The organism is Bradyrhizobium sp. 521_C7_N1_3 (genome assembly GCF_052075975.1).
GTDB lineage: Bacteria > Pseudomonadota > Alphaproteobacteria > Rhizobiales > Xanthobacteraceae > Bradyrhizobium > Bradyrhizobium japonicum.
Genome location: NZ_CP197232.1, coordinates 1019841 through 1135183, shown reverse-complemented (window position 1 = coordinate 1135183; position 115343 = coordinate 1019841). Strand labels below are relative to the sequence as shown.

Annotated in this window: 102 protein-coding genes, 1 tRNA gene and 1 pseudogene (2 of these 104 cut by a window edge); 50 read left to right on the top strand and 54 right to left on the bottom strand. The window is 64.2% G+C overall.

Features of this window, described 5'->3' with window-relative positions; translation table 11 throughout:
• From AB7008_RS05250 to AB7008_RS05240, 3 genes are all read right to left on the bottom strand, one after another.
• A protein-coding gene (locus AB7008_RS05250) for a helix-turn-helix transcriptional regulator (RefSeq protein ID WP_441258567.1) crosses the window boundary here: on the bottom strand, positions 1–710 show its 5' portion. 223 nt of this gene lie to the left of the window's left edge; 710 of the gene's 933 nt are visible here — the first part of the coding sequence; the start codon lies at positions 708–710; its stop codon lies off the left edge, out of view.
• 346 nt (positions 711–1056) lie between these two features.
• Complete coding sequence (locus AB7008_RS05245) at positions 1057–1671, bottom strand: response regulator transcription factor (RefSeq protein ID WP_028170342.1); 615 nt, start codon at positions 1669–1671, stop codon at positions 1057–1059.
• Positions 1672–1673: 2 nt separating this feature from the next.
• On the bottom strand, positions 1674–3320 hold the full coding sequence (locus AB7008_RS05240) for an ATP-binding protein (RefSeq protein ID WP_441258566.1): 1647 nt from the start codon (positions 3318–3320) through the stop codon (positions 1674–1676).
• A 170-nt stretch (positions 3321–3490) separates the two neighbouring features.
• Here AB7008_RS05240 and AB7008_RS05235 point away from each other — a divergent pair.
• Positions 3491–3955 (top strand): annotated as a pseudogene (locus tag AB7008_RS05235) (TMEM175 family protein); the annotation flags it as partial.
• Positions 3956–4238: 283 nt separating this feature from the next.
• Here AB7008_RS05235 and AB7008_RS05230 read toward each other — a convergent pair.
• The 6 genes from AB7008_RS05230 to AB7008_RS05205 all read right to left on the bottom strand — a co-directional run bounded on the left by AB7008_RS05230 (position 4239) and on the right by AB7008_RS05205 (position 7938).
• Complete coding sequence (locus tag AB7008_RS05230; RefSeq protein WP_441258565.1) at positions 4239–4751, bottom strand: YkgB family protein; 513 nt, start codon at positions 4749–4751, stop codon at positions 4239–4241.
• 19 nt (positions 4752–4770) lie between these two features.
• Entirely contained in the window at positions 4771–5454 is a 684-nt protein-coding gene (locus AB7008_RS05225; protein ID WP_441258564.1) for an HWE histidine kinase domain-containing protein, read from the bottom strand.
• 37 nt (positions 5455–5491) lie between these two features.
• Entirely contained in the window at positions 5492–5746 is a 255-nt protein-coding gene (locus AB7008_RS05220; RefSeq protein ID WP_441258563.1) for a hypothetical protein, read from the bottom strand.
• A 133-nt stretch (positions 5747–5879) separates the two neighbouring features.
• Positions 5880–6827 (bottom strand): L-histidine N(alpha)-methyltransferase, encoded by a 948-nt coding sequence (egtD, locus tag AB7008_RS05215; RefSeq protein ID WP_441258562.1) that lies wholly within the window; start codon positions 6825–6827, stop codon positions 5880–5882.
• An 89-nt stretch (positions 6828–6916) separates the two neighbouring features.
• Positions 6917–7360: a sigma-70 family RNA polymerase sigma factor gene (locus tag AB7008_RS05210; RefSeq protein ID WP_223153778.1), complete on the bottom strand. Its 444-nt coding sequence runs from the start codon at positions 7358–7360 to the stop codon at positions 6917–6919.
• Positions 7361–7572: 212 nt separating this feature from the next.
• Entirely contained in the window at positions 7573–7938 is a 366-nt protein-coding gene (locus AB7008_RS05205; protein WP_014498366.1) for a response regulator transcription factor, read from the bottom strand.
• Between the two features lie 476 nt (positions 7939–8414).
• On the opposite strand from AB7008_RS05205, the gene AB7008_RS05200 reads away from it, so the two are divergent.
• The 4 genes from AB7008_RS05200 to AB7008_RS05185 all read left to right on the top strand — a co-directional run bounded on the left by AB7008_RS05200 (position 8415) and on the right by AB7008_RS05185 (position 16417).
• Complete coding sequence (locus AB7008_RS05200; protein WP_248881310.1) at positions 8415–8942, top strand: YkgB family protein; 528 nt, start codon at positions 8415–8417, stop codon at positions 8940–8942.
• 444 nt (positions 8943–9386) lie between these two features.
• Positions 9387–14906, top strand: a complete 5520-nt coding sequence (locus tag AB7008_RS05195; RefSeq protein ID WP_441258561.1) for a trifunctional serine/threonine-protein kinase/ATP-binding protein/sensor histidine kinase — start codon at positions 9387–9389, stop codon at positions 14904–14906.
• A gap of 161 nt (positions 14907–15067) precedes the next feature.
• On the top strand, positions 15068–15988 hold the full coding sequence (locus AB7008_RS05190; protein WP_441258560.1) for a DUF427 domain-containing protein: 921 nt from the start codon (positions 15068–15070) through the stop codon (positions 15986–15988).
• A 111-nt stretch (positions 15989–16099) separates the two neighbouring features.
• Positions 16100–16417, top strand: a complete 318-nt coding sequence (locus AB7008_RS05185) for a hypothetical protein (protein ID WP_041956330.1) — start codon at positions 16100–16102, stop codon at positions 16415–16417.
• 130 nt (positions 16418–16547) lie between these two features.
• Here the strand turns inward: AB7008_RS05185 and AB7008_RS05180 are convergent, their stop codons facing one another.
• Positions 16548–17543, bottom strand: a complete 996-nt coding sequence (locus AB7008_RS05180) for an AraC family transcriptional regulator (protein ID WP_441258559.1) — start codon at positions 17541–17543, stop codon at positions 16548–16550.
• A gap of 131 nt (positions 17544–17674) precedes the next feature.
• On the opposite strand from AB7008_RS05180, the gene AB7008_RS05175 reads away from it, so the two are divergent.
• Together AB7008_RS05175 and AB7008_RS05170 are read left to right on the top strand one after the other, a co-directional pair.
• The gene (locus AB7008_RS05175) at positions 17675–18211 is read left to right on the top strand and encodes a carboxymuconolactone decarboxylase family protein (RefSeq protein ID WP_028157280.1); all 537 of its coding nucleotides are present in this window, start codon (positions 17675–17677) and stop codon (positions 18209–18211) included.
• Between the two features lie 45 nt (positions 18212–18256).
• Positions 18257–18766, top strand: a complete 510-nt coding sequence (locus AB7008_RS05170) for a YkgB family protein (RefSeq protein WP_441258558.1) — start codon at positions 18257–18259, stop codon at positions 18764–18766.
• Between the two features lie 74 nt (positions 18767–18840).
• On the opposite strand, the gene AB7008_RS05165 is transcribed toward AB7008_RS05170, so the two are convergent.
• Positions 18841–19821, bottom strand: coding sequence for a LysR family transcriptional regulator (locus AB7008_RS05165; protein WP_441258557.1), 981 nt, complete (start codon positions 19819–19821; stop codon positions 18841–18843).
• Positions 19822–19853: 32 nt separating this feature from the next.
• Between AB7008_RS05165 and AB7008_RS05160 the strand changes: the two genes are divergently transcribed.
• The 6 genes from AB7008_RS05160 (at position 19854) to AB7008_RS05135 (ending at position 24309) form a co-directional block, all read left to right on the top strand.
• Positions 19854–20957 carry an NADH:flavin oxidoreductase gene (locus AB7008_RS05160; RefSeq protein WP_441261187.1) on the top strand — a complete coding sequence of 368 codons (1104 nt, stop codon included), beginning with the start codon at positions 19854–19856 and terminating at the stop codon, positions 20955–20957.
• Between the two features lie 69 nt (positions 20958–21026).
• Positions 21027–21209, top strand: a complete 183-nt coding sequence (locus AB7008_RS05155; protein WP_441258556.1) for a hypothetical protein — start codon at positions 21027–21029, stop codon at positions 21207–21209.
• A gap of 341 nt (positions 21210–21550) precedes the next feature.
• Positions 21551–21847, top strand: coding sequence for a putative quinol monooxygenase (locus AB7008_RS05150; RefSeq protein WP_028157276.1), 297 nt, complete (start codon positions 21551–21553; stop codon positions 21845–21847).
• Positions 21848–21960: 113 nt separating this feature from the next.
• A complete protein-coding gene (locus tag AB7008_RS05145) occupies positions 21961–22686 on the top strand; it encodes an alpha/beta fold hydrolase (RefSeq protein WP_441258555.1) in 726 nt (241 codons plus the stop codon).
• Between the two features lie 55 nt (positions 22687–22741).
• Positions 22742–23668 (top strand): MBL fold metallo-hydrolase, encoded by a 927-nt coding sequence (locus tag AB7008_RS05140; RefSeq protein WP_441258554.1) that lies wholly within the window; start codon positions 22742–22744, stop codon positions 23666–23668.
• 314 nt (positions 23669–23982) lie between these two features.
• A complete protein-coding gene (locus AB7008_RS05135) occupies positions 23983–24309 on the top strand; it encodes a hypothetical protein (RefSeq protein WP_304492674.1) in 327 nt (108 codons plus the stop codon).
• Positions 24310–24511: 202 nt separating this feature from the next.
• Here AB7008_RS05135 and AB7008_RS05130 read toward each other — a convergent pair whose 3' ends face one another.
• The gene (locus AB7008_RS05130; RefSeq protein WP_028157273.1) at positions 24512–25264 is read right to left on the bottom strand and encodes an SDR family NAD(P)-dependent oxidoreductase; all 753 of its coding nucleotides are present in this window, start codon (positions 25262–25264) and stop codon (positions 24512–24514) included.
• A 95-nt stretch (positions 25265–25359) separates the two neighbouring features.
• Between AB7008_RS05130 and AB7008_RS05125 the strand changes: the two genes are divergently transcribed.
• Complete coding sequence (locus tag AB7008_RS05125; protein ID WP_441258553.1) at positions 25360–25671, top strand: ArsR/SmtB family transcription factor; 312 nt, start codon at positions 25360–25362, stop codon at positions 25669–25671.
• Positions 25672–25836: 165 nt separating this feature from the next.
• Here AB7008_RS05125 and AB7008_RS05120 read toward each other — a convergent pair whose 3' ends face one another.
• Together AB7008_RS05120 and AB7008_RS05115 are read right to left on the bottom strand one after the other, a co-directional pair.
• Positions 25837–26745, bottom strand: a complete 909-nt coding sequence (locus tag AB7008_RS05120; RefSeq protein WP_441258552.1) for a PhzF family phenazine biosynthesis protein — start codon at positions 26743–26745, stop codon at positions 25837–25839.
• Between the two features lie 204 nt (positions 26746–26949).
• A tRNA-Met gene (locus tag AB7008_RS05115) sits at positions 26950–27026 on the bottom strand.
• 312 nt (positions 27027–27338) lie between these two features.
• On the opposite strand from AB7008_RS05115, the gene AB7008_RS05110 reads away from it, so the two are divergent.
• The 4 genes from AB7008_RS05110 (at position 27339) to AB7008_RS05095 (ending at position 32734) form a co-directional block, all read left to right on the top strand.
• Entirely contained in the window at positions 27339–28784 is a 1446-nt protein-coding gene (locus AB7008_RS05110; protein WP_441258551.1) for a coniferyl aldehyde dehydrogenase, read from the top strand.
• A 99-nt stretch (positions 28785–28883) separates the two neighbouring features.
• A complete protein-coding gene (locus AB7008_RS05105) occupies positions 28884–30482 on the top strand; it encodes a GMC family oxidoreductase (protein ID WP_441258550.1) in 1599 nt (532 codons plus the stop codon).
• A 195-nt stretch (positions 30483–30677) separates the two neighbouring features.
• On the top strand, positions 30678–31649 hold the full coding sequence (locus AB7008_RS05100) for an HlyD family secretion protein (RefSeq protein ID WP_304492670.1): 972 nt from the start codon (positions 30678–30680) through the stop codon (positions 31647–31649).
• Complete coding sequence (locus AB7008_RS05095) at positions 31646–32734, top strand: FUSC family protein (RefSeq protein ID WP_248881295.1); 1089 nt, start codon at positions 31646–31648, stop codon at positions 32732–32734. Before AB7008_RS05100 ends, AB7008_RS05095 begins: the two co-directional genes overlap by 4 nt.
• Positions 32735–32736: 2 nt before the next feature.
• Here AB7008_RS05095 and AB7008_RS05090 read toward each other — a convergent pair whose 3' ends face one another.
• Positions 32737–33498, bottom strand: a complete 762-nt coding sequence (locus tag AB7008_RS05090) for an SDR family oxidoreductase (RefSeq protein WP_304492668.1) — start codon at positions 33496–33498, stop codon at positions 32737–32739.
• Between the two features lie 150 nt (positions 33499–33648).
• On the opposite strand from AB7008_RS05090, the gene AB7008_RS05085 reads away from it, so the two are divergent.
• The 3 genes from AB7008_RS05085 (at position 33649) to AB7008_RS05075 (ending at position 36281) form a co-directional block, all read left to right on the top strand.
• Complete coding sequence (locus AB7008_RS05085) at positions 33649–34161, top strand: CvpA family protein (protein ID WP_304492667.1); 513 nt, start codon at positions 33649–33651, stop codon at positions 34159–34161.
• A 184-nt stretch (positions 34162–34345) separates the two neighbouring features.
• Positions 34346–35128 carry an SDR family oxidoreductase gene (locus tag AB7008_RS05080; RefSeq protein ID WP_441258549.1) on the top strand — a complete coding sequence of 261 codons (783 nt, stop codon included), beginning with the start codon at positions 34346–34348 and terminating at the stop codon, positions 35126–35128.
• 163 nt (positions 35129–35291) lie between these two features.
• The gene (locus AB7008_RS05075; protein WP_441258548.1) at positions 35292–36281 is read left to right on the top strand and encodes an NADPH:quinone reductase; all 990 of its coding nucleotides are present in this window, start codon (positions 35292–35294) and stop codon (positions 36279–36281) included.
• 4 nt (positions 36282–36285) lie between these two features.
• On the opposite strand, the gene AB7008_RS05070 is transcribed toward AB7008_RS05075, so the two are convergent.
• Entirely contained in the window at positions 36286–36717 is a 432-nt protein-coding gene (locus AB7008_RS05070) for a DUF3775 domain-containing protein (RefSeq protein WP_041956346.1), read from the bottom strand.
• Positions 36718–36838: 121 nt separating this feature from the next.
• Between AB7008_RS05070 and AB7008_RS05065 the strand changes: the two genes are divergently transcribed.
• The 8 genes from AB7008_RS05065 to AB7008_RS05030 all read left to right on the top strand — a co-directional run bounded on the left by AB7008_RS05065 (position 36839) and on the right by AB7008_RS05030 (position 45100).
• Entirely contained in the window at positions 36839–37690 is an 852-nt protein-coding gene (locus tag AB7008_RS05065; protein WP_304492665.1) for an MBL fold metallo-hydrolase, read from the top strand.
• A 224-nt stretch (positions 37691–37914) separates the two neighbouring features.
• Positions 37915–38757, top strand: a complete 843-nt coding sequence (locus AB7008_RS05060; protein ID WP_028157262.1) for a fumarylacetoacetate hydrolase family protein — start codon at positions 37915–37917, stop codon at positions 38755–38757.
• A gap of 169 nt (positions 38758–38926) precedes the next feature.
• Positions 38927–39538, top strand: coding sequence for a glutathione S-transferase family protein (locus tag AB7008_RS05055; RefSeq protein WP_304492664.1), 612 nt, complete (start codon positions 38927–38929; stop codon positions 39536–39538).
• Positions 39539–39641: 103 nt separating this feature from the next.
• Entirely contained in the window at positions 39642–40511 is an 870-nt protein-coding gene (locus AB7008_RS05050; RefSeq protein WP_304492663.1) for an MBL fold metallo-hydrolase, read from the top strand.
• Between the two features lie 130 nt (positions 40512–40641).
• Entirely contained in the window at positions 40642–41784 is a 1143-nt protein-coding gene (locus AB7008_RS05045) for an alpha/beta fold hydrolase (RefSeq protein WP_441258547.1), read from the top strand.
• 64 nt (positions 41785–41848) lie between these two features.
• Positions 41849–42820 carry an iron exporter MbfA gene (mbfA, locus tag AB7008_RS05040; protein ID WP_304492661.1) on the top strand — a complete coding sequence of 324 codons (972 nt, stop codon included), beginning with the start codon at positions 41849–41851 and terminating at the stop codon, positions 42818–42820.
• A gap of 260 nt (positions 42821–43080) precedes the next feature.
• Complete coding sequence (locus AB7008_RS05035; protein ID WP_304492660.1) at positions 43081–44553, top strand: amidase; 1473 nt, start codon at positions 43081–43083, stop codon at positions 44551–44553.
• Positions 44554–44746: 193 nt separating this feature from the next.
• Positions 44747–45100, top strand: a complete 354-nt coding sequence (locus AB7008_RS05030; RefSeq protein ID WP_038933627.1) for a nuclear transport factor 2 family protein — start codon at positions 44747–44749, stop codon at positions 45098–45100.
• A gap of 152 nt (positions 45101–45252) precedes the next feature.
• Here the strand turns inward: AB7008_RS05030 and AB7008_RS05025 are convergent, their stop codons facing one another.
• Together AB7008_RS05025 and AB7008_RS05020 are read right to left on the bottom strand one after the other, a co-directional pair.
• Positions 45253–46341, bottom strand: a complete 1089-nt coding sequence (locus AB7008_RS05025; RefSeq protein ID WP_028157255.1) for a Zn-dependent alcohol dehydrogenase — start codon at positions 46339–46341, stop codon at positions 45253–45255.
• A 45-nt stretch (positions 46342–46386) separates the two neighbouring features.
• Positions 46387–48171: an acyl-CoA dehydrogenase family protein gene (locus AB7008_RS05020; RefSeq protein WP_304492659.1), complete on the bottom strand. Its 1785-nt coding sequence runs from the start codon at positions 48169–48171 to the stop codon at positions 46387–46389.
• Between the two features lie 223 nt (positions 48172–48394).
• Here AB7008_RS05020 and AB7008_RS05015 point away from each other — a divergent pair, with 223 nt between their 5' ends.
• From AB7008_RS05015 to AB7008_RS05005, 3 genes are all read left to right on the top strand, one after another.
• Complete coding sequence (locus tag AB7008_RS05015; protein WP_304492658.1) at positions 48395–49096, top strand: SDR family NAD(P)-dependent oxidoreductase; 702 nt, start codon at positions 48395–48397, stop codon at positions 49094–49096.
• Between the two features lie 123 nt (positions 49097–49219).
• A complete protein-coding gene (locus tag AB7008_RS05010; protein WP_441258546.1) occupies positions 49220–50050 on the top strand; it encodes an enoyl-CoA hydratase in 831 nt (276 codons plus the stop codon).
• Between the two features lie 63 nt (positions 50051–50113).
• Positions 50114–50284, top strand: coding sequence for an RNA polymerase sigma factor region1.1 domain-containing protein (locus tag AB7008_RS05005; protein ID WP_441258545.1), 171 nt, complete (start codon positions 50114–50116; stop codon positions 50282–50284).
• A 10-nt stretch (positions 50285–50294) separates the two neighbouring features.
• Here the strand turns inward: AB7008_RS05005 and AB7008_RS05000 are convergent, their stop codons facing one another.
• Complete coding sequence (locus tag AB7008_RS05000) at positions 50295–51203, bottom strand: LysR family transcriptional regulator (protein WP_441258544.1); 909 nt, start codon at positions 51201–51203, stop codon at positions 50295–50297.
• A gap of 119 nt (positions 51204–51322) precedes the next feature.
• Between AB7008_RS05000 and AB7008_RS04995 the strand changes: the two genes are divergently transcribed.
• Positions 51323–52162 carry an oxidoreductase gene (locus AB7008_RS04995; RefSeq protein ID WP_441258543.1) on the top strand — a complete coding sequence of 280 codons (840 nt, stop codon included), beginning with the start codon at positions 51323–51325 and terminating at the stop codon, positions 52160–52162.
• A gap of 54 nt (positions 52163–52216) precedes the next feature.
• Here AB7008_RS04995 and AB7008_RS04990 read toward each other — a convergent pair whose 3' ends face one another.
• Both AB7008_RS04990 and AB7008_RS04985 read right to left on the bottom strand, forming a co-directional pair.
• Positions 52217–52840: an N-acetyltransferase family protein gene (locus tag AB7008_RS04990; RefSeq protein ID WP_441258542.1), complete on the bottom strand. Its 624-nt coding sequence runs from the start codon at positions 52838–52840 to the stop codon at positions 52217–52219.
• A 68-nt stretch (positions 52841–52908) separates the two neighbouring features.
• Positions 52909–53112, bottom strand: coding sequence for a DUF1127 domain-containing protein (locus tag AB7008_RS04985; protein WP_014498412.1), 204 nt, complete (start codon positions 53110–53112; stop codon positions 52909–52911).
• A gap of 110 nt (positions 53113–53222) precedes the next feature.
• Between AB7008_RS04985 and AB7008_RS04980 the strand changes: the two genes are divergently transcribed.
• Both AB7008_RS04980 and AB7008_RS04975 read left to right on the top strand, forming a co-directional pair.
• Complete coding sequence (locus tag AB7008_RS04980) at positions 53223–54122, top strand: transcriptional regulator GcvA (protein ID WP_212488707.1); 900 nt, start codon at positions 53223–53225, stop codon at positions 54120–54122.
• Positions 54123–54265: 143 nt separating this feature from the next.
• Positions 54266–55591 (top strand): MFS transporter, encoded by a 1326-nt coding sequence (locus tag AB7008_RS04975; protein WP_028157246.1) that lies wholly within the window; start codon positions 54266–54268, stop codon positions 55589–55591.
• 198 nt (positions 55592–55789) lie between these two features.
• Here the strand turns inward: AB7008_RS04975 and AB7008_RS04970 are convergent, their stop codons facing one another.
• The 3 genes from AB7008_RS04970 to AB7008_RS04960 all read right to left on the bottom strand — a co-directional run bounded on the left by AB7008_RS04970 (position 55790) and on the right by AB7008_RS04960 (position 58478).
• Positions 55790–56203, bottom strand: coding sequence for a Rieske (2Fe-2S) protein (locus AB7008_RS04970; RefSeq protein ID WP_441258541.1), 414 nt, complete (start codon positions 56201–56203; stop codon positions 55790–55792).
• Between the two features lie 79 nt (positions 56204–56282).
• On the bottom strand, positions 56283–57395 hold the full coding sequence (locus tag AB7008_RS04965) for an amidohydrolase family protein (protein WP_441258540.1): 1113 nt from the start codon (positions 57393–57395) through the stop codon (positions 56283–56285).
• A gap of 24 nt (positions 57396–57419) precedes the next feature.
• Positions 57420–58478: an amidohydrolase family protein gene (locus AB7008_RS04960; protein ID WP_028157243.1), complete on the bottom strand. Its 1059-nt coding sequence runs from the start codon at positions 58476–58478 to the stop codon at positions 57420–57422.
• Positions 58479–58619: 141 nt separating this feature from the next.
• Here AB7008_RS04960 and AB7008_RS04955 point away from each other — a divergent pair, with 141 nt between their 5' ends.
• Positions 58620–59102 carry a CinA family protein gene (locus AB7008_RS04955; RefSeq protein ID WP_028157242.1) on the top strand — a complete coding sequence of 161 codons (483 nt, stop codon included), beginning with the start codon at positions 58620–58622 and terminating at the stop codon, positions 59100–59102.
• A gap of 168 nt (positions 59103–59270) precedes the next feature.
• Here AB7008_RS04955 and AB7008_RS04950 read toward each other — a convergent pair whose 3' ends face one another.
• From AB7008_RS04950 to AB7008_RS04890, 13 genes are all read right to left on the bottom strand, one after another.
• A complete protein-coding gene (locus tag AB7008_RS04950; protein WP_028157241.1) occupies positions 59271–59546 on the bottom strand; it encodes a DUF1488 family protein in 276 nt (91 codons plus the stop codon).
• Between the two features lie 117 nt (positions 59547–59663).
• Positions 59664–60275 (bottom strand): tetratricopeptide repeat protein, encoded by a 612-nt coding sequence (locus AB7008_RS04945; protein WP_441258539.1) that lies wholly within the window; start codon positions 60273–60275, stop codon positions 59664–59666.
• Positions 60276–60394: 119 nt separating this feature from the next.
• Positions 60395–61864: an AMP nucleosidase gene (locus AB7008_RS04940; protein WP_441258538.1), complete on the bottom strand. Its 1470-nt coding sequence runs from the start codon at positions 61862–61864 to the stop codon at positions 60395–60397.
• 215 nt (positions 61865–62079) lie between these two features.
• A complete protein-coding gene (locus AB7008_RS04935) occupies positions 62080–63414 on the bottom strand; it encodes an HlyD family type I secretion periplasmic adaptor subunit (RefSeq protein ID WP_041956365.1) in 1335 nt (444 codons plus the stop codon).
• Positions 63411–65159, bottom strand: coding sequence for a type I secretion system permease/ATPase (locus tag AB7008_RS04930; RefSeq protein WP_028157237.1), 1749 nt, complete (start codon positions 65157–65159; stop codon positions 63411–63413). The genes AB7008_RS04935 and AB7008_RS04930 overlap by 4 nt, the downstream gene beginning before the upstream one ends.
• Before the next feature lie 253 nt (positions 65160–65412).
• Entirely contained in the window at positions 65413–65682 is a 270-nt protein-coding gene (locus tag AB7008_RS04925) for a GlsB/YeaQ/YmgE family stress response membrane protein (protein ID WP_441258537.1), read from the bottom strand.
• A gap of 344 nt (positions 65683–66026) precedes the next feature.
• Positions 66027–67001, bottom strand: coding sequence for an ABC transporter ATP-binding protein (locus tag AB7008_RS04920; RefSeq protein WP_441258536.1), 975 nt, complete (start codon positions 66999–67001; stop codon positions 66027–66029).
• A complete protein-coding gene (locus AB7008_RS04915; RefSeq protein WP_441258535.1) occupies positions 66998–68413 on the bottom strand; it encodes an amidase in 1416 nt (471 codons plus the stop codon). Before AB7008_RS04915 ends, AB7008_RS04920 begins: the two co-directional genes overlap by 4 nt.
• A complete protein-coding gene (locus AB7008_RS04910) occupies positions 68410–68607 on the bottom strand; it encodes a hypothetical protein (protein WP_038933647.1) in 198 nt (65 codons plus the stop codon). The genes AB7008_RS04915 and AB7008_RS04910 overlap by 4 nt, the downstream gene beginning before the upstream one ends.
• On the bottom strand, positions 68604–69665 hold the full coding sequence (locus tag AB7008_RS04905; RefSeq protein WP_441258534.1) for an ABC transporter ATP-binding protein: 1062 nt from the start codon (positions 69663–69665) through the stop codon (positions 68604–68606). The genes AB7008_RS04910 and AB7008_RS04905 overlap by 4 nt, the downstream gene beginning before the upstream one ends.
• A gap of 3 nt (positions 69666–69668) precedes the next feature.
• Positions 69669–70571, bottom strand: coding sequence for an ABC transporter permease (locus tag AB7008_RS04900; protein WP_014498429.1), 903 nt, complete (start codon positions 70569–70571; stop codon positions 69669–69671).
• A 3-nt stretch (positions 70572–70574) separates the two neighbouring features.
• Positions 70575–71528, bottom strand: coding sequence for an ABC transporter permease (locus AB7008_RS04895; RefSeq protein WP_014498430.1), 954 nt, complete (start codon positions 71526–71528; stop codon positions 70575–70577).
• A gap of 201 nt (positions 71529–71729) precedes the next feature.
• The gene (locus AB7008_RS04890; RefSeq protein ID WP_441258533.1) at positions 71730–73385 is read right to left on the bottom strand and encodes an ABC transporter substrate-binding protein; all 1656 of its coding nucleotides are present in this window, start codon (positions 73383–73385) and stop codon (positions 71730–71732) included.
• A 199-nt stretch (positions 73386–73584) separates the two neighbouring features.
• On the opposite strand from AB7008_RS04890, the gene AB7008_RS04885 reads away from it, so the two are divergent.
• On the top strand, positions 73585–75180 hold the full coding sequence (locus AB7008_RS04885; RefSeq protein ID WP_248881283.1) for an ABC transporter substrate-binding protein: 1596 nt from the start codon (positions 73585–73587) through the stop codon (positions 75178–75180).
• Between the two features lie 329 nt (positions 75181–75509).
• On the opposite strand, the gene AB7008_RS04880 is transcribed toward AB7008_RS04885, so the two are convergent.
• Both AB7008_RS04880 and AB7008_RS04875 read right to left on the bottom strand, forming a co-directional pair.
• On the bottom strand, positions 75510–77741 hold the full coding sequence (locus AB7008_RS04880; RefSeq protein ID WP_304492643.1) for a CHASE2 domain-containing protein: 2232 nt from the start codon (positions 77739–77741) through the stop codon (positions 75510–75512).
• A 147-nt stretch (positions 77742–77888) separates the two neighbouring features.
• Positions 77889–84686: a FecR domain-containing protein gene (locus AB7008_RS04875; protein ID WP_441258532.1), complete on the bottom strand. Its 6798-nt coding sequence runs from the start codon at positions 84684–84686 to the stop codon at positions 77889–77891.
• Between the two features lie 619 nt (positions 84687–85305).
• Here AB7008_RS04875 and AB7008_RS04870 point away from each other — a divergent pair.
• On the top strand, positions 85306–86037 hold the full coding sequence (locus AB7008_RS04870; RefSeq protein WP_248881280.1) for a transglutaminase-like cysteine peptidase: 732 nt from the start codon (positions 85306–85308) through the stop codon (positions 86035–86037).
• Positions 86038–86215: 178 nt separating this feature from the next.
• The gene (locus AB7008_RS04865) at positions 86216–87340 is read left to right on the top strand and encodes a lysozyme inhibitor LprI family protein (RefSeq protein ID WP_441258531.1); all 1125 of its coding nucleotides are present in this window, start codon (positions 86216–86218) and stop codon (positions 87338–87340) included.
• A 198-nt stretch (positions 87341–87538) separates the two neighbouring features.
• Here AB7008_RS04865 and AB7008_RS04860 read toward each other — a convergent pair whose 3' ends face one another.
• The 6 genes from AB7008_RS04860 to AB7008_RS04835 form a co-directional block, all read right to left on the bottom strand.
• Positions 87539–88738, bottom strand: a complete 1200-nt coding sequence (locus AB7008_RS04860; protein WP_441258530.1) for an ABC transporter substrate-binding protein — start codon at positions 88736–88738, stop codon at positions 87539–87541.
• 81 nt (positions 88739–88819) lie between these two features.
• Positions 88820–90658 (bottom strand): AMP-dependent synthetase/ligase, encoded by a 1839-nt coding sequence (locus tag AB7008_RS04855; protein WP_441258529.1) that lies wholly within the window; start codon positions 90656–90658, stop codon positions 88820–88822.
• 120 nt (positions 90659–90778) lie between these two features.
• Complete coding sequence (locus AB7008_RS04850) at positions 90779–91567, bottom strand: ABC transporter ATP-binding protein (RefSeq protein WP_248881276.1); 789 nt, start codon at positions 91565–91567, stop codon at positions 90779–90781.
• Between the two features lie 3 nt (positions 91568–91570).
• On the bottom strand, positions 91571–92329 hold the full coding sequence (locus AB7008_RS04845) for an ABC transporter ATP-binding protein (protein WP_014498440.1): 759 nt from the start codon (positions 92327–92329) through the stop codon (positions 91571–91573).
• On the bottom strand, positions 92326–93477 hold the full coding sequence (locus tag AB7008_RS04840; RefSeq protein ID WP_441258528.1) for a branched-chain amino acid ABC transporter permease: 1152 nt from the start codon (positions 93475–93477) through the stop codon (positions 92326–92328). The genes AB7008_RS04845 and AB7008_RS04840 overlap by 4 nt, the downstream gene beginning before the upstream one ends.
• A 5-nt stretch (positions 93478–93482) precedes the next feature.
• The gene (locus AB7008_RS04835; protein ID WP_014498442.1) at positions 93483–94358 is read right to left on the bottom strand and encodes a branched-chain amino acid ABC transporter permease; all 876 of its coding nucleotides are present in this window, start codon (positions 94356–94358) and stop codon (positions 93483–93485) included.
• 263 nt (positions 94359–94621) lie between these two features.
• Between AB7008_RS04835 and AB7008_RS04830 the strand changes: the two genes are divergently transcribed.
• The 5 genes from AB7008_RS04830 to AB7008_RS04810 all read left to right on the top strand — a co-directional run bounded on the left by AB7008_RS04830 (position 94622) and on the right by AB7008_RS04810 (position 99567).
• Positions 94622–95371, top strand: a complete 750-nt coding sequence (locus AB7008_RS04830; RefSeq protein ID WP_441261186.1) for an ABC transporter ATP-binding protein — start codon at positions 94622–94624, stop codon at positions 95369–95371.
• Positions 95368–96894 carry a permease gene (locus AB7008_RS04825; protein WP_441258527.1) on the top strand — a complete coding sequence of 509 codons (1527 nt, stop codon included), beginning with the start codon at positions 95368–95370 and terminating at the stop codon, positions 96892–96894. Before AB7008_RS04830 ends, AB7008_RS04825 begins: the two co-directional genes overlap by 4 nt.
• 105 nt (positions 96895–96999) lie before the next feature.
• Positions 97000–97815, top strand: a complete 816-nt coding sequence (locus AB7008_RS04820; protein WP_014498445.1) for an MBL fold metallo-hydrolase — start codon at positions 97000–97002, stop codon at positions 97813–97815.
• A 65-nt stretch (positions 97816–97880) separates the two neighbouring features.
• Positions 97881–98402, top strand: coding sequence for a hypothetical protein (locus AB7008_RS04815; protein ID WP_248881274.1), 522 nt, complete (start codon positions 97881–97883; stop codon positions 98400–98402).
• Positions 98403–98514: 112 nt separating this feature from the next.
• Complete coding sequence (locus AB7008_RS04810; protein ID WP_028148670.1) at positions 98515–99567, top strand: amidohydrolase family protein; 1053 nt, start codon at positions 98515–98517, stop codon at positions 99565–99567.
• 80 nt (positions 99568–99647) lie between these two features.
• Here the strand turns inward: AB7008_RS04810 and AB7008_RS04805 are convergent, their stop codons facing one another.
• Positions 99648–100103, bottom strand: a complete 456-nt coding sequence (locus tag AB7008_RS04805; protein ID WP_028157215.1) for a cupin domain-containing protein — start codon at positions 100101–100103, stop codon at positions 99648–99650.
• Positions 100104–100344: 241 nt separating this feature from the next.
• Between AB7008_RS04805 and AB7008_RS04800 the strand changes: the two genes are divergently transcribed.
• The gene (locus AB7008_RS04800) at positions 100345–100899 is read left to right on the top strand and encodes a hypothetical protein (RefSeq protein WP_041956392.1); all 555 of its coding nucleotides are present in this window, start codon (positions 100345–100347) and stop codon (positions 100897–100899) included.
• Between the two features lie 91 nt (positions 100900–100990).
• Here the strand turns inward: AB7008_RS04800 and AB7008_RS04795 are convergent, their stop codons facing one another.
• Positions 100991–102247, bottom strand: a complete 1257-nt coding sequence (locus AB7008_RS04795; RefSeq protein WP_041956394.1) for an aminopeptidase — start codon at positions 102245–102247, stop codon at positions 100991–100993.
• 113 nt (positions 102248–102360) lie between these two features.
• Positions 102361–103722, bottom strand: a complete 1362-nt coding sequence (gene pcaB / locus AB7008_RS04790; protein WP_441258526.1) for a 3-carboxy-cis,cis-muconate cycloisomerase — start codon at positions 103720–103722, stop codon at positions 102361–102363.
• Between the two features lie 489 nt (positions 103723–104211).
• Here pcaB and AB7008_RS04785 point away from each other — a divergent pair, with 489 nt between their 5' ends.
• Entirely contained in the window at positions 104212–105768 is a 1557-nt protein-coding gene (locus tag AB7008_RS04785) for a winged helix-turn-helix domain-containing protein (RefSeq protein ID WP_441258525.1), read from the top strand.
• Between the two features lie 41 nt (positions 105769–105809).
• Here AB7008_RS04785 and AB7008_RS04780 read toward each other — a convergent pair whose 3' ends face one another.
• Together AB7008_RS04780 and mddA are read right to left on the bottom strand one after the other, a co-directional pair.
• Positions 105810–106232, bottom strand: coding sequence for a GFA family protein (locus tag AB7008_RS04780; RefSeq protein ID WP_028160049.1), 423 nt, complete (start codon positions 106230–106232; stop codon positions 105810–105812).
• Positions 106233–106438: 206 nt separating this feature from the next.
• Positions 106439–107227 (bottom strand): methanethiol S-methyltransferase, encoded by a 789-nt coding sequence (gene mddA / locus AB7008_RS04775; RefSeq protein ID WP_028160048.1) that lies wholly within the window; start codon positions 107225–107227, stop codon positions 106439–106441.
• 133 nt (positions 107228–107360) lie between these two features.
• On the opposite strand from mddA, the gene AB7008_RS04770 reads away from it, so the two are divergent.
• The gene (locus AB7008_RS04770) at positions 107361–108911 is read left to right on the top strand and encodes a winged helix-turn-helix domain-containing tetratricopeptide repeat protein (RefSeq protein ID WP_041956401.1); all 1551 of its coding nucleotides are present in this window, start codon (positions 107361–107363) and stop codon (positions 108909–108911) included.
• Positions 108912–108929: 18 nt separating this feature from the next.
• Here AB7008_RS04770 and irr read toward each other — a convergent pair whose 3' ends face one another.
• The 4 genes from irr to AB7008_RS04750 form a co-directional block, all read right to left on the bottom strand.
• Entirely contained in the window at positions 108930–109403 is a 474-nt protein-coding gene (irr, locus tag AB7008_RS04765; RefSeq protein WP_041956404.1) for a Fur family transcriptional regulator Irr, read from the bottom strand.
• A gap of 111 nt (positions 109404–109514) precedes the next feature.
• A complete protein-coding gene (locus tag AB7008_RS04760) occupies positions 109515–110084 on the bottom strand; it encodes a DUF2147 domain-containing protein (RefSeq protein ID WP_028160045.1) in 570 nt (189 codons plus the stop codon).
• Positions 110085–110116: 32 nt separating this feature from the next.
• Complete coding sequence (locus AB7008_RS04755) at positions 110117–110779, bottom strand: DUF3313 domain-containing protein (protein ID WP_028160044.1); 663 nt, start codon at positions 110777–110779, stop codon at positions 110117–110119.
• Between the two features lie 253 nt (positions 110780–111032).
• Positions 111033–111671 (bottom strand): TetR/AcrR family transcriptional regulator, encoded by a 639-nt coding sequence (locus AB7008_RS04750; protein ID WP_028160043.1) that lies wholly within the window; start codon positions 111669–111671, stop codon positions 111033–111035.
• 215 nt (positions 111672–111886) lie between these two features.
• Here AB7008_RS04750 and AB7008_RS04745 point away from each other — a divergent pair, with 215 nt between their 5' ends.
• From AB7008_RS04745 to AB7008_RS04735, 3 genes are all read left to right on the top strand, one after another.
• Positions 111887–113437, top strand: coding sequence for an ABC transporter substrate-binding protein (locus tag AB7008_RS04745; RefSeq protein WP_038942205.1), 1551 nt, complete (start codon positions 111887–111889; stop codon positions 113435–113437).
• Positions 113438–113640: 203 nt separating this feature from the next.
• Complete coding sequence (locus AB7008_RS04740) at positions 113641–114612, top strand: ABC transporter permease (RefSeq protein WP_304494671.1); 972 nt, start codon at positions 113641–113643, stop codon at positions 114610–114612.
• Positions 114609–115343, top strand: the 5' portion of a protein-coding gene (locus AB7008_RS04735; protein WP_028160040.1) for an ABC transporter permease. 105 nt of this gene lie beyond the right edge of the window; only the first 735 of its 840 coding nucleotides appear in the window; it begins with the start codon at positions 114609–114611; its stop codon lies beyond the right edge, outside the window. Before AB7008_RS04740 ends, AB7008_RS04735 begins: the two co-directional genes overlap by 4 nt.

The following is a 115343-nucleotide window of genomic DNA, read 5'->3' as shown; positions in this document are numbered from 1 at the left end:
ACGCTGAGCCTGGCAAGCTCGGCGAGCTTGAGGAGGCAGACCTGTTCTCCCAGATGCCCCTCGACATACTCGACCACGACACGTTTCTGCCAACCTGCGAGACCTCCACGACTGACCGCTGCCGGCTCGCGAACAGGATCGTGATCGGACCTGGAAAGCTCGTGGGCGAGCACGCCGCAGAGCGCTTCGAGGTAAGGCGCGCAATTCGTCTCCGCGCTCTCGATCGCCTTCTTCAATTTGGAGGCGGTCTCCCAGACCAGCGGATCCTCGAAGTATATTCTCGGCGCGAGCCCGGCCGCGCCGTCGTCGGACTTGTGAAGCGCGGCGGGATCGAAATAGAGGAAGGTCACCTGCGCAGACGAGGCAGCCTCATGCCATTCCCGATAGGCGCGTCCCGCCGGGACAAAGGTCAGCCTGTGCTCGGAGCCTCGCAGCTTCGACGAGCAGAGGCCATCGATGGAGGCCTCACCGCTTTTCCGCGACCCCTCGTTGTACAGCGCCAGGAGATGTCTCGATCCTTGAAAGCGAAATTCAATCCTGTTGCCGACCGGGAGGTGAACGCTCTCCGAAAACCACCAGCGCCAGCCGATCCCAAGGCGCTTCACCGGCTCGGAAGGCGTTATGCTGACCGTCGGATGAAGCGCCGCGTCTGACGGCCTGGACGACAGCGTCTCGTCCACCGGCCGGATTGGCGAAGCGGAGACCGCCATCCTTGGCGTGCTCTCACTCGAATTTGATACGTACATCCCCATCGTCGTCGCCCTGTTCTGTGCTCCGGATGGCCGCGTCCAATCGTCAACGAATTTCTGCACGGAGGAGATGCCCTGGTCGCCTGGATACGGGCGTTGAAGCCGCAAGCTGCACGTGGCGTTACCTCTCCGGTCAAGGCGCGCTGCCATCGCCGGCTGGCAGCACCGCACAGGGACAACATGCTTTTCATCGCCGTGCCGAACAATCTCACGCTTGTGCTGTTCCGGCCCATACTTAGGTATGGGTCGCATACAGGGACGGCGCCGAAATGATTCAGCACGAGATGCCAGTCCCGGAGGCGAAGCCTCAGCCCTGGAGTTGGAGCGCCTCTGCCATTCGAACGAGCATTGCCGCGGTCTTTGCCCCGAGCTTCCGCATCACGCTGCCACGATGCATCTTGACTGTCGCTTCGCTGATCGAGAGCTCGCTGGCGACCTGCTTGTTCATCAGACCGGATGCCACCAGCGTCATCACCTGCCGCTCGCGCGTGGTCAGGAGTGCGAACCTCTCCTGCAACTGCGCAAGGTGCGCGTTGTCGTCGCGCCGATCGATGTCCTTTCGGATCGCGGCAGTGATCGCGTCGAGAAGATCCTGATCCCGTATCGGCTTGGTGAGAAAATCGACCGCCCCCAGCTTCATGCCTCTGACCGACATGGGAATGTCGCCAAAGGCGGTCATCAGGATCACCGGGATTCCGACATTGATTTTCGTCAGGTACTCCTGCAGCTCCAGGCCGCTCGTGCCGGGCAATCTGACATCGAGCACCAGACACGCAGGCGCGTCCGACAGTTCAACCTTGAGGAAATCCGAAGCAGATCCGTACAAGGCGACCTTGTAGTGCAGGGACTCGAGCAGGTCGCCAAGCGACTCGCGAACCGCGCGGTCATCGTCGACGATATGAACAACGCCGGAGGGAGGCATGTCTACCGGCTTTCCGACGTCTGAACCGCCTGGCGAAGCGGGAGAGCGAAGGTGAACTTCGCTCCGCACCTCCCGTTTTCTTCCACCCATAGCTGTCCTCCGTGGAGTTTCACTATCTTGCGGCAGATCGACAGTCCCAGACCAAGTCCCGCTCCCTTCGTCGTATAGAGCGTCTCGAAGACCCGCTCTCTATCGGCCGGGCTGATGCCGCCTCCCGTATCCGCGATTGCCACGGAAATCATACCATCGGCGACCCCCGAAGAGAGGGCCAAAATGCGGTTCCCGTCCTCGACCCCGGCCATGGCCTCGATCGCGTTGCGCACGAGATTGAGGGCGACCTGCTGGACCTGGACACGGTCTGCTTCGACACGCGGCGATGATCGATCGAAGTCGGTACGGACGACGACCCCCGCGCGCTCGATTTCCCTTTTCGACAGAAGCAAAACCTCCGCAACCGCATCGTTGATATCGAACTCGGCAAAATGGACCTGCGTGCCCCGCACCAGAGAGCGGACCCCGGTCACAACCTCCGCGGCTCGACGTGCCTGCCTGATGATGCGCGCGACCGATTTCCGGGCCTCCGTGGCTTGAACGGGATCCCGGGCGAGCCACCGGAGGCAAGCTTCCGCGCTCATGATCATCCCCGTCAGCGGCTGATCGATCTCGTGAATGATCGAGCCGGCGAGTTCGCCAAGGGACGTCAGCCCGGTCGCCCGCGCAAGCTCGTTTCGTGCGTCGGCGAGAGCCTGCTCCGCCGCCTTCCGTTGCGAGACGTCCGTAATGATGCCTTCCAGCTCGAGGTCTCCCGTGGGCCCCTCATCGAATTGCCCGACGGCCACGACATGCAACGTCTTGCCGTCCCGGTGGACCACGCGATACTCTTGGGTGAAGGGCGACTTCGTGCTGATCGCCTCGGTGAGGGCCTGCTCCAGCGCGGGATAGTCCTCGGGGTGGACCCGGCTCCTGAACACCTCAAAGGGCACGGGGTTCACGTCCAGGTCGATATCCAGAATGCGGTAACATTCGCGCGATCCGCGCGAGAGCAGCGTGCGCGTGTTCCAGCGATAGCTGCCCATCCCGCCGATCTGCTGACCTCTGACCATCCACATATTGGTCTCGCGCAGCGCCTCAAACAGGCGGACGGATTCGAATGAGACGGCGGCCTGATTGGCCAGCATGGATGTCACCCAGACGCATCGCGGCGTGAAGATCTCCGCATCTCCATCCGCTTCGAGATAGAGAACGCCGATCGCCCAGTGCTGGTGAATCAACGGCAGGCACAGCTGCGCTATCCTTCCAGACGGCGGATTCGCGGGATCGATCAGCGCCGAGCTCTCCGCGCCGGCTTGCCTCACGACCGTTTGCTTTCGATCGAGCACCTGTTCGGCAAGGTCGCTCGGCAAGCGGAATTCGGCGTGCGGCGGGAAGGAGGCAAGGAAGTTCGCCCTCTCGCGCGGGAAGCTCGCATCGGCCTTGGCAAGCAGCTCCCTTTGCCCGCTGAGCAGGATCGCCCCCCGACTGGCCCCGGAGTAGCTCAGCGCCTCCATGAGGAGAGCCTTGGCCAATCCCTGATAACTGATTTCTCGCGAGATAATCTGAAACGCCTTCGCGACCAGATCGAGTTCGTGCGTCTCGTTATCAAGCCTCATACCGAGATGTCTCGTCGTGACAATCATTTTCCAGACGTCTCGACGCATCACCCCGCCGCTTGCGGATCGAGGGGTGGGACGAGAGCGCGTCAGTACGCCGCAACATGTAACGGTACTTGCGAACGTTGCCAAGTTTGGTTGCAGAGAGCCACGGTTCACGAGCCCGCGCCATGCACGTCGTTGCGCATTGCCACGATTTTTTTCGAAGCAGATGTAACCGATGCGACGGTTGCTCCGAATGTCCACGAAAGTGCGGAGCAGCGGTATTGCGCCCCGCTGGTCGCTGGCATGGCTCGCCTGCTGCTCAGGCTCAATCGGGGCGAGACACTGCCGCGCAGGCCTGCATCAGCAAGGAAACAGGAATGATGACCGCGGACTCTCCGAAGACAGAACGCCTGAATGCCCTCTCGGATGCCGTTTTTGCGGTCGTTATTACAATTCTTGCCCTGGACCTGCGCCCGCCGCACGCTCCAAGCCTCGATGCTCTATTCGAGCTCTGGCCGACCGTCATCGGCTACCCAGTCAGCTATCTCTTCATCGCCATCGTCTGGGTGAACCATCACCATCTTCTGCACTATGCAAGCGCGGCGACGCCGCGACTAATCTGGGGAAACTTCGCTCATCTGTTTTCCGTATCGCTGCTGCCGTTCTCGACAGCCTGGATCGCGAGCTCAAGGCTCGCGCCGCTGCCCGTCACCGTCTACGCCGGCGTATTCGCCCTGGTGAACGCGACCTATCTGTTGCTGTGCTGGGAAGCCGTCGACCGGCCGGCGATCGAGGCGATCCCAGGCCAGGCGCGCATGGTGATGCGCATGCGATCCTTGACCACCCTGCTCGGCTTCCTCGCCGCGGCAGCCGTCTCGTTGCACTATCCCATGCTCGCGCTGGCCATGATCTGCATCTGCCTTGCAGTGTATCTCAAGCCTCAAGTCGCAGGACACGCGCCGCGTCCTGCTTCAGAAGATACAACGACACCGCAAGCAGCACGACATCCTTCATCAGGAACGGAACGTTGCCCGTCATCGCCGGAAAGCCACCCGCGGCGGCGTCCCAACCGTCCGGCATGAACGGAATGATCGTGACTGTTGCGATGAAGGTACCGGTCGATCCAAGGGCGCCCAGAATGCCGAGCCGCTTGCTCCAGAAGCCCGCGAATATCAAGGCACCAAAGGTCCATTCGGCGACGCCGAGGAACCAGCTGGCACCTTGATGGCCGAAGGCGGGATAGAGCCACCAGATCAGCGGACCGTTGCTGATGAAGGGGTCCAGGCGATCCGCCTCGTACGCCCACCATTTCTGGTAGCCGAAGAAGAAGAACAGGATCACCATCGAGGCCCGGACGATGTGGTAGTCTAGGTCTCCCGCAAGCAGCCTCGATATCGGCAGCCTGCTTGCGAACGATTTGCCCCGCGCACTCGCCAATGTACTCATGGTGTCGATCCTCCTGATCCTAACTGACAGGCCCTTGTGTGGTCGGCGTCTGACCGAGATCGATCAGAATCCGGCAGACAAGACCGTTGGGCGCGAAGTCGAGATCGACCTGTGCGCCCGGCAGGGCCCTTGCGATCAGTTGCGTGCCAAAGCCTCGCCGTTCGGGCTTGGTCACAATCGGTCCGCCGCGCTCGCGCCACTGGATCGCAAGACCTTGTCCGTCGAGATAGGGCGAGCTCTCCCAGATCACATCGACGGCTCCTGCCGTCGATGTCAGCGCGCCGTACTTGCTCGCGTTGGTCGCCAGTTCGTGAATGATGACGTGCAGCGCCAAGGCGATGTGCGGCTCCAGCGTGAGGTCCGGCCCCGCGAGCAGAATGCGGCCCCTGTGAAACATCGCATGCGGCTTGAGCGTTCGCTCCAGCATCCCCGCGAGAGACACGCGCTGCTCTCCCGCGGATTCGATCATCCTGTAAGCATCGGACAGGGTCGCGATCCGCGCCGAGAGTGCCTCGCGAAAATCGGCGGTCGTCTTCGCATCGGTGTTGTTCACGAAGCAAAGAACGATGCTGAGGATATTGCGCATGCGGTGCTGCAATTCCCTCACGACATTCTCGAGCGCGTCATCCCGGATCGGGGCGATCCGCTCGTAGTGCGCGCATCCGCTTCGGTCGCGAAATGAACCGGTGACAGTGTGCCTCATGTGCGGACCTATCGCTGTTTGCTGAACCGGATTTCGATCAACACCCGCGGCAGATTTTCAGCTTCTTGTCGAGATCCGCGTCCAGACTTTTCAGTTTCCGGTTGAAATCGGTAATGCGCTTCTGCAACGCATCCTCGGCGAGTGAATTCGGCATGAATTCATTGCCACGCGGCTGCACCTGGACGCTCTCGGCCGGGCTTGGCGCTTTCGGCGACGGCGCCGGGAGTGGATCTGCCAGGGCGGTTAGAGGAATGGCGGCGAAGCTCAGGATGAGGGATGAACGGAGTTGCATGGTCGCGCCTCAACGCAGTTGATTGCCGTGATGACGCGCACATTATGCAGCATATGTACGGGCCTCGCTGTTCGTGGATTGCGCCGATTGAGGCGATATTGTTGGAATGATTCCGTCTGCGCCCCGATTCATCCTAGGGTGCCGCCGGCGCGGGCCTTTGCTCCGCGAGAATGACCGAGAAGAGCCCTCGGTCGTCCGTCCAATCGGCGACGGGATTCCACCCGCCGGCCTGCAACAGGACGAAGGCATCCCTCCGCCCGTATTTGAGGCTGTTCTCCGTGTGGATGGTCTCGCCCTTCGACAACGAGAAGACGCGACCGTCGACCTCGAAGCGGACGTCGTGCGTGGCTTCCAGATGCATCTCGATACGCGCCTCCGCATCATTCCAGCGCGCCAAATGGCGAAACGCGCCCAGCGGAATCGAGCCGCCCAGCTCGCGGTTGATCCGATGCAAAAGGTTGAGATTGAATGCGGCCGTCAGCCCTTGCGTGTCGTCATATGCGGGCAGCAGAACATCTCGATCCTTGATACGATCGATGCCGATCAGCAGCATCGACCCGGTACCCAGCGTCGCCGCCATGGCCCGCAACAGGTCGACCGCCGCAGGCACGGTCAGGTTTCCGATCGTCGACCCCGGAAAGAAGCCGAGGCGCGCAGTCGAGGCAATCTCGTCCGGCAGCGCAAAGGGACAGGTGAAATCAGCCTCGGTTGGATAGATCGGCAGCCGCGGGAATGCATGCGACAAGCCTGCCGCAACCTCCCGGAGGAACTCGCCCGAGATGTCGATCGGCACATAGGCGGAAGGCTCCGTCTCCGCCAGCAACAGTCGCGTCTTTGCCGACGAGCCTGAGCCGAATTCTATGACTGCGCGGCCCGGCCCCGCGAGCGCGGCGATGTCCGATACCGCGGACGCGAGGATCGATCGCTCGGTTCGTGTCGGGTAGTATTCGGGCAGCAGCGTGATGGCTTCAAACAGAGCCGATCCGCGGCGGTCATAAAGCCATCTCGCCGGAATTGCCTTTGGCGCGAGGCTCAGCCCTTCCATGATGTCGTAGCGAAACGCCGCCGTCAGGTCGGCCATCGCAGATCGCATTTCGTTCTGGAGTTGAAGCAATTTCGGCTTTCCTTCGCACGAAGTCTCGGTCGGCCCGGCCGACGGCCGCAATGACGTCAGGAGACCAATGTCGACAATTTCTTCAGGCCGCGGTGGATATTGATCTTGACCAGGGCCGCCGACTGTCCGGTCGCGCCGGCCGCCCGCGCGATGCTCAGACCATTGAGCTTCACGAGGCGGATCACGCTCTCCTGCGCAGGCTTCAACCGACCAAGCAGCTGGTCCAGCGCGGCAGCGCTGATCGCGGCACCTTCGTGATCCTCGATTGCGATGTCTTCGTCGAGCGCGAGCGCGCTGTAGCGAGACGCATCGCGCACGCGATCGACCCATTTGTAGCGGGCAATCGCCGTGACCCAGGCGCCGAAGGGCTTCGAGGCCGCAAACGTGTGGCGTTTCGCGTGAATGGCCAGCAGCACCTCCTGCCTCGCATCGTCCGCGGCGGGATAGGGAAGCCGGCGCGCGTAGTAGGCCCGAAGCCACAGATCCAGCTCCCGCAGCAATCGCTCATATGCGCCTTCATCCCCTGCTCGCGCCGCAAGCAAGAGCCGGCCCCATCGCTCCGAACAATCGTTCCATCTCTCCCAACGGGCTGCCTTCCGGCGATCATGTCGCGGCGAAACCGTATTCCCGCGGGGGCGTGCACGCGCGGGCTCGTCGCCGCCAGACGATTGCGTCGCGATAGAGGACGTGATGTCGTCACCCGAGAGCGCTTTCATCTTCGAAGGCTCCTGTCGAGACACTCAAGCAGAGCGCTCGTTTCGAACGGCTTTCTGAGAAGGCAGAATGCGCCGATCGAGGCCGCTTCGGCGTCCAGCTGCCTGTGAGGAAGCGCGGTAATGAGTATCACCGGCGCCCCGACCTTCTGCTGCTGGAGCTCGCGAACGAGGTTCAGCCCGCCCATTCCGGGCATGTGAACGTCGGCAATGATGCAGTCGAAGCTGAACCGGTCGACGTAGCTCAGCAGCGCTTCGGCCCTGTCAAACGGCTCGGAGCGGTAGCCGATCGATCGCATCAGATCCACCAAAGACAGGCACAGGGCCTCGTCGTCATCGACGACTCCTACGAAAGGGACCTTCACCTGACTTACCCTCGCAAGACGCGATCATCATCGAAACGCGATCGCAACAGAGGCGATAGAAGCGCAAGCCGCACCCCAGTTGACCAGGCGGTTGCTGTCGTGACGTTCGATGCTTGTTCGCGAGAGGCACATGTTCGGTCTCCCCAACTGAGGAAAATCCAGTAGCTGCGCCATGATCGGTTGCGCATGTCGGCCTCGAGCATGCGTTCGGCGGGTGCCTCCTACAATCTCGCGATTGTGATGCACAGACCCATACTTTGGTATGGGTTTGCGGCGCCAAGGGAGAGCCACCAAGGGCGGCGCGATGTCAGGCCACGCCGATCCCGGTCGCCTGCAGCCGAACAGCGCAAGTTTGAAAAATGCACGATAATCCGCGCACAGCGCGCCCTTCGAAGCTTGGCTACCGTTCAGATAACGACAGACGTCGACGCCGCCCTTGCCGCCAATCCGCGACCTCGAGGATGAGACGACATCAGATGGACCATCTCATAAAGAAACTGTCCGAGCTCGATCTGGTCAGAGGCGATTTTGACTACCATGCCACGCGTGTGGCGATGATCATCGTCTTCTTCGTATTCAGCTGCCAGAAATGGTTCGACTACGAAGCGCACGCGTTGATCCCGTTCATCAGCAATGGTCCGCTGATCTTCTGGCTGTATCCGGTGTTTGGCGTGCGCGGCGCGGCCTACTTCCTGGGTTCGGCGGAATTGTTGTTTGGATTGCTTCTTCTGCTCGGCTTCTGGAGCAGAAGACTGGCGGTCCTGGGGTCGCTGGGTTCATGCGCGACCTATGTCGCCACGGTGACGATCATTCCGTTCTTCCCCGATGCCTGGGCCGCGCCGGCCGGCGGCTTTCCTGCGGCCACGTTGCCGTTCCTCTTCCTCATGAAGGATGTCGTACTGCTCGCAGCTTCCGTCTATCTGCTCAAGCGGGACCTCCTCCGGGCAGCAGCCGACGCATCACCGGCTCAGAACGGGATTGTTCGACAGGAAGCGATGCAATAGCGCCGGTCGGCACCGGAAGAGCAGGATCAACGTCGCTCCCCCCCCTGTGACGGCGGTGGCTGCTCGCCTACACCGGCGAGGTCGTTGCCGATGATCTGCGTGAGCGCAGGTTTGCAGCGACGGCTTGTAGACCTTGGCGCTGTCCACGCTGAACGACCTCTCGAAGAATCCCGCGATTCCCCCGCGCTCAAGCCAGGGAATCTGCAGGTCACGGGAGAGTTCCCGACACCCCGAGTTCCCGATCAAAATCAAATCTGCCTGTAACCTTTGTGGCAGCATCTTCGAATATTGGAGGCCAGAGGAGCGAGCAGCGTGAAGCCGGCGGGTTCGTTCTGATGAGAGCCGTTGTGGGGGACCTATTCGGGGTTTAGGGTGATGAGGGGGCGATTGGACGGTTGGCGCGCCTTCTCCACGGGGCGGCCGGTCAGTTCCGGAGTCCGGCAGATGAATGTGTCCTCGCCGATCCCCACGCATGGAGATGCCGGTCGCGAGCTCCTGTGGGACGACGGCGAGCGCGTCTATTGCCGCGAGTGGCGCCGGGGCGCCGATGGCGACGTCTACAGTGTCCTGACCGTAAGAGCGGCTACGGAACATCCGCCGGCCGCGTTCCTCGACCGGCTCGCCCATGAATACGCCTTGCGCGACGAACTCGATGGGACCTGGGCCGTACGGCCGCTGGAGCTGATCCGCGATGGTGGTCGAACATTGCTGATATTGGAAGATCCCGGCAGCGAGCCGCTCGAGCAACTGCTCGGCGCGCCGATGAAGCTGACCCGCTTTCTGCGCTTGGCGCTCGGCATCACCACCGCCGTCGATCAGCTGCATCGGCAGGGCCTGGTCCACAAGGATTTGAAGCCGGCCAATCTTCTGGTGACCGGAGCAGACGAGGTCAGGATCACCGGATTTGGCCTCGCCTCTCGCCTGCCGCGCGAGCGACAGCAGCTCGAACCACCTGAGACCATGGCGGGTACGCTGGCCTACATGGCGCCCGAACAGACCGGCCGCATGAACCGGTCCGTGGATTCCCGCAGCGATCTGTACGCACTCGGCGTGACGTTCTACCGGATGCTCACGGGCGCACTGCCGTTCACCGCGTCCAGTCCGATGGAGTGGGTGCACAGCCACATCGCCAGGCGAGCCGTTGCGCCCGCCGAACGAGTCGATGGCGTGCCTTACGCCGTGTCAGCGATCATCATGAAGCTCCTCGCCAAGACAGCCGAGGACCGTTATCAGACCGCAGCGGGCCTCAAGAGCGACCTCGAACGGTCACTCGCCGAATGGGAAGCGCAGGGACGGATCGATGATTTCGTCCCGGCGCAAACCGATATACCGGACCGCCTGCTGATTCCCGAACGGCTCTACGGCAGGGAGCACGAGATCGAGGCCTTGCTCACCTCGTTCGATCGCGTCACCCGGAGCGGCACGCCCGAGTTGATCCTGGTGTCCGGTCCCTCCGGTATCGGCAAGTCCGTTATGGTCGACGAAATGCAGAAGGCCTTGGTCCCGTTGGGAGGGTTCTTCGCTTCCGGCAAGTTTGATCAGCACAAGCGCGATATGCCCTACGCGACGCTCGCGCATGCGCTTCAAGGCCTTATCCGAGGCCTCCTCGCCAAGAGCGATGCCGATCTGGCACCCTGGCGTAGCACACTGCACGACGCGCTCGGCAATCTCGGTCAACTGATGGTGGATCTCGTACCTGAGCTGCGGCTGGTGATCGGGGATCCACCACCTGTCCCGGAGGCCCCCCCGCAAGACGCACAGCGACGCTTCCAACTCGTCGTTCGACGCTTCATTGGCGTCTTCGCCAAGGCGCACCATCCCCTCGTGCTGTTCCTCGACGACCTGCAGTGGCTCGACCTGGCCACATTGGACCTGATCGAGTTTCTTCTGAACAGATCCGATCTGCAAAATCTGCTTCTCATCGTCGCCTATCGCCGCAACGATGCCGGCGTCAAGCATCTGCTGGCCCAGCGGCTCGTCGAAATCCGGGCCTCCCGCAAGCGGGTGCGGGAAATCGACCTGGCCCCCCTCACCCGCGATGCCGTCCTGGAATTCACCGCGGATGCACTTCATTGCGAGCCGGCATACGCCATGCCCATGGCGCAGCTGATATACGAGAAGACGAACGGGAATCCGTTCTTCCTCACGCAGTTTCTGCGGGCGCTGGCCGAAGAAGAACTGCTGACCTTCGATCACGACAAGCGACGGTGGCGCTGGGATCTCGAACGCATCAAGGAAAAAAGCTACGCCGAAAACGTCGCCGATCTCATGGTCGGCAAGCTGAGCGGTTTGCGCGACGAGACACGTCAGGCCCTGCTGGAGCTGGCCTGCCTGGGCAACAGCGCCGAGATCGCGATGCTCTGCCTCGTGCACGGAACATCGGAGCAGACGCTGCACGCGGATCTGCGAGACGCGACGCGTCTCGAACTGGTCCGACGCCTCAAGAGCGCTTACGCGTTCGTCCACGATCGCGTGCAAGAGGCCGCTTATGCGCTTCAACCGGACCAGGACAGGCGAACGGCCCTGCACCTTCGGATCGGTCTGGTCCTGGCAGCGCAGCTGACGCCCGACGAAACCAACGAGCGCGTCTATATCGTTGCCAACCAGCTGAACCGCGGCATCGCCGCTTTGACGAACGGCGCCGAACGCGAACAGGTCATTGCCGTCAATCTCGCCGCGGGCCGGCGCGCGCGAAATGCAACGGCCTACCACGCGGCAGCAACCTACCTTGAAATCGCCCGCGAGCTGCTCGGGGAGGAAGGGCATCCGCGGTGCAGCCGGGACGCCTTCGCGATCGGCCTCCTCCACGCCGAATGCAAATTCTTGCTCGGCGAGCTGAACACGGCGGAAGCGGAATTGACGGTCCTGTCGCAGAGCTGTTCGGACATTCAGGCAAGCGCCGAGGTCGCCAGGCTCCAGGCCCAGCTATACACCACGGCGGGACAGCTCGAGCGGGCGGTCGACGTTTGCCTCGCATTCTTGCGCAGAACCGGGATTGACTGGTCTCCTCATCCCAGCCGCAGCGAGGTGGACGAGGATCGGCGACGCCTGAGGAACTTGACCGAAAAACTGTCCGACGAGCAGCTTCATGCGCTACCGCCGATGACCGATCCGGATCATCGTGCGACCATGGGCGTTTTGGCCGACCTCCTCACACCTGCGTTTCTCACCGATCGCAACCTGTCCGACACCATGCTCATGGAGGCCACTCGACTGACGCTCGAGCACGGGACCAGCTCCGAAGCATGCTACCCGCTGACCGCCATATTCGGCGTGCTCGCGAGCAATTCAACCGATGCCGAACTTGGATTCCGACTATCACAATTTGGCGCAACCCTTGCTGACAGGCAGCCGCAGACAGGGCTGAGCGGTCGGGCGCTTCTGGTATTCGGCCTTCACGTGACCCCATGGATTCTCCCGATCCGATCGGGACGGCCGTTCATTCGGCGTGCTCTTGCGATCTGCTTGACGACTGGAGATCTGGCATTCGCGGCGTATTCGCATCGCGGGCTGATATCGGTGGATCTCTTCTGCGGCGATTCGCTCATCGACGTCTGCTCGAACGCCGAACAGTCCCTGGCATTCGCCGAGGGTCTGGGCGTCCGATTGGCTGCGGTGGGCCTCATCAGGCAACGAGATCTGGCGCTGAGCCTTATGGGGCGCGACGGCCGGAACGACTTCGAGAGCCCCGGGGCGCTTCAGCCCTCGGACGTGAGCGAACCGCTAGGCGTCTTCTTCTACTACGCGACGCGAATTCAGGTCGAAGTCATCGCCGGACGTAACGATGTCGCGATTGCCCTCGCCGCGCGCGCAGAAGCGCTCTCATGGTGCGTCCGGTCTTATTCGGACTTCACCGAATACCGGTTCTACACGGCGCTCGCTCATGCCGGGGCTTATCACGCATCACGACCCGAGGATCGCGAGCGGCGCCTCGGCGACCTCCGCGAACACCACCGCAAGCTGACAGTCTGGTCCAACCGCTGCCCCGCAAATTTCGCCGCCCGGCAGAAGCTCGTCACGGCGGAGCTTGCGCGCATCGAAGGTCGCGAACTCGAGGCGGAGCAGCTGTACGAGGAATCGATCCGATTGGCGCAAGAATCCGGCTTCGCCCAGATCGAAGCGATCGCTGCGGAACGTGCGGCAGGGTTCTACGAGGCTCGCGGCATTCGAACGGTCGTCCTGTCCTACTTGACAAAGGCGCGCGATTGCTACGCGCGCTGGGGCGCCGAGGCGAAGGTGAGCCAGCTCGAGAAACTCCATCCGAACCTGCGGGAGCGAGGATCCGCGCATAGCGCCGCAGGGACGATCGGAGCACCTGTCGAGCAGCTGGACCTTGCGACGGTTCTCAAGGTGTCGGAGGCTGTTTCAGGCGAGATCGTGCTGGAGAAGCTCACGGAGACCCTGCTTCGTTCGGCCATCGAGCACGCGGGTGCGGAACGCGGCGTGCTGATTTTGCCGAGGGGTTCGGAGCTGAGAATTCGGGCGGACGCCGTAACTGGCGGCGGTTCGATCGCTCTCGATCTCGCCGATTCGCCGATCTCCGCCGCTGAAGTCCCGATGTCGATCGTGCTTTACACGGCTCGCACCCATGAAAGCGTCGTGCTCGACGATGCCTCGACGAGCAGCGCGTTCGGCGGCGACGAGTACATCCAGAAGAAGCACGTCCGATCAGCCTTGTGCGTGCCGCTCGTCAAGCAAGGCAGGGCGGTGGCATTTCTGTATCTCGAGAACAATCTCGCCTCGCGCGTCTTCACACCCGCCCGGATCGCGATCCTCAAATTTCTCGCATCGGAGGCCGCGACCTCGCTCGACAATGCCCGCCTGTACCGGGAGCTTCAGGAGCGGGAGTCGCGGATCCGCCGGCTGGTAGATGCCAACATCATCGGGATCTTCATCTTCGATCACACCCCCGACATTCTCGATGCCAATGACGCGTTCCTGAAGACCGTGGGATATGATCGCGAGGATCTCGCCGCAGGCCGGTTGCGCTGGGCAGATCTGACGCCGCCCGAATGGCAGGAGCGCACCGACCGCGCCCGGGCCGAATTGAAGGCGACACGGGTTGTCCACCCGTTCGAAAAGGCGTTCTTCCGCAAGAACGGCAGCCGGGTGCCGGTGCTGACCGGCGGAGCCTTGTTCGACGACGAGCAGGAGCAGGGCGTTGCCTTCGTGCTGGATCTCAGCGAGCGCAAGCGCGCCGAAACCGAGGCACGCGAGAACGAGCAGCGTTACCGCGAGGCTCAGATGGAGTTGGCCCACGCCAACCGCGTGGCGGTGATGGGACAGCTGACGGCGTCGATCGCCCACGAGGTCAATCAGCCGAACACCGCCGTCATCGCCAGCGCGCAAGCGGCCTTGAGCTGGCTCGATCACCAACCGCCGGCACTGGAGCAGACGCGCAGGGCGCTGACACGCGCCATCGAGAACGGCATCCGCTCCAGCGAGGTCATCGAGCGAATCCGGGATCTCGTCAAGAAATCACCGCCCAAACGGGATTCCCTCGCGATCAACAGCGTCATCGGACAAGTCATCGAACTCACGCAAGCCGAAGCGGCGCGGCACGATGTGTCGATCCAGACGATATTCGCCGATCGTCTGCCCAAGGTCATCGGCGATCGCGTCGAGCTGCAGCAGGTCACGCTCAACCTGATCCTGAACGCCATCGAGGCCATGAGCGAAACAACGGAGGGCAAGCGCGAGCTGTTGATCCAGACCGCGAGAGCAGATGCCGAGAGCATACGCATATCGATCACGGATTCGGGACCAGGCTTGTCTGCGGAGGGCCTCGCGCGGCTGTTCGAACCCTTCTACACGACCAAGTCGGGCGGCCTCGGTGTCGGACTGTCGATATGCCGCTCGATCATTGTGGCGCATGGCGGCAGGCTCTGGGCGACTGCAAACGAACCGCGCGGAGCCGTCTTCCAGTTCACTGTTCCGATCGATGACGGCTTTTCGGTTGGCTGAAGCATCTCGGCTGGCGTCATCACACCGCAAAATTGGTGGGATGACCTGTAACCAGGGCCGGGCCGCGGACGAAATATAGCCATCGGATTGCACCGGGGAAACCACGCACGGGCCGGAACAGGTCCGCCATCGACCGACGGTGTGCTGCAGGGAGAGATCAGTTGGGACTGTCCTGGCAACAAGGCCCGCTTTCAACGGGAGCAATCGGCCGCTTTCTCGTCCCTGAGCCGCTGCCCAGGCGACTCCTGTACGTCGAACCGTTACGCCGCCGCCTCCGCGTGCGCTTTGGGGGAAGCTGGATCGCCGACAGCGAACGGGCGCTCCTGCTTTTCGAACCGGGCCGTTATCCCGTGGCCTATTTCCCGGAGGCCGATGTTTCCCCACATGTGCTGGAACCTACCGAGCACATCACGCAACACGCCGATCTTGGGCCGACGTCCTGGTACAGCGTTCGGGTCGACGAGCGACACATCGCAGCGCGAGGAGCATGGCGGCACACCAACCTGCCGGCCCATGCAGGCGATTTGCAGGGTCTGATCGCCTTTGCCTGGCGGGCCATGGATGCCTTCTACGAGGAAGACGAACGCATCGTGGGCCATGCCGCCGATCCCTATCACCGCATCGACATCCGCCAGACCTCTCGTAATCTCGTGGTCAACCACCAGGGCCGGGTCATCGCCGATACAAAGCAGCCGCTGGTCCTTTACGAGTCCGGCTTTGCACCCCGCTGGTACGTTCCACGTGCCGACATCGATGAGTCTGCCCTCACTCCGGTCAAGCTCCAGACCTTCTGCCCGTATAAGGGCCTGTGCAGCTACTACTCCATCGGAGACGCCCGCCAGGCGGCATGGTCGTATCCCGACGCCTATCCCGAAGTCCGCCGCATCTCCAATTTTGTATCGTTCGAGCCGGACATCGTGACGGTCCATCTCGATGGCACGCAGCTGCGTCTCGAACCCGGCCAATTGGTGGTTCCACACGGCCCCGATCGCAATCTTGACATCGCCGAGGTGGTCCCCGAGCCAACGCCTGGTGGCCGGCCCGCTGAAGCTGCAACCAGTCCCCTCCATCGACGCTCGTGAGACGAACGAGCATATCTTCGAGATCGCGCAGCATTCAGCCTTTCGCGTTCACGACTATTGTGGCCTTCAACGGAGCCGCTCATCCCGAGCCTCCACTACGGGAGCGCCACAATGTCCCATCGTTCGAACCAGACACGCTCGATCCGCTCCGCTTTTGCGGGCCTTCTCCTGATCGGCTTGCTGTCGCCCGCACATGCCTCCGGTCGGAACAGCTCTCTCGACGCCCTCCCCGATCTGCCGGCGCGGGCCACCGAGCGTTTCGCCTCGGCCGAGCCGACGTCGCGCCTGCCCTGGCTCGCTCCGGTCGGCCACCGTCAGCCGAGCCGGGCCGATGCGCCTCATTCGGATGCTCTGTCGGCCTGGGAGCGTGAGCAGCAGCAGCGCGATCAGATGCTGGATCGCAAGCTCATCATCTGCCGCGGATGCTGAGCTAGCCCGGCCACCTCACGCGCGCCTGCTAAAAGCGCGATGAGTTTGGGATGAATCATCATCGCGCTTTAGGTTGTTGTCTAAGCATGATCTTTTCGGAAAACCGCTTCGCACTTTTCCGGATCATGCTTTAGGCATTCTCGACACCCGATGCCGCCTCTGCGCTCTTCGCCAGCTCCAGCTCGTCAATCGTCGCAGGCGTCTGCGCAGACTTTCGCCATTGCGCGGGGGTGATGCCCATGTGGCTCTTGAACGCCCGCTGGAACGCCGCTTCGGACAGATATCCGACCGCTTCGGCCACCGCTCCGGTCGAGAGCGAGGATTTTCTTAGTTCGTTCGTTGCCAGCGTCATGCGGATGTCGGTCAGCAGTTCGCTCGGCGAACGTCCGACCTTCTCCTGGAATTGACGGGCGAGCGTCGCACGCGACATGTTGGCGAGCTGCGCGAGTTCGGGCAGCGTCCATGCGCGCGCGGGCGCATTGAACATGGCCGCGACGACCGGCGCGAGGCGTGGGTGACCTGCGAGCGCAAGCAGCCCGCGTGGCGCGTCTCCGGTCTCGCTGGCGAGGCGCAGCACGAGCGCGAACATCGCCGTCGACAGCGCGTTCAGCATCGCGCGGCCACCCAGCTGATCGTCTGCAGTCTCGCCGCGCATCAAGGCAACGAGGCCTGCGAGTTGCCCCGCCGTATCCCGCTCTCCGGCCTGCGCGCCGGCCCTCACGATCAGCACCGGCGGCAGATAGTTGCGCAGCAGCCGGTCGTGCGGCGGGGCGATCGAAAAATGTCCGCACAGCAGATCGAGCCGGGCGTCCGAGCCGGGATTCTCGCTGATCGTGAAGTTGAGTGACGCGCGGTTGCGGGCCTTCAGCGGCACAGCTCCGCTGCCATCGTGCATGACGTGCCGCGGGTTGCGCGGCAGCAGCAGAATGTCGCCGGCCTCCAGTAGCAGCGGCCGACCTCCCGCCGGATCGTCCAGCATCGCCGAGCCAGCGAGCACCGCGTGGTACGGGATTTCGTTGGCCTCGCTAGGCCCCTGCTCGATCCGCCACGGCGCGCCGTAGGAGCAGCGCAGGTCCAGACGGCCGCGCACCGGCATCATCTCGAACAGCCGGCTCAGCCAATCCATCGTATTCCTCTCTCGGTACGTCGATTGAGACGAATGAGCATATATGCAAGCCAATTAAGCATTCAATATCTCATGTCGCGACCCTACTGTCACTCCGCAATCGTTCACCACCCCAACCACGGAGTGCCATCATGTCCCGTCTTTCCGTCCCGAACCTCGAAGCCGACGCCGGCCCCTCCGGCCAGGTCTATGCCCAGATCAAGAAGGCCATAGGCAGCGTGCCGAACACCTTTGCGGCCATCGCCGCCCATGGCCCCGCTGCGCTCAAGGCCGTGCTCGCTGCTGACACTGTGCTCGCCTCCGGCGGACTGACCAAGTCCGACAAGGAGATCATCAAGCTCGTCATCAGCGAAGCCGCCGGCTGTGACTATTGTGTCGCTGCCCACAGCCATCTCGCAAAGCTCGTCGGCCTGGCGCCGGATGTCCTGAAGCAGATCCGCGATGGCCGGCCCACTGGTGATGCCCAGCGCGATGCGCTGGTCGCTTTCGTCGACAAGCTTGCGCGCACCAGCGGCACCATCAGCCAGAAGGATTTCGTCGCGATCAAGGCCGCCGGCTACAGCGACGCGCAGCTCGTCGACATCAGCCTCGCCTTTGCCACCACCGTGTTCACCAACGTCTTCAACCGCATCAACGATACCGAGATCGACTTCCCGGCGGTCGCCTAACGCGACGACCGCCACGTCGCTCATCTCACATCAGGGATCACGACCATGACCATGCTTGCCAACACCCACACTGCCCAAAATCCTCTCGTCCGCGCCCTGCAGGGATCCGGCCTGCTCGCGGAAGATCTCGACAACCATGTCGTCCGCGCCTCGATGGTGATCATGTTCTTCTTCTTCGGTTACCAGAAGTGGTTTCCGTACGAATTCGAACGGCTGGTCCCGTTCATCAGCAACGGCCCGTTGATCTGGTGGCTCTATCCCGTGTTCGGCCATGCCGGCGCCAGCTATTTCCTCGGCGTCTCCGAATGGACCTTCGGCGCGCTGCTGCTCGCGGGCTTCTGGAGCCACCGGCTTGGCGTGCTGGGCGCCCTCGGCTCGACCGGCACCTTCATCGCGACCGTCACCATCATTCCCTTCATGCCGGAGGGTTGGGACCTCGCCGCGGGAGGCTTCCCCGCGATGACGGGCAACGTGCCCTTCCTGATGAAGGACGTCGTGCTGCTCGCAGTCTCCTTCTATCTGCTCAGGCAGGATCTGGTTCGCCTGACGCGGTAGCAGGTTGCATTCTGCCCAAGGCGACGCGTCGCCGGCGAGCTTTCCCGCTCGCCGGCGATTGCACGTCGCGACGATCACGGCAGTGTGCCCGCAAGCAGCCGTTTTCGCAGTACATCAATGAACGCCCTGACCCGGACGGGCATTTGCGCGCGGGTCAGGAAAACCGCCCATATCCCAAGCTCAACCGGCGCGGCATCCGCCAGAACGATGCGCTTCAACTCTCCGCGTTCAATCTGCTCGTACACATCCCAATAGGTCATCATGGCGACCCCCACGCCTGCAAGACAAGCCGCTCGAACAGCATCGACCGTGCTGGCCGACAGCGGGCCGGCGATCCGGACCTGCTCCAATTCGCCTCCACGTACGAACGGCCAGGTCTCCATCGCATGAAGCTTGATGCAGGGGTGGCTCACCAGATCGCCCAGCGTTGCCGGTTCTCCGAACCGAGCGATATAGGCTGGCGATGCGCAGAGGATGTAAGGATTGTCGGCGAGCCTTGTCGCGATCATGTCGGAAGGCTTCATCGGCGCCACGCGGATCGCAACGTCGAGACCCATCGAAGCGATGTCGACGCGATCGTCGCTCAGGACCAGATTGACCCGAAGCGCCGGGTTGTCCGCGATCAGCCCGGCCACGACGGGTACGATGACGGCATGGCCGATGACGTTCGGCGCGGTGATCTTGAGCACACCTGAGAGACCCGAGCCGGCGGACGACACGGACTCGAATGCCGAATCGCGGGCGGCTATTAGGCCGGCGGCGTGAGGCAAAAAGGCTTCGCCCTCAGGGGTGAGCGACAGCGAGCGCGTCGTTCGATGAAACAGACGCGCGCCCAGTTCGGCTTCGAGCGCTGCGAGCCTTCGACTGACCAACATCGGCGTTGTGCCCATCTCTCGCGCCGCGGCGGACAGGCTGCCGGCGGTCACGATGCTGCGAAACAGGGCGACATCCGCGAAATCCATTTTATAACGATAATCGATAAAGTGCTTAGCTTCCAGCCGGACTTCTGTCGGCTCATGGCAAGCTCTAAGTCGATCTCCAGCAAGGGAGGCCACTCCCGAAGATACAGGCCCTGGAGATTCAGATGATGGACAGCGAAGCGAAGGCACTTTTCACGCCAATCGATATAAACGGCCGTACCGCGAAGAACCGTCTTGCTGTTGCGCCAATGACGCGCATCACGGCGACCCAGGATGGCCGGGCCACCGAAACCATGACGCGATACTACGAGCGGTTCGCGCGAGGCGGGTTTGGAACGGTCATCACCGAAGGCATCTACACAGACCAGGCGTTCTCGCAGGGCTATGTCCATCAGCCCGGCATGACCGACGAAGTGCAGGCCAAGGCCTGGAAGCCGGTCGTCAACGGGATCAAGTCGCACGGAGCGGTGGCCATCGCCCAGATGATGCATGCCGGAGCGATCAGTCAGGGCAATCGCTTTCGCGACAGCACGGTGGGGCCGTCCGCCATTCAGCCCAAGGGCGAGCAGATGACATTCTATCACGGAAAGGACCGCTACGTGATGCCGGCGGCCATCACCGAAGAGCAGATCGCCGACGCCATCGCCGGCTTCGCGGGCTCGGCTGCGCGAGCGATCCACGTCGCCGGGTTCGACGCCATCGAGATTCACGGCGCCAACGGCTACTTGCTCGACCAGTTCCTGACTGACTACGCCAACCACAGAACCGATCGCTGGGGCGGCGCCACGGAGAACCGCGTGCGGTTAATCGTGGAAACCTTCAAGGCGGTGCGCGCGAAGGTCGGGAGCGCGGTGCCGGTCGGCGTCCGTATCTCGCAAGGCAAGGTGAACGACTATCATCACAAATGGGCGGGTGCGGAGCGTGACGCCGAAATCATCTTCGGCAGCCTCGGCGATGCCGGCGCCGACTTCGTCCATGTGACCGAGTTCGAGGCGTGGAAGCCCGCTTTCGCCAAAGACGGCCCGTCATTGATGCGCCTCGCCAAGCGCTACGCCCCCCAAGCGGCGATTTTCGCCAATGGCAGCCTGCACAACATCGAGCAGGCGGTGGCAGCGCTCGACGATGGCGCCGATGTCGTCACGATAGGCCGCGGGGCGTTGGCGAACCCCGACCTGCCCAAGCGTCTGCTGGACCGCAGCTCCCTGGATGAATTTGACCCTGCGATCCTCGGGCCGATCGCCGACATCAAGGACACCGAACTGATGATGTGAGCGCGTCCCGCGACGTCGATGCCGAGGGCCGACGCTCTGAAGATAGTGCACGCATCGAAAGGAACGATCATGACGGACGCGATCTCCGATGCCTCGGTGGCGTTGTCGCTCATGCTGGAAGCATTGCGCATGCTCGATGGGCCCGAGCATGCGAAGGCTGCGGCCCACCTTCGAGCGGCCATCGAGGCGCTATCGCCTCACACCGCGCAACAGTTGCTTCCACCTCTCGGTGAGGCTCCGAGCAGGTCCTAAGTCGTAACCGGGCGCGTGACCGCGACGACCTCATTCATCGTTTCGGCACCGCTCATCTCACCGCACGATCCGCGAAGACGATAGGGCCGCGATGATCGAGGCCACCTGCGGCTTCATAAAAAGACATCTGATATGACGCCTATGAATTTTAATATCGATTCTGGATCACAACGCGTAATCGAAGACATGAATCATCATAAGTAACTGAAATAATGAACATATATTATCTGCATCGATCACGAAAAAGCGAACCAATACCACACGTTCTTTGATGCGTTTTTATAAAAACGCATTTTATATAGAGACGCGCAAAAGTCGGATGAAACCGAAAGGATCATGGCATGGCCAAGTTCGCCTTCTTCGTCGAGTTGAAAGCCAATCGGGGCAAGGAAGCGGAAGTCGAAGCTTTCCTCAAGCAGGGCGCCGCGATGGCCAAGGCAGAGGCCGGAATAGTGGCGTGGTACGGGCTCAAGGAAGAGGAGCCGGGACGTTACGGAATCATCGACACGTTCAATGACGAAGTCGGACGAGACGCGCATTTGAACGGTGAACTTGCAAAGGCGCTGTTCGCGAGGGCAGGCGAGCTGTTTTCCGAAGCTCCCAAGGTGCACCGGCTTCACGTCATCGCCCAGAAATAGAGCGTCTTACCGGGGCTCTTCGTTGCAAGGCAGATGATGAGCTTGGGCGGTGCGACTTAACGAGCACTTCAGCGAAGCCACCTCCTCCGCAATTCTCCTGAAAAGGACTCACGATGAACCAGGTATCGCCCAAGCCCACTGTCGTCCTTGTGCACGGGGCCTTCGAAGACGCGTCGATCTGGAATGGAGTGATTGAGAGGCTCCAGCGTGACGGCTACCCGGTCGTCGCCTTCGGCAATCCGCTGCTCGGCCCGGCAATCGACACCGCGTACCTGCGCAGCCTGTTGGACAAGATCCAGGGGCCCGTGATCCTGGCGGCCCACTCCTACGGCGGGGCCGTCATCACGCAGGCCGGGGACGACCCCAAGGTCAAGGGCCTCGTCTACGCGGCCTCCATCATGCCCGCGGTCGGGGAGGCCGCAACCCATTTGCTCGAACGGTACCCCGGCAGCACATTCCCCACGTCCGTCGAGCCGACCACGTACACCCTGCCCGACGGGACCAGCGGCACGTACCTCCTTTACCAGCCCGACAAGTTCCACAGCAACGTTGCCGCCGACGTGCCCGCGAGCGTGGCCGCCCTGATGCTCGCCGGCCAACGCCCCATGAACCTGGCGGCCCTGACCGAACCGCTGACATCCGCGGCATGGACGAGCAAGCCGAGCTGGCAAGTCAGGCCGCTGCAGGATCGTGCCATTCCGGTCGACGAATACAAGTTCGAAGCCGATCGCGCCCATTCCACCGTCATCGAGGTCAACGCTTCGCACGCCGTCCCCGTCTCCAACCCTGACGTCGTGGCCGACGCCATCGAACAAGCCGCCCGCGCCGCAGCAAAGTAACGGCCTCCGCAAAACGCGGTTGTTTGGCATCATTCAAATAGGGAGGACCCATCCGATGACGCAGGACGGTGAGCAAGAAGCAATACCGCCCTGGGATGCGGCTCGGGTGAACCTCACATCGAACGAACTGGCCCCCGGCGTTTTCGCGGTCATGCCTGACGACGTGTTCGAGAAAGACCACGTCGCCACCACGGCCGGTTTCGTGATCGGCGAACGCAGCGTACTCGTCGTCGAGTCAATGCTGAATGGCGATCTGGCCTCGCAGCTTATCGGGCTCGTACGTCAAGTGACGTCGAAGCCGATCCGCTTCCTGGTCAACACCAGCTATCACGGCGACCATGCCTACGGGAATTACCTGTTCCCCGACAGCACTGTCGTCATTCAGCATCCGGCGACCAAGCGCTACATGGAGGAAAGCTTCGAGGACGATCGCCGTTTCATGATCAGCCTCATGGGCAAGGGGAAGGGCATTGAACGCGTGCAGGCACGCGCGGCTGACATCACCGTCCCCGACATGATCAGCGTCGATCTCGGCGGCCGCATCGTCGAGGTCCGTCACTTCGGGTTCGCGCAGACGCCGGGCGATTTGGTCATATGGGCGCCAGACGCGAAGGTGCTTTGGGTCGGCAACATGATCCAAGCACCGTCTCCGGCGCTTCCGTGGCTCCTCGAAGGGCGGCACAAGGAGACGATCACGACCCTTGCCCGCGTACGCGATTTCCTGCCGGAAGACGCGACCATCATTCCCGGCCACGGCCGGCCGATGCGTCCCGCGGACATCGAATTCCCGCTTCGCTATCTTCGCGAGCTCGACAGTGCCATGCGCACGGCGATCGCAGAAGGTCGATCGATCGAGGCCACGCTCGAGGCGGTCGCCATGGCGCATTACGGCGAGTACAGCCTGTTCGATTGGGCGCACAACTCCGTCAACGTGCCCGCCGCCTTCCGCCACCTGCAAGAGCCGGGCGGCGGAGTGGCTTAGGGGAACACGCATCGGATTCGACCGCGCGCCTGGAGCATCTCGTCGCGTTCGCAACCCTACCGATGCAGCTGATACTACATCGATTTTTCCTTTACATCGCCGCTTGCCGTGTGCGTCACCTCATTGTCGGCTCGCAAGGCAACCCCTTTCGCTGATAGACACAGGGTCGGAGGCAGCTTTCGTCATGGAGCAGTTCGACTCGCTCCGAATCTTCCGGACCGCAGGTCGGAAAGCGGCTGCGGATTGGTAAGTGCAAGGAAGTCTGCCCCGTTTGTGGTTTTCGCCCTTGGGCGATCAATTTGCGGGAGCAACCCTTGGCGAAAGGGTTACAGGAAGGGGAAATCAAGCAGGAGCTGCAAAGTGGCGGGCACCTGCGCAATGTCCTCATCATCACCAAGATGATTGAGGGTATGGCCGAGCACCTGGCCTATGTTCGCCCGAGCTGGCGACGCGAATTCCTGCCGCTGCGAACCTGGGGCGACAAGGAAGATCGTACCTACAAGGATCTGGATCGGCTGCTCGTGCTTCTCCGCGACGACTTCGGCTATCGGGGCTTCATTGGGCTCTACATGGATGGTGATCCCGATCTCGTGCGCTATCGGGCGCTTTCGGAAAGCGAAGAGACCGACGACAAGCCGTAAGGCTCGGATCTGACGGCCCCGCTGGCTCACTGCGTGACTCGCGGTGACATCGGGACTCTCACCCGCAGAAAAAATGGCTCGCTTGATGCGAGCCATTCTCTCATCGGGACCGGTCAAGTCCGAACCTGGCTGCGGGATACAGCACCGACAATGCTGGGACGACGTCCCTCAGCGATTCCGGGCCGCCAGGGCGCGTCACACGTCAGCGAAGGCCGCCGGTGACGTGAAGTGTCTCGCCCGTGACGTAGGAGGCATCATCCGAAGCGAAGAAGGCCACCGCGGCAGCGATCTCCTCAACCTTGCCGATGCGGCCAAGCGGGGTGGTGGATTCGATCCAGTTGCGCATGTCACCCTCGTGCAGGCCTGCAGACACGACGCCTTCGGTGGCGATCATGCCCGGATTGACGGCGTTGACGCGGATCTTGCGCGGCGCGAGCTCCTTCGACAGCACGGAGGAGATCGCATCCACCGATGCCTTGGTCGCGGTGTAAACGGCGGTGTTCGCCGGCGCGACGGTCGACACGCCGGAGCTGATGTTGATGATGCTGCCCCCATTGGGATTGAAGTGCTGCACCGCTTCCCCCGAAATCAAGAGAAGCCCGAGCACATTGAGGTCGAAATGCTTGTGGAAATGCTCAGGCGTGATGGCCTCGAGCGCCGCGAACTCGTAAATGCCCGCGTTGTTGACGAGGATGTCGATCGCACCGAACGCCTTGACGGTCTCCGCGACGACGCTTTTCACGTTCTTGGCATCGGCCAGGTTGCCGTGCACGGCGACAGCTTTGCCGCCCTTGGCGATGATGGCGGCGACCACGCGGTCGGCGGCCTCTTTGCTGGCGCTGTAGTTGACGGCAACCGCCGCACCCTCGGCCGCGAGCCGGGCGGAGATTTCGGCACCAATGCCTTTGGATGCGCCGGTCACGAGCGCAACTTTGCCTTCGAGTCTCTTGGTCATCGCATGTCTTCCGTTGTTCGGCGGGATGCCGATATTCAATAGTTCAATACTAGTGAACTATTGAATGAGTTCAAGGGACGTGCTATATTTTAGGCATGGTGCAGTTCGTTCACCCACCGCGGGACGAGATTACACTCGCCGGGGTGCTTGGAGCTCTCGCGGATCCGATGCGGCTGCGCATCGTCAAAAGCCTGGCCGCGCAAAACGATTGCATGTCGTGCACCGAGGCGGCGCCTTGCCCCGAGATGGCGAAGTCGACCCTGTCGAACCATTTTCGGATCCTGCGGGAGGCCGGCCTGATCCGGACGTCAAAGCAAGGCGTCCAGCACCGCAACGTTTTGCGCGAAGAGGACATCAACGCGCGGTTTCCGAAATTGCTGAAAATGATCCTGAGCTATCCGGACTGAGGGCATTCGCGCACGACAGGTTTGTGGAGCGCGCAAGGGATCGGCTGATGTTGCCACCCGGCCTATCCCAGAACAAAAATGGCCCGCGCTTCCGTCCCGACGCCGCGTGCTGCCCGGCGTTCGCGCCATGATCGATTTTCCGGCTACAGCGCTGAAGGCCCGGGTCTAACGCGCCGGCTCTGCGCCGACCTGCCAAGGCTGCAAGACATGTTGCTCCGCGCGCGTGACGGAGCCTCCAAGCAGGCAACCCACAGGCCGGCCGTCGGCGAAGCCGAGCCGCACCCGGATCTCGGACAACGACCCCATCGCCCGGCCCTGCATGATGGTGATCCGCGCGCTGTTGCGCTCGACCAGGCCGTTCCTGAGCAGTCCGAATGCGAGCGCCGCGGCGGCAATGCCGGTGGCAGCATCTTCCGGGTAGCCTGATGACTTCGGAAACTGTCGTGCCTCGAAGCGCCGTTCGCCCTGATGTTCGATGGCGTAGGGGTCAAGTCCGGTGGACCCGATCCTCCCGCAGCACGCCTCGATCTGCGCCGGGTCCGGCACCAGCTCATTGAGCTCGCGGACGCCCTTGATCGGGATGAGCGTCTTCACGCGCGACGTGACGGGGTTCTGCACCGGCATATCAAGCAGATCGCGGCGCGACAGCTTGAGCGTCGACAGAACGTCCTCCTCTTCGGCACGCGAGAGATCAACGACCTTGCCGACAGGCTGGCTGATCTCGACGGACGGTTCGCCCAGGTCCGCACGATCGACATAGCCCGTCACCGACCCGCTGCGTGTCTCGATGCGGACCTGTTCGCCCGGCAGGCGCCCCTTGGTCGCGAGGACCCAGAGCGCGCCGATGGTCGCGTGACCGCACATCTCCATCTCGTGTCGCGGAACCCAGAACCGGAAGACGTAGTCGGAGTCGCCGCTGGGAGCCGGCAGGACGAAGCCCGACTCATGCCCGAAGTGCCGGGCCACCGACTGCATCCCCTCGGCAGTCAGGTTCGATGCATCGATGACAATTGGACATGGGTTGCCGCCGCGCCCCGCGTGGGTGAACACGTTGACAAGCTCGACCTCGGTCATCGGATAGCTCACATCATGGAAGGTGGGACGGTGAAGGCGCGACGGCGGCGACGACGGCGATGGTATAGCTATTGCGGTGACATCTGAGAGAGCCGATTTGGCCGAGGGGCTCTGCGCGACTGAGGCGGCTCCCGCAGGTCGCAAAACAAAAATGGCCCGCGTGATGCGGGCCATTTTCGTGTCGGAACCGGTAAAGTCCGAATTTGGTTGCGGGGATAGGATTTGAACCTATGACCTTCAGGTTATGAGCCTGACGAGCTACCGGGCTGCTCCACCCCGCGTTAAACCATTGCGCGCCTTTGCCGAAATGCCGGGGACGATGAATGAGGGCCGGCGCTATTCGCGTGGCTTGCTCTCGCGTCCCAAAGGCTTCCTTGGAAGGCAACCCCGGGGCAAAGCCCCTCGGGTGCGAGGCGTATGTACCAACCCGGGCTGCCTTTGGAAAGGGCCGCGGGGACGTTTTTTTCGACTTTATGACAGTGAGTTGGGCCGATTTCCGGCCCGTTTGGTGCGCTCTTGCCAGAAGTTCCACAAAGGGCCAGCTTGCGGGCAATAAAACCGGGGGCAAACGTCGTTTTCAGGGGAGACCACCCATGGACCACACCTTGGACCGCCCCTTGGCGAGCGCGCCACTCCCGGCGCTGAAGGATGCCTTCGAGGCCATGGTCGCGCGGGCGCGCGCCGAGCCTGCACCTGACCTGGCCGAGCGGCTCGACCGGCTGGCTCGGCTGCGTGCCGTGGTCGCGGACAACGAAGAGCGTTTCCGGCAGGCGATCTCGGCCGATTTCGGCCACCGCTCGGCCGTCGAGACCAATATCGCCGAGACGATGTTGGTGTTCTCCGAGATCCGGCATGCGACCAAGCATTTGAAGAGCTGGATGGCGCCGCAGCGCGTGGCCACCGCGCTGCAATTCCTGCCCGCGCGCAACCGGCTGATCCCGCAGCCGCTCGGCGTCGTCGGCATCATCGCGCCCTGGAATTATCCGCTCCAGCTCACGCTTGCGCCCACGATCGGCGCGCTCGCCGCCGGCAACCGGGTCATCATCAAGCCGAGCGAGCTCACGCCGCACTTCTCGGCGCTGCTGAAGGAGACGGTGGCCGCGAAATTCGATGCCACCGAGCTATTGGTGACAGGCGTCGAGGACGAAATCGCAAAAGCCTTCGCACACCTCCCCTTCGACCATCTCGTCTTCACCGGATCGACCCGGGTCGGGCGGCTGGTCGCGGAGGCCGCCGGGCGCAATCTGACGCCCGTGACGCTCGAGCTTGGCGGCAAGTCGCCTGTTATCATCGACGCCTCTGCCGATCTCGAGGAGGCGGCCGAGCGTATCGCCTACGGAAAGCTGCTCAATGCCGGGCAGACCTGCATCGCACCGGACTATGTGCTGGTGCCCGAACGCTCCTTGCAGGCCTTCGCCGAAAAAGTGCGCGCGCAGATGCGGCGCATGTTCGGCACCGATCCCGCCAACAAGGACTACACCTCCGTCATCTCCGACCGGCACTATGCCCGGCTGGAAAATCTCGTCGCGGATGCCGCCCAGCGCGGTGCAAAGATCCTGCAACCGGCGAAGGCGGACGATCCGAACTGGAAAGCACACCGCAAATTCCCGCCGACGCTGATCGTCGGCGCGACCGAGGCGATGGCGGCGATGCAGGAGGAGATTTTCGGCCCAGTTCTACCGGTGCTGGGCTATCGCGATCCGGCGGAGGCGATCGCTTTCGTCAACGCCCGCGACCGGCCGCTCGCGCTCTACTGGTTCGGCAAGGATCGCGCCGCCCGCGACGAGGTGCTGTCGCGCACGATCTCTGGCGGCGTCACCGTCAACGACTGCCTGTTCCACTTCGCGCAAGCCAACCAGCCGATGGGCGGCGTCGGCGCGTCCGGCACCGGCGCCTATCACGGCGAATGGGGTTTTCGCACGTTCAGCAAACTGAAGCCGGTGTTTTATCGCTCCAAGTTCAACCGCCTCGCCGACCTCTATCCGCCCTATGGCGGCAAGATCGCGCGGCTGGAGAAGTTGATGCGGTTCATGTCGTAAAGGCGGTCGTTCCGGGGCGCGAAGCGAACCCGGAACCTCGAGATTCCGGGTTCGATGCTCCGCATCGCCCCGGAATGACAATGCAGGGGGAAAACACAAGTGACTGACACATTCGACTTCGTCGTCGTGGGCGCGGGCTCCGGCGGCTGCGCGGTGGCCGGGCGGCTGTCGGAGGATGCAGCGACATCCGTGGTGCTGCTCGATGCCGGCGGACGGAACGACAATTGGCGGATCACCACGCCATTCGGGCTCGCTTTGCCATACAGTGCGGCCAACTGGGCCTTCGATACCGTGCCGCAGAAGGGATTGAACGGCCGTATCGGCTATCAACCGCGCGGCAAAGGCCTCGGCGGCTCCTCGGCGATCAACGCCATGGTCTACATCCGCGGCCACAAATCGGACTACGACCACTGGGCCTCGCTCGGCAATGCCGGCTGGTCGTACGCCGACGTGCTGCCCTATTTCAAGCGCTCGGAGAACAATTCCGATTTCGACGGCGAGTATCACGGCAAGGGCGGCCCGCTGCATGTCAACAGACTGCGCTCGGACAATCCGATCCATGACGTCTTCCACCAGGCCGCGCGCGAAGCGCAGTTCCGCATCCGCGAGGACTTCAACGCCGAGGACCATGAAGGGCTCGGCAGCTACCAGGTGACGCAGCACCATGGCGAGCGCTGGAGCGCGGCGCGCGCCTATCTGCAGCCCCACATGGACAAGCGCGCGAATCTGCGCGTCGAGACGGGGGCGCAGGCCACGAAGATCCTGTTCGATAGCGGGCGCGCGGTCGGCATCGAATATGTGCAGGGCAAGCAGACAAAGCAGCTGCGTGCCCGCCGCGAGGTGATCCTCGCCGGCGGCGCCTTCCAGTCACCGCAGCTATTGATGCTGTCGGGCGTCGGCGACGGCGATGCGCTTCGTACGCACGGCCTCGGCGTCACGCATCATCTGCCGGGCGTCGGGCGCAATTTGCAGGACCATCCGGATTTCGTGTTCGTCTACGCCTCCGACTATCCGCACTTCGTTCACGCATCACTGGGACGGCTGCCATCCCTGCTCCGCGCGATCCAGCGGTACCGCCGGGAGCGACGCGGCCTGATGACCACCAATTTCGCCGAGTGTGGCGGCTTTCTCAAGACCAGGCCCGATCTCGCGGTGCCAGACATCCAGCTGCACTTCGTCATCGCGATGCTCGACGACCACGGCCGCAAGAAGCACAAGGAGGCGGGCTTCTCGTGCCATGTCTGCCTGCTCAGACCGAAGAGCCGCGGCAGCGTATGGCTGAAGAGCGCCGATCCGCTCGCTGCACCCATGATCGATCCGAACTTTCTGGGCGAGGCGGAAGATCTCGAGTCGATGGTCGCGGGATTCAAGACCACGCGGCGGCTGATGGAGACGCCTGCGCTGCGCGCGTTGCAGAAGAAAGACATGTTCACGTCGGATGTGAGAACGGACGACGACATCCGCGCCATCCTGCGCAATCGCGTCGACACCGTCTATCACCCCGTCGGCACCTGCAAGATGGGCACCGATGCGATGGCCGTGGTCGATCCGAAGCTGAAGGTGCACGGCATCGAAGGCTTGCGCGTCGTCGACGCCTCGATCATGCCGACGCTGATCGGCGGCAACACCAATGCGCCAACCATCATGATCGGGGAGAAGGCGGCGGATATGATCGGTGCGGAGATGCGGGCGAACTAAAGCATGATCCGGAAAAGTGCGCAGCGATTTTCCGAAAAGATCATGCTCAAACAACAACCTAAAGCGCGATGGCGATTCATCCCAATCTCATCGCGCTTTAGCGAACGGGACTTTTCGAGCGGCAACAGGCCGGGATAGACTGCTGATCCAGCCCGGAGACATCGATGCGCGCCGTAGCCCTGGAGCTTGCCTGACATGACGCGTGGACGACGGGTCGGACTTGCGGCGGCGATCGCGCTGGCGCTTTTCGCTGCCTATGAGGTGATATCGTCGTTCGTCGCCTTCACCGACGACGCCTATGTGCAGTCCGACCTGATCGCGCTCGCGCCTCAGGTGACGGGGCGCATCATTGCCGTGGACGTCGCCGACAATCAGGACGTCGCCGAGGGCGACCTGCTCGCCAGCATCGATCCGATACCTTTCCAGCTCGCCGTCGATCAGCGGCGCGCCGATCTTGCCGAGGCCCGCGCGCAGATCGCCTCCGATCAGCACCGCATCGCCTCGGCACGGGACGCGCTGGCGGCCGCGAGCTCGGCTGCGGATTTTGCGCGTGAGAACGAAAAGCGGCTGACGACCCTGGCCTCGGCCCAGGATGTGTCCCGCGTCGCGCTCGACCAGGCCAGCGATACGTTGCGACGGGCCGATGCAGCACGCGACGCTGCGCAGGAGTCGGTCGCGGCAACAGAAGCCACGCTGTCCATGCACCAGGCGACCGAAGCCCGCGCGGTCTCGGCACTCGCGCTCGCAGAGTGGCAGCTCGCCCGGACCAAGCTGGCGGCGCCGACCAGCGGCACGGTCACATCCCTCAGCCTGCGCGTCGGCGACACCGCACAGGCCGACGTGCCCCTGATCGGCATCGTCGATGCCCGAGCCTGGCGCATCGTCGCCAATTTCAAGGAGAGCTACATTCGCGGCTTCACCGTGGGCAGCACGGCCTGGGTATCGCTCGACTCGAATCCCTGGCATCTGCGGCGCGCCAGGGTGGCGGGAATCGCCCGTGGCATCAGCCGTGAAGCCGTCCCCAATCGGCTCCTGAACTATGTGGCGCCGACCACCGACTGGATCCGCCTCAAGCGCCGCTTCCCCGTGACACTGACATTGGTCGATCCACCGTCCGACCTGAAGCTCTATATGGGAGCCGACGCCAGGGTGGTCGTGCTGCCATGAGCGGAGCCGCCGCACGAGCGATCTCTGCATTGCGGCGGGAGTTGCTGGAGATCGATCTGGCCGGCTCACGCAGCCATCATTGCAGCCGGGTTGCACTCGCTGTCACGCTGGCTGTGGTCGTCGCGCTCGTGCTGCGGGTGGATGCACCATGGTGGGCGGCGATCAGTGCCTTCGTCTCTACCCAAGCGACAGCGCCTGCGTCCTTGCGACGCGGCGCCCTACGCATCGTCGGCACGGCGATCGGTGCCGCCGCAGGCTTGCTCCTGAGCCCGTGGCTGATCGAGGACCAGGTCGCGCTCAGCCTCGCGCTGTTCGTCGCGAGCAGCATCGGCGTGCTCGGCCTGCAAGTCAGCCTCCATGGTTATGCCTGGCTTCTTGGCGCCGTCACCTGCGACATGGTGCTGCTTGCAACGCTCGACGATCCGACCTCGGCGCTATCGGTTGCCTGCAACCGCACGGCCGAGGTGACGATCGGGACGCTCGCCGCCATTCTCGTCTCGCACCTGCTGTCGCCGCGCGAGGATCATGCGCCGCCGCGTCCGCAAGCACCCGGCTGGTCCGACCTCCTCGGCGCGCAATGGGCTTCGACCCAGCATGCCATGCATGCGGGGCTCGGCGTGATGCTGGTCCCACTGGCCTGGAGTTGGCTGCAATTGCCGAACTTCTCGCAGGCTGCGATCACAGTCGCGGCCGTGATGGCCGTGCCGGTGCTGTCCGACGACGATGCCGCAAATCGCGAAAGCATCACTGCGCGCGGCACGCATCGCATTCTCGGCTGCCTGATCGGCGGCCTCGCCGGCCTCGCGGTGCTGGTCGTTTCGTTCGAGAACTTCCTGCCCTGGCTTGCTGCGCTTGCCATCGGCGTCTGGATCGGCGCGCATGTGCAGGCGAGCGCGCGCGATATCGGCTATGTCGGCACGCAGGGCGCGGTCGTCTTCATCATGACGATGGTGCAGGGATCGGGGCCGCCGTCGAGCATCATTCCCGGCATCGACCGCCTCGCCGGCATCACCGGCGGATTGCTGATCGTCCAAATCGTGGCCATCCTGCTGGCCCCCTCGGCTGCACGCGTCGCCGCGCGCTAGCCTCAATTCAGCAGGAAGCCGCCATCCACGGTGATGACACTCCCCGTCATATACCGCGACGCCTGTGACGCCAGCAGCAGGATCGCGCCATCGAGATCGGACTCGGCGCCGACGCGGCGCTGCGGGATGCGTTTGGCCAATCGCTCACCCGCGGGCGTCGACCAGAAGGCGTGATTCATTTCGGTATCGATATAGCCGGGCGCCAGCGCGTTGATGCGGATGTTCTGGCCAGCGAGCTCCAGCGCCATCGCCCTGGTCGCCTGGAGGATGCCGGCCTTGGAGATCGCATAGGGCGACACCGCCTTCAGCACGCCGGTGCCGAGCACGGAAGCGATGTTGACGATGTTGCCTTCCTGCTTGCGCGCGATCATGCGGCGCGCGACTTCGATCGCGAGGAAATAAGCGCCTTTCAAATTGGCGCCGATCACGGCGTCCCAATCGGATTCGGTCTGTTCGGTCGCGAGCTTCTCGATGGCGATGCCGGCATTGTTGATCAGCACCGTGATCGGACCGAGCGCGGCTTCCGTGGCATCCACGGCCCTCGCGATCGATGACATGTCAGTGACGTCGAGCGCGATCGCGGCAGCTCGGCCGCCCTTGCCGCGGATCTCCTCCTCCAGGCTCTTCAGCTTGTCGGTCTGCCGCGCGGCGAGCGCGACGGCCGCGCCATGGGCCGCCAGAACCCGGGCAAATTGCCGCCCGAGCCCCTGGCTCGCGCCCGTCACAAGGATGGTTTCTTTACTGACGTCGAATAGGTCTGACATGATGCTTGCCTTGACGCTTGCCTTGAGCGTTTTCCCTGAGCTTTGGAGCCACCAATACAGACGATTTTAACGATCTGAAACCGGAATGATCGGTCCGGTGTTCATTCGTTCCATCGACGCTAGCGTTCCATCAAGGCAGGCCTGACGCTCATGAACAGTTTCGATCTCGCGGTCTATGCGGCGCTCGCCGTCGCGATCGGCTTCGGTTTCAGGACCGGCCTGCTCGGCAGCGCCATGACCATCCTCGCCTATCTCCTGGCCGCTCCCATCGCCGTCGGACTGATGCCGCTGATCGTGCCGCAGGTTGCGACCAATCCGAACGCGCCGCTGCTGCAAAACTGGATCTGGTTCTTCGGCATCTTCGTGGTCGTCGGCATGCTCCTTGGATATATCGGCCGCCTCGCGCTGAACGACACGATACGCGAAGCCGGGATCGGCGACCGGCTCGCCGGCGCCGCACTCGGCGCCGTCAGGGTCGGCCTCGTCGCCACCACGCTGGTGCTGGTGTTCGACCAGATCGTGCCGGCCAACCGCCAGCCGCCGTTCCTCGCCGGTTCGCATCTGCGGCCGCTGTTCTCGGCGGCCGGCAAGATGGGCTTCAAGACATTGCCGCCTGAGGCCGCCGCGGCGATCGACCGCCTCAAGCAGGAACGGCGCATCTAGCTTATTGTCTGGGCATGATCTTTTCGGAAAACCGCTGCACACTCTTCCGGATCATGCCCGCACATTTGCATCGCCGCGCGACCGCGCCATGCATTTTGACGCGGCCCCCTCCCTTATCAGCGGCGCCACGATTGGCTAGAGTGCGGCCCGTCCAAAACCTGCCTGACATTACGGGAGTGAAACAGTGGATCTTGGGATCAAAGGTCGCCGCGCCATCGTCTGCGCATCCAGCAAGGGCCTCGGCCGCGCCTGCGCCATCTCGCTGGCGGAAGCCGGCGTTGACGTCACGCTGACCGCACGCGGCGCCGAAGCCTTGAAGAAGACGGCCGACGACATCCGCAAGGCCTATCCGGGCGTGAAGGTCACCGAGATCGTCGGCGACATCACGACACCTGCCGGCCGCGAGGCCGTGCTGAAGGCCTGCCCCGAGCCGGATATCCTCATCAACAATGCCGGCGGCCCGCCGCCCGGCGATTTCCGCAACTGGACCCGCGACGACTGGATCAAGGCGATCGACGCCAACATGCTCACACCGATCGAGCTGATCAAGTCGACCGTTGACGGCATGATGGCGCGCAAGTTCGGCCGCATCGTCAACATCACCTCGGCGGCGGTGAAGGCGCCGATCGACATCCTTTGTCTTTCCAACGGCGCGCGCGCCGGCCTCACCGGCTTCATCGCCGGCCTGTCGCGCAAGACCGTGATCAACAACGTCACCATCAACGGCCTGTTGCCGGGCCCGTTCGAGACCGACCGCCTGACCGGCACCGCCAAGGCCGAGGCCGACAAGCGCGGCACGACGCCGGAGCAGATCCTGGCCGAGCGCGCCAAGCTCAACCCCGCCGGCCGCTTCGGCCAACCCGATGAGTTCGGCTATGCCTGCGCCTTCCTCTGCGGCGCCAAGGCCGGTTTCATCACGGGCCAGAACATTTTGCTCGACGGCGGCGCCTTCCCCGGAACGCTCTAGTGCCACCGATTTGAAGTTCCGGCGGTGTATGCCGCGAGTTCTGTCAGGAGCTTCAAATCGATAAGTGGCACTAGAATTTTTAACTTCTTTCTGGGGCCCGCTTTCCGAAGTTCGCGTTCGAGGTAGCAGCAATGGTTCACGAACTTCGGAAAGCGGGCCCCAGATGAGAGCAGTCTGGTACGAGCAAACGGGACCGGCGGCGGACGTTCTCACCTATGGTGAGATGGCGACGCCGGTCGCGGGCCCAGGCGAGGTTCGCATTCGCCTGGAGGCCTCCGGTGTCAATCCGGCCGATGTCGGCCGGCGCGACGGCAGCTATCGCACGATGGAATTTTCGCGCGTCATTCCGAACAGCGACGGCGCGGGTTTCGTCGACCAGATCGGCGACGGCGTAACGCGCTTCAAGGTCGGCGACCGGATCTGGCTGTTCAACGGCCAGCGCAACGGCCGCGCCTTCGGCACGGCGGCCGAATATATCGCGCTCGCCGGGCAGCTGGTGACGCCGCTGCCGGAACATCTTTCCTTTGCGGAAGGTGCAACGCTCGGCATCCCCGCGATGACTGCATGGTGCAGCCTGTTTGCGGATGGTCCGATCGTCGGCAAGACCGTGCTTGTCACCGGCGGCGCCGGCGCGGTTGGCCATTATGCCGTGCAGCTCGCCAAATGGGGCGGTGCGCAGGTGATCGCGACAGTCAGCTCGGCGACGAAGGGCGAGCAGGCCCGGCGCGCGGGCGCCGATCTCGTGGTCAATTACAGGGACGAGGACGTCGTTGCCAAGGCGATGGCGTTCACCGGCGGACGTGGCGTCGATCGCGTGGTCGATGTCGATTTCGGCGGCAACATCGCGACCACCTTGAAGCTGATGACGCTCAATTCGACGATCGCCGTCTACGCCACCAATGGCGACCGCACGCCCACGGTGCCGATGCGCGAACTGATGGAGAAGTGCATCACGCTGCGCACGCTGGTGCTGTTCGCGCTGCCGCCCGCGCTGCTCGCGGCGGCGCAGGCCGATATCACGAAATGGCTGGCGGCGGGACCGCGCATTCACAACGTCGCGGCGCAGTTCGCGCTGTCGGACACGGCGCAGGCGCATCTCGCCGTCGAGAAGGGCGACAAGCTCGGTACCGTGATCGTCGACTGCGCGCGGTGACGACTTAGGATACCGGCGTGGTCCGCTCGTCGGTCCAGTCGATGCCGAGCTCGTCCATGCCATCGGCGAGCAGATCGCCCAGCATCGGCTCGCCCAGCAGATATTGCACCGTTTCACGACGCGGGTTCTTGTATTCATCGCGGGCCTCGGCGGCGCGGGCACGCAGATCGTCCCATTCCTCCACTTCGCCATCGCCGCGGCCGAGCCACATCAGCGTGACGAGGTCGAGCTGCTCGTCCTCGTTCAGCGCGCGGATGAACCCGGACAGCTCGGCCGCGACCGGGTCGGAATTGGTGTCCTCGAGCACGTCGATCTCGTCATCATCAGAGGGATTGGAGCCCGAGTCAGGGTCGGACGCCGCCTCCTTGACGTCGAATTCGCGGGCCTTCTCGATGATGAAGGCGACCTTCTCGGCGGAAATGGCAAGCTCTGGCATCGTCGCTCTCTCTGGCTGTCTCGGGGTTCCCCCGATAACGCAACATCGCGACAGATGATCCATTGCGTTCGACGGCGGAAGGCCGCATCTTTCGCGAAAGCAAGAAAATTGGGATCGCCGCATGCCGTGGACCGTGGGCAAGGTCAAAATCACCAAGATCGTGGAAATGGAGACGGTCGGCTCGACCCGCTTCATCCTGCCGGCCGCGACCAATGACGAGATCCGGAAGCTGCCCTGGCTGATCCCGCATTTCGCCACCGAGGAGGGCCGGCTGAAAATGTCGATCCACTCGCTGGTGGTGGAGACGCCGACGCGCCGCATAGTGGTCGACACCGGCCTTGGCAACGACAAGCAGGGCCGCGGTGTCCCGGTCTGGAATAACCGCAGCACGCCGTTTCTGGAGACCATGACGGAAGCGGGCTTTCCGCCTGACAGCATCGACACTGTGCTGTGCACACATCTTCATGTCGACCATGTCGGCTGGAACACGAAGCTGGTCGATGGCAAATGGGTGCCGACTTTCGCCAACGCGCGCTACCTGTTCGGCAAGACCGAGTATGACTATTGGCGCGACTATACGGCCGAGCCGGACAAGATCGCGGTGTTCAACGATTCCGTGAAGCCGGTCGTCGATGCGGGCCTGGCCGAGTTGATCCCGAGCGATCACCGGCTCTGCGAGGAGATCAGCGTGATCCCGACCCCCGGCCACAGTCCCGGGCACATGAGCGTCCTGATCGAATCCGGCGGCGAACAAGGGTTGCTCAGCGGCGACGTCGCCCATCACCCCTGCCAGATGGCGCATCTCGATTGGTGCTCGGTCGTCGACACCGACACCGCCCAATCGGCGGCGAGCCGGCACAAGGTGTTCTCGCGCTTTGCCGATACCCCGACGCTGGTGATCGGCGGCCATTTCTCGGCCGGGCACATCAAGCGGGACGGGGACGCGTTCAGGTTTGTGGCGCTGCAATCGTAGGGTGGGCAAAGCCACCGGGTCGCGCGAATGCGCGCCCGATGACAGGCTCCGCGTGCCCACCATACTGGGCCATCAAAAAGAATTGGTGGGCACGGCGCTCCGCGCCTTTGCCCACCCTACAAAGGAAGGGCTGCAATGCGCCCCGTTTTGAGCGGTTGAATTTCCCGCCGCCCTGTTCCATGAAGCTATTTAACCGATCGGTCCATCTCCAGGGAGAAACGAGAATGAAGCTTGTTCGTTATGGCGAAAAGGGTGCGGAAAAGCCCGGCCTGATCGACAAATCCGGCCAATTGCGCGACCTGTCGGCGCATGTGAAGGACCTGACCGGCGAGGCCTATTCCCCTGATACCCTGAAGAAGCTGGCGGGCCTTGACCCGGCCTCCCTGCCCGCCGTCTCCGGCAAGCCGCGCTTCGGCGCGCCTGTCACCGGTATCTCGAAATTCGTCGCCATCGGCCTCAACTACAGCGACCACGCCAAGGAGACCGGCGCCGCGATCCCGACCGAGCCGATCATCTTCATGAAGGCCAACACCTCGCTGTCCGGCCCGAACGATGCGGTCGAGAAGCCGCGCGGCTCGACCAAGCTCGACTGGGAAGTCGAGATCGCCGCCATCATCGGCACCCGCGCCAAGTATGTCTCGGAAGCCGATGCGCTGAACTACGTCGCCGGCTATTGCGTCTGCAACGACGTCTCCGAGCGCCACTTCCAGACCGAGCGCCTGGGTCAGTGGACCAAGGGCAAGTCGCACGACACCTTCGGCCCGGTTGGGCCGTGGCTCGCGACCAAGGACGAGATCAAGGACGTGCAGAACCTGTCGATGTGGCTCGACGTCAACGGCCAGCGCCGCCAGACCGGCTCGACCCAGACCATGATCTTCTCCATGGCCAAATGCGTCTCCTACGTGTCGCAGTTCATGACCTTGCTGCCGGGCGACATCATCACCACCGGTACCCCGCCCGGCGTCGGTCTCGGCATGAAGCCGCCGACCTTCCTCAATGTCGGCGATGTCGTCACGCTCGGCATCGAAGGCCTCGGCGAGCAGCGCCAGGAGATCGTGGCGGCGTAAGTCTCCGCCCTCTCCCGTCATTGCGAGCGAAGCGAAGCAATCCAGAATCCCACCGCGGCGACACTCTGGATTGCTTCGTCGCTACAGCGCAAAATTGCTTCGCAATTTTGTCGCGAGCTCCTCGCGATGACAAAAATCCAACTGCCGGTCACCCGTAGGAAATTTCCCCATGAAACTCTCCTTCTCCGCCGCCTCGCCCTTCGCCCGCAAGGTGCGCATCGCCGCGATCGAACTCGGGCTGATCGACAAGATCGAGCTGACACCTGCGACCGTCGCGCCGGGCACGGTCAATGAGGATTATTCGCGCATCACGCCGCTGAAGAAGCTGCCGGTGCTGATCACCAATGACGGCGACGTCATCTTGGATTCCTACGTCATCGTCGAATATCTCAACGAGATGGCCGGTGGCAGCCTGATCCCCGATTACGGTCCGCGGCGCTGGAAGGCCAAGACCAATCACTCCCTGATCAACGGCATGCTCGATTCCATGCTGCTGTGCCGCTACGAGAAGATGGTGCGACCGCAGGGCCTGCAATGGCAGGCATGGTCGGACGACCACTGGAACCGGGCCTGGACCGGCATGGCGCGCTTCGAGAACATGCCCGAAGTATTGAACGGCCCGTTCGACATCTCGCAGATCGGCCTCGTGTGCGTGCTTGGCTATGCCGACTTCCGCTTCGCCGATTGCGGCTGGCGCAAGGCCTATCCGAAACTCGACTCCTTCCACCAGAAGATGCTGGAGCGCCCCTCCGTCAAGATCTCGGTGCCTCCAGCCGCCTAAAGCGCGCTGAACTTCATCGCGCTTTAGGGCTATTGTTTGAGCATGATCTTTTCGGAAAACCGCTGCACACTTTTCCGGATCATGCTGTAAAGCGGGAGTTCTCATGAGCCTGAAATACGCGGTCGGCGATCTCACCATCCATCGCGTCATCGAGCAGGAGACTTCGTTCGTCCCGGCACTGGAGATGCTGCCGGGACTAACGCCCGAGGTGCTGGCCGAGAACCGGGCCTGGATGCGGCAGGCCAAGGCGCTGGACGAGCAGGACGTACTGTTGCTGTGCTTCCAGTCCTATGTGGTGAAGACGCCGCATCACACGATCCTGATCGACAGCTGCATCGGCAACGACAAGCCGCGCCCGCAGCGGCCGAAATGGAACATGAAGACCGACGATACGTATTTGCGCGCACTCAACGCCGCCGGGTTCGCGGTCGACGACATCGATTTCGTGATGTGCACGCATCTGCATGTCGATCACGTCGGCTGGAATACGCGGCTGGAGAACGGCCGCTGGGTGCCGACCTTCGCCAAGGCGCGCTACGTCTTCGCCAGGCAGGAATATGACCACTGGTTCGCGGAGAATGCCAAGACGGAGATCCCGCCCTTCGCCGACAGCGTGCTGCCGGTGGTCGAGGCCAGGCGCCACGAGCTGGTCGGCAATGATCACCAGATCGGTGATCACGTCCGCATCCTGCCGACGCCGGGACATACGCCCGGCCATATCGCCATCACGATGGGCCGCGGCAAGGACGACGCCGTGTTCTCCGGCGACCTCATGCATTCGCCGCTGCAGACCCTCTATCCGGAGCTGTCGATCAAGTTCGACGCCGACCCGGCCAAGGCTGCAACGACGCGTCGCAGCTTCCTGGAACGCTATTGCGACACCGACACGCTGTGCTGCACCGCGCATTTCCCCTCGCCGTCGGTCGGGAAGATCAGGCGCAAGGGCAACGCGTTCGTGTGTGCGGCGGTCTGATTTAGCCGCGATGCCGTAGGGTGGGCAAAGGCGCGCGCTTCGCGCCGTGCCCACCATTCCTTAACGCGTTTGGCATGGTGGGCACGCTCCGCTTTGCCCACCCTACGATTCCACCCGTGTGGAGAAAGCAATGACAACACTCCCCCAAATCCCTCTCCCCGCCGGCATCCGCTCGCGCCATGTCGACGGCATCAACGGCTTGCGCATGCATGTGCTGGAAGCCGGGTTCGAGACCAAGGGCCGGCCCTGCATCCTCTTGCTGCACGGCTTTCCGGAGCTCGCCTTCTCCTGGCGCAAGATGATGCCGGTGCTGGCCGCGGCCGGCTATCACGTGATCGCGCCGGACCAGCGCGGCTATGGCCGCACCACGGGATGGACCGCGGATTACGACGGCGATCTCACGTCGTTCTCGCTCCTCAACCTCGTGCGCGACGCGCTCGCCCTGGTGTCGGCGTTCGGCTACAGGCAGGTCGATCTCGCCGGGCATGATTTCGGCAGCCCGGTCGCGGCCTGGTGCGCCCTGATCCGGCCCGACGTGTTTCGCTCGGTGACGCTGATGAGCGCGCCGTTCGGCGGGGCGCCACCGATGCCCTTCAACACGGTCGACAGTCCGGCAAAGCCGCCGGCGGAAGACCCCGTGCATCGCGAGCTCGCCGCGCTGCCGCGCCCGCGCAAACACTATCAATGGTATTACGCGACGCGCCCGGCCAACGCCGACATGCAGCACGCACCGCAGGGCGTGCACGATTTCCTGCGCGCCTACTATCACCAGAAGAGTGCGGACTGGACCGACAACAAGCCTTATCCGCTGAAGTCATGGTCCGCGGGCGAGCTCGCAAAACTGCCGACCTACTACGTGATGGACGCCGGCGAGACGATGGCGGAGACGGTTGCGAAGGAGATGCCCTCGCCGGCCGCGATCGCCGCGAACCAATGGCTGCCGGACAGCGACCTCGCCTATTCCAGCGCCGAATACGGCCGCACCGGATTCCAGGGGGGCTTGCAATGGTACCGCTACGGCACGTCGGGCATGCTCAACAGCGAGATGCAGCTGTTTGCGGGCCGCAGCATCGACGTGCCCTCCTGCTTCATCTCGGGCAAGCAGGATTGGGGCACCTATCAGCGCCCCGGCGTGTTCGAAGCGATGCAGGGGCGCGGCTGCACCAAGATGCTCGGCTGCCATCTCGTCGACGGCGCCGGCCATTGGGTGCAGCAGGAACAGCCGGCGGAGGTGAGCCGCTTGCTGCTCGAATTCCTCGCGAAAGCCGCCTGATTTGACCCGGGAACCCCCGCGCCCTATAGTTTAGAATAATTCTAAACTATCGAACAGGGCCGCCGTGAAGACTTTTGCCGAACTGACCGAGCGCGAGGTGCTTGCGGTCGCGATCTCCTCCGAGGAGGAGGACAGTCGCATCTACATGACCTTCGCCGAGGACTTGCGCGAGCGTTACCCTGATACCGCAAAGATCTTCGAGGAGATGGCCGAGGAGGAGCGCGGCCACCGGCATCGCCTGCTGAAGCTCTACGAAGAGCGGTTCGGCCAGCACCTGCCGCCGATCCGCCGCGAGGACGTCAAAGGCTTTCTGCGCCGGCGCCCGATTTGGCTGACCAAGAACCTTCCGCTCGACACCATCCGGAAAGAGGTCGAGACCATGGAGCTCGAGGCCGAGCGCTTCTACGCGCGCGCCGCCGAGCAGGCCGAGGATGTCGGCGTGCGCCGCCTGCTCGGCGATCTCGCCGAGGAGGAAAAGCATCACGAGAACCGCGCCGTCGCGCTCACCGACGAGATTTTGAAGCCGGACGTGCGCGCCGAGGAAGACCGCACGCGACGGCGGATGTTCGTGCTGCAATATGTGCAGCCGGGCCTTGCCGGCCTGATGGACGGATCGGTCTCGACGCTGGCGCCGCTGTTCGCCGCAGCTTTCGCCACCCACCAGAACTGGCAGACGTTTCTGGTCGGCCTCGCCGCCTCGATCGGCGCCGGCATCAGCATGGGCTTTGCGGAGGCGCTGTCCGACGACGGCTCGCTCACCGGGCGCGGCTCGCCATGGCTGCGCGGCATCACCTGCGGCGCGATGACGACGCTCGGCGGACTCGGCCACACCCTGCCCTATCTCGTCCCAGACAGCTGGCCGAACGCATTCTGGATCGCGACGGGAATCGCCGGCGTCGTCGTGTTCTTCGAATTGTGGGCAATCGCCTTCATCCGCGCGCGCTACATGGACACCCCGTTCCTCCAGGCCGTGTTCCAGATCGTGCTCGGCGGCGCGATCGTGCTGGCGGTGGGGATCTTGATCGGGGCGGCGTAGGCAGCCAGCCTCACACTCGGTGTCGTAGCCTCACCCTCGGTGTCATCGCCCGCGAAGGCGGGTGATCCAGCGCGCTGCGGCCTCTCGATTCAATCACTGGCGTGACGGAGTACCGGATCGCCCGGTCAAGCCGGGCGATGACACCAGCTTTTTGGCGTCCGCCCGACGAGCCTCACCGGCATATCAATCGCGATCAAACGGCGGTTGCGGCTTTCGGCCAAACTGCGCATCATCCTTTCAGGGAAGCGCAGGAGCATGTCGTGGCGAAATCGGAATGGAGTTTCAAGAGCGCGGTCGAGCTGTCGGCCGCGTTGACCGCGAAGAAAGTCTCCGCGGTCGAGCTCACGCAGGATGCGATCGATCGCATCGAACGGCACGACGGCAAGGTCAACGCGATCTGCGTACGGGATTTCGACCGCGCGCTGAGCGCTGCGCGTGACGCGGATGCAGCGTTGGCTCGCGGCGAAAGAAAGCCGCTGCTCGGCCTGCCCATGACGGTGAAGGAATCCTACAACATTGCCGGCCTGCCGACGACCTGGGGGATTCCTGCGCAAAAAGACTTCATTGCCAAGGAAGATTCGCTGCCGGTCACGCGGGTGAAGGACGCCGGCACCGTCATCGTCGGCAAGACCAACGTGCCGCTCGGGCTCGGCGACTGGCAGAGCTATAACGACATCTACGGCACCACCAACAATCCCTACGATCTCGGCCGCACGCCGGGCGGCTCGTCCGGCGGCTCCTCGGCCGCGCTCGCCGCGGGCTATGGCCCACTGTCGATCGGCTCCGACATCGGCGGCTCGCTGCGCGTGCCCGCGTTCCATTGCGGCATCTATGCGCACAAGCCGACCTTCAATCTCGTCGCGATGCGCGGCCACACGCCGCCGCCGTTGCCGCCTTTGCCGTTCGAGCGCGATCTCTCGGTGATCGGCCCGATGGCGCGCAGCGCCGCCGACCTTTCGCTGGTGCTCGACGTGATGGCCGGCCCCGATCCGATCGACGCTGGCCTCGCCTACCGGCTCGAGCTGCCGGTGGCGCGACACACGGCATTCGGGGATTTCCGCGTGCTGGTGATCGACACCGATCCGGTGATGCCGACCGACACGGCGGTACGCGGCACCATCAACCGGCTGGCCGACAATCTTGTCAAAGCTGGCGTCAAGATCGAGCGCAGCAGCCCGCTGCTGCCGGATTTCGCGGCCTCCTCGCGGCTTTATATGCGCATGCTGATGTCGTTCCTCGGCTCGACCTTCGCGCCGGACATCTATGCCGGCGCGAAAGCGGCCGCAGCGTCGTTGTCCGAGGGCGACAACAGTCTGGCCGCGGAACGGCTCCGCGGCATCGCGCTGAGCCACCGCGACTGGGTGGCGGCAAATGCCGGACGGACGCGGCTACGGGCGCAATGGCGGGAGCTGTTCAAAACGTACGACGCGGTGATCTGCCCCGTCATGCCCACAGCAGCCTATCCGCACGACCATTCGCCGGACCAGGAAACCCGCCGCATCAAGATCGACGGCAAGGAGCACGTCTATCCCGACCAACTCGCCTGGCCCGGCATCGCGACGCTCCCCGGTCTGCCCTCCACCGCGATCCCGACGGGCTTTGCGGCTGATGGACTGCCCATCGGCGTGCAGATCGTCGGCCCATGGCTGGAGGACCGCACGCCGCTCAAGCTCGCCGAACTGATCGAGCGCGAGTTCGGCGGGTTCGTGCCGCCGAAGATGTTTGATGATTAGTGCCGCCGCGTCATTGCGAGCGACTTGTCCGCCATAGCTCGAAGAGCGACGGCGGAAGGGAAGCAATCCAGTCTGTCACCGCGGAGAGATTCTGGATTGCTTCGTCGCTTCGCTCCTCGCAATGACGGAGTAAGAAAATATCGGGAGTCCGGGGCCACGCTCGGCGCGCCCGAAATGACAGGGAGGAAATGCCATGAGCCAGGACCTCGAGCAGCTCACCGCACTCAACCACGACTATGTCGCCTCCGTACAGAACTGCGACGTCAAACGCTTCGACGAAATCCTGGCGCCGGAGTTCTTTTGCTCCAATCCCGACAAGACATTGGTCGACCGCGCAGCCTTCCTGGAGCAGACGGCGCGGCCGATCGCAATCCGCAATCTGCATGCGCATGATGTCATCATCCGCATCATGGGCGATTTTGCCATCATCCACGCCGCCACCAGCTACACCACCGCCGACGGCCAGCAGGCGACGGGGCGGTACACCGATTGCTGGACGAAGAAGAACGGGACATGGCTCGCGGTATCAGCGCACGTGTCGCGGTGAGGCGGGGGCACGCTGCCCGCATACTCTCCGCTGTCATGCCCCGGCTTGACCGGGGCATCCAGTACGCCGCGGCAATAGTCGGTTCACACAGCTTCCGCCGCGGAGTACTGGATCGCCCGCTTTCGCGGGCGATGACACCGTCATTGCGGTTGCTAGCTATCAAACACAATCACGCTGCGCAGCGTCTTGCCGGCCTTCATGTTGGCAAAACCCTCGTTGATCTCCGACAGTTTCAGCTTGGCCGAGATCCAGTCCTCGAGGTGCAGCCGGCCGCGCAGGTAAAAATCGACCAGCCTCGGCATGTCAACGCGAAAATGGTTGGAGCCCATCGATGAGCCCTGGATGCGTCGCTCGCGCAGGAAGTCGAAGCCGTGCAGCTCGATCTTCTGGCCGAACGGGATCATGCCGACGATGGTGGCCGTGCCGCCGGACGCCAGCATGCCAAAAGCCTGCTCCGCGGTCTCCTTGCGGCCGAGCACCTCGAAAGAATGATGCACGCCGCCATTGGTGAGGTCACGGACCTGCTTCACCACGTCGCCGTCGGCGGGATTGATGATGTCGGTCGCGCCCAGCTTGGTCGCGAGCTGAAGCTTTGCCGGATTGGTGTCGATGGCGATGATGCGTCCGGCGCCTGCGATCTGCGCGCCGTTGATCGCGGCCATGCCGACACCGCCACAGCCGATCACGGCCACGGTCTCGCCGGCCGTCACCTTCGCCGTGTTCACGACCGCGCCGTAGCCGGTGATCACGCCGCAGCCGATCAGCGCGGCGAGATCGAGCGGCATTTCTTTCCGGATTTTGACGATCGCATTCTCGTGCACCAGCATCTGCTCGGCGAAGGACGAGAGGTTGAGGAACTGATGCAGCTTCTCGGACTTCGACCATTGCATCCGGTTCGAGGCGCCCGGCAGCATCTTCACCGTCGTGTCGGTGCAGAGCACGGTGCGGCCCGTGGTGCAGTTGTCGCAGGTACCGCAAAACACCGACAGGCACGTCACGACGTGATCGCCCGGCTTCACATAGGTGACATCGGAGCCGACCTGCTCGACGATACCGGCGGACTCGTGCCCGAGCACCGCGGGCAGCGGATGCGGATACAGGCCTTCCATGAAGTGCAGGTCGGAGTGGCAGAGGCCCGCGACCGCCGTGCGGATCAAAACCTCGCGCGGGCCCGGCTTCGGCAGGCTGACATCCTCGATGACCAGCGGCTGATTGACTTCATAGAGGACGGCGGCCTTCATCGAGCACTCCCTATCGCTTCTTTTGGTTTGAGCGTGGCGTGCAGCCTACGCTGCCAGAACCAGTTCGCCAACCTCGCTCATGCCGGCGTCGCGATCCCCGAGCAGCAGCGCAGCGATCTTCGCTTGCGCGGCATTTTCCGTCAGCCGGAACGGATCGCTCGGCGCCACGCGATGGTCGATCACCAGCCGCGACAGCAGCAGCCGGCGCGCATCGCCGCGCATCTCGTGGATGCGATGAGCTTCCCAGGCGAGCGCGACCGCGCTTGCCACGTGATAAAGCAGGCTGGTCGCACGCCGCGCATCGGCCTCGTTCTCGGAATTGCCCGCGACCTCGCGCGCGAAGCCGACGGCGCGATCGACGAGACCGCGCAGATTGTCGCGCCAGGCCTGCGGGACCGACGCGCTATCATCGAGCCGCGCGTGCAGATCGGCTGATAGCGCGGATTCGGCGCCATGGCGGCCGACCGCGCGCCGGAGCGCATCGATCGCGACGATGTTGCCGGTGCCCTCCCAGACCGAGCCGAGATGCGCATCGCGCAGCAGGCGGGGCGTGGCGAATTCCTCGATATAGCCGATGCCGCCGCGCATCTCGAGCGCGTCGCCGCAAACCTTGCGCGCATCGCGCGTGGCACGGAATTTCAGCGTCGGCGTGAGGATGCGCAGCAGCGCCGCAGCATCCTGGCTGCCGGCCTCGGCACGGTCGAGCGCGTCGGCGGTCAGAAAACTCATCGACAGCGCCTGCTCGACCGGCAGCATGATCTTCAGCATCTGCCGGCGCCCGAGCGGCAGATCGATGATGCGCTTGCCGAACACCACGCGGTTCTTGGCCACGGTCATCGCATCATGATAGGCGCGGCGCATCAGCGCGGTGGATTTGACGCCGTTGGAGAGCCGCGACGAATTGACCATCTCGGCCATCTGCACGAAGCCACGGTCGAGCTTGCCGACCGCATAGGCGATCGCGCCTTCGAGCTTGATCTCGCCCGAGGCCATCGAGCGGGTGCCGAGCTTGTCCTTCAGGCGCACGATCCGGTAATGGTTCTGCGAACCGTCGTCGAGGAAGCGCGGCATCAGGAACAGGCCAACGCCGCGCGTGCCGGGGCCGGCGCCTTCGGGGCGCGCCAGCAGCATCACGACCTTGGCATCGGCGTTCGAGCAGAACCATTTTTCGCCATGGAGACGCCAATGGTCGCCCTCCTGCACGGCGCGCGTGGTCAGCGTACCGACATCGGAGCCACCCTCCTTCTCGGTCATGAACTGGCCGCCCTGGGTCAGCTTGCTCATGTCGGTCTGGGTGAGACCGTCGAGATATTTCGCCTTCAGCGCCTCGCTACCGAAATTCGCCAAGAGCTTTGCGCAGCCGTCGGTGACGTTGATCGGGCAGCCCATGCCGAATTCGGTCTGATTGAACAGGAACGTGAAGGCGTGCTTGGCCACGACGGGATATTTGTCCGGCCAGCCCATGATGCCCTTGCGGATCGAAAGCGCGTGGATGCCGAACTCGCCGAACGCGGCGTTCTCCAATTCGCGATAGGCCGGGTGATATTCGATCCACTGCACGTCGCGGCCGAACTTGTCGCGCTGGTGCAGCACCGGCGTGTGCCGGTCGGCAAGCCGCGCACATTCGTCGAGCCGGCCGCCGGCCAATTCGCCGAGGCGATCGAGATGCGGCTCGATGTGACGGAACAGTGTCTCCGGCAGATGAATGCGCAGGAGATCCGTCAACGCCTGATCGGCGCGATAAAAGTTCATGCCAGACGTATCGGGCGCCAGCAGGCCCGGCTGCTCGGCCGCGACATGTTTCGGCTGCGCTGTGACCGGCTTGTGCATGATCGTCCTCTTCGTTTCCGCCCGACGGCAATTCTTAGCGCTTGCCGCTTGAGATGATGTCGATCATGCTCCAGTCGCAAAGGCGGATAAAGCCGCAAATTGTCAGGGAGGCATGATCGCCGTGAAGGAGCAATTCGCTCTGCGGAATTGTGACCGCCCCCGGCTGGTTGTCCGCACGGCGGATGCATAGATCAGCGACTTCCCGTCCCCGAGAGATCACGCCATGGAACATCCGAAATACAAGATCGCCCTCATCGTCGGCGCCGGCGAAGGCCTGAGCGCTTCGCTGGCGCGGCTGCTGTCTGCGCAAGGCATTCGCGTCGCGCTGGCCGCGCGCAAGATCGAGAAACTAGGCGCGCTCTGTCGCGAGACCGGCGCCAAGGCCTATGCCTGCAACGCCACCGAGCCTGAGGAGGTCGAGCGGCTGTTCGGCCTCGTCGAACGCGAGATCGGCACGCCCGAGCTCGTCGTCTACAACGCGAGCGGCCGCACGCGCGGGCCGTTCGTCGATCTCGTTCCGGCCGATGTCGCGCAGGCGATCGCGATCAGCGCCTATGGCGGCTTCCTGGTGGCGCAGCAGGCGGCCAAGCGCATGCTGCCGAACAAGCACGGCGCGATCCTGTTCACCGGCGCCTCGGCGAGCGTCAAGGGCTATGCGCAATCGGCCTCGTTCGCGATGGGCAAGTTCGCGCTGCGAGGGTTGGCGCAGAGCCTGGCGCGCGAGCTCTCGCCGCAGGGCATCCATATCGCACATTTCGTGATCGACGGCGGCATCCGCAGCGCAGCGCATGCGGAGCCGGCCGACAAGCCGGATTCGATGCTCGATCCCGATGCGATCGCGCAGAGCTATTGGAACGTGCTGCAGCAGCCGCGCAGCGCCTGGAGCTGGGAGCTCGAGCTGCGGCCGTGGGTGGAGAAGTTTTGAGGCGAGCCAATAACCACACCCGTCATTGCGAGGAGCGAAGCGACGAAGCAATCCGGACTGTCCCGCGGAAAGTTTCTGGATTGCTTCGCTTCGCTCGCAATGACGAAAGAAAAAGGGAGCGACATGTCCACGGAAACCACCATCGATACCGGCACCAATGAACTCCTCTGCGTCATCCGCGACCGCGTCGCGGTGATCACGCTGAACCGACCGGAGGCGCGCAACGCGCTGTCGGACACCTTGACGCCGGCGCTGCGGACGATGATCCGCACCTGCGGCGAGAGCCCCGATGTCGGCGCGCTGCTGATCACCGGCGCAGGCGCGGCCTTTTGTGCCGGCGGCAACGTCAAGGGCATGGGCGCGAATCGCGACCAAGCCAGGCTCGACATGTCCTTTGACGACAAGGTCGCCGATCTCCAGGAACGGCAGCGGCTGCTCACGGGCGCGCTGGTGTCGGTGCGCAAGCCGACCATCGCGGCGCTACCGGGGCCTGCGGTCGGCGCCGGGCTCGCCATTGCCATGGCCTGCGACATCCGCATCGCCGCACAATCGGCCTTCGTCGCCACCGGCTACGCCCGCATCGCGCTGAGCGGCGACTACGGCATCGCCTGGCTGCTCACCCGGCTGGTCGGCACGGCGCGGGCCCGCGAGCTGCTGTTCACCGGCGATCGCGTCGACGCCGCGCGCGCTGAGACAATCGGCCTCGTTAACCGCGTCGTTCCCGACGACGAATTGCAGGCCGAGGCCTTTGCACTGGCCAAGTCGCTCGCCGAAGGCCCGCGCCTGGCGCTGCGCTACATGAAGGACAATCTCGACGAGGCGCTGCTGTTCGATTTCGAGACCGCCCGCGACCACGAAGCCGGACGGCTGATCCGCCTGACCACGACTGCTGATCACAAGGAAGCCGTGCAGGCCTTCATCGAGAAGCGGAAAGCCGTGTTCACGGGGAAGTAGCGGCTACGGTCCAAGCCATTCGATCATTCCATATAGTAGGTACCCCATTTTCAGGAGGGCTGAATGGACTGGTCTGAGGTGGTGCGGAAAGCCGTCATCCTTGCGGAGAAGACGGGCTACGTTACTTTCGATCAACTGAACGAGTTGATGCCGTCCACAACGGTCGAGCCGGAAGACATCGAAGCCGTACTCACCGCTCTCAGCGAACAAGGCATTTGGATCGCGGAGGAATAGGCCCGCACCGTCATTTCCTCGATTGGGAAGCACCAGTTTCGCCCCGCGCGAAATCCACGAACGCGCGCAGCGCTGCCGGCAATTGGCGGCGGCTCGGATAATACAGGAAGAAGCCGGGATAGGCCGGGCACCAGTCGGCGAGCACGCGAACCAGCTTGCGTTTGGCGAGCAGCGCTTCGACCTGCGCTTCGAACACATAAGCAAGCCCAGCGCCATCCAACGCGGCATCGACCATCAGATCCTGGTCGTTCATCGTCAGCGGTCCCGCGACGTCGATCGCCAGCTCGATGCCGCCGCGCTCGAACTCCCAATGATAGAGCGCGCCGGAGGTAAAGCGGTAGCGGATGCAGGGCAGGCCCTTCAGGTCGCGCGGCGTGATGGGCGGCTTGTGCGATTTGAAGAACGCGGGCGTGCCGACCACGGCAAATCGGTGCCGCGGGCCGATCGGCACCGCGATCATGTCAGCGGCGATGGTCTCGCCGAAACGGACGCCGGCATCGAAGCCGGCCGCAACCATGTCGATCAGGGCGTCGTTGATGACGATCTCGACGCTGACATCGGGGAATGAATTCAGGAAGCGCGTCACGATCGGCAGCAGCACCAGCTGCGCCGATTGGCGCGCGGCGGTGAAGCGCAGCGTGCCGGCGGGCTTGCCGCGGAAATTGTTGAGGTCCTCGAGCGCGTCGTCGATGTCGCGAAAGGCCGGCGTGATGCGGGCAAACAGCCGCTCGCCGGCCTCGGTGAGCGCGACGCTGCGGGTGGTGCGGTTGACGAGGCGCAGGCCGAGCCGCTCTTCGACATTGCGCAAAGCGTGGGACAGCGCCGATGGCGTGACGCCGAGCTCGGTCGCCGCCGCGCGAAAACTGCGGTGGCGGGCGATGGCGAGGAAGGTCGCGAGGTCGGACGGGTCGATCCGCATTGATGAATTTTTCTCAGCAGCTTGCAAAATATATAGCGGATTATCTCAGCTATGGCGAGCCGCTACACCTTGCCCATCGGCTCGGCACATCGCCGGACCAAAATTGAAAGGGCAACATCATGCGTGTCTGGTTCATCACAGGAGCATCCCGCGGATTTGGCGCTTTGATCGCCGAAGCCGTCTTGAAGGCCGGCGATGCGGTGGTCGCGACCGCGCGCGATCCGTCCACCATCACCGCGCGCCTCGGCAGCCACGAGCGCCTGCTCGCCACCCGGCTCGACGTCACCAGCGAGGCCGAGGCGCATGAGGCGGCGGGCCAGGCCGTGAAGCACTTCGGGCGCATCGATATCCTGGTCAACAATGCCGGCTACGGCCTGCTCGGTGCGATCGAGGAGGCCAGCGGCGCGGAGACGCAAAAGCTGTTCGGCACGAATGTGTTCGGCCTGCTCGGTGTCACCCGCGCGGTGCTGCCGCATATGCGCCGCCAGCGCTCGGGCCACGTCATCAACATCTCGTCGGTCGGCGGCTACACCGGCTATCCCGGCTGGGGCGTCTATGGCGCGACCAAGTTCGCGGTCGAGGGCCTAAGCGAAGCGCTGGCCGGCGAAGTGGCGCCGCTCGGCATCAAGGTCACCGTGGTCGAGCCCGGCTTCTTCCGCACCGACTTCCTCGACGACACCTCGCTGTCGCGCACCGCGCAGGTGATCGACGACTATCACGAGAGTGTCGGCAAGACCCGCGCTCACGCCGCCGAATTCAACCACGGCCAGCGCGGCGATCCGCGCAAGCTGGCGCAGGCCTTCCTGACGCTGGTCGATGCCAAGACCCCGCCGCTGCGCCTGCCGCTCGGCAGCGACACGGTGGAGCGGATCGAGGCGAAGAACGCATTCGTTGCGCGGGAGCTGGCGGGATGGCGATCCGTCGCGACCTCGACCGACTTCACCAACGACGGCGCTTGAGCGAGGGCAAAAAAAGGCCCGGCTCTGGATGACCAGGCCGGGCTCGGAGTGGTGTCAGGCCGAGGCTGAGGGGCTGTCGGCCTGACGGGAAAGGGCGGCGAGGCGCCAACTCGCACAGGGAATGTCTTTCGGCGCGACGGCGATCTCCTTGTCGAAGCGCACCAGCTTCCAGTCGTCGGGATGATTGACGAAAGCGAAACCGGATTTGCGGGCGAGCGAGATCATGGTCTCGTTGGAGCGCAGCGTGTCGCCGAACATGTGCTCGGCACCAAAAGCTGCCGCGCGGCATTCGAGATTCTTCATCAGCGCGGTGGCGATGCCGTGGCCCTGCCAGCGATCGTCGACCGACAGGCCGAACTCGAGCATGGAGGTCTCGGCATGGAAGGCGTAGCGCGCTTCGGCAACGATGGTCTCGAAGCCGTCGACCATCTTGGTCGCGACCACAGTGAAACGCTCGCGCGCGCCGACATCGAGGAATTCGCTCAGCAGGCCCTTCGGCAATTCGCTGATCGCACCGAAGAAGCGGTTGTAGCGGGAGCGGGTCGAGAGCGAGCGGAAATAGTGCTGAAGCTCCTCGGTGTCGCGCGGCTCGACGAAGCGAATGTTGATCGCCTCACCCTGCCGGGTGCGCAGCACATCCGAATATTGCTTCAGATCTTCCAGGCGAAGACTGCTCATGACACCAACCTGCGGAGAGAGGGACCGCCGGCGCCCCTGTGATCAGGCGGCGCCGGCCTGGCGGCCAATCAGGCCCGCCAGAAGGGTTTGTCAGCCTCGTAGGCGATGTCGGTCCAGGACAGCCCGACGTCGTGGAGATCGCGGGCCGTCCAGTTGGTCAGTTCGCGGCGGGTCCGGTAGCGCTCGTGCCAGACGTGAAGCGTCTCGCCGATCTGCTGGATGAGGCCGGGCGCATGATGATTTGTCATCGAATTGTGGGTCAAAGTAGACATTTTCAGCTCCTTGAGCTAACTTGACCGCTAATATCTGCTTGCCGCCGCTCTGCGACAAACGACAATTTGTACCCCTTCGCATGAAATAACGTCATGCATCCTGCTGCCAGATGACTGCCAGATTGCCCTCCCTGAACGGATTGCGGGCCTTTGAGGCTGCCGCGCGCCATCTCAGCTTCACGCTGGCCGCGTCCGAGCTGAACGTGACCCAGACCGCGATCAGCCATCAGATCCGGCGGCTCGAGGAGGAGCTCGGCATCCGCCTGTTCGTTCGGCAGAACCGCGCGCTGGCGCTGACGCCGGAGGCGCGCGACTATTTGCCGGGCGTCCGCGCCGCCTTCAACGACCTCCGCCTCGCCACCGACCGGCTGCTGCGCAAGGACGACGACAAGGTGCTGACCGTCTCGACGCTGGCATCGCTCGCCGCGAAATGGCTGCTGCCGCGGCTGACCGATTTCCAGGAGCAGCACCCCGGCATCGACGTCCGCATCACCACCTCGACCAGCCTCGTCGATTTCCAGCGCGACAATGTCGATGCCGCGATTCGCTATGGCCGCGGTCAATGGCCGGGCCTGCGCGCCGACTGGCTGATGGCGGACGAGCTGTTTCCGGTGTGCAGTCCGTCGCTGCTGCGCGGCGACAAGCCGCTGCGCCAGCCTGAGGATCTCCGGGGCTATCCGCTGCTGCACACCTCCAATGCCAACAGCGATGACTGGCGGCTATGGCTGACGGCGGCCGGCCTTCCCGGCGACATCGCCAGGCAGCCCGGGATCACCTTCGACATGATCTTCATGACCATCCAGGCCGCAATCGACGGCATCGGCGTGGCGATGGGCCGGACCTCCTACGTCCAGGACGACATCGCCAAGGGCCGGCTCGTGGTGCCGTTCAAGATCGCGCTGCCGGCCGATGCGGGCTTCTACCTGGTCGCGCCGGAGGGACGGCGCGAGGCGCCGAAGCTGGCCGCGTTCCGCGAATGGATGATCGCTGCAACGCAGAATAAAGCGTGAAAAATCATCAGCTTCCCCGGTGAAATCGATTGACTCGCCGCGCGCCGCGCGAGAGGGGTAGGACAGATTGTCGCAGCCGACAATCGGCTGCGTTGCCGTGAAATGAGTTCCGGTCCGGCCACGCCTTCCAGGGGAGTAACGACATGGCTGGACCAGCAACCAATCCGCCCGAGATCAAGTCGCGCATCGGCGCGATCCTGCGCGCCACCTCCGGCAATTTTCTCGAGCAGTTCGATTTCTTCCTGTTCGGCTTCTATGCCGCCGCGATCGGCAAGGCGTTCTTCCCCTCGACCAACGAGACGGCGTCGCTGCTCAATACTTTCGGCGTGTTCTGGCTCGGCGCCTTGATGCGCCCCGTCGGCGCGATCGTGCTCGGCGCCTACATCGACCGCATCGGCCGCCGCCAGGGCCTGATCGTCACGCTCGGCATCATGGCCATCGGCACCGTCGTGATCGCGTTCTGCCCGAGCTATGCGACCATCGGCATCGCGGCGCCCGTCATCGTGCTGATCGGCCGCCTACTGCAGGGCTTCTCCGCCGGCGTCGAGCTCGGCGGCGTCTCGGTGTATCTCGCGGAAATCTCCACGCCCGGCAATCGCGGCTTCTACACCTCGTTCCAGTCGTCGAGCCAGCAGGTCGCGATCTTCGTCGCCTCGATCCTCGGCTTCATCCTGTCCGAGGTGATGCCGGCCGACACCGTGGCCGCCTGGGGCTGGCGCATTCCCTTCTTCGTCGGCTGCCTGATCATTCCCTTGATCTTCTTCCTGCGGCGGACGCTCGAGGAGACACCGGCCTTCCTCGCCATGAAGAAGCATCCGACCGCGAGCGAAGTGTTCGCCTCCGCGTTCGCCAATTGGCGCATCGTCATCCTCGGCATGATGATCGCGGTCCTGACCACGACGACGTTCTACTTCGTCACCGTGTACACCCCGACCTTCGGCAAGACGGTGCTGAAGCTCTCGACGCAGGACGCACTGCTCGTGACGCTGCTCGTCGCCGTGACCAACTTCTTCTGGAATCCGGTCGGTGGCGCGCTGTCCGACCGCATCGGCCGCAAGCCTGTGCTGATCGGCATCGCCTGCCTCGCGCTCATCACCGCCTACCCGGCGCTGTCCTGGCTGGTAGCCGCGCCGACGTTCGGCAAGCTGCTCGCCGTCGAGATGATGTTCTCGTTCTATTTCGGCATGTACAGCGGCACCATGCTCGGCGCGTTGGTCGAGATCGTGCCGGCGCATGTGCGGACCACCTGCTTCTCGCTCGCCTTCGCGCTCGCCGCCGCGCTGTTCGGCACGTTCACGCCGTTCGCCTCGACCTTGCTGATCGACTACACCGGCAACAAGGCCGCACCCGGTCTCTGGCTGATGTTCGCGGCGGCGCTCGGCATCATCGCCGCGCTGGTCGTGTATCGCGGCGGCGGCAAGGCTGTGCCGACATACGATACGGCGGCGGAGCCGGTTGCGGGGCATTGATGGTCACTTCGATCATCGTCGTCTCTTACCCTCCCCTGGAAGGGGGAGGGGCGGCTCAATTGAGCGCAGCGAAAATGTGAGACGGGGTGGGGTGAAGGTTCCTCCGCGTCGAACGATGCCCGTGGGGGAGAGATCACCCCACCCGCTCGCGCTGCGCGCGATCGCCCCTCCCCCTCCAGGGGAGGATGAAGGGTGCAGCTACAGCTCCACCACCACGTAGTCGCTCTCGACCTTCACCGTGACAGTCTCGGCGACATACGGCCCCCTCACCACGCTCGCGCCCGGCTCGACATGCGCCTGATAGGCCTTCACGCGGAAGCGGCGGGGGTCGCAATAGGACTGGCCGGTGCGGATGTCGAACTCCCAACCGTGCCAGGGGCAGCGGATGATCTCGCCGAGCTTGGTGTATTCGATCTCGCCAGGATCCTTTGACTGCGCGAGCCCGATCAGCGGGCCCTCGCACAGCGCCGCGCCCTGATGCGGGCAGCGGTTCATCAGGCCGAAATACTCGCCCTTGATGTTGAAGACCGCGATCGGCCGTCCGTCGATCTCCAGAAATTTTCGCGTGCCCGGCGGAAGCTCATCCACCGCCGCAATCACGTGCCGCGCCATGCTTATGTCTTCCGCATGATCTCCGCGCAAACGCGTTCCGCGTTTGTCGCGAGGGAAAACCACTTCACACTTTTCCGGATCATGCGGCTATCCCATAGAGCTTGCGCGCATTGCCGAGATAGAACGCTTCGCGGTTGGAGTCGCTGACGCCCGCCGGCAGCACGCGCGACGGATCGTCGTAGTCCCAATGCGGATAGTCGGTTGCGAACAGCAGACGGTCCCAGCCGATCCATTTGATGACGTCGAACAGATCCTCGCGCCGCTCCGGGTCCTCCATCGGCTGCGTGGTCCACCACACCTGCTCCCGGATATATTCCGAGGGCGGCCGCTTCACATGCGGCACTTCGCTGCGCAGCCGGTGCCAGACCTTGTCGAGTCGCCAGGCGAGCGACGGGGCCCAGCCGAAGCCGGCCTCGATCATCACCATCTTCAACTTCGGAAAGCGCTCGAACACGCCTTCCAAGACAAAGCTCGCCAGCGCCGATTGCTGACACTGCGAATGGCCCACCATCTCCTCGATGTAATAGGAAGGCCAGCCGGACGGCGTGATCGGATTGCCGCCGAAGCCGAAAGCGTGCACGCCGACGGGCAGCCCCGCCTCTTCCGCGGCCTGATAGATCGGCCAGTAACGGCGCTGGCCGAGCGGCTCGACGTTGCGGCTGAGCAGCAGCACCTGCACGAAATTCTTGTCGCCGGCGCGCTCGCGGATTTCGGCGGCGGCCGACAGGCCGTCCTCATTGCCGACGACAATGGATGCCTTCAGACGCTTGTCCTTGCTGGTCCATTTGTCGATCTGCCAGTCGTTGATCGCCGAGCACAGCGCCGCCGAGAGCTCGTGATTGCGGATGCCCTGCCCGGTGTTGAGCGGATTGAGCACGCCGAGTTCCACGTTGTTGGGATCGAGCAGCTGCTTCTGCATGAAGGACAATGAAGAGCCCTGCGGCCCGCCTTCCGGCGGATAGGCGTCGCGGCGCGATGCGTTGGGCTGGGCCTTCGGATAGGGCGGGCCTTCCATCATGCCCTGATAGGCATGGACGCCGTAGACTTCGAGGTGATGCTGCCAGCGTTTGGCCAGATAAGGATAAAGCTCGGTCCGGGTTGCGCGTGCCGGATGGATGTCGCAGTCCGCGATTGCGGTTTTGACGGTCAGTGGGGAAGCGGCTTTGGTGCTCTCGCGGAATTGGACGTTCATCGCCTTGCCTCCTTTGGCAGCGGGCTAAGTCAGGCGGGGATAGGTCGCATGCGGATTTTCGATCATGATCTTGCGCACGAGATCGGGGGAAAGACCTTCGGGCAACGCGTCCTGGCCGTCGAATTGCCAGTGCGGATAGTCCGTGGAGAATAGAACCAATTCGTCGGACTGCATATGATCAAACAGGCGAATTAATGTCTCAGGTTCCGGCGGCGCATCAAATGGCTGTAAAGAGAACCGGATGTTGCTTCGCACAATGTCGAGCGGCGCGCGATCGACCCATGGCGTCTCCATTCGCACCCCGCGCCAGAACTTGTGCAGGCGCCAGAGAAACGGGGAGATCCAGGAGACGCCGGATTCGAGCATCACCATTTTCAGCCGCGGATATTTGGCGAACACGCCCTCGACGATCAGGCTGGTGAGCTGGGTCTGGAACGCTTGGGCCTGACCGACATAATCCTCGATGTGATAGGAACCCCAGCCCACGGCAGTCGGCGGATTGTGATAGGCGGAACCGGCGTGAATCCCGACGGGCAGCTGGAGCCGTTCCGCCGCCTCGTAGATCGGCCACAGCGCGCGCTTGCCGAGCGGCGTGTCGCCCATAACCAGCATCAGCACCTGCACGAAGCGGCGGTCCTGTGCGCAGCGCTCGATCTCGGCGACGGCTTTCTCGACGCTTTGCGTGGGGATCACGATCGAACCACGCAGCCGTGAATCACGATCGAGCCACTCCTTCACCAGCCACTCGTTCAACGCGCGGCAGAAGGCGGCCTGCAAATCTTCTGAAAACACCATCTGCACGCCGTAGAGAGGATTACAGATGGCGTGCGTGAGCTGGAAGGGATCGAGCAGATGGCGCTGCATGTCATCCAGGCTTGCGCCGGGCTTGCCCGTTTCCGGCCGCCAATCAGGACGCGCCACGATCGGCGAATTCTGCGGATAGGATTGCGAGACAAGATCGACCATGCCGCGCGTCGTCACCTGATCGCGCCAATAGTCGTTGAGGTACGGCAGCAGGCTGGTCAGATGCGGCACGGCCGGATGCACGTCGCAATCCACCCCGCCGGCGATCAGGGACGCCATCACGTCTCCTTCACGTTTCCTCGTCACGTTTTGTCGTGCCCACCATTCAAGCAGGCCTGCCCGTCGCCCGCAACTCGGCCAAGGCCGCTGTCATATGCTAGGAAGGCACAGCTCCGTTGCGAGGACTGAGAGGTTAAAGGGATGAAAGAGCTCGTCGGCATTGCGGAACAGGTCGCGGCCCATCTAATCGCGCGCAAACAGACCATTGCAGTGGCTGAATCCTCGACCGGCGGCCTGATCTCGGCCAGCCTGCTCGCGGTGCCCGGCGCCTCCGCCTATTTCCTCGGCGGCGCCGTGGTCTACACCCGCGATGCCAGGCGCGTGCTGATGGATATTTCGGACGAAGGAATGAAGGGTTTTCGCTCCTCGTCGGAGCCTTATGCGAGCCTCCTCGCCGAACGGATGCGCAGCCGCTTCGGCTGCGACTGGGGCCTGTCCGAAACCGGCGCCGCCGGCCCTACCGGCAACCGCTACGGCGACGCCGCCGGGCACAGTTGCATGGCCGTCGCCGGCCCCGCGGCGGAGGTGATCACGCTGGAGACGGGCAGCAACGACCGGTTTGCGAACATGCAGGTGTTTGCTGCCACGGCGCTGAAGCTGTTGCTGCGGAAGCTGGAGGGGTGAACGCTGCCGCCGGTTAAGTGAATCGGACAGTCTTGCCACTTCGTTGCTGTCATGCCCCGCGAAGGCGGGGCATCCAGTACGCCACGGCGCCTCGGTTCAATCACAGGCGTCACGGAGTACTGGATGCCCCGGTCAAGCCGGGGCATGACAGCGAAATATGGGGCGACTCTACCTCTCCAAATTCCGCATGAAAATCCGCACGACATATCCCTGCACCCGCGGCGCCTCATCATAGAGGTCCGATGCGATCCGCTCGATGGTTTCGCGTAGGGACAGAAACTGCGCCTGGCGCGCGCTGCTTTCGGTGCCTTGCATCCCCGCGAGCTCGTCCATGGCGGCGTCGCTGATCTGGCACTGCACGGCGCCGGCTTCACCGGTCATGGTGAAGCGAAAGGCCAGCCGTTCAAGGTCATGGCCGATTATCTTGTCGCGCGTCAGCGGCATCCAATTGTTCCGTTCGCGCCCCCGAACCGGACAATGCTGAAAATCTGACGCCTTGTCACCATCCGCGCTGAAGAACATGGCCGCCATACGGCGCCTGTCGACGGCTGCTCTCCAACGTCAGTAGGCGAGCGCCGTGCCGGTCGGCTTGTCGAGTGCCGCGGCCAGCGATCGATACTCCTCACAATCCGTCCCGCAGATGGCAGCAATCCGGCTGAGATGATAGAGCGCCTGCTCGCGGTTGCCCCGCTCGAGCTGCCACAATCCGTAATACTGCCACGTCAATACGTGGTTCGGATCTGCCTTCAATGCGCGCTCGTACCAGACCTGCGACTGCTCGTAGTCGCCAAGCTTGCGGTAGGAATAGCCGATGAGGTTGGCGACGTTCGGATGGTCGTCATGGCCAAGCGACTTCAATTGCGCGATCGCAGCCGCATAGTCGTTGCGCTCGTAGATGGTGTCATAGGCGACGCGGTAGCCGGCCGCGAATGCGGGATCGCCGATGCTGGACTGGTTGTTCGGCTTCTTGCCTTTCTGGGTTGCCTTGGTGCCCGGGCGCTTCGGATAGGTTGGCTGCGGCCTCTGATCCGAATAGGCGCCGGCATAGGGATCGGTGGAGCCGTTACCGCCGCCTCCCCCGCCTCCGCCTCCGCCCGCGGCAAACACCGGCGAGCCCAGCAGCGCTGCCGCAAATGTACCCAGCGTGACGAGTTTGATCATCTTCGCGAACATCTCCGTCTCCTGTGCTGTTCAAGCGGCCCCTGACAACGTGATAACCCTGCCTTGGCAGCGATATTCCGGGGCGCTGCGCTCACGGAGACGTCAGCGTTCGTACGGCAGTTCTGTTGTCCTTACTGGAACGCGACTTCGGCGAAGCTGCGGAGCTTTCGCGAATGCAGTCGTTCCGATTCCTGCTGCTTGAGCCGCTCCAGCGCCTTCAGGCCGATCTCGAGATGCTGGCCGACGCGGCGGCGGTAGAATTCGCTGGCCATGCCCGCAAGCTTGATCTCGCCATGCAGCGGCTTGTCGGAGACGCACAGCAGCGTGCCGTAGGGAACGCGGAAGCGGTAGCCGTTGGCCGCGATCGCAGCCGATTCCATGTCGAGCGCGACCGCGCGCGACTGCGACATGCGGCGGATCACCTCGGGCCCCGAGATCTCCCAGTTGCGGTTGTCGACGCTCGCAACGGTGCCCGTGCGCATCAGGCGCTTCAGCTCGAAACCCTCGAGGCCGGTGACGTCCTCGACCGCCTGTTCGAGCGCGACCTGCATCTCGGCCAGTGCCGGGATCGGCACCCAGAGCGGCAGCTCGCGGTCGAGCACGTGGTCCTCCCGCACATAGCCGTGGGCGAGCACGTAGTCGCCGAGCCGCTGCGTGTTGCGCAGGCCTGCGCAATGGCCGAGCATCAGCCAGGCATGCGGGCGCAGCACTGCGACGTGGTCGGTGACGTTGCGCGCGTTCGACGGGCCGGTGCCGATGTTGATCAGGGTGATGCCGCGATAGCCAGGCGCGACCAGATGGAAAGCCGGCATCTGCGGCGCGCGGGCAGGCGCCACCCCACTCGTTGCGCCGCCGCTGCCAGTGATCACGTTACCGGGCGCGACAAAGGCTTCGAGGCCGGCTTCGCCGGACTGCAGCCGCTGCTGGCAGAGCTGCGCGAAGGCATCGACATAGAACTGGTAGTTGGTGAAGATCACGAAATTCTGGAAATGCTCGGGATCGGTGCCGGTGTAGTGATAGAGCCGCCGCAGCGAATAATCGACGCGGGCAGCCCGGAACAGGGACAGCGGCTCGGGCGCGCCCGGCTGAAGCTCGAAGGTGCCGTCGGCGATTGAATCATCCATGGTGGCCAGATCAGGCACGTCGAACGCATCGCGCAGCGATCGCGTCACAAGGGAATTCTCGCTGGTGGTGATGGCGGCTTCGATGTTGATGTCGCGGCGGTAGGCGAAGTGGATCGGGATCGGCTCGGCGGATTCGCCGATCTCGACGGGAACGCCGTGGTTCTGGATCAACAATCCGATCTGCTCGGTGAGATAGGCTCGGAACAGATCCGGCCGCGTGACGCTGGTCTCGTGCACGCCGGGGCCGGCGACGAAGCCGTAGGCGAGACGCGAGTCCAGCCGCGCATGCGTCGCGGTGGTGAGGCGGACGAAGGGATAATAGGCCCGCACCCGCGTGGTGACCGCTTCGCCGTTGACATAGGCCTCGAACCGGTCGCGCAGGAATTTCGTGTTGCGCTCGTAGATTTCCTCGAGGCGGGCGACGGCGAGGACGGCATCGGTGAAGGATTTGGTGGCGATGGAGGGTGGGGATTGCATTGTTCGACCGCCGGGTTGCTGGGCTTGAGTCGAACTATAGCAAAGAAGGAGGTGCCGTAGGGTGGGCAAAGCGAAGCGTGCCCACCGTCTTGACCATCGCACGAAGAGCGGTGGGCACGGCGCGTTGCGCCTTTGCCCACCCTACGAGATCGCGTATGTCGCCCGAGATCCCGGATGCGCGTTAAGCGCGCTCCGGGATGACGCGCTTTCGTGCGTCACTTCTCGCGGAATGCCCGCATCAGCTGGTCGTGCAGCGGCTTCATCAGATAGGACAGCATGGTGCGGTCGCCGGTCTGGACGAAGGCTTCCGCCGGCATGCCGGGGATCAGCTTGGAGTCGCCGAGCTTGGCGACCTCTTCCGGGGACATCGACACGCGGATCGTATAGTAGCTCTGGCCGGTGCGCTGGTCGGTGGTGACGTCGGGTGAAACGCGGCTGACGACGCCGTTGAGCTCGGGCGTGGTGCGCTGGTTGAACGCGGACAGGCGCAGCAGCGTCTTCTGGCCGATCTGGAGCTTGTCGATATCGACAGGATTGACCTTGGCCTCGACCTGGAGATCGTCCGCCTGCGGCACGATCAGCATGAGGGCATCGCCGGCGGTGACGACGCCGCCGACGGTATGCACCGTCGATTGCAGCACCATGCCGTCCTGCGGCGCGCGGATGTCGACGCGGCGAAGCTGGTCTTCGGCCGCGACCTTGCGCTCGATCAGCTCGCCGATCTTGTCGTTGGTCTCGCGCAGGTCCTTGGAGACCTCGCTCACCATGTCCTTGTCGACCTGGATGATCTGAAGCTCGGTCTCGGTGATCTTGCCCTTGGCCTGCGCGCGCGATGCGATGTATTGCGCACGCTCGCCGTTGAGGCGGGCGCTGTCGCGCTCGAGTGTGGTCAGGCGCGAGATCTGCACCAGATGCTTCTCGTAGAGATCGCGCACGCCGGTGAGCTCCTGCTGCACCAGGACGATTTCCCTGTCCTTGGCCTTCTCCTGCGCGGAGAGGCCCTCGATCTCCTCGTTGAGCTGCTGGATGCGCTCGCGGAGCTGCGCCTTCTGGCCGGCGCGGCCGTTGACGCGGACGTCGAACAGCTTGGTTTCGGCGGAGAGCAGCGTCTTGACGTCGGACTCGTTGGTGCGATCGAGCAGCGGTTGCGGAAACTCGATCTTGTCGAGCGCGCGCTGCTCGGCCTGGAGCCGCGACGCGCGCGCCAGCGCTGCGTCGAGATTCTTGGTGACGATGGCGAGGTTCGCCTTGGTGACAGTGTCGTCGAGCCGTACCACGATGTCGCCGGACTTGACCACGTCGCCGTCGCGGGCGCGCAGCTCGCCGACCACGCCGCCGGTCGGGTGCTGCACCTTCTTGACGTTGGATTCGACCACGACCTGGCCCGGCGCGATCAGGGCCCCCGAGATCTGCACCGTCGAGGCCCAGCCGCCGAGGCCGACGACGAGGGCCGCCACAATGGCCAGTCCGAGCATCAGGTGAAACTTGATGGAATCCCGGACGGTCCTCTTCGCGGCGGGCTTTCCGCCGCCGATAGCCATCGTGCTCATGACTTGGGCACTCCGCCTTCGCTGACGATCTTGATCGGTGCCGGCGGCGTCACGCGCGGCTGAAGCACCTGGGCAAGCACCTGCTCCTTCGGCCCGAACGCCTGCATGCGGCCGTCGCGCAGCACCAGGATCTGGTCGACCGCCTCGACGCCGATCGGACGATGCGCCACCACGATGACGATGGCGCCGCGCTCGCGCGCACTGCGGATCGCGCGGGTCAGCGCCTCGTCGCCCTCGGTGTCGAGATTGGAGTTGGGCTCGTCGAGCACGATCAGGAACGGGTTGCCGTAGAGCGCGCGCGCCAGCGCCACGCGCTGCGCCTGGCCCGCGGAGAGCGCGGTGCCCTGCTCGCCGACCTGCGTGTTGTAGCCCTCGCGCATCTTGATGATCATCTCGTGCACGCCGGCTTCCTTCGCCGCAGAAATGATGCCGTCAGAGGTGGCCTCGGGATCGAAACGGCTGATGTTCTGCGCGATGGTGCCGCCGAACAATTCGACGTCCTGCGGCAGATAGCCGATGTGGCGGCCGAGCATGTCGGAGGCCCACTGGTCGAGCGCAGCGCCGTCGAGCCGCACCTTGCCACGGACCGGATGCCAGACGCCGACCAGCGCGCGGATCAGCGACGATTTGCCGGAGCCGCTCGGCCCGATCACGCCGAGGCCATTGCCGGCGGTGAGCGCGAAGGTGACGTCCTGCACGATGAGGCGCTGATCGCCGGGCGGCACCATGGAGACGCCCTCGACCGACAGACGACTGTTGGGCGCCTGCAACTGGGTCGGCATCGTCTGCGGCGGCAACTGCTCCAGCAGGCGCGTGAGGCGCTGCCAGCTCTGACGAGCCGCGACAAAGGATTTCCAGTGCGCGATGGCGAGATCGACCGGCGCGAGCGCGCGGGCGGAGAGGATCGAGCCGGCGATGATGATGCCGGCGGTCGCCTCCTGGTGGATGACGAGATAGGCGCCGACCGCGAGCACGGCCGATTGCAGCATCATGCGCAGCACTTTTGCGACCGCACCGAGACCGCCGGCGACGTCGCTCGCACGCTGGTTGCCGTCGAGGTATTTTTCGTTGGCCTCGCTCCAGCGCTGGTTCATCCGGCCGGTCATGCCCATCGACACCATGACTTCGGCGTTGCGCCGGCTGGAGGCGGCGAGATCGTTGCGCTGGGCGGCAAGGCCCATCGCCTCCTTCGCCGGCTGGCGGGAGAGGAACTCGGTGACCAGCGTCAGCCCGACCAGGATGATGGCGCCAACCAAGGCGGTCACGCCGATCATGACGTGGAAGGCGAAGCAGATGGCGAGATAGAGCGGCAGCCAGGGCAGGTCGAAGAACGCGCTCGGACCCATGCCACCGAGGAAGGAGCGGACATTGTCGAGGTCGCGCAGCGGCTGCAGGCCCTCGTTGCGGCTCCCGACCAGCAGCGGCAGGCGCACGATGGTGTCGAACACGCGCTTGTTGAGGGCTTCATCGAGCGCCGTGCCGACCCGCCCCAGGATCCGGTTCCGGATCATGTCGAGCACGCCCTGCGCCATATAGAGGAAGCCGGCGAGGATGATCAGGCCGACGAGAGTCGGAACGCTCCGGCTCGGCAGAACCCGGTCGTAGACCTCCAGCATGAAGATCGACCCGGTCAGATAGAGCAGGTTGATCATGCAGCTCATCAAGCCGACGCCGACGAACGCCGTGCGACAAGCACGCAGGGCGTCACCGAGCTCTGAACGGCGGACGCCAGGTACGGCTGCCATCAGTCTGATCTCTTTCGGGTAAGGGGCAACGCCCCTGATTTCCTAGGTCGTTCAGGGGTACGCGACCCGGATTAACATCGTATTCCCCGCGACGAACGCAGTCGAATTAATCCAGGTCCCTGATAGGCCACCCCTGACGGCCTCACACGCAAGTCCGGTATTTCACAGTCTTTGCGGCTTTTTATAGCAGACATCGCGGCCTCTCCCCAGCGGGGGAGAGGCGAAAGTTCTGGCTCACCGAGCCAATGTGACGCTAGAACCGGCCGCCGCCGCGCACCAGCCGCACCACCAGGAGCAGGATGATGGCGCCGATGGCGGAATAGATGATCTCGGACACGAGCCCGGTGCCGAGGCGGATGCCCAGTTTTGGAAACAAGAGGCTCGCCACCAGCGCGCCGGCGATGCCGATCACGATGTCGCCAATGATGCCGAACCCGGCGCCCCGCACGATCTTTCCGGCCAGCCAGCCGGCGACCAGGCCGACAAACAGGATGACGAGCAGGCCTTCGTTCGAAATGTACATAAATGAGGTCCCTCTCCCAGGAATGCCCGGCATGGAACGGGAACCGCGATGAACGGGGTCTGAATGCTGTTCCCCGCGGCCGAATTGCGGCTGCCGAGACAAGAATGTCGAAAACAACCTCATGCACAGTAGGGGTGCAGTTCGCCGGTGGTGCGAGGTGAACTGTGACAAGTCGGTGTTGTCGTAGAGGGATTCTGAAGACGTGCGCGGAGCTCTTCACCTCTCCCCGCCTGCGGGGAGCGGTCGGATCGCCCTTGCGATCCGGGTGAGGGGGTACAGGTCCCTCGACTATCTCATCCGCGGAGAGAGGCCCCTCACCCCAGCCCTGCGAGGGAGCCCACCGGTTACGACGCCGCCACCGGCTCGGCCAGCACGCATCTCGCCTCCCTACCCGGCCCTACCTCGACATTCGCAGGCAGCTGCTCCAAGCATCGCGACTCGGCGAGCTTGCAGCGGGGGGCGAAGGAGCAGTTATTCGGCTTGTCGGCCAGCGAGGGCGGGGTGCCGGGGATTGTCTCCAGCCGGGCGCCACGCTTGGCGCCGTGGATGGTGGAGGCGAGCAGGCCCTTGGCGTAGGGGTGAACCGGCGTGCGGACGATGTCGCGGAGCGTGCCCTGCTCCACGATCTGGCCGGCATACATCACCGCGACGCGGTCGCAGATCTCGATCGCAACGCCGATGTCGTGGGTGACGAAGATGACGGACATGCCGAGCTCGCGCTGCAGCTCGCGCAGCAACAGCAGGATCTGGATCTGCACGGTGGCATCGAGCGCGGTGGTCGGCTCATCCGCGAGCAGGATCTTGGGACGGCAGGCGAGCGCCAGGGCAATCATCGCGCGCTGGCGCATGCCGCCGGACATCTCGTGCGGATAGGCATCGAGCCTGCGCTTTGCGGAGGGAATGCGCACCACCTCGAGCATTTCGAGCGCCCTCGCCCGCCCTTCCGCAAAGCTCTTGCCTTCGTGGCGCACGACGCTTTCGGCGATCTGCGCGCCGATGGTGTAGACCGGATCGAGCGCGAGCGCGGGCTCCTGAAAGATCATCGACACGGTCTGGCCGCGGAACGACGACAGCTCCTCGTCGTTCATGGCGAGCACGTCGCGACCCATCACATTGATCTTGCCCGTGATCTGCGTGCGCTTCTTCGGCAGCAGCCGCATCAGCGCACGCAGGGTCACGCTCTTGCCGGAACCGGACTCGCCGAGCAGGCCCAGCACCTCGCCGTCACCGAGCGAGAGACTGAGATCGTTCACGGCATAGACCGTGCGCTCCCCTGTGAAGCGGATGTTGAGGCCTGAGATGTCGACGAGCTTTGTCATGACGGCAGTTTCGGCAACCTATCGTGATAGTCGGTGACGCGCTGGAAGGCGGCGCCGATGGTGAGCAAGGTCGCTTCATCGAAGGAGCGGCCGATCAGTTGCATGCCGACCGGCAGGCCGCTTTTGGTGAAGCCGGACGGTACGGTGAGCGACGGCAGGCCGAGAAAATTCACCGGGCGGGTGAACAGCGTCAGCCGCTGCACCATGGCCGGCGCGTTCGGACCGCCGCCGACGTCGCTCTCCTCGATCGTCGGCGCCGGCACCGGCGAGGCCGGCGCGATGATCGCGTCAACGCCAGCCGTGGCTGCATTATGCGCGGCAAGTGCGGGGCCACGCCAGCGCATGGCTTCGAGATAAGTGATGGCGGGAACGGCGAGACCGTTCTGAAGCCGCATCAGAACCTGCGGGCCATAGTCCTGCGGACGCTCGATCATCCAGCGCTTGTGGAAGGCGGCCGCTTCGGCCGCGAGCACGAGCTGGCTTGCCGCAGACAATTGCCGCTGGTCCGGCAGCTCGACTGTGACGATATCGGCGCCCTCGCGCTTGAGCACCGCGATGGTCTCGTCCAGCACGCGCGCGACCTCGCTGTCGAGATCGTCGACATAGAAGGACGCGGGCACGCCGATTTTCAGGCCCTTGAGCGACCCCTTGGTGGCGCCGACATAGTCGGACAGCGGCTCATGACTGGTGGTCGAATCCGCGGGATCGGGACCAGCCATCAGCGCCAGCAGCAGCGCACAATCTTCGGCGGTGCGGGCGAGCGGTCCGACGGTATCGAGCGATTGCGACAGCGGCATCGCGCCGGCGCGGCTGACGCGGCCGACGGTGGTCTTCAGCCCGGTGACGCCGCAAAAATGCGCGGGCATGCGGATCGAACCGCCGGTGTCGGAGCCGAGCGCCGCGAACGTCAGGCGCGCCGCGACCGACGAGCCGGAGCCGGAGGACGAGCCGCCGGTGATGTGCGCGACGTTCCAGGGATTGCGCACCGGACCGTAATGCGCGTTGTGGCCGGTCGGGCCATAGGCGAATTCGGCCAGATGCAGCGTGCCGAGGCGAACCTGCCCGGCATCCTTCAGCCGCTGCAAGGCCGTCGACGTGACGTTCGGCACGAAATCGCGGCGGATCAGCGAGCCGCAGGTCGAGACGTAGCCTGCGTCGTAATACATGTCCTTGTGCGCGAGCGGCACGCCGTGCAGCGGTCCGCGGACATTGCCCTTGGCGAGCTCGGCATCGGCGGCCGCGGCGGCCTTCAACGCGGACTCGGCTTCAACCGACATGAAGGCATTGAGATGCGGCTGCCACTGCGCGATGCGGTGCAGCAGCGCGCGCGTCACTTCATGCGAGGACACCTGCTTCATCGCGATCGCGCGCGCGACCTCGGTGAGCGTCATCAATGCAGGCTCACGGCTCATTTCGACACCTTCTGCGTCTGCGCGATCGGATAGAGCGCGGGCTCGAGATCGAACGGCAGCGTGCCGGCGATGGCTTCAAAACCTTCGAAGGCGGGCCCGATGGAGTTGGAGATGCGCGTTGCGATCTCGTCATCGACAGGAACGCCCGCGACTTGCGCGATCGGCTTGATCTCTTTCGGTGTCGGTCTTGTCATGCTGTTTCCTCTGCGGGCGCGCGGCTATGGCCTGACCCCGGAATCGCCATGTAGCACGCGGCCTCGTGGCCCATTCTATCGACAGCGGTGAGCTTTGGTGCTGCATTTGCGCAGAGCGGCTCCGCAAACGCGCAGCGGGTGTGGAAGCGGCAACCCGGGGGCGGATCGATCGGATTGGGCGGATCGCCTGATATCGGCGGTTTTTCGGTGCGACGATCCGGGTCCGACGACGGCATCGCGGCAAGCAGCGCGCGCGTATAGGGATGCGCAGGGTTGTCCCAGACCTGGTCGACCGGACCGAGCTCGACCACCTCGCCGAGATACATCACCAGCACGCGGTCCGAGATGTAGCGGACCACGTTGAGGTCGTGGCTGATGAAGAGATAGGTCAGGCCGAACTCGCGCTTGAGGTCGGCGAGCAAATTGAGCACCTGTGCCTCGACGGACTTGTCGAGCGCCGAAACGGCTTCGTCCAAAATCACCAGTCGCGGCGACAGCGCCAGCGCACGCGCAATGTTGACGCGCTGGCGCTGGCCGCCGGAGATCTCGTGCGGATAGCGGTTGGCGAAGTTTTCCGGCCGCAAGCCGACTTTGCCGAGCAGCTCGCGGGCCAGCGCCCGGGCCGTTCCATCCGCCATGCCGTGCACTTTCGGGCCGAACGCGATCGACTCCTCGATCGTCAGACGCGGATTGAGCGAGGCGTAGGAGTCCTGGAACACCATCTGCATGCCGCGACGCAGCTCGCGCAAGGACAGCGACTGGCCGACGGTCATGCCGTCATAGATGATGTCGCCGGTATCGCGCGGCATCAGATGCATCAGCAGCCGCGCGGTGGTCGACTTACCGCAGCCGGATTCGCCGACGATGCCGACAGTCTCACCCTTCGCGACCGAGAAGGAGACGTTGTCGACCGCGCGCACGGTGCGTTTGGCGGCGAACAATCCGCCGCGAACAGGAAAATGCTTGGTCAGGCCGTTGACCTGGAGCAGCGGCTGCGCGACGCCGCCGACGTCCTCGACCGGCTCGAGCATTTCGACGGATGTGTTGGTCTCGCTCATGGCCTAGTTCCTGATGTCCATGGCGCTACGCAGGCCGTCCGAGAGCAGGTTGAAGCAGATCGAGACCGCGAAGATCATCGCGCCCGGCAATGCTGCGACCCAGGGATTGACGTAGATCGCGGTGCGGAGCGTGTTCAGCATCAGGCCCCATTCCGGCTCCGGCGGTTTTGTGCCGAGGCCGAGGAAGGAGAGACCTGCGGCGAGGATCATCGAGACCGAAATGAGACTGGTGGCATAGACGAAGATCGCACCCAAGACGTTGCCGAGGATGTGCACCCGCATGATGGTGAAGGGCCCCGCGCCGGAGGCGCGCGCGGCCTCGACGAAATCCATGTTGCGCACGCCGGTGGTGACGCTTTCGGCAACGCGGGTGATCTGCGGCACGAATACGACCGTCAACGACACGATGGAATTGAGGATGCCGGCACCGAGCGCGCCGGAGATCGCGATCGCCAGCAGCACGGAAGGGAACGCGTAGAACACGTCGATCGTGCGCATGATCGCGGTGTTGAGCTTGCCGCCGACATAGCCGGCGACGAGGCCGAGCGAGGTGCCGATGCAGAAGGCGAGGATCACGGGCAGGATGCCGATGACCAGCGACAGCCGGCCGCCATAGATCAGCCGCGCCAGCATGTCGCGACCGAGCTCGTCGGTGCCGAGCGGATAGCCTGCTGTGCCGATGTGGCGGAGGCGGCGGATCATCGAACCCTTGTAGGGATCTTCAAGGCCGAGCCATGGCGCGAGCACCGCGGACAGGAAGATCAGCAGCAGCACCAAGGCGCAGGCCATGCTGACCTTGTCGCGGGCGATGCGGCGGCCGACGGTCGCCCAATAGCCGCGCGCCTTGGTCGCGGGCGCGGCCTGGAGCGCGGCATCGGCGGTGGCTGACAACGGAAGCTCGCTCATCGGCTAGCCCCGCTTGATGCGCGGGTCGATCGCGGCTTGCGCGATGTCGACCAGCAGATTGAGGAAGACGAAGAACAGCGCCAGGATCAGGATCGTGCCCTGCAGCAGCGGCAGGTCGCGCTGGAAGATCGCCGAGTTGAGCAGGAAGCCCGAGCCCGGCCAGGAGAACACGGTCTCGATCAGGATCGAGCCGCCAAGCATATAGCCGAGCTGAAGCCCCATCACCGCGAGCGCCGTGGGCGCGGCATTCTTGATGACGTGGCGAAACACGCCGGTTTCGTGCAGGCCTTTTGCACGCAGCGCCTCGACGAAATCCTGCGAGAGGATGTCGCCGGTCAGCGCGCGCACGGTGCGGGTCACGATACCCATCGGGATCACCGAGGTCGTGATCGCCGGCAGCACCAGATATTTCAGGTGCGCCCAGTCCCAGGCCCAGGAGTTGGAGCCGTTCGGGCCGGCACCAACCGCGGGCAACCAGTTCAGCTGCACCGAGAAGATGATGACGAGCACCATGCCGAGCCAGTAATGCGGCACGGAGACGCCGGCGATGGCGAAGGAGGTCGCGACCTTGTCGATCCAGGTCTCGCGGAAATAGCCGGCGATCAGGCCGAGCAGGATGCCCATCGTGAAGCCGATGATGGCGGCCGCAATCGCGAGCGTGACGGTGTTGCTGACCGCGCGCATGACCTCAGCGAGCACCGGGCGCCCCGTCGCGATGGAATTGCCGAGATCGCCGTGAAGGGCACGCAGCAGCCAAAGCCCGAACTGCACCGGCAGCGGACGATCGAAGCCGTAGGCGGCGCGGAGCTGTGCCGCGAGCTCCTGCGAGGCGTCGGCCGGCAGCACGGCGACCAGCGGATCGCCCGGCGTGATGTGCACGAGCAGAAAGCACACCAGCGCCACGCTGATGACGATCGGAATGACATAGACGATGCGGCGAGCGATATAGGCGAGCACTGGTCTTCTTTCTTCCTTCCCCCCTTGCGGGAGAAGGTGGCGCGCGATCAGCGCGCCGGATGAGGGGTATCTATCCGCAGATACAGCGTTATCGAATGAGAGAGAGGGTCGCTCGCGGAGAGAGACCCCTCACCCGGCTTCGCTGCCGCGAAGCCACCCTCTCCCACAAGGGGAGAGGGTGCACTGAGCGTGTGGCGCGAACTACTGCATCGACACCAGCGAGAAGTCGATGAACCAGCTCTTCGGCTGCACGACGCCGGTCACCTTCGGGCTGATGGCGCGGGGGCCGACGTCGTGAGCGACGTAGAGGAAGGCGGCGTCGTCGACGGAGGCCGCGTGCAGCTCGGCGAGCGCGGCGTCGCGCGCGGCGGGATCGAAGGTCTGGCGCGCCTTCTTCACGAGATCGTCGAACTTGGGGTTGTTGATGAAACCCCAATTGTTCGAGACAGGCGGCGCCATGCCCGATTGCAGAAAGCGCACCAGCGCGAAGAACGGGTCCATCGCCGCATAGGTGACGTTGGTCGCGTTCGAGCCGTTGGCGCTGGGGTCCTTGGCGCCGCGGCGCCAGTTGGTGAACAGCGTGTTCCACTCGATGACGTCGAGCTTCACGTCGAAATAGCACTCGGCGAGCGCCTGCTGGAGATACTCGTTCATCGGCAGCGGCTGCATCTGGCCGGAGCCCGACGCCGAGGTCTGGATCTTCACCGTCAGCTTCTTGTTCGGGCCGAAGCCGGCCTCCTGCATCAGCTTTTGCGCAGCCGCCTTGTCATACTTGATCTGGAAGGTCGGACTGCCGCGCCAGGGATGGCCGGGCTCGAACGTGCCGCTCGCCGGCACCATGAGCCCTGCGAGCAGTCCGTCCTTGAGGCCGTCACGGTCGACGCAGAGGTTGGCCGCCTTGCGGACGCGGATGTCGTTCCAGGGCGAGCCCTCGACGCGCGAGAACTGCCACGGCCAGACATGCGGCTGCTCGTTGGCGTAGAGCTTGAAGCCGCGCTGCTTGAGCTCGGGCAGCGCGTCCGGCGCCGGCGCCTCGACCCAATCGACCTGCCCCGAGAGCAGCGCCGCGGTGCGCGCGTTCGCCTCCGGCATCGGCAAGAGCACCATCCTGTCGACCTTGGGCACGCGATCCTTGTTCCAGTAGCTTGCGTTCTTCACCAGTTCGAGCCGCTCGCGCGGGGTGAAGCTCGCCATCTTCCACGGGCCGGTGCCCGCGGCGTCCTTGGCGAACGCGGTCCACGCAGCCTGCGACTTCGCCTTGGCGTCGGCGCCTTCCGCCTTGTCGTAGAAATGCTGCCACTTCGCCGGGCTCGCCATGAACAAATTGGTGAGGTTGATCGGCAGAAAGCTGTCGGGCTCCTTGGTGGTGAGCTCGACCGTCATGTCGTCGATCTTCTTCGCGGAGGCCAGCGTCGGCATGCGCGACGCGGTGACGCCGACCTGGCTGGCGTCGAACTGCGGCGCATCCTGCTTCAGCACCTTCTCGACGTTCCACACCACGGCATCGGCATTGAACGGCGAGCCGTCATGGAAGGTGACGCCGGGGCGCAGCTTGAAGACCCATTTGGTCTTGTCGGCATCGTCGACCTTCCACTCGGTCGCAAGGCCGGGGATGACCACGCTCGCCTTGTCAGCCGAGGACAGGTCCCAGCCCGTGAGCGCGTCGTACATGGTGAGGCCGGTGAAGCGGTTGCCTTCAAAACCCTGATCGGGCTGGCCCAATGTGCGCGGAATATCGGCAGCGGTCATGCCGATCCGCAGCACGGTGTCGGCACTGGCCGCGCGCGGCCACGCGGCCGCCGTTGTCAGAGCCAGCGCCGCGATCAGCGCCGCGCGTGTCGTAGTCTTCATAAGCATCGCCTCAGTCCTTTTCCCGCTTTCGATGATTAATTTTGATGCAATCGTATGCAATGGCTATGCCAAGGAGAAACTTATTCTGCGAATTGCCCCTGCGGCGACAAGTCCTTGTGATCGCGCGGAGGTGCGCGCCCTGCTCTGCCTATTCTGGCATCAAGATTGCAGGTTTGGCCCTGAAATCTCCTGGGAGTTTTGGGCCATGCGTATCCGACTATCGACCTGCCTCGCCGTGCTTGCGCTGGCGTTTTCCGCGATCACAGCACGTGCCGAAACGGTGGTGCGCTACGGCATCTCGATGGCGGACATCCCGCTGACGACGGGCCAGCCCGATCGCGGCGCCGGCGCCTATCAGTTCACGGCGTACACGATCTACGATCCGCTGGTCGCCTGGGAGATGGACGTCGCCGACCGCCCCGGCAAGCTGGTGCCCGGGCTCGCCACCGAATGGAAGGTGGATGACGCCGACAAGACCAAATGGCGGTTTACGTTGCGCAAGGGCGTGAAGTTTCACGACGGCAGCGAGTTCAATGCCGACGCGGTGATCTGGAATCTGGACAAGGTGCTCAATGACAAGGCGCCGCAATTCGACAAGCGGCAGAGCGCGCAGGTCAAGACCCGCCTGCCCTCGGTCGCGAGCTACGCCAAGATCGACGATTTCACGGTGGAGATCACGACCAAGACGGTCGATTCCTTCTTTCCCTATCAGATGCTGTGGTTCCTGGTCTCGAGCCCGGCGCAGTACGAGAAGCTCGGCAAGGATTGGGACAAGTTCGCGAGCCAGCCCTCCGGCACCGGTCCGTTCAAATTGACCAAGCTCGTGCCGCGCGAGCTCGCCGAGCTCACGAAGAATCCGGACTACTGGAACAAGAAGCGCATTCCGAAGGCCGACAAGATCGTGCTGGTGCCGATGCCGGAAGCGCTGACGCGCACCAATGCGCTGCTCGCAGGCCAGGTGGACCTGATCGAGACGCCGGCGCCGGATGCCGTGCCGCAGCTGAAGGCGGCCGGCATGAAGATCGTCGACAACGTCACGCCGCATGTCTGGAACTATCACCTCAGCGTGCTGCCGGGCTCGCCCTGGACCGACATCCGCCTGCGCAAGGCGCTGAACCTTGCGATCGATCGCGAGGCGGTGGTGGGCCTGATGAACGGTCTGGCAAAGCCCGCCAAGGGCCAGGTCGACCCGTCGAGCCCGTGGTTCGGCAAACCGAGCTTCGAGCTGAAATATGATCTGGCCGCGGCCAAGAAACTGGTCGAAGAGGCCGGCTACTCCAAGGCAAAACCGCTGAAGGCCACCTTCATCATCGCCCAGGGCGGCACCGGCCAGATGCTGTCGCTGCCGATGAACGAATTCCTGCAGCAGAGCTTCAAGGAGATCGGCATCGACATCGACTTCAAGGTGGTCGAGCTCGAGACATTATATACGCATTGGCGCAAGGGCGCGGCCGACGAGATGAATGCCGGCATCACCGCCAACAACATCGCCTATGTCACCTCGGACCCGCTCTACGCCATCGTCCGCTTCTTCGCCTCCGACCAGATCGCGCCGGTCGGCGTCAACTGGGGCGGCTACAAGAACCCGAAGGTCGACGCGCTGATCAGCGAGGCCAAGCAGACGTTCGACACCGCCAAGCAGGACGATCTGATCGCGCAGGCGCACGCGCTGATCGTCGACGATGCCGTGCTGGTCTGGGTCGTCCACGACACCAACCCGCATGCGCTGTCGCCGAAGATCAAACAGTTCGTGCAGGCGCAGCACTGGTTCCAGGATCTGACGACGATCGGGACGGAGTGAGGGGCGGCAACCGCCGGTGCCGTAGGGTGGGCAAAGCGGAAGCGTGCCCACCACCTTAGGCCGACGCGAGGAGATATGGTGGGCACGGCGCTTGCGCGCCTTTGCCCACCCTACGGGAGTTGATGTTTGGCGCAGGCTGGCGCGTCGAACTCAACCGTCGTCCCGGGCAAGCGCAGCGCAGACCCGGGACCCATAACCACAGGGAGGTGTTTGGCGAAGACCCGGAGTTATCAGGTCGCGCCGCAACCGCTCCCTGTGGTTATGGGTCCCCGCATACGCGGGGACGACAGCGTGTATGTGGCACCAGCTATGCCCTCTCACTCACACCGCTACTTCGTCAGCAGCGCATACGCCCCGGTCCATCCCTCCGCCGGCGGATTGATCTGGAATTCCTTGATGCGCGCCTCGTACAGCTTGAACAGCTTTTCCAGCGTGTCGGCGTCCTCGCTGCGGCGGCCGCGCTCGATCGCATTCAGCGCGCCCTGCCAGTCGCGGCCGCGGTAGCAGCCCAGCATCTCGATGGTGACGTTGCGCAGGCGCTGGAAGGCACCCGAATGCATCACGTCCTCGCGGCCGGCGATGGCGTAGATCACCTCGGGCTCGGTCTTGCCCTTGACCATGATGAAGTCGAGCTCGAGGATCGCGAACTTGTCCTTGGCGGCGAGCGCGGTCCTGGAGCCGACGATGATCGGGAAACCGTATTCCTTCGACTGTCCCTCCAGGCGCGAGGCGAGGTTCACGCTGTCGCCGAGCACCGAATAGTTCTTCTTCAGGTCGGAGCCCATGTTGCCGACGACGCCGATGCCGGTGTTGAGGCCGATGCCGACATTGAGCGGGATGTAGACGTGACCGCCGTCGGCGGCCTCCCGCTCGCGCTCCTTGTTGACGGCGTCGATCTGCTCCAGCATCTGGATCGCGGCCTCGCAGGCGTTGACCTCGTGATCGGCATCGTCGAGCGGCGCGTTCCAGAACGCCATGATGGCGTCGCCCATGTACTTGTCGATGTAGCCCTTCTGATCGATGATGACGTCGGTCAGCGGCGTCAGGAAGCGGTTCATCAGCGCGATCAGGCCTTGCGGATCCTGCTTGTAGCTCTCCGAGATCGTGGTGAAGCCGCGCACGTCGGAGAACATGATCGTCATCTCGCGCTCCTCGCCGCCGAGCACGAGCTTTTCGGGCGACTGCGCGAGCTGCTCGACCAGGACGGGCGACATGTATTGCGCGAACATGCCGCGGATCTGCACGCGCTGACGCTGCTCGCGCACGAAGCTGGCGAAGATCAATGTCAGATAGATCGCGGTGGTCGAGAGCAGCGGATAGGTGAAGTCGATGAGGTAGCGGTACTGCGCGTAGTAGAACCAGGACACACCGACCAGGATGGCGGCAAACATCGCGCCCGCGAGCACCAGACGGACAGGGCCGAGATTCGGCGTGAAGATGATGACGAGCAGGCCGATCACGAGCGCGGCGATCAGCTCGACGCCGAGCGCATAGTTCGGCTGCGAGATCACCGCGCGGCTGAGCACGCTCTCCAGCACCTGGGCGTGAATCTCGACGCCGGGCATGGTCGAGGACACCGGCGTGGTCTTGATGTCGTTTAGTCCGACGGCCGAGGTGCCGACCAGGATCAGCTTGCCGGCGATCTTGGCGGGCGGCACGGTGTTGTCGAGCACGTCGGCGGCCGAGATGTAGATCGAGGGGTCCTGGCGGGCATAATGCACCCAGAGCTGGCCGTTCTTGTCGGTCGGAATCTCCACGCCCTTGAGGCGCACGGCCCTGATGCCGGTCTTGTCGGTCCGGACCAGCAGCGTCGGCGTATTCGTGACGACGCGCAGGATCTCGAGGCTGAGCGAGGGCATGATGTTGCCCTGGGCGCGCATGATCAACGGCACGCGGCGGATCAGGCCGTCGCGCTCGGTCTTGATCGAGAACAGGCCCCGGCCGGCGGCGACCTTCTCGATGACGGGCACGTTGCGCAGCAGGCCCGGAAATTCGAACAGGAAGCGTTCGGCGCCCTCCTCCCCGACCGTCGCCACGCCGGTGAAGGGAAGCGTCTTGTCGATCTCGGACGAAATGGCCGGCTGACCTGTTTCGCCCAGCACCACCTGCGAGCGCTTGATCGCTTCCGAGAGGATCTGGTCATTGGTCGGCAGCTCGCGCAGCTTGGCGCGGGTGGCGTCGTCGAGAGAGCGCATCTGGCCCGCGACGAGATCCGGGTTGAGCCGGTCGGCCTCGGAAAACACCATGTCGAAGCCGATCGTCACCGCGCCGAGATTGGTGAGGTTGACGATCAGGTCGGCGATCCGCGTGCGCGGCCACGGCCACTGGCCGAGCTTGGCGAGGCTCTTGTCGTCGATGTCAATGATGGTGACCGGCCGCGCCGCCTTGTGGCGCGGATCGATCAGCTGGAACATGTCGAAGGTGCGCAGCCGCAATTCCTGGATCGGCGGTGGATCCCAGACGCGAAAGCCCGCAAAGACGACCAGCAGCGCAAGGCACATCAGCCGCGCGAAGCCTAGCTTCCGCGCAAACCACCGCCGCAGGATCTTCAGACGTTTCATTTTGGTCGGACTTCCTGACCTGCATTGCGCCCGGCGCACCGATCATGGAGCGTCCGCGGGCGATTGGCTATTCCCCGGCGGTTGAGGATTATGGATTTTTTACCGCGGTCAAGCTGCGAGCCGGCCGCCAGGAGGCCCGGGCGGCGATCAGGTGATGTGGAAGATGAAATCGCTGGCCTTCAGATTTTGCGCGATTACGTTCTTCAGCAGGATCGTCTCGTGGTTGTCCAGCGTGATCAGGGCGTCGCCCGATTGCGGAGCGATATTGACGTCGTCCAGCGAGCTGATGCCGCCGAATTGCCGCAGGTCGATCTTGTCGAGGCCGACCTCGAAATCGTCGACGCTGTGCTGGACCGCGGACTGCGACGACGTCGGCGCGAACACGAACTGGTCCTTGGCGCCGCCGCCGATAAGCGTGTCGCTCGACTCGGTGGCGAAGATCACGTCCTTGCCGTCGGTGCCCTCCAGGCGGATGCCCTGGCTGTTGGCGCTCTCGACGAAGATGAAGTTCACGGTGTCGGAATGGCCGGTCGAGTCGGCAACGGTCACCGTGATCTTGTCCGTCGCGGGCGGCTGCGGATACTGCTCGGTGCTGGCGCCTGTCGGGTCGTAGGTGATGCCGGCACCTTCTGCGAGGCCGGTGTTGATCTGCTCGAGCGAGCCCGTCGTCGTATATACACTGACGCTGCTGGTATCCGGATGCAAGGTCGACACCGTGACGGTGAAGATGTCCGTCGCCGCGCCTGAATCGGTATCGGTGACCACCAGATCGGTGATGATATCGTTGCTGTTCTCGCGGATGTGCTCGACGTGGAAGCTCTCGGTATTGATGACCGGGCCGATGGCAGGCGTCACGCTCGTGCCGATGGTGGTGATGTCGTGCGAGATCGACGTGGTGCCGCCGGTGCCCGTCGCGGTGAGATCGATCGTCGCCGTCGAGCCAGCGGTGGTGATGGCGCCTGTATAGGTGTCGTCGAGGGCGTGGACGCCCAGCGCGCCAGGCTCGCCGCTGAATCCGTCGGCAGGCACGAAACGGATCAGCGTAGCGGAGCTCAGCACGAGCGCATTCGCATCACCGACCGAGTCGACATCGACCCAGCAGCCGCCAACCTTGTACTGCCAGACGCCCTGGTCGGCGGTCGCGGCGTCCGACGTCACCGCGATGGCCTTGAAGGTCGCGCCAGTGTCGACGTCATGGAACTTGTTCGTGAAGAGATCGCGGATCTTGCTGCCAGCCGGATCGCTGTCGTTGCCGGCGACGGCGGCCAGCGTCGCGCTGTCCAGCGTCGGCGCGTCGTTCTTGCCGGTGATCGTGATGGTGACGTCGGTCGTGGCGGTCTCGCCCCGGCCATCATCGAGCGTGATGGTGGACACGACCTTCGCCGTCTGGTCCTGGCCGAGGAAATCGAGCGCGTTGTCGGCGATCGAGTAGTGCCAGGTGACGGTACCGTTGTTCTTGCCGGTCAGCTGATACGTCAGCGCGTTCTTCAACGCGGCGGTCTCGTCGGCCGTGAGCGACGCGGTGAGGTCGGTGGCGCCGTCGAGCCAGGTCACGTCCTGGTCGACCTTCGTCACCGTCGGCCGGTCGGTCAGGTCGATGTCCTTGAAGTCGATCGAGCCGGTCGCGGCCGGCGACGGGTCGAGCGTCGAGGACCCGGTGGTATCGGGCTGCTCGGAGAAGCTTGCGGTCAGCTGCGCCGCATCCGTGGTGGTGAATGTCGGCGCATCGTCGTCCGCATGGATCGTGATCAGCGTGTGGCCGGTGCCGTCATCGCTGCCGGCGAAATGCGCGTGGCTGTAGTCGGCGCCGGTCAGCTTCAGGCTGATGCTCTGGCCGTCGTCACCGGTGACCGTCAGCACACCGCCGGTCGCAGGATCGGCATTGGCGACATAGACGGCGCTGGTGTCGGACCCGTACTTGATGGTGGACAGGTCGATCGTGTCGGTCGCGGACAGCGCCGCGATCGATCCGCCAAACGTCGACGTATCAATCTGAAGATGGGCGCCGTCGCCGGCGAGCGTGATCGTCTGCGAAACCGTACCCTCGAGCGTCAACAGCGCGCCGGCATCGACGGTGACCGACCCGGTGCCCGACAGCGAGCCGAACAGCGTCAGGTCCCCGCCATGGACCTCGATGGTTCCGGTATTGGTGATGGTGCCCGAGATCGACGCCGTGCCCCAGCTATCGATGGTCGCATAATTTTCGATGCTCAGCCCGGCCCCGGAAATGGAGGCCCCGTGCAGATTGATGTCGCCGTGGTTGACGATCGAGGACGCATCGCCGAACACGCCGCTGCCGGCGACCGTCCAGGTGCCGCCTGCATTGTTATTGAATGTGGCGGTGGCGACCGAGATGTTGCCGTTGATGTGGCCGGTGTTGTTGATCGTGATCTCGCCGCCAGTCTCGACGATCGCATAGGTCGATGAGGTCACGTTCGCGGCGACTGGCCCGATGGTGCCGGAATTGTCGATCGTCGCAACGCCGGTGCCGTTCTCCTGGATGGAGATCGCAGCGACGCCATCGGCGCCGACCACGGAGCCGGCGTTGGTGATGTGCGTCGAGCCGGCCGCGCCCGCATCGTCCTGGTCGACATTGATGCCGAACGAGGTCGTGCCGGTGATGTGCCCGTTGTTGGTGACGGTGACTGCGCCGTTGCCATGGGAGACGATGTCGAGACCGACCGCGCCGGAAACGCCGCCGCCGATCGTCGCCGTGATATCGCCTGCGCCGTTCGCGCCGTCATGCAGCACGATGCCGTTGCCGGTCTGGCCGGTGATGTCGCCTGACGTCGTCAGCGAGATGTCGCCGATGCCGTTCTGAGTGACGACGATGCCGTTGGTCGCGCCGGTCAGCGTACCGCTCGGGGTCAGTACGATGTTGCCGCGATTGCCGATCGTCCCGCCCGAAGCGGTGAAGTCGAGCGCGTCGCCCTTGCCCGAATTGATGTCGGCATCGCCGGTGACCGTGAAGGTGCCGCCGGTCGTCGCCTGACCGGTGATGGTGCCGGTAAAGGCATGGCTCGTCTTGTCGATCTCGAGCGTATTGGTGCCGCCGGCGAAGGTGACGGTCTGCGCGTCTGCACCACCGAGCTCCAGCGTCGTGTTATCGTCGATGATCAGCGTGCCCGCGCCGGTGACGCCGCCGGACAGGTTGAGCGTGCCGCTCTGGACTTCGATGGTGCCGGTGTTGGTGACGTCGCCCGTGATCGTGTTGAGGCCGGCGACGCTGTAGAGATTGCCGGCATTGGTCACGCTGCCGCCATTGATCGAAACGTCGGTCAGATAGAGTTTTGACGCGCCGTCGACCGAGATGATGCCGCCGGCGTTGGCGACGGTGGCGGCCGTGAGCTTCAGCGTGGCGCCGGTCACTGCCTCGATCAGACCGTGATTGGTGATGGCGTGGAGGATGCCGGGATCGATCGTCAGCGTGCCGCTGGTGACGGAGATCGTGCCGGTGTTGTCGACGTCGGCGTTGTCGATGGCGCTCGCGCCGGTCGATTCCAGCGTGCCGGCGATGGTGAGCGTGCCGCCGGCCAGGCTCGCACCGTTCAACGTCAGCTTCTTGCCCGCATCGACATTGACGGTGCCGTGATTGACGATCGCGGTGCCCGAAACGGTCGCGTCGTCGAGCGTCAGCGTGACGTCGCTCTCGACCGTGAGGGCGCTGATGCTGACCGTAGCCCCGTTGTCGATCTTGCTGGCGCCGGTGACGTCGATCGCGCCGGCGCCCTTGATGGCGCCGCCGCTGATCGTGGCATAGTCCAGCGTCAGCGCGGCACTGCCGTCGACGATGACGTCGCCGCTCGAATTGTCGACGGTCGAGCCCTGATCGATCGTGAGCGCGCCGTTGGCGAGCACTTCGATGATGCCGGCATTTATGACGGTCTCATCGCTGAGCGCATTGCGCGCACCGCTCACCTTGAAGACGGCGTTGTTGTTCAGAATGCCGCCGCTCAGGACGGCATCGCCGATCAGATCGATCTCGCCGTTGTTGGTAATCGTGCCTGCGCCGCGAATGCCGGCGTTGAGGACGGGGCCCCCCTCGTCATCACCGCCGATGGTGCCGATCACCTCACCAGCTCCGTCGATGGTCGCATTGCTGACGATCAGCTTGCCGCTGGCATCGACCGTGATCTGGCCGTCATTGATAACGCTGGAGCCCTGATGGATCGTCAGCCAACCGTTGGCCAGCACCTCGATCACACCGGCCGCGGTGTTGGACACGGTCTCGTGGGCGAACTCGACCGTACCCTTGACGTTGACGGTGCCGGAATTGTTCAGCGTGCCGTTCTCGATCAGGCTGATGCCGTCGAGCTCCAGCGTACCTAAAATGCTGACGGTGCCGCCATCGACCGTCGCGGTATCGACGATCAGCGTCGAGCCGGCATCGGCCTTCAGCAAGCCGCCGGCATTGTGGATCGTGGCGAGCGTCTTCAGCGTGCCGCCGGACAGCTCGATCGTGCCGGAATTGGTGATCGTGGTGCCGCTGGCGAAATCGCCGCCGCCCGCGAGCGTCAGATAGCCGGCATTGGTGAGCACGCTCGTACCCAGAATCTCGGCCTTGCCGCCGACCGACATCGTTCCGGTCGCGGCGGTCGGGAGGATCGAATCGGCGCCCATGTTGAGCGCACCTGATATCGTCAGCGAGCTCTGCACGATCACCTTCGGCGGCGGGCCACCGAAATCGTTCATCGTCAGCGACTTGGCGTAGGCCGCGGTGTCGATCGTCACCGGATAGGACGGCGTCAGGCCGTGCAGCTGATCGGTGATGACGATGACGTCGTCATTGATGGTCGGGACCGTACCGGTTGCCCAGTTCGCCGCGTCCTTCCAGAAGCCGCCAGAGGGAGCCCCGGCCTTGTCGGTTGCGATCCACACCACCGCGGGCGCGTCGGTGCCGGTGATGGTGACGGTGATGGTCTGCTGCGAGGTCGCGCCTTGCGAATCCGTCAGCGTCACGGTGTAGACCAGCGTCAGCACCTCACCCTTCGGGATGAAGTCGGCGAGATAGACCGGCAGATCGGCCAGCGACCAGTTGATGGTGCCGGTGCCGTCCCCGGTGCTGTCGGCGCCCGCCGCGATCGCGACCGACATCGCGCTCTGGAACGCAGCGAGCGGGCCCGGCGGAACGGTGCCATCAGGCAGGGTCGCGCTGGTCAGCGCCACCGACACCGTATGCTTGTCGGTGAGATCGACGTCGTTGAAGCTCAGCGTGCCCGTCGTCGGCACATCGCTGATGAGCGGTCCGCCCGGCACGCTGGTGCCGCCTTCGAAGGTAATGGTCGGAACGCTGGTCGTGATCACCGGCTTGTCGTTGGTGCCGGTGATCGTGATGGTGATCGGGATGACGGTGGTCTCGGGGCTGACCGCGAAATTGTTGTCGACGCGGACCATGTAGGTCAGCGTCAGCGTTTCGCCGGCCGCGAGGAAGTCGAAGACGTGGTCGGGGACCGTGTAGGTCCAGACCGCCGAGCCGTTGTTGTTGTTGCCAGCATCGGCGACGACGCTGATCTGGATCTGCGTCGCCGCGATATCCTGCTTCTGGAGCGCGGAGAGCGCGCTGGTGACGTCCTGGCCGGCACTCTTGTAGACGTAGTTCGGCGCTTCGGCGAGGCTTATGCTCACCGTCGGCCGATCGCCCAGGTTCTGGTCGACGAAGGTGATGCGGCCGGAGATCGTGTCGGAATGCGTCGCGTCGCCGGTCGTGTCCGCGCGCTCGGTCAGCGCGAACGCCGTCTTCACATTGCCGTTGAGATCGAGGCTCTGAGACAGAGGCTTGCCGGGGTAACGGTTGAAAGGCGCCGTGTGATCGCCGGACCCCTGCGATCCCTGCTGACTGAGGTTGACGAAGAACGCGGTCGCGACGTAGCCGGCCGGCGTCTTGATCACCAGGCCGTCGCTGGTCTGCGTGATCGTGTCGGTGAAGTTCGTGGTCAGCTTGGTGTTGGTGTTGTTGTCGGTGAACTTCAGCGTGAACACGTCCGTGATCAGCTTCTGCACGTCCGGCGACAGCAGCCCGTTGGTGATCGAGACATTGCCACCGCTAATCTGGATCATCTGGCCGGCCTGGTTGACCGTCGCGATCGGCAGCAGCGTGACCTTGTCGAACAGGATGTAGGAGCCCGTCGTGCCGTTCGGCTCGACCAGCACCTGGAAGCTCGCCTGCGGCTGCGGATCGCCGCCGCCGGCGGGAACGACGAAGTTGATCTGGGTCAGCACCGCCGTGCCGCGGATGCCCATGGTGGCGACCGGCGTGTCGATCTTCATGTCGCCGTGCTTGGCGGTCTCGCCGGCGACGAAAGTGATGGTGCCCGCGACCAGACTCAGCAGCGAGGAATTGCTCGACCCGTTGGGGTCGTAGACCATCTCGTTCAGCACCATCCGCGCATTGGAGGACAGGCCGAACACGGTGCCGTCGATGAAGGTGATGCCGAGCGTCGAATCCGCACCGGTCGAGACCACATCGCCCTTCTCGACATTGTCGCCGTTGTTCAGGGTGACCGAGACGCCGTTGCGGATCGCGGTCGCGCTGCCGGAGAGTTTCGTGACGTGGCCGATGACCTGCGCGGCGGCGATGCCGGGCGCGGCCTGCGCATATTGCACATGGCCGGTGAGCGCGTTGACGACGTCGCCGGTGAGGTGGGCGCCATCGGGCGAGGCGATCGCTGCGCGCTTGTCGCCCTTGAAATAATCGTGAACGACGAACTCATGCCCCTCGTGGGACAGCACGAGGTCGAGACCTGCGCGCTTGAACTCGCCATTGAAGATCAGGTTGGCATCGGGAACAACGAACGTACCGTCGGGCACGTGACCGTGCGGCTTCGCGATAAAAGGCTTGGCGACAAAAGTCTTGGCCGCAAAGGAATCGACATAAGCGTCCGCGGCCGAGCGGGAACCCTCGCCATCAAGGGGAATCGTGGCGTCAAATTTGCCAGCGTAATTCAACCGGGCACCGCGAAAAGGGTTAAAATCTAAGTAAGTAACGACCGCCTAAGCTTGGATAGCATTACCAAGTCCTTAGCGAAACCATCAATTGCTTGTGTGATTCGCATCACTTGGCTGGAGGAGTCCCCCAATATCGGCGCATTCACAGAGAAGCCAAAGTAATTCTTGAAATATTCCGAGGTCGGTTTTCGGCTTCTTTTCACGCATTTCCAGTCATCCAAAGTAATCAGTCGTCTAAGTCGAACGACGGATACTTGTGTCATCTTTTGTTCGTAGTGCCCCGCAGCATCCTGCGGCAAATACGGGGCAGAATCTGTGACCCAACTAACAGAACCCGTGAAATAGCGGGCTGTTAGCCATAAGCGGTAGAATCAGCCCTCCCGCAACTTCGGCCTGCAATTGGTTCCATTTCGCGGCGACGGAGCCGGTCCTAGCCGGCGAATCGTAAAATTTTACGCAATTTGCACAGGCCCGTTTCAGCCTGTCCCACGGTTTTGGGAGCCCTGTCGGGCGCATTAAGCAGAACAAAACGGCCCGTCTCGCACTATCTCCGCGAAAGCAACAAAGCCCGGCACAACCAGGTCGAGGGGGACCTGGCGAAGCCGGAAGGGGATGTCAGATGGAGACCGCTGCTCGCTCGCGCGCCTGGCGCGCTGTCCTTGTGCTGTGCGGATTGATCCTGTTCGGATCGGCCGCCGAGCTCCGCGCCGGCACGCTGCTGTCGCCTGGAGCCGGCGTCCTCGTGCGCAAATCCGCCGAGCCGTTCGGCGTGTTCGCCTTCGCCATCTCGTCCGGCAGCCTCCAGCAGAAATGGTTCGCGCTGAAGCAGAAGCTCGACGACGACATGGTGCAGCTCGCGCTGTGCGATGGCGACCGGGACAATTGCGCGTCGCCCGCGGCGCTCAAGCTGATCGCCATCGTCGACCAGGCCCGCAGCCGTGACGGCCGCGCGAAGCTTGGCGAGACCAATCGCGCCATCAATCTTGCCATCCGGGCCGCCAATGACGGCGCCGACGACGTCTGGAGCTCGCCGCTCGCGACCTTCGCGCGGGGCGCCGGCGATTGCGAAGACTTTGCCATCGCCAAGCTGGCCGCGCTGCGGCTCGCCGGCGTCGCCAATGAGGACCTCCGCATCGTCGTGGTGCGTGACGTCAGGGCCGGCGAAGAGCATGCGGTCGCCGCAGCAAAGCTCGACGGCCACTGGCTGATGCTCGACAACCGCCGCATGGCGATGGTCGAGGACGACGCGGCCCAGACCTACCAACCGCTGTTCGTGCTCTACCAGTCGGCCGTGATGAAATATGTCGACGAACCCGTGCGGTTGTCGATGGTCGCGCCCGAGGCGCACTGATCTTCTTGTAGCCCGGATGGAGCGAAGCGAAATCCGGGACCGCCATCGCATCTTGCACCGGCCCCGGATTACGCTTGCGCTTCATCCGGGCTACCGATCTCACATAGACCTTCCCCACAAAGCCGTTTCGCCGCGCGATCCGGGGCGCTAGCATGGCGCCTTTGCGGGGGCGACTGGAATGCGGTTCATCGTGCTGTCTGTGCTTGCGCTGCTGGTATTGCCGGCGGCACCAGGCTCCGCGCAATCGGGCCCATCCGACCGCTCCATCGCCGACAGGCTGCCGCTGTTTGCCCGAAACAACTGCCAGCAGATCCGCGATCCCGGCAATCAATTGATCTGCGGTGACGCCGAGCTGGCCGCCGCCGCCGAAAAGCTCGGCGCGGCGATCGAGGCACGGCTCGCCCGCCTGCCCGATCGCCTGCCCGCGATCGAGGAGAATGCGATCTGGATCCGACAGCGCAACCTCGGCTGCGGCATCGTCGGCCAGACCGCGATCCGCGCCGACGATTTCGACCGCGTGAAGGCGTGCCTTCTCAAGGTCACCGAAGAGCGCGCCGCAATCGTGCGTGATCCCGATTTCGACTGTCTCGCGGCCAACACCGCCGCGGGCGCGCTGATCTGTGCGGACCCGTCGCTGGCGCTCACCGAAACCGAGCTCAACAGCCAGGTGCTGGGCCTGATCGGCAGGCTGGACCCGACCGCAGCCCGCTTTGCCTTCGCCGAATACGGCCGATGGACGAGGGAGCGCGATCGCAAGTGCAATCTCGTCGGCAAGGAGAACGTGCCGCTTGCCGAGCTTTCGTCCGCGGAAGATTGTCTCGCCGTCCATCTGAAGCGCAAGACCGAGGAGATCGCCGCCGCCAAGGGCGATCCGAAGAAAGTGTTCGGCCGGCAGGTCGCGGCCCGCTCGCCCGACACCGATGCCGTCGATTTCTGCGCCGCGCGGATTCACGCCGCCAATTCGTGCGGCAATTTCCTCCGCATCAACCGCGTCTACGCGGTCGACAGCCAGGTGACCGACCAGGAGGCGCAGGTCACGGGCGAGATCGAGATGGTCGTGCTGGCGCCCTTCACCATGTGCAGCAAGGTCGCTTCCACCTGCACCGGCACCTGCTGGGACCCCAGGACGGGCCGTCCGCAGCCCGGCGCCGGCAGCAAGGAGCGATCCGGCGAGGCCTTCAACGTCACGCGCCGCCTGAGAATCCAGCGGACCTTCGCCTTCGTGAAAGCCGCCGACGGCTGGCGCTGCCGGGAAGACGAGCTCGCGCCGGTGAATTCGGGGACGGCGGGCGGGGGATCGTAGGGGCTCTTACCCTCCCCTGGAGGGGTCCGGGACGAGCGAAGCTCGCCCGTGGGTCGTTACGCATGTAGCGAAGCGGAATGCGTAGCGGGGTGGGGTGACGGTCTCTCCACATCGGGCGCTGCCCGTGTTGAGAGATCACCCCACCCCGCTCGCGCTTTGCGCGATCGACCCTCCCCCTCCAGGGGAGGGTAAGCCAGATCAAAACATCAGATTGTCCTTCACCAGCACCCAGCGGCCGCCCTTGACCTGCTGCACCTGGGTGATGGTGTTGGCGAGGTGGTCGGTCTTGGAGAACTTCGTCGGGGGCGAGTTGAAGATGTCGAGGAATTTCTCGCCCGACTCCAGCGAGTCCAGCATCTTCTGTCCGGTCAGATCCTTGCCCGCCTTGTCGGCATAGAAGGCGAAGGTCATCATCGCGTTGTAGCCGATGATCGCCTGCGTGTTGGCGTCGGAGTTGAACATCTTCTTGTAGTTGACCAGCCAGTCCTTCACCTTGCCCTTGGCGCTGTCCTCGTAGGGAATCTCGAAGAGGCTCGCTGCATAGAGCCCTTCAACAGAGTCCTTGCCCAACGTTGGAACTTCCTGCACGTTGGTCGGCGAGGCGCCCAGGAAGGTTACGTCCCAACCGAGCTTCTTGGCTTCCGTCATCGCGCCGATGGTCTCGCGGAGGATGGTGCCGAGCAAGACGAGATCGCAGCCGTCGGACTTCATCTTGGCGACCTGCGCGCTGAAATCGGAAGCGCCGCGCTTGTAGCTCGTGACCGAGGCCGGCTGCACCTTCATGGCGGTGAGCTGCTGGTTGAAGCCGTCGAGCACGTTCTTACCGTACTCGTCGTCCTGATGCATGATGCAGGGCTTCTGGAACTTCTTCCACTCCATCATGTATTTCAGCGCGGCCCGCGTGCTTTCGACATAGGGCAGCAGATTGTTGAACTTCAGTCGCTCCTGCGGCTTGGCCGGATCGAACTTGAAGGTGAACTCGGCCGCCGTCAGCGGGAAGAGCTGCAGCACGCCGGCGTCGAACAGGATGTCCTGCGCGGCGAGCACGGTCGGCGATCCCATTGGCCCCACCATCGCGAAGATCTTGTCACGCTCGATCAGCTTTTGCGAAGCCAGCACAGCCCTTTTCGGGTCGTACCCGCTGTCCTCGACGACCAGTCGAACCTTGCGGCCGTTGATGCCACCCGCCGCATTGATCTCGTCGGTCGCCATCTTCATGCCGTTTGCAACCGGCACGCCCCAGCCCTTGATCGGCCCCGACAGGTCCTGATGAGTGCCGATGACGATCTCGGATGCCGAGATGCCTTCGTTAGTGACCTTGGTTTGCGCCACGGCCGGCAGACATGTGAGCACCACCGCACTCACAGCAAGGCCGAACGTGCTGAACGATTTCGACATTGACGTCTCCTCTCCTTTGGGCCCGTATGGCGCGAAGGGCGGGGGCCACAGCTCCTTCGCTTTCTCGAACTGGCAGGCTCGTCACGCCACCGCGCGCTGGCGATACATCGCCTCGATTTCGGCAGCGTAGCGCTTGTTCACGAAGCCGCGCTTCAGCTTCATGGTCGGCGTCAGCTCCTCGTCCTCCGGGGTCAGCTGGCGCTCGATCAGGTAAAATCTCTTGATGGTCTCGACGCGGGCGAAATTGCCGTTGACGCCTTCGATCTCGCGCCAGATCAGGTCCTGGATCTCCGCCGCGCGGCACAGGCTCGCATAGTTGGTGAAGGGGATGTCGTGGTCCTGGGCGAATTTCTCGACATTCTCCTGGTCGATCATCACGAGGCAGGTCAGATAGGGCCGCTTGTCGCCGATCACCACGGCATCCGAGATGTAGGGCGAGAATTTGAGCTGGTTCTCGATCTCGGACGGCGTCACGTTCTTTCCGCCGGAGGTGATGATGATGTCCTTCATCCGGTCGGTGATGCGGACAAAACCTTCGTTATCGATGGCGCCGACGTCGCCGGTGTGCAGCCAGCCTCGATGGTCGATGGTCTCGGCGGTCTTCTCAGGCTGATTCAGATAGCCCATGAACAGGAAGTCGCCCTTGATCAGGATCTCGCCATCGGGCGACAGCGCGACCTCGCCCCAGGATACGGCAGTGCCGACCGAGCCGAACTTGATGCGTTCCGCCGGCATCATGGTCGCGACGCCGCAATTCTCGGTCTGGCCATAGACCTCGTGCATGTCGATGCCGAGCGCGAGATACCAGCGGATCAGCTCTGGCGCGATCGGCGCAGCGCCGGTGAACGCGATGCGGCAGCGGTCGAGCCCCATCATGCGGCGGATGTTGCGGAACGCGAGCCGGTAGGCGATGCTGTTGGCGATGCGCAGCGAGAGCGGCGGCACCCTGCCCTCGATCCGGCAATCGACCATGCGATAGCCGATGTCGATGGCGCGGCGATAGACCCATTGCTGGAGCGGCGTCGCGTCCTTCAGCGCGATGGTGATCGCGGAATAGAACTTCTCCCAGATCCGAGGCACCGCAAAGAAGACGGTCGGCTGCACCTCGCGCAGATTGTCCGGCACCGTCTCCGGGCTCTCGGCGAAATTCATCACCGAGCCGAGTGCGACCGAGATGTAGTAGCCGGCGACCCGCTCGGCGACGTGGCAGAGCGGAAGGAAGATCAGCCGGTCTTCGTCCTCCCGCGCCGAGATGAAATCGTTGGCATGCCGCATCTGGTGCGTGACGCTGCGGTTCGCGTGCATCGCGCCCTTGGGCGGGCCGGTGGTGCCCGAGGTGTAGACGAGGATGACAAGGTCGTCCGCGCCGCGGCTGTCGATCATCTCCTGCCACAACGCCTCACGGCCGACCATGTGGTTGCGACCGAGTGCACGGAACTCGTCGAGCGACATCACCATGTCGTCGAAGAAGCCGCTGAGGCCCTCCATGTCGAACACGATGATCTTTTGCAGGGACGGACAGCGCGCGCGGCAGGCGAGCACCTTGTCGAGTTGCTCCTCGTCCTCGGCGAAGATCACCTTGGTCCGGGAATCGTTGACCAGATATTCGACCTGGGACGATGCATCGGTCGGATAGATTCCGGAGGAAACACCGCCGGCGCACAAAATGCCCATGTCGGCATGAACCCATTCCGGCACGGCATTGGCGATGACGGAGGCGACGTCGCCGGGCAGAAAGCCGGAGGCGCGAAGGGCGTAGGCGATCTCCTTCGAGATCTCCAGCCACTCGCGCCAGCTGGTCGGCTGCCAGATGCCGAATTTCTTCTCGCGAATAGCCGGCCTGTCGCCCCGCGTCTCGGCGGCGCGCAAGAAGCTCTTCGCGATCGTATCAGCGACCGTCAGCACCGCCGGGCGGGCCATGCGCGTCTCCTCCTTGTCGCTCTCCCCTCCGCTGCCTGCCTTGCCGGCGGTCTGTCGTTGCGGATGGGCCAATCCATTTAATGCCTTTCCCCTGGCGCCAAGTCTTCAGCGCCAAGTCTCCTAGCGCCAAGTCTTCTTCTTTTTCCAGCGCCGCTCGCCTCGTGCGCCCGCCTCCTTGGCGCCAAGGTAGAATTCCTGGATGTCCTGGGAATGCATCAAGCGGTCGCAGCTGTCGTTCATCACGACGCGGCCGATCTCCAGCACGTAGCCGTAATGCGCCGTCTCCAGCGCCACCTTGGCATTCTGCTCGACCAGCAGGATCGACATGCCCTGCTCCTCGTTGACGCGGCGGATGATGGTGAAAATCTCCTTCACCAGCAGCGGCGACAGGCCGAGCGAGGGCTCGTCGAGCAGCAGCAAGGTCGGCCGGTTCATCAGCGCGCGTCCGATCGCGAGCATCTGCTGCTCGCCGCCGGAAAGCTGGCCGGCCGGCTGGTTGATGCGCTCCTTCAGCCGCGGGAAATAGCCGTAGACGCGCTCCAGATCCTCCGCGACGCCATCACGATCCCGGCGCGGATACGCCCCCATCATCAGGTTCTCGCGCACCGAGAGGAACGGGAACACCTCGCGCCCCTCCGGCACATGGCTGAGACCCAACCGCACGATCCGGTCCGCCTCCATACGCTGGATCGACTTGCCCATAAATTCGATCGTGCCCTTCTGCGGATCCAGAATGCCCGAGATCGTCTTCAGCACCGTGGTCTTGCCAGCGCCGTTGGCACCGAGCAGGGTGACGATGCGGCCGCGCGGCACCTCCAGCGAGATGCCGCGGATCGCCATGATCGGCCCGTAATAGCTCTCGATATTGGAAAGCCTTAAGATGATGTCGGGCGTGACGGCGGCGTCCATGCGTCAGGCTCCCAGATACGCGGCGACGACATCGGGATGCTGCTGCACCTCGGCAGGCGAGCCCATCGCCAGCACCCGGCCGTAGTTCAGCGCGATGACGCGATCGGAGACGCGGTTGACCAGCGACATGTCGTGTTCGACCATCAGCACGGTGACGCCGAGCTCGTTCTTCATGTCGCGGATCCAGAAAGACATGTCGCCGGTCTCCTCGACATTCAGTCCGGAGGACGGCTCGTCGAGCAGGATCAGTTTCGGCTCCGAGCACAGCGCGCGCGCCAGCTCGATCACCTTGCGCACGCCGTAGGGCAGGCCGGAGATCAGCTTGTCGCGATAGGGTTCGAGATCGAGGAACTCGATCACCTGCTCGACCCTGCGGCGATGCACCTTCTCGTTCGCCCGCACGCTCGGCAGGAACAGCAGTTCCTGCCAGAGCCGGGTGGTCGAGTGACGGTGGCGGCCGACCAGGAGATTGGAGAGCACGGTCGCGTTCTCGAACAGCTCGATGTTCTGGAAGGTGCGCGCGATGCCGAGCCTTGCGATGTCGTAGGGCGGCTGCTCGGTGATGTCCTGGTCTTCGAAGAAGATCCGGCCCGCGGTCGGCCGGTAGATCCGCGAGATCAGGTTGAAGATCGAGCTCTTGCCGGCACCGTTCGGTCCGATGATCGAGAGGATCTCGCCCTTCTCGACCGCGAAGGACACCGCATCGACCGCCTTCAGCCCTCCGAAATGCAGCGACAGGTTCTCCGCCCGAAAATAGCTCATCGGTTGCGCTCCGACTTCACGTAGATCTTCTGTCGCTTGAAGGTGGCGCGCTTGTAGAGCGGGAACAGCTGGAAGAAGAGCTTGATCTTGAGCCAGCGGCCGTAGAGCCCGAGCGGTTCGAACAGCACGAACATCACGATGATGATGCCGTAGATCGCGCCCTTCAATCCGTTGAGCGAGGCGAAGGCTGCGACCTTGGACTGGATATTGCCCGCGGTTGCCGGGCCCGCCCCAAACGTCGCGGCAATGCCGGCGATGATGCCGGGCAAATCGTCCTTCAGATAGGTCAGAAACGGGTCGATCATCACGATGAAGATCGCGCCCAGCACCGCGCCGTGCAGGCTGAAGGTGCCGCCGATCAGGATCACGATGATGAACTCGATCGAGAGCTGGAGCGTGAACATCTCCGGCGAGATGAAGGAGAGCTTGTGCGCGAACAGCACGCCGGCAAAGCCGGTGATCGCCGCCGAGATCGCAAACGACTTCACCTTGTACAGCGCGACGTTGACGCCCATGCTGCGCGCCGCGGTCTCGCTGTCGCGGATCGCGACGAAGGCGCGGCCCGTCGGCGAGCGCAGCAGGTTGAGCGTGCCGACGATGGTCAACACCAGCACGGCGAGGCAGAGGAAATAGAAGGTCGGGCTGTCGCGCGGGACGGTGACGCCGAGCAGCGACAGGGTCTTGACCCGCATGCCCTCGTTGCCGTTGGTGACACTCTCCCAGCGCGCCAGGACCTCCTCGACGATCAGGGCAAACGAGATGGTGGCGATGACGAGGTAGATGCCGGTCAGACGCAGGGCGGGAAAGCCGACCATCGCGCCGATCAACCCGGTCAGGGCACCGGCGGCGAGGAAATAGACCGGGAACGGCACGTTGTATTTCTGCAAGTATGCCGCCGTGTAGGCGCCGATCGCGAGGAACGCGGCGTGGCCGAGCGAGGCTTGCCCGGTAAAACCGGTCAGGATCAGGAGGCCGACGCCAACCGTCGCGTAGATGCAGACGAAGACGAGCTGGCTCATCAGATAGCTGGAGAGCACATAGGGCGCGATCAGCAGCAGCGCGAGCAGGATGCCGTAGGAGACGAAATAGCCCGAATGCGGGAACAGCTTGATATCGTCCTCATAGTCGGTCTTGAACAGGAAGCGCATGGCGTTCAGACCTTCTTGCGGACGTGGAGGCCGAACAAGCCTTCAGGTTTCAAGAGCAGTACGGCGAGCAGCACGAGATAGGGTGCGACGTCCTTCCAGCCCTCCGCCAGATAGAAGCCGGCCATGCTCTCGATCACGCCGATCAGCACGCCGCCGACGACTGCGCCCGGGATCGAACCGAAGCCGCCGAGGACTGCGGCGGGAAACGCCTTGAGGCCGAGCACGAGGCCGACATTGGAATGGATGAAGGTGATCGGCGCCAGCAGCACGCCGGCGCAGGTCGCGACCGCCGCGCTGATCGCCCAGACGACCGACACCACGCGCTTGACCGGGATGCCCATGTAATAGGCCGCCAACATGTTCTCGGAACTGGCGCGCATCGCGGTGCCGAGCGTGGTCTTGTTGAAGAACAGCCAGAGCAGCGCGCACAGGATCATCGTCGCGGCGATCACCGAGAGCTTGTCGTAGGCCAACACCAGCGAGCCGACGCGCAGCACGCCGTGGCTGAACGGCGTCTCGATCTTCAGATCGTCGGTGCCCCAGATCATCCCGGCGACCGAGCGCAGGAAATAGCCGAGGCCGATGGTGGCCATGATGATGGAGAATTGCGGATAGCCGAGGATCGGCCGCACCACCACGCGCTCCGCCAGCATGCCGAACAACGCCATGGCCGCCACCGCACCGGCAAAACCGATCCAGTAGTTCAATCCCATCATGCCGATGAAGGTGAAGGCGAAGAAGCCGCCCAGCATCATCAAATCGCCCTGGGCGAAATTGACGACCTCGGTGGCCTTGTAGACGAGCACGAAGCCGAGCGCGATCAGGCCGTAGACGCAGCCGAGCGCAACACCGCTGACCAGCTGCTGAACGAAATCCAGCATCGCCGCGCTTCCTCCCGATACAACCAGCGGTTCTTCGCGACCGCCTTGCTGCATCTTGTGTCCAGTCGCTACGCGGTCGTTTCGCCGCGTTAGCGCCATTTGTCCCGGCGGCAATTCAGCCTGAACCGTCCAGCGCTGTCAACAAACGGTGACTTGCCATTAGTAGCAGCCGGATGGCGGAATTTGTGGGCCGTAGATTCACGGTGCCGAAACATCTTGGGATCATGGTCGCGAGCGATGCAAAACCGGATGGTATGGCCGTCATGAAGCCGGACAAATCGGCGCTGGAAGTCCTGGGGTTAACGAAGCGTTTTGACCGTCTGGCGGTCGACAGCCTCGATCTCACCATTCACGCCGGCGAATTCTATGCGCTGGTCGGCCCCAACGGCGCCGGCAAGACCACCACTTTGCGCATGGTCGCGGGCCTGTTGCGGCCCGATGCCGGCGCGGTCTCGATCTTCGGCATCGATGCGCTCGCAAATCCCGTCGCCGCCAAGCAGGTGATGGCGTGGGTCTCCGACGAGCCCATGATCTACGACAAGCTGACGCCGCTTGAGTACCTCGAATTCGTCGCCGGGCTCTGGGGCATCGCGCCGTCGGTCTCGGAACCGTTCGCGCGGGATCTCCTGACCTCGCTCGGGCTCGAGCCGCACCGGCACGAACGCTGCGAAGGCTTTTCCAAGGGCATGCGCCAGAAGGTCGCTCTCGCCGGCGCGCTGGTGCACGATCCCCGCCTCATCATCCTCGACGAGCCGCTGACCGGCCTCGACGCCGTTTCCGCCCGCCATGTGAAGGGGCTGCTGAGCGAGCGCGTCCGCGCGGGCTGCACCGTCATCATGACCACGCATATTCTCGAGGTTGCCGAACGCATGGCCGACCGCATCGGCGTGATCGCCTCGGGCCGTCTGGTCGCCGAGGGCACGCTGACCGAGCTGCGCCAGCAGAACGGCCATGCCGACACCAGCCTGGAAGATCTCTTCATCGCGCTGGTGACGCTTCCGGAAGCCGCATGAGCTCGGCAACCGCGCTCTCCTGGTTTGCCCGCCACGAGCTCCGGCTCGCCTGGCGCGAATGGTTCGCCATGATGACCGGCGGCCGGCGCAAGCGGGCGCGCGCCGCGGTGATCGGCCTGCTGTTCTTCGCGGCCCTCCTGCACGTGCCGGCCTGGGCGGTGATCGGCCGTTTCGCCGACTTGCAGCTCCCGCTCGACAAATCCTCGCTGATCGTGATCTCGGCGACGATCTTTCTGGCCTGGACGCTGATGCTGTCGCAGGCGATCGAATCGGTGACGCGGGTGTTCTACGCCCGCGCCGATCTCGACCTGATCATGTCCTCGCCCGCGACGCTGGCCAATCTGTTCTCGGTGCGCATCGCCGCGATCGCGCTGGCCGTCACCGCAATGGCGCTGCTGTTCTCGACGCCCTTCATCGACGTGCTGGTGATCGGCGGCGGCGCGCGCTGGCTCGCGGCGTTCGGCGTCGTCGCCGCCATGGGCCTCTCGGCCGCGGCGATCGCGATCGCCGTCACCATCCTGCTGTTCCGCCTGATCGGCCCGGCGCGCACGCGCTTCGTCGCCCAGGTCCTCGCCGCGATGATCGGCGCCGGCTTCGTGATCGCGCTCCAGGTCGCCGCGATCATGTCCTATGGCACGCTGTCGCGCTTCACCATCCTGACCTCGGGCAGCTTCGCCGCCTACGCGCCCGACGTCGACAGCATCTGGTGGTGGCCGGCGCGGGCGACCATGGGCGACAGCGAGGCGCTGCTGCTGCTCCTGGCGCTCGGGCTCGTGCTGCTCGGCAGCGTGATGGCGGTCTTCTCGCACCGCTTTGCCGACACCGCGATCGATGCCGCCGCTTACGGCGCCTCCGGCAGCAAGGCCGCGAAACAGCGCCCGTTCCGCGGCGGATCGCGGCAACAGGCGCTGCGGCGCAAGGAATTTTCGCTGCTCTGGCGCGATCCCTGGCTGATCTCGCAGACGCTGATGCAGCTGCTCTACCTGGTGCCGCCGGCACTGCTGCTCTGGCGCAACTTTGCCGAGAGCTCCGCGGCGCTGACGCTGATCACACCCGTCATCGTGATGGCGGCGGGACAGCTCGCGGGCGGTCTCGCCTGGCTGACGATCTCGGGCGAGGACGCGCCCGATCTGGTTGCGACCGCGCCGCTGACGCCGTCCAGCGTCATCCGCGCCAAGATCGAGGTGGTGCTGATCGCCATCGCCGCCATCTTCTGCCCGCTGGTCGCAGCACTCGCCTTCGCCTCGCCGTTTCAGGCCGCGGTCAGTGCCGGCGCTGTCATCATCAGCGCGGCGTCCGCGACTGCGATCCAGCTCTGGTTCCGGGTGCAGGCCCGGCGCAGCCAATTTCGCCGCCGCCAGACCTCGTCGCGGCTCGCGACCTTCGCCGAAGCCTTCTCCTCGATCGGCTGGGCCGCCAGCGCGGCGCTGCTGCTCGCCCTTCCCATCGCCGGCCTCATCAGCGGCCTGATCACCGCGGCCCTCGTCGCCATCACCTGGAAGTTCAGCCCAAAGCGCAACTAAAGGCCGGGAGTGAGGCTGCGACACTGACGCGCTGTTGATCGCGGCCTATTGGCCACGCGCTGCATTGCACGCTAGACTTCTTCCGAAGTCATCGGGGACGGATTCATGCGGCGACTGGTTTCAGCGGCTCTGGCGCTGTTCGGCGCATTGCTCTCTCCTGCTCTCGCCCAGCAGCCACCTCAGCGCAGCGAATGCCTGGCGATGGCAAACGCCGTGCCCCGCGCAATGCCGGCCGCCTTCCGGCAGGCCGCAGGCTCGGCTGAAGTCCAGATCACCTATGCCGGCCATTCCACCTATTTCATCGACACGCCCGGCGGCTTGCGCATCGCGACCGACTACAGCGGCGCCTACCAGGTCGGACGTCTGCCCGATGTCGTCACCATGAACCGGGCGCACAGCACCCACTACTCTCTATTTCCCGACAAGCGCATTCCCCATGTGCTGCATGGCTGGGGCGAGGACGGCAAGCCGGCCATCGTGTCGGAGCGCATCGGCGACACCTTCATCCGCAACGTCACGACCGACATCCGCCGCTATTTCGGTGACGATTCCGGCACCGACATGATCCGCGATGGCAATTCGATCTTCATCTTCGAGGTCGCCGGGCTCTGCATCGGCCATCTCGGCCACCTCCACCACAAGCTCGACGAAAGCCATTTCGCCCAGATCGGGCGGCTCGACATCGTGATGGTGCCGATCGACGGCACCTACACCATGTCGCTCGACGGCGTCTCCGAGATCACCAGGCGGCTGCGCGCCTCTGTGGTGCTGCCGATGCACCGCTTCGCCACCCCGCTCGACGAGTTCATGCACCTCATCGGCCGGCAGTTCGAGATCGACCGGCGCAGCGAGCGCTCCTTCCGGATGTCGCGGGACGCGCTACCGACGACGCCGACGGTCATCATCCTCGACGGCGTCTGACGCGCAATTTTCTCCAAGTCGATTGACGTTCGTTCGTGCTGATCTCCTCACGACAGGAGATCGACATGACCGACTTTGCCAGGCTTTTGCACGCGGACGGACCGAACCCCGAGCACGCGGCGGCGCTCCAGCTCTACGGCCGCTTCGTCGGCGACTGGGATGCCGGGATCACCGCTCATGGCCCCGATGGAACCAGGCACACCGCGCCCGGCGAAATCCATTTCGGCTGGGTGCTGGAAGGCCGCGCCGTTCAGGATGTCTGGATCATTCCCCGCCGCGCTGGTGCGCCGGCGTTTCCGATCGCCGGCAATTGGTACGGCACGACGCTGCGGGTCTATGATCCCTCCATGTCCGCGTGGCGGATTTCCTGGTTCGATCCCGGTCGTAGCGTATTCCGCCAGCAGATCGGCCGTCCGCGCGGCGCGGACATCGTGCAGGAAGGTACGACCGATGCGGGCGACCTGACACGTTGGAGTTTCACAGAGATTGCCGAAGATTCCTTCCATTGGCTCGGCGAAGTGAAGCCGGCCGCGGCCGCCGATTGGCGGCTTGTGGTCGATGTGCAGGCGAAGCGGCGCAAGGGCTAACGACGGCGCCGCTGTGCTCGCGATGACGGGTGCGGTTGCGCAGCACGCGCAGCTGGATGCGAAGACGAGATGCTAGGCTCCCCCCACAAGAAACATGAGGGAGCGAATGCCGATGGCTGCAAGCGGTGTGCCCGCCAACACGAGCGGGCTATTCGTCGAGCCGCGCGAGGACTGGCTCGCGCAATATCAGGAGGAGATCATCGATCCCTTGCGGCCGATCGTCGATCCTCATCACCATCTCTGGAATCGCGGGCAGCGCTATCTGATCGAGGAGATGGCGGCCGATATCGCCTCCGGGCACAACATCATCGCCACCGTCTATGTCGACTGCCGCTCGATGTATCGCGCGCACGGGCCCGAGGCATTCCGGCCGGTCGGCGAAGTCGAGTTCGCCAACGGCGTCGCCGCCATGAGTGCAAGCGGCGGCTACGGCACGGCCGCGATCTGCGCCGGCATCGTCAGCCACGTGAACCTGCTGCTGGGCGATGCCGCCAAGCCGGTGCTGGAAGCCGAGATCGCGGCGGGCAACGGCCGCTTCCGCGGCATCAGGCATTCCTCGGCCTGGGACGAAGACCCTGTCGTCGCCGGCATGTATGCCAACCGGCCGAAGGGGCTGTTGCAGGATCCGACCTTCCGCAAGGGCTTTGCCTGCCTTGCGCCGTTGAACCTGAGCTTCGATGCCTGGCTGTTTCACCCGCAGATCGGCGAGCTGACCGAGCTCGCGCGCGCCTTTCCCGACACCAGGATCGTGCTCGACCATTGCGGCGGCCCGGCCGGCGTCGGTCGCTTCGCCGGGCGGCGCGAGGAGGTGTTTCCGCAATGGCGCGCCTCGATCCAGGAGATCGCGAAGTGCGAGAACGTCTCGGTGAAACTCGGCGGGCTCGCGATGTGCCTGCTCGGCTATGACTTCCATCTGCGCGCGAAGCCCCCGTCATCGGAGGAGCTTGCCGCGGCCTGGCGGCCCTACGTCGAGACCTGCATCGAGGCGTTCGGCCCCAGGCGCGCGATGTTCGAGAGCAATTTCCCGCCGGACAAGGGCCAGTGCAGCTACCAAGTGATCTTCAACGCGTTCAAGCGTATCGCGGCGCCCTTGAGCGAGGCCGAGAAGACGGCGCTGTTCTCGCAGACGGCGAGCGATGTCTACCGGCTCGAACTGCCGTCATGACGAGAAGAGGGGCCGGGATGTTGGTCCCGGCCCCTCTTCCGTCGTGGCCGCTGGGAAGCGTCCTTGGATATGTTTGAACTCTAGCCAGCCCCCAACAGCGAGGCGGGGCGGCGCTCGCCGGCGGAGACGAACATCCGCTTGAGCTTGTTGACGACGCGGATCAGGAATCCGATCATCACGGGATTGGTCTTGCGGCAGAACGCGATCTTCTTGACGTGGCCTTCGACATGCCATTTGGCATGCGCGCCGTCGCGGAAGAAAATGACGTCGCCGGGGCCATAGCGCTTCGGCGGCATGCCGTCGCTTTCGAGCACGATCGATCCTTCCATGATCATGATCGTCTCGTCGATGTCGTAGTACCAGTTGAAGCGGCCTTCGGTGCACTGCCAGATGATGGTCGAGGCGGTGCCGTCGGCGCTGGTGGACAGGATGTGCGAGCGCGACACCGGATTGCCTTCGATGATCCAGGACGGCTCGATCGGGCGCAGCTCGAGATCCACGTTGCAACTACTGATTTCAATCAATGACGGCGACATCTGCTTCCCCAGGGGATATAATAATGTAGGGCCGCGTCTGGGCCCGGATTGTTTCTAAAGATGTTGGGAACGCTAGTAGCCGGTTTTTAATTCTTTCTTACGCAGGCGCCGACAATCAGCCGCAAGTTGCAGGTGCGACGAGGTTAACGTCGGGATTTGCCTGCAAATTCGCGCACATGAACCCATCTTTTCCGGGGTGCGACAAAGTGCGCGAAAGTGACCATCGAAGGAGTCCGCACCGATGCCGCTCACCCTGGAGGTTCTGACAACCCAAGGCGAGGTCGTCGCCTGGCTCGGCAGCCTCGATGTTTCCTTCGCAGCCGAAGAAGAGCCCTGGTTCACGATCGACGGCGTCGAAGACCCCCGGCAGATCGGCAGCGACGGCAGCGGTGGCACCTTCGTGCTGCTGCCATCGCGGAATGTGCTCTACGTCTCATCGGAGGGCCGCGCTGGAATTATCGCCGGCACGTTCGAGGCCTTCATCCAGCTCGTTGTCGCTCGCCCCTACTGGCTGGACATCCTCAAATTCTCCGCCGGCGGCGATCTCACCGAGATGCGGCGCGCGGCGGATGCGCTGGAGGCGACACTCGATGAGGAGGATGACGTCAACGCGGCCCGTGAGGAAATTCGCGGGAGCCTCGACCTGCCCGAGGCGGACGATCCCATCGGTGCGCTTTACGAGGCGGTCGCCACGTCCGACGCCATCGTGCGGGCCACCGACGGCAGCCCGTTCACGACGCTGTTCAACCGCTTCAGCATCGACAACAACCCGATGCTGCGCAACGCGGCGGCGTGAGGGCACGTGACGCCAGCGTTCGGGCTTGAACCCTCCACCATCATCGTCATGGCCGGGCTTGTCCTGGCCATCCACGCATAGCAGCAGCGGACTACTTCGCCCACTCGCCCTTGCGGAACACCGGCACCTTGCTGCCGTCGGCGAGAATGCCGTCGATGTCGGTCTCGGCAGAGCCGATCATCCAGTCGATATGGATCAGGCTCTGGTTGCCGCCTTGCGCGGCGATCTGCTGCGGCGTCAGCTGCGCGCCGTTGACGAAGCATTTCGAGTAGCACTGGCCGAGCGCGATGTGCGAGGCCGCGTTCTCGTCGAACAACGTGTTGTAGAACAACAGCCCGCTCTGCGAGATCGGCGAGGAATGCGGCACCAGCGCCACCTCGCCGAGACGCCGCGCGCCTTCGTCGGTGTCGAGCACCTTGTTCAGCACCTCCGCGCCGCGCGAGGCCTTTGCGTCGACGATCTTGCCGTCCTCGAAGCGCACCGCGATGTTGTCGATCAGCGTGCCCTGGTAGGACAGCGGCTTCGAGCTCACGACATGGCCAAAGACGCGCCGGCAATGCGGCGTGGTGAAAACCTCTTCGGTCGGGATATTGGCGTTGCAACTGATGCCGTTCTTGGACAGCGAGGCGCCGCCCTCCCACTCGTGTCCGTCGGCAAGCCCGATGGAGAGGTCGATGCCGGGACCTGAATATTGCAGCGCGCGAAAACGCTGGCCGTTGAGCCAGTTGGTGCGCTCGCGCAGCACCGCATTATGGCTCGCCCAATTGCCCATCGCATCCTCGCGGTCGACACGAGAGGCCGCGAAGATCGCGTCTGCCAGCTTGCCGATCGCAACGTCCTCGGGCTCATCAGGGAAGACCTGCTTGGCCCATGACGGACTCGGATAGGCAATGATGTTCCAGTTGGTGTCGAAATTGACGATTTTTTCCAGCGCCGGCTGATAGGCCATCGAATTGGCCTTGCTAGCGCGCGCCACCTTGGCAGGATCTTCGCCGGACAGCAGCATCGGATTGTCGCCGACGATGGCAAGCCGCGCGGTGTTGTCGGAGAACGCCTTGGCCATGCCCTCGTAGAGCCAGTTGGCGGCACGATCGAAGCTGTTGTCCTGGCCGTAACGGTAGCGCGCCAGCGTCATCTCCTCATCCGACAGGATCGGCGTCACGATGCCGGCACCGGCCTTGTAGGCGTGCACGGCGATCCGCCGCACCAGCGGCAGCGCGATCGCGGGCGCCGTCAAGAGCAGATCCTGTCCCGGCCGCAAGCCCAGGCCCACCTTCACCGCCACCTCGGCCAGCCGGTCGAGTTTCACGGGATCGATGGGAGTGGGCGTATCGCGGTGATCAGTCATGCGGGGTCCTCTGCCGAAGGTCTCTCGTTCAATCTAAGTCTAGCATCGCAGGGCGCAAGTGCGCGAGCGCCTTGCGACACGGAGAAGATACGCAGTTTCACGCATTTTGGTTTTCAACGCGTTGCCGATTTCAGCACCCGGTCGACCATGGCAGGCGCAAGGCCGAGGTAATTTTTCGGTGAAGTCAGCGCTTCGATCGTGGCACGGTCGATCCTGCTCGATACGCGGGCGTCGGACGAGAGCGCGTCCGCCAGCGTCAGACCCTTCTCATTGGCGAGCCGGCAGGCATCATAGACCACGTCGTGCGCCTCCTGCCGCCCGATCTGCGGCGCCAGCCCCATCATGACCGCTTCGGCCACGATCAGGCCGCGGCTGATGGCGAGATTGTCGTTCATCTTCCTTTCATCGACGATGAGGCCAGCGAGCGCGAACTTCGCCTGGTGCAGCGCGCCGGCGGTCAGCACGAAGCTTTCCGGGATCGCCATCCATTCGGCATGCCAGGGCCCGGTGGCGCGCTCGAAATCCTGCACCATCGCATCCAGCATCAGACCGGCATGCTGGCGCACCGCCTTGGACGCCGCGAGCATCAGCTCCGAGGAGATCGGGTTGCGCTTCTGCGGCATGGTCGAGGAGGCGCCGCGGCCCTTGACGAAGGGCTCGTAGACCTCGGCGAGCTCGGTCGAGGCCATGATCATGATGTCGAGCGCGATCTTGCCGAGCGAGCCTGTGACGAGCGCGAGGAAGTTCACGGCCTCGGCAAAGCCGTCGCGCGCGACGTGCCAGGTCGAGGCGGGAACGCCGAGCTCGAGCTCGGCGCAGAGCGCCTCCTGCACCTCGAACCCCTTGCCGCCGAGCGAGGCCAGCGTTCCGGCGGCGCCGGCGAACTGTCCGACCAGGACGCGCGGCTTCAATTGCACGAGCCGCTCGGCGTGGCGATCGAACATCGCGAGCCAGATCGCGGTCTTGTAGCCGAACGTCACCGGCAGCGCCTGCTGGAGATGGGTGCGGCCGGCCATCGGCGTGTCGCGGTAGCGCTTCGAGAGGTCCGCGAGGATGTTCCGCAGCCCGGCGATGTCGCGCTCGACGATCCCGAGCGCGGCGCGCAATTGCAGCACCACCGCGGTATCCATGATGTCCTGCGTGGTCGCGCCCCAATGCACGTAGCGGCCGGCCTCGCCGCATTGCTTCACCATCTGATGCACCAGCGGCAGGATCGGATAGCCGACGATGTCGGTCTCCTGTCGCAGCAGATCGAAATCGAATGCGGCGACGTCGGTGCGCGCCGCGATCTGGTCGGCCGCTTCCTGCGGGATCACGCCGCACTTCGCCTCCGCCTTCGCCAGCGCCACCTCGACCTCGGCATAGCGCGCCACCAGCGCGACGTCGGAAAACACCTCGCGCATCTCGGGCGTGCCGAAGGCGTCGCGGAACAGCATGGAATCGAGCACGGTCGTCGAGGCGGGAAAAGCGGGCATGGGCGTTTCTTTATGATTGGCGTTTGTGTGAGAGCAGCTTACGCGGGCCGCGCTGTTCGGCAATGGACATTCATGGCTCGCCACACGTTCGATGCCGTACGACGACATTGCGACGGCGCATCGCTCCATCACCCCGTCATCCTGAGATGCGAGGCGTGCGATGCGCAGCGGCGCACGAACGGCCTCGAAGTGATGAGCGGCCGCGATGCAGCCGGGCCGTCGCCCTTCGAGGACCGTGACAAGGCGGCCACTTCAGGGGGACGGGGATAAATTGTGCGCGCAGCAAGATCGGGCCAAGCGCGCAGCCCGCGACAGTCCACCAGACCCGCCACATTCTCATTCAAGTTGTATTCCTATCCGAAAACGGCATGGCAGCCATCACGCGATCGTGGTGAACCCGGCAGGCCGCAGCGGACACACAACCTTAGAGTCGAAATCCATTCTGATTTCATCATTGCCTGATGTCATTGCGAGGGTTGAGTTTTCGACGTGCAGTTTATGTTCCGGGACCACCTTCTCGACACCGACCGGCGCGAGCTGAGCCGCGAGCAGGTTCCCGTGGCCGTGGAGCCGCAGGTCTTCGACCTCGTCGTCCACCTCATGGAAAACCGTGACCGGGTGGTCAGCAAGGATGAGCTGATCGACAAGATCTGGCACGGGCGCAGCGTCTCCGAATCGACCCTGACCAGCCGGATCAACGCGGCGCGCAAGGCGATCGGCGACAGCGGCGCGAACCAGGCGCTGATCCGTACCATCGCGCGCAAGGGCTTTCGCTTCGTCGGCGCCGTCCAGACGCAGCGCGCGGCCGCGCCGGAGCCGGGCCGTGTCGCCCAGGCGCCGCCGGCTACGCTCGCGCTGCCCGATCGTCCCGCGATCGCCGTGCTGCCCTTCACCAATATGAGCGGCGACCGCGAGCAGGACTATTTCTCCGACGGCATCAGCGAGGACATCATCACGGCGCTGTCGAAGCTGCGCTGGTTCTTCGTCGTCGCCCGCAACTCTTCCTTCGTCTACAAGGGCCGCGCCGTGCATATGCACGAAGTCGCGCGCGAGCTCGGCGTACGCTATGTGCTCGAAGGCAGCGTGCGGCGCAGCGGCGATCGCCTGCGCATCTCGGCGCAGCTCAACGACGTCTCGACCGGCAGCCATCTCTGGGCCGAGCGCTACGACCGCGAGCTTGCCGACATCTTCGCCGTGCAGGACGAGATCACCGAGGCGATCGTCGCCGCGATCGAGCCGCAGCTCTATACCGCCGAAAGCTTTCGCGCCCAGCAGAAGCCGCCGGGCAGCCTCGACGCCTGGGACCTCGTGATGCGTGCGCTGTCGCATTACTGGCGCATTACGCGCGAGGACAACGCCGCCGCGCAAGGACTGCTGGAACAGGCGACCGCGATCGATCCCACCTATGGCAAGGCGCTGGGCCTGCTCGCGACCAGCCATATCTTCGGCGCTCATATGGGCTGGGCCGACATGGCCATGACCGTGCCGGTCGCCGAACGCGCGGCGCTCGCGGCGGTGGAAGCCGATCGCGAGGACGCTTGGGCCCATCACGGTCTGGCTTATACCTATTTGTTCCGCCGCCGCTTCGACGACGCGCTGGCGGAGTTCGAGCTGGCGCTGCAACTCAATCCGAATTTCGCGATGGCGCACGCTTTCTACGGCGTGACGCTGTGCTACGCGGGGAGATGGCAAGACGGCGATGCCGCCGCACGCCGCGCGCTGCGGCTGAGCCCGCGCGATCCGCTCGCGGCGATCTATTGCGGCGTTGCCGCCTATGCCCAGTTCATCGGCCGCAACTATGAGGGCGCCGTCCAGATGGCGCGGGAATCGATGCGGCAGCGCGCCGATTTCGTCGGCGCCCATCGCGTGCTGACGGCCGCCGCCGGCATGTTGGGCGATCCTCAGCTCGCGGCATCTGCGCTGCGGGGCCTGCAACGCACCCAGCCCGGCATCTCGCTGGCCTGGCTCACCCGCGAGCTGCCGATGCGGCGGGCAGAGGATCGCGAGCACTATCTGCAGGGGTTTCGGCGCGCCGGGATGAGGTGATGCTGTTTACCCTCCCCCGGAGGGGGAGGGTAAGAGCGCTTCTACTCCTGCATCATCTCGCCGCTGCCGCCGAACTCGGCCGGAAAGTCCTTCAGCTTCGGCAGGCCGTCGCGCATCGGCAGCACCGTCTCGGAATAGTTGACGTGGACGCCGGGCGTGAAGGCGAGCGTGGGGATGGTGGCGGTGAAGACGTCGATCAGGTCCAGCGGCGGGTGGTTGGTCATGAGGTGACCGCCGCATTTCTTGCAATATTTGCGCTGGCTGAGCGGCGTCTTGGCAAAGGTCTCGACGTTCTGGGCGCCTTCGGCAATGCGCACGGCTTCCGGCTTCCACAGGCTGAAGGCATTCACCGGTCCGCCCGACCAGGAGCGGCAGGAGCGGCAATGGCAATAGCCCATCGCCGCCGGCTCGCCCGTGACCTCGATCGTGACCGCGCCGCAGAAGCAGTTTCCGACATGTTTCATTGGGTCGTCTCCGTTGATGAAGGTTGAAATTCCTTTCCCCGCCCCGGCTCGCCGATAAAGCGGCAAAGGCGGATGCGGGGAGAGGCGTCGGAGTGGAGGGAATCACCCCGAGGGACGTTGAAGGCTGGAGGCCGGCAACGTCCGTTACGCGCTTCGGTTCCGCCACGCGTCCTCCTTTCGGTGGACGCGGCGGAAAGATGCTACGGCTATACCGATCTGCGCCAGGGAATAAGCATCGACACCCGTTGTTTGTACTGCCGGTATTCGTCGCCGAAGAGATCGACGAGGTCGTGCTCCTCCAGCGCGATGCCGACGAAGATGTAGAGCGTGGTCACGACCGCGAACAGCAGATGGCCCGCCGTCATGACCGGCGCCGCCCAGAACGCGATGATGAAGCCGAGATAGATCGGATGACGAACGAACTTGTAGAACAACGGCGTCTTGAAGCGCGGCGGCGCCGCCTCATTGCCCACGAGATGGTTGGTCACCTGGTGCAATCCGAACAATTCGAAGTGATTGATGATGAAGGTCGAGGCGAATACCAGCACCCAGCCCGCGAGGGACAGCGTGACCACCGTCACGGCGAGATCCGGGTTTCCGACGTCCCATACGACTGCAGGCATCGGACGCCACTGCCAAAACAGGAGCAGCAATGACAGGCTCGCGAACAGCACGTAGGTCGAACGCTCGACCGGCTTGGGGACGAACTGCGTCCACCACGCCTTGAACTGCTTGCGCGCCATCACGCTGTGCTGAAGGGCGAACAGCGTCATCAGGAGTAGATTGATGATGACGGCTTCGGCCGTCGGCGTGTCGGTTCCGGTGTCGATGGTCTTCGGCACCACCAGCCCCATGACGAAGCCGATGGCGTAGAGAATGGTGACGAAAAACACGAGATATGCCGCAATTCCGTACAGAAAGCCGATGAACTTGAAAATGCGTGAGCCCGCAACCTCCGGGCCGATGGAATGAAGCTGGTGATCAAGTTGGGTCATAGAACGCTCCGTTGTGCCGAGGCATCGGCACTGTTTAGTGTCCGCACCATGCCGGATCGGACACCCCCTGACTTTCGCGGACGGTTGATTTTCGCCTGAGACGACTTTGATTTTTGCTTGAGACGATAGAAGCGTGCGATTTCTCTTTGAAAACAACGTGCTCGACGGCGACCTGCGGGAACTGACCTGCCGCGGCGCGGCCGTGCCGCTGCAACCGCAAGTGTTCGATCTGCTGCTTTATCTGGTCGCGCAACGCGCCCGTGTGGTCAGCAAGGATGACCTGATCAGCCAGATCTGGAGCGACCGCATCGTCTCGGATTCCGCCCTGAACAGCCGAATCAATGCCGCGCGCAAGGCGCTTGGCGACGACGGCGCCACGCAGCGGCTGATCAAGACGATCCCGCGCAAGGGCTTCCGCTTCGTCGGCGAAGTCCGGGAAGATGTGGCAACGACGCTTGCGCCGGTGGAACCCGGCCCTGCCCCGGTGCGCGCCGTGACGGACCGCCCGGCGATCGCGGTGCTCGCCTTCGAGAACATGAGCGGCGATCCCGCGCAGGACTATTTCGGCGACGGGATCAGCGAGGACATTCTCACCGCGCTGTCGAAGCAGCGCTGGTTCATGGTGATCGCCCGCAATTCGTCCTTCACCTACAAGGGGCGCTCGGTTCATATCAGGCAGATCGCCGAAGAGCTCGGCGTCCGCTACGTCGTCGAAGGCAGCGTGCGCAAGGTCGACAACCGTGTGCGCATCACCGCGCAGCTCAACGACGCCACCACCGGCAGCCATCTCTGGGCCGAGCGCTACGACCGCGAGCTTGTCGACGTCTTCGCCGTGCAGGACGACATCACCAACGCGATCGTCGCGGCGATCGAGCCGCAGATCCATGCGGCCGAGAATTTCCGCGCCGACCGCAAGCCGCCCGCGAGCCTCGATGCCTGGGACCTGCTGATGCGCGCGCTGTCGCACTATTGGCGGGTGACGCAGCAGGACCACAAGGCTGCGCAGGCATTGCTCGAACGCGCCATTTCGATCGACTCGAACTACGGCCAGGCGCTGTCGGTGCTCGCGGCAAGCCACATGTTCGGCGTCCATCTCGGCTGGGCGGAGCTTGCCACGACGGTGCCGATCGCGGAGGCCGCCGCGCTCGCCGCGGTGCGCCATGACCACGAGGATGCCTGGGCGCATGCCGCGCTCGGCAGCGTCTTCTTCTCGACGCGCAGGCTTTCCGACGCGCTGTCCGAGTTCGAGCAGGCGCTCGCGCTCAACCCGAACTTCTCGCTGGCGCAGGGCTATTACGCCCTGGCGCTGTCCTACGCCGGTCGTTCCGGGGAATCGTTCGATGCGGCGCAGAGGGCGATCCGGCTCTCGCCGCGCGATCCATCACTGGCGATCTATTACGGCATTGCCGGCTATGCGCGCTTCACCGAACGGCATTACGACGAGGCGATCGCGCTGGCGCGCGAGGCGATCCGCCATCGCGGCGACCTCACCGGCGCCTACCGCGTGCTCGCGGTGTCCGCCGGCATGACCGGCGACGGCGCGCTGGCCGAGATGGCGCTGGGCGAACTCCGCCGTACCCAGCCCAACATCTCGCTGCACTGGATCGCAACGCAGCTGCCCTGGGCCAGTGACGCCGATCGCGAGCACTATCTGGAGGGGTTCCGGCGCGCGGGGTTGCAGTAGAGACCCGTCTGGCCCGCGTTACATCACGCGCTTGCGGCGCAGATGGACGACGACGTCGAGCCGCGCGATCTCGTGGCCGGGCAACGGCTGCGGCACCTTGCTGAAGGCGAGCCCGCCGGCGACGTCGACCAGCACGTCCTCGCCCTCCAGATAGAAATGCGGATGCACGGACGTGTCGGTGTCGAAGAACGACTTGATGCCGTCGGCCGCGATCCGGCGCAGCAGGCCGGCCTCGGTGAACTGGTTCAGCGTGTTGTAGACGGTTGCGAGCGACAGCCGCAGATTGGCGGCCGTCGCCTCGTCATAGAGGCCTTCCGCGGTAACGTGACGGTGATCGCCCATCAGCAGCATCCGGGCGAGCGCCATGCGATGACGCGTCGGCCGCAAGCCGGCATCGCCAAGCAATTGCGCGCAACGCGCTGCAGCCTCGTCCGCGAGCTGCGCGGCGACATCGTCTGAATCCGCTTCAGGAAGGGTGGAGAGGACATCCATCGCCGCTGCGTCTCGCGGTTGACAGGGGCGCACGTATCTTGCGCATCCCGCCATCCAATCGCAAAAGCGGCGCGTACGCCTTGATCCGGATCAAATCGGGCGATGCTGCGGTTATTTTGCCTTGGCCTGTATCGGCTTTGGTGCCGGCACGGCGGCCCATTCCTTGTCGGCGCGGGGGCCGTTGAGATCGCCGGTGAGGCCGACGAGCTGGCCGGGCAGCACGTCGAGGGTCTGCTGCCAGGTCTGGGTCTGGCACAGGAACTTGATCAGGCAGCCCCTGAGCTTGAGGCGATCGGCGGAGTCGCGCCACAGCGAGACCGAATAGGATTTGCCGTCCTCGGCATTGTAGATCTCGCCGGCAAACTGTCCCTCCGGCGTCGCCTGCAAGCCCATGATGAGCTGATGGCCGAGCAGCGCGCGGGCGCGCTTGTCGGGATCGGGGTTCTCACTGTCGCGATAGGGCTGGCCGCGCTTGTCGGCCGGCTCCTTCATCCAGACGATGAAGCCGCAGATGCGGTCGCGCGACGGCCCGCAGCGCTCGAGTCTGATGCGCGCGCGGCCGTCCTGGACGAGCCAGGTGCCGCTGGGATCGGGCGGCGCCGCGGCGCCGGCACGGCCGCCAAGGACCATCATCAGGATCGTGATCGCAACGCGCAGCACGAAGCGAAGGACAAGGTTCATCAGCGGCATCTTTCGTTGGATGGGTCGCGGCGTCAGTTCAGTTGCGCCATCAGCGCGTCGGCGCCCTTGTCGAGGCCGGCGGTGGCAGCGGCGAGCGCGCCGGCGGTGGCCTTGATGTCGTAGGCGGCAGGGTATTGCTTGGTGACGTAGGCGGAGAGCAGGCGCGCGGTGGCGGCGTCGAAGATCTCGACGCCGTAGATGACCGAGCCGGTCATGGTGCCCTCGCCGTCGCGCGCGGCCTGCACGCCGTTGTAGACGGCGCCGGCGACGTCGAAGCGGGAGAGCGTGCCGAGCACCGGCGTGTTGGCGACGGCGCCGGTGAGTGTCAGCCTGATCCGCAGCGTCTCCGGTCCACGCTCGCGCACCAGCGCGAAGCGGCCGCGCAGACCCTCGGCGAAACGGGTCTGCATGTAGGCGGCAAGCGTCGCCTTGTCCTTGTCGGACATGTCGCCGAACTGGTGATCCCTGCCGCGATAGACCACGACCGGTTCGAGGATGACTCGATGATAGGCGCGCCAGTCGACCGGCGTGGAATAGCGGTAGGGCACGCGGCCGGAGGCGTCCGACTTGTCCGGCGCCATGTAGGCTGAGGACGCCATCCCGGAATACGGCACGGGCGCGACGGCGGCACAGCCCGCGACGGCTGCGCCAAGCAGCAGCGTTCCCAGACCGCGCAGGGCGATCGAGCGATTCATTCCAGACTCCTCTCGCGGCTTGCTGCCAGGGCAGTGGCGACCGCAGCCGCGTACGGGACCAGACGCGGCTGCGGCGCTCACTAGTGCCAACCCGAGGCTTCGTCCGGGGCCATCTCGGAAGCCTTGGGCCGTCTCAGTATGTCCATTAATAAAACCGACTGGGCGGTTTGTAAAGTTCAAATACGCGGGCCTGGCACATTTGGCCGCAGGCGCGGCTTTGGGCAGCGATCGGCGGAAAATCGTTAACGGTGAATCAGGCGCGCTTGCGCGGCGTTGCGGCCTTCGCCGCCGAAGGCGCACCGGATTTGGCGGTGCGCTTGGCGGCCGGCCGTTCGAGGCCGGTCCACTGCGCGTCGTCGAGCAGGCGCGCGAACAGCCGCTGATGCTCGTCCTTGCTGAGCGGCGACATGCCGAACAACGAGCTCAGCAGCAGTCCCATCGCACCGGCCCAGCGCAGCATCGCGAGATCAGGATCAGCGGCCTCTTCCCTGATCGCCGCCATCCTCTCCATCTCGCGCTCGCGCGGCAGCGCCATCAGGCTGGGATTCTCGACCATGGCCGCAACCAGCGCCAGCGCGGCAGAATTCGGCGAGATGGCCGCTTCGCGCACGGTCGCGAGCTGGGTCGCCAGGTTGGGATTCGCGGAGGTCGCACTCACCTTTGCCATGGTGCTGGTGGCGAACTCCTCGAAATGCGCCATCTGCCGGTCGAGCAACGCCTTCAGCACCGCTTCCTTGGTGCGGAACTGATGCATCACGCCACCCTTGCTGAGTCCACTCTCGCGCGCGATCGCATCCAGCGTCAGCCGGCCCGGCCCGTCGCGCGCGATGATCGCGATGGCCGCTTCGAGCGCGGCGTTACGGGATCGTTCGGAGCGGCTGGCATTGTCCATGGCCGACTTGTCTCCGTGACAAGACAATGAATCAAGTGAAAACAGGACGCGCTGTACATTTTTTGTGCGAACACTGTCGAGACTTTCATCTTGCGGCCCCGAATGAGACTGTGTGAGCCTCGATATCGGATGGGGACTGGGATGGGCTGGCCGGGGCTTCGCGCGCCATGACGTGCGAAGCGTTTTCGGCCGGTCTCGCTTGAGAAAGATACGACATGCCAAAACGAGTGTTGCTTGGTGCCCTCCTGGCTTGCGGCCTCACGGCCTCGGCGCTGGCGCAAGAGCCGAGGACGGGGGGCGTGATCAACGCCGTGATCCAGCCCGAGCCGCCCGGCCTGATGCTTGCGCAGGTCCAGAACGGCCCGACTCAAATGGTCTCGGGCAACATCTTCGAGGGCCTGCTGCGCTACAGCCCCAAGCTCGAGCCGCTGCCGGAGCTTGCCGAAAGCTGGAGCGTCAGCGAGGACGCCAAGACCTACACCTTCAAGCTCAAGAAGGGCGTGACTTGGCATGACGGCAAGCCCTTCACCGCCGCCGACGTGCTGTTTTCGATGGAGATGCTGAAGCAGACGCATGCGCGTGCCCGCACCAATCTGGCGCAGGTCGACAAGATCGAGACGCCGGACGACTATACGGTGGTGTTCACGCTGAAGCAGCCGTTCGGACCGTTCCTCGGCATCTTCGAGGTCGGCTCGATGCCGATGGTGCCGAAGCATCTCTATGAAGGCACCGACTGGAAGACCAACCCCTACAACAACGCGCCGGTCGGCACCGGCCCCTTCATGTTCAAGGAGTGGCAGAAGGGCTCGTTCATCCGCCTGGTCAAGAACCCGAACTACCACGAAAAGGGCAAGCCCTATCTCGACGAGATCTACTGGCAGATCATTCCCGACGCGGCCGCGCGCTCGGTGGCGTATGAGACCGGCAAGGTCGACGTGCTGCCCGGCGGCTCGGTCGAGAATTTCGACGTGCCGCGGCTGTCCAAGCTGAAGGACACCTGCGTCACCGGCGCCGGCTGGGAATTCTTCTCGCCGCTCGCTTGGCTGTGGCTGAACAACCGCCAGGGGCCACTCGCCGACAAGCGGGTGCGGCAGGCGATCATGTATGCGATCGACCGTGATTTCGCCAAGGACGTGATCTGGAACGGGCTCGGCAAGGTGGCGACAGGCCCGTCCGCCTCGACCATCAGGTTCTACACCGACGACGTGCCGAAATACCCTTACGATCCGGCCAAGGCCAAGGCGCTGCTGAAGGAAGCCGGCTACAAGGGCGAGAAGATCCGCCTGCTGCCGCTCGCCTATGGCGAGACCTGGCAGCGCTGGGGTGAAGCCGTGAAGCAGAACCTCCAGGACGTCGGCATGAACATCGAGACGATCGCCACCGACGTTGCCGGCGGCAACCAGAAGATCGGCGACTGGGATTACGATATCGCCTTCACCTATCTCTACCAATATGGCGATCCCGCGCTCGGCGTCGGCCGCAATTATATCTCCAGCAACATCGCCAAGGGGCAGGTCTTCAACAACGTCGAGGGCTACTCCAACCCGGAGATCGACAAGCTGTTCGCCGACGGCGCGACCGCGACCCCGGATTCCAAGCGCAAGGAGATCTACGAGAAGGCGCAGAAGATCCTGGTCGAGGACGTGCCGGTGGCCTGGATGCTGGAGCTACAATTCCCGACCATCACGCGCTGCAAGGTCAAGAACCTGATCACCACGGGCATCGGGGTCAATGACGGCTTCAAGGACGCATGGCTGGACAAGTGAGCGTGCGCCTTCCTTCACCTCTCCCCGCTTGCGGGGAGAGGTCGACGCACTCGCAGAGCGTGGCGGGTGAGGGGGTACAGGTCCGTCAGCATTCTCACGCGTGGAGAGAGGCCCCTCACCCCAACCCTCTCCCCGCAAGAGCGGGGCGAGGGAGCGCACTGCCCCAGCGGCTCCAGGTCACGCTACAAGATATGAATCTCTAGATGCTCTCCTTCGTCGCTCAGCGTGTCGTGAAGGGCGTGATCGTCCTGCTCGCGATCGTCGTCCTCAATTTCTTCCTGATCCGGCTTGCGCCCGGCGACCCCGCGGTCGTGATGGCGGGCGAGGCCGGCGCCAGTGACCAGGTCTTCGTCAAGCAGCTGCGGGAAAAGTTCGGCCTCGACAAGCCGCTGCCGGAGCAGCTCTTCATCTATGTCAAGGGCGTCGTCACGCTCGACCTCGGCTTCTCCTTCCGCCAGCAGGCGCCGGTCGCCAAGCTGATCGGCGAGCGGCTGCCGGCGACGCTGCTGCTGACACTGACGGCATTCGCGATCTCGCTCATGCTCGGCGTTCTCTTCGGCAGCTTCGCCGCGCGCTTTGCCGGTACCTTCCTCGACACGGCCATCACCGTGTTCGCGCTGATCTTCTACGCCATGCCGATCTTCTGGGTGGCGTTGATGGGCATCCTGCTGTTCTCGGTCACCATGGATTGGCTGCCGAGCTTCGGCTACGAGACGGTCGGCGCCAACCTCACCGGCCTTGCCCACGCCGTCGACGTCGCAAAGCACCTGATCATGCCGGCGATGACGCTCGGCCTGTTCTTCATGGCGACCTACACCCGCATGACGCGCGCGTCGATGCTGGAGGTGAAGCGCCTCGACTTCGTCAAGACCGCGCGTGCGAAGGGCCTCTCCGACGCCGTGATCCAGCGCCGCCACGTGCTGCGCAACGCGCTGCTGCCGGTCGTGACGCTGGCCGGTGTGCATTCCGGAACGCTGATCGGCGGCGCCGTCATCACCGAGACCGTGTTCGCCTGGCCCGGCATCGGGCGCCTGATGTACGACGCGCTGCTGCAGCGTGACTACAACCTGCTGCTCGGCGTCTTCGTGATCTGCTCCGCCATGGTGCTGATCTTCAACCTCATCACCGACCTCGTCTACCGCCTGGTCGACCCGCGCATCGAATTCGCCTCATGAAACAGTTCTGGAAATCGATGCTGAAGAGCCCGAGCGGCGTCGTCGGGCTCGTCATCCTTGTCCTCGCGATCTCGGTCGCGGTGTTCGGGCCGATGCTGTTCCCGAATTCGCCCTGGCGGATGGTGCAGCGGCCGTTCCTGCCGCCGTTTACGCTCTCGACCGTGCCGCTCGGCACCGATGCGCTCGGCCGCGACGTGTTCGCCGGCATGATCTTTGGCGCTCGCGTCTCGCTGCTGGTCGGCCTCGTCTCCACGCTGGTCGCGCTGGTCGTCGGCGTTCCCATCGGCGCCATGGCCGGCTATTTCGGCGGCAAGGTCGACGACGCCCTGATGCGCTTCACCGAATTCTTCCAGACCATTCCGAGCTTCGCGCTCGCGATCGTGCTGGTCGCGATCCTGCAGCCCTCGATCTATTCGATCGTGGCCTCGATCGCGGTGGTGAGCTGGCCGCCGGTCGCCCGCCTCGTGCGCGGCGAGGTGCTGTCGCTGCGCACGCGCGAATATGTCCAGGCCGCCGTCGTCACCGGCCAGAGCAACACCTGGATCATCCTGCGCGAGATCCTGCCCAACGCGCTGTCGCCGGTGATCGTGCTGGCCTCGCTGATGGTGGCGACCGCGATCCTGCTCGAATCCTCGCTCGCGTTCCTTGGGCTCGGCGATCCCAATCTGATCTCCTGGGGCTACATGGTCGGCGCCGGCCGCACCGTGATCCGCCAGGCCTGGTGGATCACG

What these genes read in the sequence shown, in the direction of transcription:
- AB7008_RS05020 (WP_304492659.1), bottom strand. Translation starts at nt 48,171, where the DNA reads ATGCACAAGCCGGTCACAGCGCAGCCGAAACATGTCGCGGCCGAGCAG.
- AB7008_RS05070 (WP_041956346.1), bottom strand. Translation starts at nt 36,717, where the DNA reads ATGCCAGAGCTTGCCATTTCCGCCGAGAAGGTCGCCTTCATCATCGAG.
- AB7008_RS04820 (WP_014498445.1), top strand. Translation starts at nt 97,000, where the DNA reads ATGCGGCGACTGGTTTCAGCGGCTCTGGCGCTGTTCGGCGCATTGCTC.
- AB7008_RS05110 (WP_441258551.1), top strand. Translation starts at nt 27,339, where the DNA reads ATGGACCACACCTTGGACCGCCCCTTGGCGAGCGCGCCACTCCCGGCG.
- AB7008_RS04865 (WP_441258531.1), top strand. Translation starts at nt 86,216, where the DNA reads ATGCGGTTCATCGTGCTGTCTGTGCTTGCGCTGCTGGTATTGCCGGCG.
- AB7008_RS04750 (WP_028160043.1), bottom strand. Translation starts at nt 111,671, where the DNA reads ATGGACAATGCCAGCCGCTCCGAACGATCCCGTAACGCCGCGCTCGAA.
- AB7008_RS05220 (WP_441258563.1), bottom strand. Translation starts at nt 5,746, where the DNA reads ATGCAACTCCGTTCATCCCTCATCCTGAGCTTCGCCGCCATTCCTCTA.
- AB7008_RS04955 (WP_028157242.1), top strand. Translation starts at nt 58,620, where the DNA reads ATGAAAGAGCTCGTCGGCATTGCGGAACAGGTCGCGGCCCATCTAATC.
- AB7008_RS05030 (WP_038933627.1), top strand. Translation starts at nt 44,747, where the DNA reads ATGAGCCAGGACCTCGAGCAGCTCACCGCACTCAACCACGACTATGTC.
- AB7008_RS05185 (WP_041956330.1), top strand. Translation starts at nt 16,100, where the DNA reads ATGTCCCATCGTTCGAACCAGACACGCTCGATCCGCTCCGCTTTTGCG.
- AB7008_RS05200 (WP_248881310.1), top strand. Translation starts at nt 8,415, where the DNA reads ATGGACCATCTCATAAAGAAACTGTCCGAGCTCGATCTGGTCAGAGGC.
- AB7008_RS05160 (WP_441261187.1), top strand. Translation starts at nt 19,854, where the DNA reads ATGGACAGCGAAGCGAAGGCACTTTTCACGCCAATCGATATAAACGGC.
- AB7008_RS05140 (WP_441258554.1), top strand. Translation starts at nt 22,742, where the DNA reads ATGACGCAGGACGGTGAGCAAGAAGCAATACCGCCCTGGGATGCGGCT.
- AB7008_RS05170 (WP_441258558.1), top strand. Translation starts at nt 18,257, where the DNA reads ATGACCATGCTTGCCAACACCCACACTGCCCAAAATCCTCTCGTCCGC.
- AB7008_RS04915 (WP_441258535.1), bottom strand. Translation starts at nt 68,413, where the DNA reads ATGAGCCGTGAGCCTGCATTGATGACGCTCACCGAGGTCGCGCGCGCG.
- AB7008_RS05050 (WP_304492663.1), top strand. Translation starts at nt 39,642, where the DNA reads ATGAGCCTGAAATACGCGGTCGGCGATCTCACCATCCATCGCGTCATC.
- AB7008_RS04845 (WP_014498440.1), bottom strand. Translation starts at nt 92,329, where the DNA reads ATGAGCTATTTTCGGGCGGAGAACCTGTCGCTGCATTTCGGAGGGCTG.
- AB7008_RS04825 (WP_441258527.1), top strand. Translation starts at nt 95,368, where the DNA reads ATGAGCTCGGCAACCGCGCTCTCCTGGTTTGCCCGCCACGAGCTCCGG.
- AB7008_RS05000 (WP_441258544.1), bottom strand. Translation starts at nt 51,203, where the DNA reads ATGCGGATCGACCCGTCCGACCTCGCGACCTTCCTCGCCATCGCCCGC.
- AB7008_RS05095 (WP_248881295.1), top strand. Translation starts at nt 31,646, where the DNA reads ATGAGCGGAGCCGCCGCACGAGCGATCTCTGCATTGCGGCGGGAGTTG.
- AB7008_RS04920 (WP_441258536.1), bottom strand. Translation starts at nt 67,001, where the DNA reads ATGACAAAGCTCGTCGACATCTCAGGCCTCAACATCCGCTTCACAGGG.
- AB7008_RS05195 (WP_441258561.1), top strand. Translation starts at nt 9,387, where the DNA reads ATGAATGTGTCCTCGCCGATCCCCACGCATGGAGATGCCGGTCGCGAG.
- AB7008_RS05055 (WP_304492664.1), top strand. Translation starts at nt 38,927, where the DNA reads ATGAAACTCTCCTTCTCCGCCGCCTCGCCCTTCGCCCGCAAGGTGCGC.
- AB7008_RS04970 (WP_441258541.1), bottom strand. Translation starts at nt 56,203, where the DNA reads ATGGCGCGGCACGTGATTGCGGCGGTGGATGAGCTTCCGCCGGGCACG.
- AB7008_RS05015 (WP_304492658.1), top strand. Translation starts at nt 48,395, where the DNA reads ATGGAACATCCGAAATACAAGATCGCCCTCATCGTCGGCGCCGGCGAA.
- AB7008_RS05125 (WP_441258553.1), top strand. Translation starts at nt 25,360, where the DNA reads ATGGTGCAGTTCGTTCACCCACCGCGGGACGAGATTACACTCGCCGGG.
- AB7008_RS04925 (WP_441258537.1), bottom strand. Translation starts at nt 65,682, where the DNA reads ATGTACATTTCGAACGAAGGCCTGCTCGTCATCCTGTTTGTCGGCCTG.
- AB7008_RS05025 (WP_028157255.1), bottom strand. Translation starts at nt 46,341, where the DNA reads ATGAAGGCCGCCGTCCTCTATGAAGTCAATCAGCCGCTGGTCATCGAG.
- AB7008_RS05245 (WP_028170342.1), bottom strand. Translation starts at nt 1,671, where the DNA reads ATGCCTCCCTCCGGCGTTGTTCATATCGTCGACGATGACCGCGCGGTT.
- AB7008_RS04980 (WP_212488707.1), top strand. Translation starts at nt 53,223, where the DNA reads ATGACTGCCAGATTGCCCTCCCTGAACGGATTGCGGGCCTTTGAGGCT.
- AB7008_RS04905 (WP_441258534.1), bottom strand. Translation starts at nt 69,665, where the DNA reads ATGAGCGAGACCAACACATCCGTCGAAATGCTCGAGCCGGTCGAGGAC.
- AB7008_RS04800 (WP_041956392.1), top strand. Translation starts at nt 100,345, where the DNA reads ATGCCGCTCACCCTGGAGGTTCTGACAACCCAAGGCGAGGTCGTCGCC.
- AB7008_RS05005 (WP_441258545.1), top strand. Translation starts at nt 50,114, where the DNA reads ATGGACTGGTCTGAGGTGGTGCGGAAAGCCGTCATCCTTGCGGAGAAG.
- AB7008_RS05045 (WP_441258547.1), top strand. Translation starts at nt 40,642, where the DNA reads ATGACAACACTCCCCCAAATCCCTCTCCCCGCCGGCATCCGCTCGCGC.
- AB7008_RS05065 (WP_304492665.1), top strand. Translation starts at nt 36,839, where the DNA reads ATGCCGTGGACCGTGGGCAAGGTCAAAATCACCAAGATCGTGGAAATG.
- AB7008_RS04935 (WP_041956365.1), bottom strand. Translation starts at nt 63,414, where the DNA reads ATGAGCACGATGGCTATCGGCGGCGGAAAGCCCGCCGCGAAGAGGACC.
- AB7008_RS05085 (WP_304492667.1), top strand. Translation starts at nt 33,649, where the DNA reads ATGAACAGTTTCGATCTCGCGGTCTATGCGGCGCTCGCCGTCGCGATC.
- AB7008_RS05230 (WP_441258565.1), bottom strand. Translation starts at nt 4,751, where the DNA reads ATGAGTACATTGGCGAGTGCGCGGGGCAAATCGTTCGCAAGCAGGCTG.
- irr (WP_041956404.1), bottom strand. Translation starts at nt 109,403, where the DNA reads ATGGATGTCCTCTCCACCCTTCCTGAAGCGGATTCAGACGATGTCGCC.
- AB7008_RS05180 (WP_441258559.1), bottom strand. Translation starts at nt 17,543, where the DNA reads ATGGATTGGCTGAGCCGGCTGTTCGAGATGATGCCGGTGCGCGGCCGT.
- AB7008_RS05130 (WP_028157273.1), bottom strand. Translation starts at nt 25,264, where the DNA reads ATGACCAAGAGACTCGAAGGCAAAGTTGCGCTCGTGACCGGCGCATCC.
- AB7008_RS04975 (WP_028157246.1), top strand. Translation starts at nt 54,266, where the DNA reads ATGGCTGGACCAGCAACCAATCCGCCCGAGATCAAGTCGCGCATCGGC.
- mddA (WP_028160048.1), bottom strand. Translation starts at nt 107,227, where the DNA reads ATGACCCAACTTGATCACCAGCTTCATTCCATCGGCCCGGAGGTTGCG.
- AB7008_RS04885 (WP_248881283.1), top strand. Translation starts at nt 73,585, where the DNA reads ATGCGTATCCGACTATCGACCTGCCTCGCCGTGCTTGCGCTGGCGTTT.
- AB7008_RS04880 (WP_304492643.1), bottom strand. Translation starts at nt 77,741, where the DNA reads ATGAAACGTCTGAAGATCCTGCGGCGGTGGTTTGCGCGGAAGCTAGGC.
- AB7008_RS04950 (WP_028157241.1), bottom strand. Translation starts at nt 59,546, where the DNA reads ATGCCGCTGACGCGCGACAAGATAATCGGCCATGACCTTGAACGGCTG.
- AB7008_RS04745 (WP_038942205.1), top strand. Translation starts at nt 111,887, where the DNA reads ATGCCAAAACGAGTGTTGCTTGGTGCCCTCCTGGCTTGCGGCCTCACG.
- AB7008_RS04840 (WP_441258528.1), bottom strand. Translation starts at nt 93,477, where the DNA reads ATGCGCTTCCTGTTCAAGACCGACTATGAGGACGATATCAAGCTGTTC.
- AB7008_RS05100 (WP_304492670.1), top strand. Translation starts at nt 30,678, where the DNA reads ATGACGCGTGGACGACGGGTCGGACTTGCGGCGGCGATCGCGCTGGCG.
- AB7008_RS05060 (WP_028157262.1), top strand. Translation starts at nt 37,915, where the DNA reads ATGAAGCTTGTTCGTTATGGCGAAAAGGGTGCGGAAAAGCCCGGCCTG.
- AB7008_RS04760 (WP_028160045.1), bottom strand. Translation starts at nt 110,084, where the DNA reads ATGAACCTTGTCCTTCGCTTCGTGCTGCGCGTTGCGATCACGATCCTG.
- AB7008_RS05145 (WP_441258555.1), top strand. Translation starts at nt 21,961, where the DNA reads ATGAACCAGGTATCGCCCAAGCCCACTGTCGTCCTTGTGCACGGGGCC.
- AB7008_RS04900 (WP_014498429.1), bottom strand. Translation starts at nt 70,571, where the DNA reads ATGAGCGAGCTTCCGTTGTCAGCCACCGCCGATGCCGCGCTCCAGGCC.
- pcaB (WP_441258526.1), bottom strand. Translation starts at nt 103,722, where the DNA reads ATGCCCGCTTTTCCCGCCTCGACGACCGTGCTCGATTCCATGCTGTTC.
- AB7008_RS04945 (WP_441258539.1), bottom strand. Translation starts at nt 60,275, where the DNA reads ATGTTCGCGAAGATGATCAAACTCGTCACGCTGGGTACATTTGCGGCA.
- AB7008_RS05225 (WP_441258564.1), bottom strand. Translation starts at nt 5,454, where the DNA reads ATGAGGCACACTGTCACCGGTTCATTTCGCGACCGAAGCGGATGCGCG.
- AB7008_RS05120 (WP_441258552.1), bottom strand. Translation starts at nt 26,745, where the DNA reads ATGACCGAGGTCGAGCTTGTCAACGTGTTCACCCACGCGGGGCGCGGC.
- AB7008_RS04755 (WP_028160044.1), bottom strand. Translation starts at nt 110,779, where the DNA reads ATGAATCGCTCGATCGCCCTGCGCGGTCTGGGAACGCTGCTGCTTGGC.
- AB7008_RS05150 (WP_028157276.1), top strand. Translation starts at nt 21,551, where the DNA reads ATGGCCAAGTTCGCCTTCTTCGTCGAGTTGAAAGCCAATCGGGGCAAG.
- AB7008_RS04795 (WP_041956394.1), bottom strand. Translation starts at nt 102,247, where the DNA reads ATGACTGATCACCGCGATACGCCCACTCCCATCGATCCCGTGAAACTC.
- AB7008_RS04860 (WP_441258530.1), bottom strand. Translation starts at nt 88,738, where the DNA reads ATGTCGAAATCGTTCAGCACGTTCGGCCTTGCTGTGAGTGCGGTGGTG.
- AB7008_RS04910 (WP_038933647.1), bottom strand. Translation starts at nt 68,607, where the DNA reads ATGACAAGACCGACACCGAAAGAGATCAAGCCGATCGCGCAAGTCGCG.
- AB7008_RS04810 (WP_028148670.1), top strand. Translation starts at nt 98,515, where the DNA reads ATGGCTGCAAGCGGTGTGCCCGCCAACACGAGCGGGCTATTCGTCGAG.
- AB7008_RS05075 (WP_441258548.1), top strand. Translation starts at nt 35,292, where the DNA reads ATGAGAGCAGTCTGGTACGAGCAAACGGGACCGGCGGCGGACGTTCTC.
- egtD (WP_441258562.1), bottom strand. Translation starts at nt 6,827, where the DNA reads ATGGCCGACCTGACGGCGGCGTTTCGCTACGACATCATGGAAGGGCTG.
- AB7008_RS05155 (WP_441258556.1), top strand. Translation starts at nt 21,027, where the DNA reads ATGACGGACGCGATCTCCGATGCCTCGGTGGCGTTGTCGCTCATGCTG.
- AB7008_RS05175 (WP_028157280.1), top strand. Translation starts at nt 17,675, where the DNA reads ATGTCCCGTCTTTCCGTCCCGAACCTCGAAGCCGACGCCGGCCCCTCC.
- AB7008_RS05010 (WP_441258546.1), top strand. Translation starts at nt 49,220, where the DNA reads ATGTCCACGGAAACCACCATCGATACCGGCACCAATGAACTCCTCTGC.
- AB7008_RS04830 (WP_441261186.1), top strand. Translation starts at nt 94,622, where the DNA reads ATGAAGCCGGACAAATCGGCGCTGGAAGTCCTGGGGTTAACGAAGCGT.
- AB7008_RS05090 (WP_304492668.1), bottom strand. Translation starts at nt 33,498, where the DNA reads ATGTCAGACCTATTCGACGTCAGTAAAGAAACCATCCTTGTGACGGGC.
- AB7008_RS04985 (WP_014498412.1), bottom strand. Translation starts at nt 53,112, where the DNA reads ATGTCTACTTTGACCCACAATTCGATGACAAATCATCATGCGCCCGGC.
- AB7008_RS04805 (WP_028157215.1), bottom strand. Translation starts at nt 100,103, where the DNA reads ATGTCGCCGTCATTGATTGAAATCAGTAGTTGCAACGTGGATCTCGAG.
- AB7008_RS04855 (WP_441258529.1), bottom strand. Translation starts at nt 90,658, where the DNA reads ATGGCCCGCCCGGCGGTGCTGACGGTCGCTGATACGATCGCGAAGAGC.
- AB7008_RS04990 (WP_441258542.1), bottom strand. Translation starts at nt 52,840, where the DNA reads ATGAGCAGTCTTCGCCTGGAAGATCTGAAGCAATATTCGGATGTGCTG.
- AB7008_RS04995 (WP_441258543.1), top strand. Translation starts at nt 51,323, where the DNA reads ATGCGTGTCTGGTTCATCACAGGAGCATCCCGCGGATTTGGCGCTTTG.
- AB7008_RS04870 (WP_248881280.1), top strand. Translation starts at nt 85,306, where the DNA reads ATGGAGACCGCTGCTCGCTCGCGCGCCTGGCGCGCTGTCCTTGTGCTG.
- AB7008_RS04890 (WP_441258533.1), bottom strand. Translation starts at nt 73,385, where the DNA reads ATGCTTATGAAGACTACGACACGCGCGGCGCTGATCGCGGCGCTGGCT.
- AB7008_RS04940 (WP_441258538.1), bottom strand. Translation starts at nt 61,864, where the DNA reads ATGCAATCCCCACCCTCCATCGCCACCAAATCCTTCACCGATGCCGTC.
- AB7008_RS04835 (WP_014498442.1), bottom strand. Translation starts at nt 94,358, where the DNA reads ATGCTGGATTTCGTTCAGCAGCTGGTCAGCGGTGTTGCGCTCGGCTGC.
- AB7008_RS04780 (WP_028160049.1), bottom strand. Translation starts at nt 106,232, where the DNA reads ATGAAACATGTCGGAAACTGCTTCTGCGGCGCGGTCACGATCGAGGTC.
- AB7008_RS04930 (WP_028157237.1), bottom strand. Translation starts at nt 65,159, where the DNA reads ATGGCAGCCGTACCTGGCGTCCGCCGTTCAGAGCTCGGTGACGCCCTG.
- AB7008_RS04850 (WP_248881276.1), bottom strand. Translation starts at nt 91,567, where the DNA reads ATGGACGCCGCCGTCACGCCCGACATCATCTTAAGGCTTTCCAATATC.
- AB7008_RS05240 (WP_441258566.1), bottom strand. Translation starts at nt 3,320, where the DNA reads ATGAGGCTTGATAACGAGACGCACGAACTCGATCTGGTCGCGAAGGCG.
- AB7008_RS04960 (WP_028157243.1), bottom strand. Translation starts at nt 58,478, where the DNA reads ATGGCGTCCCTGATCGCCGGCGGGGTGGATTGCGACGTGCATCCGGCC.
- AB7008_RS04740 (WP_304494671.1), top strand. Translation starts at nt 113,641, where the DNA reads ATGCTCTCCTTCGTCGCTCAGCGTGTCGTGAAGGGCGTGATCGTCCTG.
- AB7008_RS04965 (WP_441258540.1), bottom strand. Translation starts at nt 57,395, where the DNA reads ATGAACGTCCAATTCCGCGAGAGCACCAAAGCCGCTTCCCCACTGACC.
- AB7008_RS04815 (WP_248881274.1), top strand. Translation starts at nt 97,881, where the DNA reads ATGACCGACTTTGCCAGGCTTTTGCACGCGGACGGACCGAACCCCGAG.